This is a genomic window from Massilia luteola, from assembly GCF_034420155.1.
GTDB lineage: Bacteria > Pseudomonadota > Gammaproteobacteria > Burkholderiales > Burkholderiaceae_D > Telluria > Telluria luteola.
Map to the genome: position 1 here is coordinate 1 of NZ_JAXOFN010000005.1, position 113263 is coordinate 113263.

At 66.9% G+C, this 113263-nt stretch carries 98 protein-coding genes and 3 pseudogenes (1 of these 101 cut by a window edge); 30 read left to right on the top strand and 71 right to left on the bottom strand.

Features of this window, described 5'->3' with window-relative positions:
- Positions 1 to 276: pseudogene (locus U9J41_RS07860) on the top strand (IS4 family transposase); the annotation flags it as partial.
- A 30-nt stretch (positions 277 to 306) separates the two neighbouring features.
- On the opposite strand, the gene U9J41_RS07865 reads toward U9J41_RS07860, so the two are convergent.
- Genes U9J41_RS07865 through U9J41_RS07880 form a run of 4 tightly spaced genes read right to left on the bottom strand, consistent with a single transcriptional unit; the run spans position 307 to position 2537 of the window.
- Positions 307 to 726 (bottom strand): DUF1801 domain-containing protein, encoded by a 420-nt coding sequence (locus tag U9J41_RS07865; RefSeq protein WP_322401632.1) that lies wholly within the window; start codon positions 724 to 726, stop codon positions 307 to 309.
- A gap of 15 nt (positions 727 to 741) precedes the next feature.
- Positions 742 to 1155: an SRPBCC family protein gene (locus U9J41_RS07870; RefSeq protein ID WP_322401633.1), complete on the bottom strand. Its 414-nt coding sequence runs from the start codon at positions 1153 to 1155 to the stop codon at positions 742 to 744.
- Positions 1152 to 1475, bottom strand: a complete 324-nt coding sequence (locus tag U9J41_RS07875) for an ArsR/SmtB family transcription factor (protein ID WP_322401635.1) — start codon at positions 1473 to 1475, stop codon at positions 1152 to 1154. Before U9J41_RS07875 ends, U9J41_RS07870 begins: the two co-directional genes overlap by 4 nt.
- A 57-nt stretch (positions 1476 to 1532) precedes the next feature.
- Positions 1533 to 2537 carry a quinone oxidoreductase family protein gene (locus U9J41_RS07880; protein WP_322401637.1) on the bottom strand — a complete coding sequence of 335 codons (1005 nt, stop codon included), beginning with the start codon at positions 2535 to 2537 and terminating at the stop codon, positions 1533 to 1535.
- A 70-nt stretch (positions 2538 to 2607) separates the two neighbouring features.
- Here U9J41_RS07880 and U9J41_RS07885 point away from each other — a divergent pair, with 70 nt between their 5' ends.
- On the top strand, positions 2608 to 3516 hold the full coding sequence (locus U9J41_RS07885; RefSeq protein WP_322401639.1) for a LysR family transcriptional regulator: 909 nt from the start codon (positions 2608 to 2610) through the stop codon (positions 3514 to 3516).
- A gap of 2 nt (positions 3517 to 3518) precedes the next feature.
- On the opposite strand, the gene U9J41_RS07890 is transcribed toward U9J41_RS07885, so the two are convergent.
- Positions 3519 to 3704, bottom strand: coding sequence for a hypothetical protein (locus U9J41_RS07890; protein WP_322401641.1), 186 nt, complete (start codon positions 3702 to 3704; stop codon positions 3519 to 3521).
- 106 nt (positions 3705 to 3810) lie between these two features.
- Between U9J41_RS07890 and U9J41_RS07895 the strand changes: the two genes are divergently transcribed.
- The 4 genes from U9J41_RS07895 to U9J41_RS07910 all read left to right on the top strand — a co-directional run bounded on the left by U9J41_RS07895 (position 3811) and on the right by U9J41_RS07910 (position 9552).
- On the top strand, positions 3811 to 4320 hold the full coding sequence (locus tag U9J41_RS07895; protein WP_322401643.1) for a CcdC protein domain-containing protein: 510 nt from the start codon (positions 3811 to 3813) through the stop codon (positions 4318 to 4320).
- A gap of 10 nt (positions 4321 to 4330) precedes the next feature.
- The gene (locus U9J41_RS07900; RefSeq protein ID WP_322401645.1) at positions 4331 to 4843 is read left to right on the top strand and encodes a CcdC protein domain-containing protein; all 513 of its coding nucleotides are present in this window, start codon (positions 4331 to 4333) and stop codon (positions 4841 to 4843) included.
- Between the two features lie 213 nt (positions 4844 to 5056).
- Positions 5057 to 6058: a DUF535 family protein gene (locus U9J41_RS07905; RefSeq protein ID WP_322401647.1), complete on the top strand. Its 1002-nt coding sequence runs from the start codon at positions 5057 to 5059 to the stop codon at positions 6056 to 6058.
- A 119-nt stretch (positions 6059 to 6177) separates the two neighbouring features.
- Entirely contained in the window at positions 6178 to 9552 is a 3375-nt protein-coding gene (locus tag U9J41_RS07910; protein ID WP_322401649.1) for an Ig-like domain-containing protein, read from the top strand.
- 72 nt (positions 9553 to 9624) lie between these two features.
- Here the strand turns inward: U9J41_RS07910 and U9J41_RS07915 are convergent, their stop codons facing one another.
- Genes U9J41_RS07915 through U9J41_RS07925 form a run of 3 tightly spaced genes read right to left on the bottom strand, consistent with a single transcriptional unit; the run spans position 9625 to position 14572 of the window.
- Positions 9625 to 12456: an ATP-binding protein gene (locus tag U9J41_RS07915; protein WP_322401651.1), complete on the bottom strand. Its 2832-nt coding sequence runs from the start codon at positions 12454 to 12456 to the stop codon at positions 9625 to 9627.
- A gap of 9 nt (positions 12457 to 12465) precedes the next feature.
- Positions 12466 to 13194 carry a hypothetical protein gene (locus tag U9J41_RS07920; RefSeq protein WP_322401653.1) on the bottom strand — a complete coding sequence of 243 codons (729 nt, stop codon included), beginning with the start codon at positions 13192 to 13194 and terminating at the stop codon, positions 12466 to 12468.
- Positions 13187 to 14572, bottom strand: coding sequence for a hypothetical protein (locus U9J41_RS07925; RefSeq protein WP_322401655.1), 1386 nt, complete (start codon positions 14570 to 14572; stop codon positions 13187 to 13189). Before U9J41_RS07925 ends, U9J41_RS07920 begins: the two co-directional genes overlap by 8 nt.
- Before the next feature lie 400 nt (positions 14573 to 14972).
- On the opposite strand from U9J41_RS07925, the gene U9J41_RS07930 reads away from it, so the two are divergent.
- Positions 14973 to 15581, top strand: coding sequence for an FMN-dependent NADH-azoreductase (locus U9J41_RS07930; RefSeq protein ID WP_322401658.1), 609 nt, complete (start codon positions 14973 to 14975; stop codon positions 15579 to 15581).
- A 181-nt stretch (positions 15582 to 15762) separates the two neighbouring features.
- Here the strand turns inward: U9J41_RS07930 and U9J41_RS07935 are convergent, their stop codons facing one another.
- A complete protein-coding gene (locus tag U9J41_RS07935) occupies positions 15763 to 16425 on the bottom strand; it encodes a TetR/AcrR family transcriptional regulator (protein WP_322401660.1) in 663 nt (220 codons plus the stop codon).
- Positions 16426 to 16663: 238 nt separating this feature from the next.
- Between U9J41_RS07935 and U9J41_RS07940 the strand changes: the two genes are divergently transcribed.
- The gene (locus U9J41_RS07940) at positions 16664 to 17629 is read left to right on the top strand and encodes an alpha/beta hydrolase fold domain-containing protein (RefSeq protein ID WP_322401662.1); all 966 of its coding nucleotides are present in this window, start codon (positions 16664 to 16666) and stop codon (positions 17627 to 17629) included.
- A gap of 63 nt (positions 17630 to 17692) precedes the next feature.
- Here U9J41_RS07940 and U9J41_RS07945 read toward each other — a convergent pair whose 3' ends face one another.
- Together U9J41_RS07945 and U9J41_RS07950 are read right to left on the bottom strand one after the other, a co-directional pair.
- Positions 17693 to 18487, bottom strand: a complete 795-nt coding sequence (locus U9J41_RS07945; protein ID WP_322401664.1) for an SDR family NAD(P)-dependent oxidoreductase — start codon at positions 18485 to 18487, stop codon at positions 17693 to 17695.
- 100 nt (positions 18488 to 18587) lie between these two features.
- Positions 18588 to 19109 carry an SRPBCC domain-containing protein gene (locus U9J41_RS07950; protein WP_322401666.1) on the bottom strand — a complete coding sequence of 174 codons (522 nt, stop codon included), beginning with the start codon at positions 19107 to 19109 and terminating at the stop codon, positions 18588 to 18590.
- A gap of 202 nt (positions 19110 to 19311) precedes the next feature.
- Between U9J41_RS07950 and U9J41_RS07955 the strand changes: the two genes are divergently transcribed.
- From U9J41_RS07955 to U9J41_RS07965, 3 genes are all read left to right on the top strand, one after another.
- Complete coding sequence (locus U9J41_RS07955; RefSeq protein WP_322401668.1) at positions 19312 to 20232, top strand: LysR family transcriptional regulator; 921 nt, start codon at positions 19312 to 19314, stop codon at positions 20230 to 20232.
- Between the two features lie 67 nt (positions 20233 to 20299).
- The gene (locus U9J41_RS07960) at positions 20300 to 20818 is read left to right on the top strand and encodes an RES family NAD+ phosphorylase (protein ID WP_322401670.1); all 519 of its coding nucleotides are present in this window, start codon (positions 20300 to 20302) and stop codon (positions 20816 to 20818) included.
- 106 nt (positions 20819 to 20924) lie between these two features.
- Positions 20925 to 21359, top strand: a complete 435-nt coding sequence (locus U9J41_RS07965) for a carboxypeptidase regulatory-like domain-containing protein (RefSeq protein ID WP_322401672.1) — start codon at positions 20925 to 20927, stop codon at positions 21357 to 21359.
- A gap of 4 nt (positions 21360 to 21363) precedes the next feature.
- On the opposite strand, the gene pdxR (U9J41_RS07970) is transcribed toward U9J41_RS07965, so the two are convergent.
- Complete coding sequence (gene pdxR, locus U9J41_RS07970; RefSeq protein WP_322401674.1) at positions 21364 to 22821, bottom strand: MocR-like pyridoxine biosynthesis transcription factor PdxR; 1458 nt, start codon at positions 22819 to 22821, stop codon at positions 21364 to 21366.
- 89 nt (positions 22822 to 22910) lie between these two features.
- Here pdxR (U9J41_RS07970) and U9J41_RS07975 point away from each other — a divergent pair, with 89 nt between their 5' ends.
- Complete coding sequence (locus U9J41_RS07975) at positions 22911 to 23549, top strand: pyridoxamine 5'-phosphate oxidase family protein (RefSeq protein WP_322401676.1); 639 nt, start codon at positions 22911 to 22913, stop codon at positions 23547 to 23549.
- On the opposite strand, the gene U9J41_RS07980 is transcribed toward U9J41_RS07975, so the two are convergent.
- Together U9J41_RS07980 and U9J41_RS07985 are read right to left on the bottom strand one after the other, a co-directional pair.
- Positions 23539 to 24297: a DUF3108 domain-containing protein gene (locus U9J41_RS07980; protein ID WP_322401678.1), complete on the bottom strand. Its 759-nt coding sequence runs from the start codon at positions 24295 to 24297 to the stop codon at positions 23539 to 23541. The genes U9J41_RS07975 and U9J41_RS07980 overlap by 11 nt on opposite strands.
- Positions 24298 to 24310: 13 nt before the next feature.
- Positions 24311 to 25513, bottom strand: coding sequence for a DUF3108 domain-containing protein (locus tag U9J41_RS07985; protein WP_322401680.1), 1203 nt, complete (start codon positions 25511 to 25513; stop codon positions 24311 to 24313).
- 110 nt (positions 25514 to 25623) lie between these two features.
- On the opposite strand from U9J41_RS07985, the gene U9J41_RS07990 reads away from it, so the two are divergent.
- On the top strand, positions 25624 to 26421 hold the full coding sequence (locus U9J41_RS07990; RefSeq protein WP_322401682.1) for a PhaM family polyhydroxyalkanoate granule multifunctional regulatory protein: 798 nt from the start codon (positions 25624 to 25626) through the stop codon (positions 26419 to 26421).
- Positions 26422 to 26528: 107 nt separating this feature from the next.
- Here the strand turns inward: U9J41_RS07990 and U9J41_RS07995 are convergent, their stop codons facing one another.
- From U9J41_RS07995 to U9J41_RS08010, 4 genes are all read right to left on the bottom strand, one after another.
- The gene (locus U9J41_RS07995) at positions 26529 to 28208 is read right to left on the bottom strand and encodes a response regulator (RefSeq protein WP_322401684.1); all 1680 of its coding nucleotides are present in this window, start codon (positions 28206 to 28208) and stop codon (positions 26529 to 26531) included.
- Positions 28205 to 28927, bottom strand: a complete 723-nt coding sequence (locus U9J41_RS08000; protein ID WP_322401686.1) for a sensor histidine kinase — start codon at positions 28925 to 28927, stop codon at positions 28205 to 28207. Before U9J41_RS08000 ends, U9J41_RS07995 begins: the two co-directional genes overlap by 4 nt.
- Positions 28928 to 28997: 70 nt before the next feature.
- A complete protein-coding gene (gene mnmC1 / locus U9J41_RS08005) occupies positions 28998 to 30656 on the bottom strand; it encodes an FAD-dependent 5-carboxymethylaminomethyl-2-thiouridine(34) oxidoreductase MnmC1 (protein WP_322401688.1) in 1659 nt (552 codons plus the stop codon).
- A gap of 4 nt (positions 30657 to 30660) precedes the next feature.
- Positions 30661 to 31224 carry a DNA-3-methyladenine glycosylase I gene (locus U9J41_RS08010; protein WP_322401690.1) on the bottom strand — a complete coding sequence of 188 codons (564 nt, stop codon included), beginning with the start codon at positions 31222 to 31224 and terminating at the stop codon, positions 30661 to 30663.
- 93 nt (positions 31225 to 31317) lie between these two features.
- Between U9J41_RS08010 and U9J41_RS08015 the strand changes: the two genes are divergently transcribed.
- The 4 genes from U9J41_RS08015 (at position 31318) to U9J41_RS08030 (ending at position 35859) form a co-directional block, all read left to right on the top strand.
- Positions 31318 to 32373, top strand: a complete 1056-nt coding sequence (locus U9J41_RS08015; RefSeq protein WP_322401692.1) for a serine/threonine-protein kinase — start codon at positions 31318 to 31320, stop codon at positions 32371 to 32373.
- A 7-nt stretch (positions 32374 to 32380) separates the two neighbouring features.
- Complete coding sequence (locus U9J41_RS08020; protein ID WP_322401694.1) at positions 32381 to 33547, top strand: GAF domain-containing protein; 1167 nt, start codon at positions 32381 to 32383, stop codon at positions 33545 to 33547.
- Positions 33548 to 33620: 73 nt separating this feature from the next.
- A complete protein-coding gene (locus U9J41_RS08025; RefSeq protein WP_322401695.1) occupies positions 33621 to 34445 on the top strand; it encodes a PP2C family protein-serine/threonine phosphatase in 825 nt (274 codons plus the stop codon).
- A gap of 223 nt (positions 34446 to 34668) precedes the next feature.
- Entirely contained in the window at positions 34669 to 35859 is a 1191-nt protein-coding gene (locus U9J41_RS08030; protein ID WP_322401697.1) for a PEP-CTERM sorting domain-containing protein, read from the top strand.
- A gap of 41 nt (positions 35860 to 35900) precedes the next feature.
- Here the strand turns inward: U9J41_RS08030 and U9J41_RS08035 are convergent, their stop codons facing one another.
- Entirely contained in the window at positions 35901 to 36860 is a 960-nt protein-coding gene (locus U9J41_RS08035) for a LysR family transcriptional regulator (protein WP_322401698.1), read from the bottom strand.
- A 132-nt stretch (positions 36861 to 36992) separates the two neighbouring features.
- Between U9J41_RS08035 and U9J41_RS08040 the strand changes: the two genes are divergently transcribed.
- Positions 36993 to 37712, top strand: coding sequence for an SDR family oxidoreductase (locus U9J41_RS08040; protein WP_322401699.1), 720 nt, complete (start codon positions 36993 to 36995; stop codon positions 37710 to 37712).
- 16 nt (positions 37713 to 37728) lie between these two features.
- Here U9J41_RS08040 and U9J41_RS08045 read toward each other — a convergent pair whose 3' ends face one another.
- Both U9J41_RS08045 and U9J41_RS08050 read right to left on the bottom strand, forming a co-directional pair.
- Complete coding sequence (locus U9J41_RS08045; protein WP_322401700.1) at positions 37729 to 39216, bottom strand: SEL1-like repeat protein; 1488 nt, start codon at positions 39214 to 39216, stop codon at positions 37729 to 37731.
- Positions 39209 to 39712 (bottom strand): winged helix-turn-helix transcriptional regulator, encoded by a 504-nt coding sequence (locus tag U9J41_RS08050; protein ID WP_322401701.1) that lies wholly within the window; start codon positions 39710 to 39712, stop codon positions 39209 to 39211. Before U9J41_RS08050 ends, U9J41_RS08045 begins: the two co-directional genes overlap by 8 nt.
- A gap of 111 nt (positions 39713 to 39823) precedes the next feature.
- Between U9J41_RS08050 and U9J41_RS08055 the strand changes: the two genes are divergently transcribed.
- Complete coding sequence (locus U9J41_RS08055; protein WP_322401702.1) at positions 39824 to 40483, top strand: glutathione S-transferase family protein; 660 nt, start codon at positions 39824 to 39826, stop codon at positions 40481 to 40483.
- Between the two features lie 19 nt (positions 40484 to 40502).
- On the opposite strand, the gene U9J41_RS08060 is transcribed toward U9J41_RS08055, so the two are convergent.
- Positions 40503 to 42416, bottom strand: a complete 1914-nt coding sequence (locus U9J41_RS08060; protein WP_322401703.1) for a glycoside hydrolase family 2 protein — start codon at positions 42414 to 42416, stop codon at positions 40503 to 40505.
- 193 nt (positions 42417 to 42609) lie between these two features.
- On the opposite strand from U9J41_RS08060, the gene U9J41_RS08065 reads away from it, so the two are divergent.
- Together U9J41_RS08065 and U9J41_RS08070 are read left to right on the top strand one after the other, a co-directional pair.
- A complete protein-coding gene (locus U9J41_RS08065) occupies positions 42610 to 42912 on the top strand; it encodes a hypothetical protein (RefSeq protein WP_322401704.1) in 303 nt (100 codons plus the stop codon).
- 100 nt (positions 42913 to 43012) lie between these two features.
- Entirely contained in the window at positions 43013 to 44662 is a 1650-nt protein-coding gene (locus U9J41_RS08070) for an ATP-binding protein (RefSeq protein WP_322401705.1), read from the top strand.
- Between the two features lie 111 nt (positions 44663 to 44773).
- Here U9J41_RS08070 and U9J41_RS08075 read toward each other — a convergent pair.
- Together U9J41_RS08075 and U9J41_RS08080 are read right to left on the bottom strand one after the other, a co-directional pair.
- Positions 44774 to 46171: pseudogene (locus U9J41_RS08075) on the bottom strand (FAD-binding oxidoreductase); the annotation flags it as partial.
- The gene (locus tag U9J41_RS08080; RefSeq protein WP_322401706.1) at positions 46168 to 46764 is read right to left on the bottom strand and encodes an isochorismatase family protein; all 597 of its coding nucleotides are present in this window, start codon (positions 46762 to 46764) and stop codon (positions 46168 to 46170) included. The gene U9J41_RS08080 and the pseudogene U9J41_RS08075, both read right to left, overlap by 4 nt.
- 206 nt (positions 46765 to 46970) lie before the next feature.
- On the opposite strand from U9J41_RS08080, the pseudogene U9J41_RS08085 reads away from it, so the two are divergent.
- A pseudogene (locus U9J41_RS08085) lies at positions 46971 to 47324 on the top strand (transposase); the annotation flags it as partial.
- A 367-nt stretch (positions 47325 to 47691) separates the two neighbouring features.
- Here U9J41_RS08085 and U9J41_RS08090 read toward each other — a convergent pair.
- The 5 genes from U9J41_RS08090 to U9J41_RS08115 form a co-directional block, all read right to left on the bottom strand.
- Positions 47692 to 47967, bottom strand: coding sequence for a PAAR domain-containing protein (locus U9J41_RS08090; RefSeq protein ID WP_322401707.1), 276 nt, complete (start codon positions 47965 to 47967; stop codon positions 47692 to 47694).
- A gap of 308 nt (positions 47968 to 48275) precedes the next feature.
- The gene (locus U9J41_RS08095; RefSeq protein WP_322401708.1) at positions 48276 to 49163 is read right to left on the bottom strand and encodes a hypothetical protein; all 888 of its coding nucleotides are present in this window, start codon (positions 49161 to 49163) and stop codon (positions 48276 to 48278) included.
- A 7-nt stretch (positions 49164 to 49170) separates the two neighbouring features.
- Positions 49171 to 50382: a glycoside hydrolase family 19 protein gene (locus tag U9J41_RS08100; protein ID WP_322401709.1), complete on the bottom strand. Its 1212-nt coding sequence runs from the start codon at positions 50380 to 50382 to the stop codon at positions 49171 to 49173.
- Positions 50379 to 52184 carry a type VI secretion system Vgr family protein gene (locus U9J41_RS29310; RefSeq protein WP_425260150.1) on the bottom strand — a complete coding sequence of 602 codons (1806 nt, stop codon included), beginning with the start codon at positions 52182 to 52184 and terminating at the stop codon, positions 50379 to 50381. Before U9J41_RS29310 ends, U9J41_RS08100 begins: the two co-directional genes overlap by 4 nt.
- The gene (locus tag U9J41_RS08115) at positions 52100 to 53053 is read right to left on the bottom strand and encodes a type VI secretion system Vgr family protein (protein WP_425260152.1); all 954 of its coding nucleotides are present in this window, start codon (positions 53051 to 53053) and stop codon (positions 52100 to 52102) included. Before U9J41_RS08115 ends, U9J41_RS29310 begins: the two co-directional genes overlap by 85 nt.
- A 536-nt stretch (positions 53054 to 53589) precedes the next feature.
- Between U9J41_RS08115 and U9J41_RS08120 the strand changes: the two genes are divergently transcribed.
- Positions 53590 to 53760: a hypothetical protein gene (locus tag U9J41_RS08120; protein ID WP_322401711.1), complete on the top strand. Its 171-nt coding sequence runs from the start codon at positions 53590 to 53592 to the stop codon at positions 53758 to 53760.
- Positions 53761 to 54013: 253 nt separating this feature from the next.
- Here the strand turns inward: U9J41_RS08120 and U9J41_RS08125 are convergent, their stop codons facing one another.
- The 22 genes from U9J41_RS08125 to pdxR (U9J41_RS08230) all read right to left on the bottom strand — a co-directional run bounded on the left by U9J41_RS08125 (position 54014) and on the right by pdxR (U9J41_RS08230) (position 82421).
- Positions 54014 to 54742, bottom strand: a complete 729-nt coding sequence (locus U9J41_RS08125; RefSeq protein WP_322401712.1) for a lysozyme inhibitor LprI family protein — start codon at positions 54740 to 54742, stop codon at positions 54014 to 54016.
- 230 nt (positions 54743 to 54972) lie between these two features.
- Positions 54973 to 55584 (bottom strand): type VI secretion system-associated protein TagF, encoded by a 612-nt coding sequence (tagF, locus tag U9J41_RS08130; RefSeq protein ID WP_322401713.1) that lies wholly within the window; start codon positions 55582 to 55584, stop codon positions 54973 to 54975.
- On the bottom strand, positions 55581 to 59105 hold the full coding sequence (gene tssM, locus U9J41_RS08135; RefSeq protein WP_322401714.1) for a type VI secretion system membrane subunit TssM: 3525 nt from the start codon (positions 59103 to 59105) through the stop codon (positions 55581 to 55583). The genes tagF and tssM overlap by 4 nt, the downstream gene beginning before the upstream one ends.
- Positions 59106 to 59129: 24 nt before the next feature.
- On the bottom strand, positions 59130 to 60458 hold the full coding sequence (locus tag U9J41_RS08140) for a DotU family type VI secretion system protein (protein ID WP_322401715.1): 1329 nt from the start codon (positions 60456 to 60458) through the stop codon (positions 59130 to 59132).
- Positions 60459 to 60503: 45 nt separating this feature from the next.
- A complete protein-coding gene (tssK, locus tag U9J41_RS08145) occupies positions 60504 to 61835 on the bottom strand; it encodes a type VI secretion system baseplate subunit TssK (RefSeq protein ID WP_322401716.1) in 1332 nt (443 codons plus the stop codon).
- Between the two features lie 35 nt (positions 61836 to 61870).
- The gene (gene tagH, locus U9J41_RS08150; protein WP_322401717.1) at positions 61871 to 63514 is read right to left on the bottom strand and encodes a type VI secretion system-associated FHA domain protein TagH; all 1644 of its coding nucleotides are present in this window, start codon (positions 63512 to 63514) and stop codon (positions 61871 to 61873) included.
- 57 nt (positions 63515 to 63571) lie between these two features.
- A complete protein-coding gene (locus tag U9J41_RS08155) occupies positions 63572 to 65065 on the bottom strand; it encodes a serine/threonine-protein kinase (RefSeq protein WP_322401718.1) in 1494 nt (497 codons plus the stop codon).
- Between the two features lie 13 nt (positions 65066 to 65078).
- Positions 65079 to 65957 carry a c-type heme family protein gene (locus tag U9J41_RS08160; RefSeq protein WP_322401719.1) on the bottom strand — a complete coding sequence of 293 codons (879 nt, stop codon included), beginning with the start codon at positions 65955 to 65957 and terminating at the stop codon, positions 65079 to 65081.
- Between the two features lie 37 nt (positions 65958 to 65994).
- Complete coding sequence (locus U9J41_RS08165) at positions 65995 to 66891, bottom strand: hypothetical protein (RefSeq protein ID WP_322401720.1); 897 nt, start codon at positions 66889 to 66891, stop codon at positions 65995 to 65997.
- Positions 66892 to 66898: 7 nt separating this feature from the next.
- A complete protein-coding gene (locus U9J41_RS08170; RefSeq protein ID WP_322401721.1) occupies positions 66899 to 68872 on the bottom strand; it encodes a type VI secretion system Vgr family protein in 1974 nt (657 codons plus the stop codon).
- A 16-nt stretch (positions 68873 to 68888) separates the two neighbouring features.
- A complete protein-coding gene (locus U9J41_RS08175; RefSeq protein WP_322401722.1) occupies positions 68889 to 69278 on the bottom strand; it encodes a DUF4280 domain-containing protein in 390 nt (129 codons plus the stop codon).
- Positions 69278 to 69760: a hypothetical protein gene (locus U9J41_RS08180; RefSeq protein WP_322401723.1), complete on the bottom strand. Its 483-nt coding sequence runs from the start codon at positions 69758 to 69760 to the stop codon at positions 69278 to 69280. The genes U9J41_RS08175 and U9J41_RS08180 overlap by 1 nt, the downstream gene beginning before the upstream one ends.
- Before the next feature lie 81 nt (positions 69761 to 69841).
- Positions 69842 to 72544 (bottom strand): type VI secretion system ATPase TssH, encoded by a 2703-nt coding sequence (tssH, locus tag U9J41_RS08185; RefSeq protein ID WP_322401724.1) that lies wholly within the window; start codon positions 72542 to 72544, stop codon positions 69842 to 69844.
- Between the two features lie 20 nt (positions 72545 to 72564).
- Positions 72565 to 73572, bottom strand: a complete 1008-nt coding sequence (gene tssG / locus U9J41_RS08190) for a type VI secretion system baseplate subunit TssG (protein WP_322401725.1) — start codon at positions 73570 to 73572, stop codon at positions 72565 to 72567.
- Positions 73557 to 75440 (bottom strand): type VI secretion system baseplate subunit TssF, encoded by a 1884-nt coding sequence (tssF, locus tag U9J41_RS08195; protein ID WP_322401726.1) that lies wholly within the window; start codon positions 75438 to 75440, stop codon positions 73557 to 73559. The genes tssG and tssF overlap by 16 nt, the downstream gene beginning before the upstream one ends.
- Positions 75437 to 75943, bottom strand: a complete 507-nt coding sequence (gene tssE / locus U9J41_RS08200) for a type VI secretion system baseplate subunit TssE (protein ID WP_322401727.1) — start codon at positions 75941 to 75943, stop codon at positions 75437 to 75439. Before tssE ends, tssF begins: the two co-directional genes overlap by 4 nt.
- The gene (locus U9J41_RS08205) at positions 75936 to 76727 is read right to left on the bottom strand and encodes a type VI secretion system accessory protein TagJ (protein WP_322401728.1); all 792 of its coding nucleotides are present in this window, start codon (positions 76725 to 76727) and stop codon (positions 75936 to 75938) included. The genes tssE and U9J41_RS08205 overlap by 8 nt, the downstream gene beginning before the upstream one ends.
- Before the next feature lie 160 nt (positions 76728 to 76887).
- Positions 76888 to 77379 (bottom strand): Hcp family type VI secretion system effector, encoded by a 492-nt coding sequence (locus U9J41_RS08210; RefSeq protein WP_322401729.1) that lies wholly within the window; start codon positions 77377 to 77379, stop codon positions 76888 to 76890.
- 95 nt (positions 77380 to 77474) lie between these two features.
- Positions 77475 to 78962, bottom strand: a complete 1488-nt coding sequence (gene tssC, locus U9J41_RS08215) for a type VI secretion system contractile sheath large subunit (protein ID WP_322401730.1) — start codon at positions 78960 to 78962, stop codon at positions 77475 to 77477.
- A 19-nt stretch (positions 78963 to 78981) separates the two neighbouring features.
- On the bottom strand, positions 78982 to 79482 hold the full coding sequence (gene tssB, locus U9J41_RS08220) for a type VI secretion system contractile sheath small subunit (RefSeq protein ID WP_056448788.1): 501 nt from the start codon (positions 79480 to 79482) through the stop codon (positions 78982 to 78984).
- Between the two features lie 39 nt (positions 79483 to 79521).
- Positions 79522 to 80592 carry a type VI secretion system protein TssA gene (gene tssA / locus U9J41_RS08225; RefSeq protein ID WP_322401731.1) on the bottom strand — a complete coding sequence of 357 codons (1071 nt, stop codon included), beginning with the start codon at positions 80590 to 80592 and terminating at the stop codon, positions 79522 to 79524.
- Positions 80593 to 80882: 290 nt separating this feature from the next.
- Positions 80883 to 82421, bottom strand: a complete 1539-nt coding sequence (pdxR, locus tag U9J41_RS08230; RefSeq protein ID WP_322401732.1) for a MocR-like pyridoxine biosynthesis transcription factor PdxR — start codon at positions 82419 to 82421, stop codon at positions 80883 to 80885.
- A 55-nt stretch (positions 82422 to 82476) separates the two neighbouring features.
- Here pdxR (U9J41_RS08230) and U9J41_RS08235 point away from each other — a divergent pair, with 55 nt between their 5' ends.
- Positions 82477 to 82941 carry an OsmC family protein gene (locus U9J41_RS08235; protein WP_322401733.1) on the top strand — a complete coding sequence of 155 codons (465 nt, stop codon included), beginning with the start codon at positions 82477 to 82479 and terminating at the stop codon, positions 82939 to 82941.
- Complete coding sequence (locus U9J41_RS08240) at positions 82941 to 83516, top strand: FMN-binding negative transcriptional regulator (RefSeq protein WP_322401734.1); 576 nt, start codon at positions 82941 to 82943, stop codon at positions 83514 to 83516. The genes U9J41_RS08235 and U9J41_RS08240 overlap by 1 nt, the downstream gene beginning before the upstream one ends.
- A 60-nt stretch (positions 83517 to 83576) precedes the next feature.
- Here U9J41_RS08240 and U9J41_RS08245 read toward each other — a convergent pair whose 3' ends face one another.
- Both U9J41_RS08245 and U9J41_RS08250 read right to left on the bottom strand, forming a co-directional pair.
- Positions 83577 to 84326, bottom strand: a complete 750-nt coding sequence (locus U9J41_RS08245) for a DUF4142 domain-containing protein (RefSeq protein ID WP_322401735.1) — start codon at positions 84324 to 84326, stop codon at positions 83577 to 83579.
- 166 nt (positions 84327 to 84492) lie between these two features.
- Complete coding sequence (locus U9J41_RS08250; protein ID WP_322401736.1) at positions 84493 to 86160, bottom strand: acid phosphatase; 1668 nt, start codon at positions 86158 to 86160, stop codon at positions 84493 to 84495.
- A 187-nt stretch (positions 86161 to 86347) separates the two neighbouring features.
- Between U9J41_RS08250 and U9J41_RS08255 the strand changes: the two genes are divergently transcribed.
- On the top strand, positions 86348 to 87772 hold the full coding sequence (locus tag U9J41_RS08255) for a S41 family peptidase (RefSeq protein WP_322401737.1): 1425 nt from the start codon (positions 86348 to 86350) through the stop codon (positions 87770 to 87772).
- Between the two features lie 237 nt (positions 87773 to 88009).
- Complete coding sequence (locus U9J41_RS08260; protein ID WP_322401738.1) at positions 88010 to 88594, top strand: O-methyltransferase; 585 nt, start codon at positions 88010 to 88012, stop codon at positions 88592 to 88594.
- Between the two features lie 18 nt (positions 88595 to 88612).
- On the opposite strand, the gene U9J41_RS08265 is transcribed toward U9J41_RS08260, so the two are convergent.
- Positions 88613 to 90133, bottom strand: coding sequence for a CYTH and CHAD domain-containing protein (locus U9J41_RS08265; RefSeq protein ID WP_322401739.1), 1521 nt, complete (start codon positions 90131 to 90133; stop codon positions 88613 to 88615).
- A gap of 239 nt (positions 90134 to 90372) precedes the next feature.
- Here U9J41_RS08265 and U9J41_RS08270 point away from each other — a divergent pair, with 239 nt between their 5' ends.
- Positions 90373 to 91122: a DUF6345 domain-containing protein gene (locus tag U9J41_RS08270; protein WP_322401740.1), complete on the top strand. Its 750-nt coding sequence runs from the start codon at positions 90373 to 90375 to the stop codon at positions 91120 to 91122.
- 3 nt (positions 91123 to 91125) lie between these two features.
- Complete coding sequence (locus tag U9J41_RS08275; RefSeq protein ID WP_322401741.1) at positions 91126 to 92070, top strand: hypothetical protein; 945 nt, start codon at positions 91126 to 91128, stop codon at positions 92068 to 92070.
- 9 nt (positions 92071 to 92079) lie between these two features.
- On the opposite strand, the gene U9J41_RS08280 is transcribed toward U9J41_RS08275, so the two are convergent.
- The 5 genes from U9J41_RS08280 to U9J41_RS08300 form a co-directional block, all read right to left on the bottom strand.
- Positions 92080 to 93045 (bottom strand): hydroxymethylglutaryl-CoA lyase, encoded by a 966-nt coding sequence (locus tag U9J41_RS08280; protein ID WP_322401742.1) that lies wholly within the window; start codon positions 93043 to 93045, stop codon positions 92080 to 92082.
- Positions 93042 to 94259: a CaiB/BaiF CoA transferase family protein gene (locus U9J41_RS08285; protein WP_322401743.1), complete on the bottom strand. Its 1218-nt coding sequence runs from the start codon at positions 94257 to 94259 to the stop codon at positions 93042 to 93044. The genes U9J41_RS08280 and U9J41_RS08285 overlap by 4 nt, the downstream gene beginning before the upstream one ends.
- Before the next feature lie 10 nt (positions 94260 to 94269).
- Positions 94270 to 95547: an MFS transporter gene (locus U9J41_RS08290; protein ID WP_425260196.1), complete on the bottom strand. Its 1278-nt coding sequence runs from the start codon at positions 95545 to 95547 to the stop codon at positions 94270 to 94272.
- Positions 95548 to 95736: 189 nt separating this feature from the next.
- Positions 95737 to 96639: a LysR family transcriptional regulator gene (locus tag U9J41_RS08295; RefSeq protein ID WP_322401745.1), complete on the bottom strand. Its 903-nt coding sequence runs from the start codon at positions 96637 to 96639 to the stop codon at positions 95737 to 95739.
- Between the two features lie 20 nt (positions 96640 to 96659).
- A complete protein-coding gene (locus U9J41_RS08300; RefSeq protein ID WP_322401863.1) occupies positions 96660 to 97571 on the bottom strand; it encodes an AraC family transcriptional regulator in 912 nt (303 codons plus the stop codon).
- Positions 97572 to 97721: 150 nt separating this feature from the next.
- Between U9J41_RS08300 and U9J41_RS08305 the strand changes: the two genes are divergently transcribed.
- Positions 97722 to 98555, top strand: a complete 834-nt coding sequence (locus U9J41_RS08305) for an oxidoreductase (protein ID WP_322401746.1) — start codon at positions 97722 to 97724, stop codon at positions 98553 to 98555.
- 7 nt (positions 98556 to 98562) lie between these two features.
- Here the strand turns inward: U9J41_RS08305 and U9J41_RS08310 are convergent, their stop codons facing one another.
- From U9J41_RS08310 to U9J41_RS08365, 12 genes are all read right to left on the bottom strand, one after another.
- Positions 98563 to 99336 carry an enoyl-CoA hydratase gene (locus U9J41_RS08310; protein ID WP_322401747.1) on the bottom strand — a complete coding sequence of 258 codons (774 nt, stop codon included), beginning with the start codon at positions 99334 to 99336 and terminating at the stop codon, positions 98563 to 98565.
- A 77-nt stretch (positions 99337 to 99413) separates the two neighbouring features.
- A complete protein-coding gene (locus U9J41_RS08315; protein ID WP_322401748.1) occupies positions 99414 to 100610 on the bottom strand; it encodes an acetyl-CoA C-acyltransferase in 1197 nt (398 codons plus the stop codon).
- A gap of 28 nt (positions 100611 to 100638) precedes the next feature.
- Positions 100639 to 103035 (bottom strand): 3-hydroxyacyl-CoA dehydrogenase/enoyl-CoA hydratase family protein, encoded by a 2397-nt coding sequence (locus U9J41_RS08320; RefSeq protein ID WP_322401749.1) that lies wholly within the window; start codon positions 103033 to 103035, stop codon positions 100639 to 100641.
- Between the two features lie 126 nt (positions 103036 to 103161).
- Positions 103162 to 104952 carry an acyl-CoA dehydrogenase C-terminal domain-containing protein gene (locus U9J41_RS08325; RefSeq protein WP_322401750.1) on the bottom strand — a complete coding sequence of 597 codons (1791 nt, stop codon included), beginning with the start codon at positions 104950 to 104952 and terminating at the stop codon, positions 103162 to 103164.
- A 38-nt stretch (positions 104953 to 104990) separates the two neighbouring features.
- Positions 104991 to 105620: a TetR/AcrR family transcriptional regulator gene (locus tag U9J41_RS08330; protein ID WP_322401864.1), complete on the bottom strand. Its 630-nt coding sequence runs from the start codon at positions 105618 to 105620 to the stop codon at positions 104991 to 104993.
- A gap of 166 nt (positions 105621 to 105786) precedes the next feature.
- Positions 105787 to 106170 (bottom strand): RNA-binding S4 domain-containing protein, encoded by a 384-nt coding sequence (locus U9J41_RS08335; protein WP_322401751.1) that lies wholly within the window; start codon positions 106168 to 106170, stop codon positions 105787 to 105789.
- Between the two features lie 10 nt (positions 106171 to 106180).
- The gene (gene clsB, locus U9J41_RS08340; RefSeq protein ID WP_322401752.1) at positions 106181 to 107341 is read right to left on the bottom strand and encodes a cardiolipin synthase ClsB; all 1161 of its coding nucleotides are present in this window, start codon (positions 107339 to 107341) and stop codon (positions 106181 to 106183) included.
- A 2-nt stretch (positions 107342 to 107343) separates the two neighbouring features.
- On the bottom strand, positions 107344 to 108171 hold the full coding sequence (locus U9J41_RS08345) for an endonuclease/exonuclease/phosphatase family protein (RefSeq protein ID WP_322401753.1): 828 nt from the start codon (positions 108169 to 108171) through the stop codon (positions 107344 to 107346).
- 106 nt (positions 108172 to 108277) lie between these two features.
- Complete coding sequence (locus tag U9J41_RS08350) at positions 108278 to 108472, bottom strand: hypothetical protein (protein WP_322401754.1); 195 nt, start codon at positions 108470 to 108472, stop codon at positions 108278 to 108280.
- Positions 108473 to 108910: 438 nt separating this feature from the next.
- Complete coding sequence (locus tag U9J41_RS08355; RefSeq protein ID WP_322401755.1) at positions 108911 to 110587, bottom strand: ATP-binding protein; 1677 nt, start codon at positions 110585 to 110587, stop codon at positions 108911 to 108913.
- Complete coding sequence (locus tag U9J41_RS08360; protein WP_322401756.1) at positions 110584 to 111873, bottom strand: HD-GYP domain-containing protein; 1290 nt, start codon at positions 111871 to 111873, stop codon at positions 110584 to 110586. The genes U9J41_RS08355 and U9J41_RS08360 overlap by 4 nt, the downstream gene beginning before the upstream one ends.
- A 162-nt stretch (positions 111874 to 112035) precedes the next feature.
- Positions 112036 to 113263: the 3' portion of a diguanylate cyclase gene (locus U9J41_RS08365; protein WP_322401757.1), read on the bottom strand. The gene runs 449 nt beyond the window's last position; 1228 of the gene's 1677 nt are visible here — the last part of the coding sequence; its start codon lies beyond the right edge, outside the window — the gene reads right to left on this strand; it ends in the stop codon at positions 112036 to 112038.

Here is a 113263-nt window from a genome sequence, read left to right on the forward strand (position 1 = left end):
AACCTGGTACGCCTGGAAATGGCGCGCACCGCTGAACAAGCCAAGTGCGCCCCTAGTGATATCAGCTTTGTGTTCGCCTTGTCAGCATTTCAATTCGAGATGCAGCATGTCGCGGCCTTGCAGGCCCAAGGAAACATACCTGGCGTCTTGAAACGTATGCGTGAAAGGATGCTACTCGAACTGAATGTCTACCGACCCGGCCGAAAGTTCGACCGGGTCACTAAAGCCAAGCCCCAGCGTTATCCCGAGCGCCGCCTTCGAAGAACCTTAACTTAACGGCATTAGGCTCTGACCCCGAATTGTCGACTACGCGGCTTTCGCGCGCTTCGGCTTCGCCTTGGCGGCCGCGTTGAGGGCCGCCGCGGCGCGGATGAGCGCCCGGAATGCGGCGGCATCGAGCGCTTCGCCTTCATGGATGTCGATGGCGCGCCGCGCGTTGCCGTCCAGGCTGGAATTGAACAGGCCGGAGGGATCGTCCAGCGATGCGCCCTTGAGGAAGGTCAGCTTCACGTGCGACTTGTACGATTCGCCCGTGCAGATGATGCCCTGGCTGGACCAGACGGGCGTGCCCATCCACTTCCACTCTTCCTCGACGCCGGGCACCGCTTCCTTGATGAGCGCGCGGACCCGGGCCAGCGTCTCGCCGCGCCAGTCGCCCAGGTCGGCGATCCGGCGGTCGATCCGCGCGGACGCCGGCATGTCCGCGGACGAAATCTCCTGTTTCATGTGGCCTCCTTGAGCCTAGTCGTCGAGCTTCGCCAGAACCTCGTCGAGGGTGGTGGTGAATTTGTTCCAGCCGTATTTTGCACCATTGTAAGCCGCGTCCTGGCCGGGCTGGAAGCCCGTCTGTTCCACCTTCAGGTGCGTGCCCGCGCCCGCCGGGGTCAGGGTCCAGGTGACGACGCTGTCGAGGCCCATCGCGGCCCAGGTGTAGGACAGCGAACGGTTCGGCTCGATCTCCAGGACCTGGCAATCGACGGAACCCCAGTCGCCGCGCAGGCTGAAACGGTGGTTCAGGGCGGGCACGAAATCGTTCTTCATCAGCCAGGCCTCGATGAGGTGCGGCTGGGTCAGTGCGCGCCAGATCTTTTCCGGCGGATGAGCAAATTCACGTTCGACGGTGACGGTGCGCGTTTGGAGCGAGGTATCGTTCATTGGTCCATCCTTTTCAACAGGTCTTCCAGGTCATCGAACCGGCTCTCCCAGAACCGGGCCATTTGGTTCGTCCAGTCGGTCAATGGCGCGAGTGCACCGAGCTGTGCGGTGTAGTGCGTCTGGCGTCCTTCATGCCGGTCGCGCACGAGCCCGGCCTGCTTCAGCAAGCCCAGATGCTTGGACACGGCCGGCTGCGAGATGCCGGCCCGGGCCGTGAGGGCCCCGACCGTCTGCTCGCCGTCGCGGCACAGCGATTCGAAAAGGGCGCGCCGCGTCGGGTCGCCGAGTGTCCGGAAAATAATATCGTGAGCGTCTGTCATGGCTATTTATAACCGATTGGCTATGGGTTTAATCATAACCACCCGGTTATGGATTGGTCAAGCGATTTTTTGATCGCCCGTGTCCGGCCGCAGCAGCACGGCGCCGCTCGTCCGCCCGGCCTCCAGCGCGGCATGCGCCTCGGCCGCGCGCGCGAACGGCAGGTCGAGCCCGACCGGCACCCGCAGTCCTGCCGCGAGCCGCGCCAGCGTGGCCTGCACACCCTCGCGGTACAGCTCGGGTTCCGTCATGAAACGCATCACGCTCGGGCGCGCGAAGGCGAGCGCGCGCGGGGCCGCGATCTGCATCAGGTCGAGTGGCTCGACCTTGCCGCCGGCCTGACCGACGTTGACCGCCATGCCGTAGGGGCGCACGGCGTCGAAGGTGCGCAGCAGGTTCGTGCCGCCGATGCCGTCGATGGCGTAATCGACGCCGCGGCCGCCGCCGAAATCGCGCGCGGCCGCCACGAAATCTTCTTCACGGTACAGCACGACACGTTCGGCGCCATGCGCCAGCGCGAGCGCCGCCTTGTCGCGGCTGCCGACGGTGCCGATGACGCGCGCGCCGAGCGCGCTCGCCCACTGTGTCAGCACGAGCCCGAGACCGCCGGCGGCCGCATGCACGAGGACCGTGTCGCCGGGGCGGAGCTGGCGCACGTGCGCGAACAGCATGTGCGCCGTGACGCCACGCAACAGGCCGCCGGCGACGGCGTCCAGGTCGACGTCGTCCGGCACGGCCACCAGACGCTCGGCCGGCACGTTGCGCGCCGCCGCGTAGGCGCCCATCAGCCCCGTGTACGCGACGCGCTGGCCCGGCACGAATCCGGTGACGCCGGCACCGAGCGCCTCGACGACGCCCGCTCCTTCCACGCCGAGCGTGGCCGGCAGTTGCGCCAGCGGATACAAGCCGTTGCGGTAATAGACGTCGAGGAAATTCACGCCGGCCGCCACCTGGCGCACGCGCACCTCGCCCGCCGCCGGCGGCGCGAGCGCGAGCCGCTCGACTTCCAGTTCTTCGGCGCCGCCCTGGCGGTGGATGCGCACGTGTTCGATCAATTCATCCATATGACCTCCTGATGTGTGAGGCTTCATGGTAGATTGATTAAAAATCGTCCGAAATCCCAAAAAATCGTCAATGACCGTGCAAAAATCCATAGGTCGACCCGAGCCGTCCGGGGACAGCACCCTCGACTGGGACGACATCCGCTATTTCGTCGAACTGGCGCGCCAGGGCAAGCTGAGCGCGACGGCGCGCGTGCTGCGGGTCGAGCACTCGACCGTCGCGCGCCGCATCGGCATGCTCGAGACGCGCCTGGGCGTGCGCCTGTTCGACCGCCTGCCGAAACACTGGGTGCTGACCGCGGAAGGCGAGGAATTGCTGGCCCAGGCGCGCCGGGTCGAAGACGAGGCGCTCGCCTTCGCGCGCGCCGGCGCGGGCGCGTCCACCTTGCGGGGCGTCGTCCGGCTGTCGGCACCGCCGGTCTTTTCCAGCGTATTCCTCGTGCCGCGCCTGGGCGCGCTGCGGGCGCGCTGGCCGGCAATCGCACTGGAAATCATCGGGGAAGTCCGCGAAGCCGACCTGTACCGGCGCGAGGCCGACCTGGCGCTGCGCATGGCGCGGCCCAGCCAGGCCGGCCTCGCGGCCCGGCCGCTGGCCCAGACCGGCTACGGACTGTATGCGGCGTCCGGCTGGTTCGAGCGGCCCGCGGAGGAATGGGAATTCATCGGCCATGGGGAGGCGATGAAGGAAACGCCGCAGCAGAAATGGCTGGCGAAATTCGTGGCCGGACGCCCGTATGCCTTCTGGACCAACGACGCGGCCGCCATGCTGGCCGCGTGCCGCGCCGGGCTCGGCGTCGCCGTGCTGCCCCACTTCCTCGGCCGTGGCGACCCAATGCTGGCCTTGCATCCCGACTATGGCCAGGTGCTGAGCCGCCCGCTGTGGCTGGCCGTACACCCGGACGTGCGCCGCTCGCCGCGCGTCACGCTGATGGCGGAGCTGCTGGCCGCCCTGCTGCAGGAGCACGCGGCCTTGCTGGCCTAGCGTCAGTGCAGGACGCTCGGATTCGGATCGATCGGCGGCTCGTCGTTCTGCGGCGTGCGGATCGGCGGCTGGTGGGGATCGGTGTTCTCGAACGGGTCGGGCGGCGGTTCTTCGATGGGTGCGGGATCGGGAGCACGGTGGGCTTCGTGCCGGATCGACCGTCGCGTCGCGATCGGGTCTGGAATCATGGGAGGCTCCTGCTGACGATGCCAAAACATTACCATGGGCAGCCGTTTGCCGACGCGCGCCTGGATTACAATGGCGGATTCGACAGAACGTACCCCAAGGAACCTCATGTTGCCGACTCCCGTCGTTGCCGCCGTTCTCGCGCCACTCGTGCTGTGGCGCATGTATAGCCGCATCCGGCGCCTGACGACCCGCCAGCGTTCGAAGACGTGGCGTCACCGCACGACCCTGGTGTTCTTCCCGCTGCTGATCGTGATCCTGGCCGTCGTCAGCATCAAGACGAATCCGTTCGCCCTCGCGGGTCTGGCGGCCGGGCTGCCGGTCGGCGCCGTGCTGGGCCGGATCGCGATCGGCAAGACGCGCTTCGAACAGGTCGGCGCCGACTTTTTCTTCACCCCGCACGCACCGATCGGTCTCGCGGTGGCCCTGCTGTTCATGGGCCGCATGGCCTGGCGCGCATACGAGTACTACATGCTGGGCTCGTTCGCGCACCACGAGTTCGTGTCGAGCCCGCTGACCCTCGTGATCTTCGGCGTGCTGGCCGGCTATTACACGAGCTTTGCGTTCGGCCTGCTCTCCTGGCGCAAGCGCACCGCGCCGGCCGTAACGAACCCGTAACCTGCACCGCATGAGCCTCACCACCCTCGCCCTCATCGCCCTCGTCCCCCTGCTCGTCTGGCGCATCTATTCACGCATCAAGAACCAGATGACGCGCCAGCGCTCGATCGTGTCGCGCCACTACACGGGCCTGCTCGTGTTCGCCGCGCTGGTCCTCGTTCCCGGCACGCAGCTCGGCGACCGCCCGTTCCAGCTGGCCGCGCTGGCCGCCGGCAGCCTCGCCGGCATCGCCCTCGGCACCTACGGCCTCTCGCGTACCCGCTTCGAAGACACGCCCGAAGGCTATTTCTTCACGCCACCGTCGCGCATGGGCATCCTCGTCGCCATGCTGCTGGTGGCGCGCGTGATCTACCTCGGCATCGAGATCTACATGAACCAGGGCAGCAACCACGCCAACCCGCGCTTCACGGACAGCCCCATCACCATGTCGTGCCTGGGCATGACAGCCGCCTATTTCGCCACGTTCTCGGCCGGCCTGATGCGCTGGCGCCAGCGCAAGCGCAAGGAAATCGGCAAGCTGTAGTTCGACCGCCGGACGCGCGCCGCGTGCGACCGGCCTCCGGAAATCTTGATCCACATCTGATCGGCCAGGCCCCGGCACGCGCCGCTCCGCGCCGCGCCGCCGGCGTTTGTCGCACTCCAATACGTGATGCATAACCCTGCGGAGAATGGCCGCCGGGGCCACGCGACGTGTCGACATTTATTCCATGGCTCCAGTCACCCACCTGGAGCACACATGGTTTTCACGCACCTGACCCGCCACTGGATCGCCCGGCGCCACTACCCCTTCGCCTCCTGGGCCGCATGCATCGCCCGCAGCCTGCGCGTCCTGCTGTTCCGCCGCGCGCACACGGAATTGCTGGCGATGGACATCTATCGCAACTACGTGACCCAGGTCCACGACGACGTGTTTCACCACCTGAGCCACCGGAACTATCTTGCCAAGGGGCTGTCGCTGCGCCAGCGCGTGCGCTGCGTCCTCACCCATTACCGCTTCGAGGACGCGACCTTCGACGCCGCCTATAAACGCGCCGTCTACCGCGACGGCGGCCTCGTACTGTGGCAGCACGACACGGACGGCGGCCAGGTCGCGGTCCGGCTCGGGATGGCGCAACGCCTGAACGCGGAAGGCGACCTGACGCTCTCCCTGCTGGCCGACGGCAAGTGCGTGCACCGGCTGTCGTTCAGCTGGGTCGACGAGCGCTTCGCCGGCACCGCCGGGCTGGGCGGCCCCGGGATGCTGCCCTTCATCGCCCGCAACCAGGGCCCGCGCGCCGGCGCGGCAGACGCGGTCGACGCCTTCCGGCGCGCCTTCCCGCACAACTCGCCGCTGGTCACGACGCCCGGCTTCTTCTGCTTCGCCGCCTTGCAGGGCATCGCACAGGCGCTGGGCATGGACCAGGTGGTGGCCGTCAAGTCGGCCCGGCACTGCGCCTACGCGCCCGGCGCCGCAACACACTTCTCCAATGCCTACGACGGCTTCTGGCGCATCCTCGGCGGCACCGAGATGCCGGGCCGCGCCTGGCACATCGCCCTGCCGTTCCACGCCCGGCCGCTGGCCGACATGGCGTCCAAGCACCGCAAGCGCGCGGCATTGCGGCGCGAGCACTGGCGCGTCATCGGCGAATCGGCCTGCCTGGCGCTACGCGCGCACCTCGTCCACGCCGGGGCGCGCGCCCATGCGGTCGCAGACCGGTCGCCCGTCCTGGCGCAGCCGGGCAGCGACACGTGCGCGTGAAAAACCACAGATTACCAATATTTAATTTCCATAAATTAATTTCCAATTCCCCAATGCTATAGTTTTAGTTCTATGCGGAAATGAAAAAACAGTACCGCCGCCCAAACAAGGACTCTTACATGGCAACCAACTACGACGCCGCCGTCAATTCTTTCTACCTCGCGTATTACGGCCGTCCTGCCGATCCTGCGGGCCTGGCCTACTGGTCGCAGGCGCTCGCGCAAAACAATGGCGACTTCAGCGCCATCATCGACGCGTTCTCGACGTCGACCGAAGCGACGGCCCGCTTCGCCGACGCCACCCCGGCCGACCGCATCGCCGACGTCTACCAGCAGTTGTTCAACCGCGCGCCCGACCAGGCCGGCCTCGACTACTGGACGAAGGCCATCGACGCCGGCACCATCAGCCTCGCCGACGCTGCCATCCAGATCATGAACGGCGCCCAGGACACCGACGCGCAACTGTCGACCCTGCGCCAGGAAGCCGCCGCCCAGTTCACCGCCGCAGTCGCGGCCTCGGGCGTGCCCTATGACGGCAGCGCCGCGATCGACGCGGCGCGCGTGCTGATCGCCGCGGTCACGCCCACGACGAGCGCGGCCGACATCACGGCGCTGGTCACGGCCACCAAATCGCTCGTCCAGACCGCGCACGACAATCCGGAAGTCATCGCCGCCCTCGCCGGCAGCGGCAGCCTGACGACGCTGCTCGCCTCGTCCAGCGGCAAGGCCGATCCGGTCGCGATGGTCGAGGCGCTGGCGAGCGTCGGCAAGGCCGCCGCCACCGATACCACGGCCCTCACGACGCTGAAACAGGGCGGCGGCATGGCCGGCATCGTCGATTCGCTCCCGGCCGGCACGAGCCTCCACGACGTGACCCAGGCGGCGGACCAGGGCGGCCTCACCGCCGTGGGCGACATCGTCACGCCGCCCGCGCCCGCCGACACCACACCGCCCGCCGCGCCGAAGGTGGAACTGGTCGCGGATACCGGCAGCAGCGCCACCGACCACCTCACCAACAACGGCCAGGTCAAGGTCAGCGGCCTGGAAGCCGGCTCGACCTGGCAATACAGCGCCGACGGCAAGACCTGGCACCCGGGACCGGCCGCCGGCAACACCGGCGTCGCGCTGCTGGACACCACGGCGACCGGCGACCAGACGCTGCAGGTGCGCAGCACCGACGCGGCCGGCAACGTCGGTGCCGCCACCACGCTCCACTACACGCTGGAGACGTCGTTCGTGCCGACGCTCGCCCTCCAGGGCGCCGACGGCAACGACCTGACGGTGACCAGCCTCGTCACGAACACGGACAACTACTGGGTCAGCCTGCACGGCGCAAAGGGCGCCGCGGCCGTCGGCTTCCAGGTGTCGGCCACGGGCGCGGACGGTAGCTGGACCGACGCGAAGGACAGCGATCCGCTGGCCGACGGCACCCATTTCATCCGCTACGTCGTCACGGACGCGGCGGGCAATACGGCGCCGTCGAACGCGCTGAAGATCGTCATGGACCATGCGCTGCCAAGCGCGCCGGCCGTGCAGCTCGTCCAGGACACCGGCGTGAGCGCGACCGACCACTTCACCAGCAACGACCAGGTCAAGGTCGGCGGCCTCGGTGCGGCGGCCGCGTGGTCGTACAGTACCGATGGCGGCACGACCTGGACCGCGGGCCCGGCCGCGAACACCGACGGCGTGGCCCTGCTGGACCTCGGCGCGGGCGCGCACAGCCTGCTGGTCCGCGAGTTCAGCCAGGCCGACGGCACCGAGACGTTCGGCCTCGGTGCGCTCGACTACACGGTCCAGACCGCGGTCAGTGCCCGGCTCGCGTTCCAGGGCACCGACGACAACGACCTCGCCGCGACCAGCCTCCTGACCAACACCGACAATTTCGGGGTCAACCTGTACGGCGCGAAGAGCGCCGCCACCGTCGGCTTCCAGGTGTCGGCCACGGGCGCGGACGGTAGCTGGACCGACGCGAAGGACAGCGATCCGCTGGCCGACGGCACCCACTTCATCCGCTACGTCGTCACCGACCTCGCCGGCAACACCGGCACGACGAACGCGCTCGAAGTCGACATGGACAAGACCGCGCCCGCCGCGCCCAAGGTCGCCTTCGTGGGCGACACCGGCGCGAGCGCGACCGACAACGTCACCTCCAACGGCCAGATCCAGGTCAGCGGCATCGAGACCGGCGCGACGTGGCAATACACGGACGACGGCACGCACTGGATCACCGGCGCCGCGCCCGACGCGGAGGGTCATGCGAACGCGTGGCTGACCAACGGCCAGCACACGCTGCAGGTACGCGTGGTCGACGCGGCCGGCAACTTCAGCGCCGTCACGTCGATGCCGTACACGCTGGAAGGGTCCGCCCCGGCGGACGGCCTGGCCTTCGACCACATCGCCGGCGGCGCCGAGGGCAGCACGCAGACGGCGCTGGCCAGGGCCGACCTGGTCTTCGCCTACACCGGCACGATCGACGCCGGCGCCAGCGTCAACGTCCAGATCGGCGCCGGCGCCTTCGTCACGGCGACGGGCGCCACGGTCGACGCGACCGCGAAGACGATCACGCTGCACGATTTCGACCTGAGCGCGTCCGACCCGATGGTCACGCTGAGCGTCACGTCGCTGGGCGGCCTGTCCACCTACACGACGCCGGTGACGATCGACGGTCCGTTCGTCGCCTACACTGCGCAGGCGCTCGACAGCGGCATCGCCGTGACCAGCACGCAGGCCGGCCACGTCTACCTGACCGACGGCAGCAATGCGTCGGTGCAGGTCGGCGACGCGCCGGTGGGCACCGCCACGTTCGGCGTGCAGACCACGGCCGCGCAGGGCACCCTCGGCGTCGGCCCGGGCGCGGACGTCCACACCGACAACGGCATCACGTACGCCCTTGGCACGGCCGGCGCGGACATGCTCAGTGGACAGAATGTCTGGGGCTATGACGGCGACGACCACATCACCGCGCTCGGCACCGCGGACAACGCCGACTTCCACACGACCAGCACGATCTATGGCGGCGCCGGCGCCGACACGATCACCGCGACGGCCGGCGGCAGCACGTTCGTCTACCGCGCCGTGCAGGAATCGACGGTCGCGGCGGACGACAGCGCGGCGCACGGCTTCGACACCGTCACCGTGAACACGACGGGCAGCACCACGCACAATCAGGTATTCGACTTCGGCACCACCAAGGTCGGCGGCTTCTACACGCTGACGAGCGCGGCGGCTCTCACGGGATCGGAAACGGGAAACCAGCTGCTGGCCCTCATCAACACCGCGCTCGGCCATAACCTCCATGCGGGCACCGTGGAAGCGGCGTACATCGACTTCGGCACCGGCACGGGCTCGCGGGACGTGAACTTCCTCGTGGTCGACGCGAACGCCGACGGCGCCATCGACGGCGCCGATTACGTCGTCAAGATCGTGGGCACGGTCGACGTGGCGCACGCCTTCGTCAATGACTCGGACGGTCACATGACGCTGGCGACGGCCTGAATCGGAAGCGCATGAAAAAACGGCCAGCGTTCACAGGAACGCCGGCCGTTTTCGTTTGCCGCGCCGTGGCGGTCAAGCCGCCTTCGCCTCCGGATCGCCCTGCTGCCTTCTCTGCAGCACGAAGATCGGCTGCGCCCACTGCACGTCCTTCTTCTTCTTGCTCGTGATGAGCGTGAGGTCGGACGGATCGTAGACGTCCGTATTGTGCGTCAGCGGCGTCGTCATGAGGTATTGCGCGTCGGTGTTCTTGAGGAATTCGCCGACCAGCTGGATGTTGCGGATGTCCAGGTGGGCGAACGGTTCGTCGATGAACACGAAGCCGCCGGAACCCTCTTCCGACTTCAGCAGGCCGATGAGCAGGACGAGCGATTTCATGACCTGCTGGCCGCCCGACGCCTCGCCGTCGTTCATGCCGATCTGGCCCTTGCCGTCGAATTTGAAACGCACGTGCAGGCCGGCCTGGGCCAGCTGCACGTCGTCGTTCTCCAGCCGGACCGGGTCGACCGACACGTCGATGTTCGCCAGCTCGCCCAGTTCGCGGATGTTCTTCGAATAGGTCTTGATCGTGTAGCGCAGGCGCTCGATGTACGCGCCGCGCGCGTTGTCCGTCGCCTCGATCGCGCGGTTGTTCTGGTAGCGGCGTTCCTCAGTCTCGACCTGGCGGCCGGACAGCTGGTCGTTCAGGCGTCCGTACTGGTCGATGACGGTCGGATCCTGTTCCCAGTCGGGACGCGCCAGCGACGCGTCGAGGGAATTCATGCGCAGCTTGACCTGGTGCGCGTTCTGGTGCGTCGCGACCAGCGCGGCGCGCTGCTGCGCGCTGCGCCAGGTCTGCGGCACGTGGCGCCAGCCGCGCCGCAGGTTCAGGAGTTCGCGCGCATGCTCGCCGCGCTGCTCGATCACGCGGCGGTTGTTCAGGCGCATGCCCGCTTCCGCTTCCGACAGCGCCATGCGCGCGTTCTGCCAGACCGTGTCGGCACGCGTGCGCGTGACGGTCGCGTTCTTGATGAGCACCTGCAGCTCGCCCAGGCGCGCGCCGACCTGCAGGCGCTCGGCCTTCAACGGCTCCAGCGCGCGCGTGGCTTCCTCGAATTCGGCCTGGCGCGCGGACAGTTCCTTCGCCGCGTCCACGCCGGCGATGCGCACGCGCAGCGCCGACACTTCCGCCGCCAGCTTGCTGATCGCGAGCGTCAGCGTGTCTTCCTGCGCTTCCAGCGACGGCAGCGCTTTCTGGATGGCTTCCAGGCGCTGCGTCTTGCCGGCCGCGCCGAAGCGGTAGCGCGACGGTTCCACGAACAGCGAGCGGCCGCCGCGGCGTTCGCGGTGGTACGCGTCCGGCGTGATCCATTCGTCGCCATCGCCCTTGAAACCGTCGTCGACGGAATTCACGCGCACGATGCGTTCCAGCTGGTCGATCAGCCACGACGGCGCCTTCGAGCTGAAGCGCACGACGGACAGCAAGGTATCGTCCTTGACGACCGGCGCGTCGACGCAGTCGGGCACGATGAAGTGGCGGTAGCGCTCCTTCTCCGCGAGTTTATAGGCGGCCGGCGCATCCTTCGCGCGCTCCAGCAGCACGACGGACGCATAACCGCCCAGCACACCCTCGACGGCGCCCTGCCACTTCGGGTCCGTCACTTCGACGATGTCCGACAGCATGGCGTGCGGGATGCCGGCATCGCGCAGCGCGCGGCGCATCTGGCGCTGGGCTTCCGGCTCGGGCATCGTGGTCTTGCCCTCCAGCGCGGAGATCGTCGCCAGCTCGCCCGCGATCCGCGTCGCCAGCGCCTCGCGCTCGGCCTTCTTCTTCGCGAGTTCCGCCTCTTTGGCTTCCAGCTGGGCGGCCACTTCCGCGATGTCCGCGCCGGCGTCCGCCGCCAGTTTATTCAGGCGTTCCTTTTGTTCGAGCAAGCTTTCCAGCGGCTTCAGTTTGGCGTTCACCTGGGTCAGGCGGCTCGCCAGCTCGTTCGCTTCCTGTTCGAGCTTCACTTCCTGCTGCTGCGCTTCCGTCAGCGCGCGCTGCTGCGCCGCCAGCGCGTTGCGCTTTTCGGAGAGCAGGCCGTCGGCCTGCATCAGCGGCTTCTTCGCTTCGCGCAGCGCACGGCTGACGTTCGCGGCCTTTTCGCGCGCTTCGTGGTATTCGAGGCTCGGCAGCACTTCCTCGACGAGGGCGCGGCGTTCCTTGTTGAGGTCTTCCCACTGATGGTAGTTGGCCACGCGCAGGCGCAGGCCTTCCAGGTTGATGCGCGAGGTTTCCAGTTCGGCCTCGAACCGCTTCAGTTCCGATTCGGTGTCGCGCTGGTGGCGCTTCGCTTCGTCGTACGCGTCCAGCACTTCCTTGTCGCCGAACACCTGGAACACGAGGTCCAGCAACTGGCGCGGCGCGTATTCGCACAATTTATCCGTCTCGCCCTGCTCCAGCGCGAGGACCTTCGACATCGCCGGCGACAGGCCGGCCGACGCGAGGCGCTTGCGGTAGTTCTCGACGCCGAGCCAGTCGGTGGCTTCCGTCACTTCCTCGATCTGGATATTCCCGGGTCGCATCAGGTACTGGCGCTTCCAGTCGCCGCCGTTCTTCTGCACCTGGCAGAACAGCGTGACCTCGTCGTCGCTGAAGAAGCCGGAGTGGCGGAACGGCCGGTTCGACAGCTGGCGGCCGGACGGCTTGTTATCGACGACGGCGCGCAGCCAGGCGCTCTGCTGGCCCGAGTGGCGCGCGTAGTGTTTATACGTGCGGCCCATCGAGCAATCGAGGCCGAACAGCGTGCGCAGCGCGTCCAGCAAGGTCGTCTTGCCGGAGCCGTTCTGGCCCGCGATGGTGATGATCTTGGCGTCGAGCGGGATGTTCTTGATGCGCTGCCAGTAGTCCCAGTGGACCAGCTCGAGTGATTTGATGTGGAACATGCGGGTCTCTTAAGCTTGGGGCGTGTCGATGTCGGTCTGGGCGGCGGCGTCGGCCACCGGCTGCGGCTCGTCGTTGGCGGCTTCGCTGACGTGGCGGCGCGGGGCCGCGGCCAGCGGCGCGCGCTTGAACACGTCGGCCAGCGCGCCGTTGATGATGCGCTCCTTGAGCACGTCCGTGTCCATCAGCAGGTCCAGCAGCGGACCTTCGAGGATCACGTCGCCGCGGCGCTCGATGAAGCCGAGCTTCGACAGCAGGCCCAGGTTCATGTCCATGCGGGTCTTCTTGCCCAGCTTGTCGCCGAAGTCCGCGAGCAGCGTCGTGTACGAGATGCCGATCGACGTGTCCTCGGCGCGCGGGATCGGATTGTCCTTGTCGAACATGTCGGACTGGTCGACGTCGACGGCCTGGTGCGTTTCCTGGCGCTGGCGCTTGGGCAGGATGATCTGCGCCCACAGCACGACGAGCAGCGCCACGCCGTCGCGCGTGAGGCCGAAATTATTGTTTTGCCAGATGTCCTTGGCGCCGAAGATCTTCGGTTCGACGTTGCGGTGCAGGGCCAGCGTGACGTGGTCGGCGTAGACGTTGTCGAGCAGCTTCAGGCCGCATTCGAGCAGGCGCTTGTCGATCTCGGCGCGGAACTGGTCGTCGGACAGCGCGCGCTTGACCATCTTGTCGTCGCGGCGCAAGGTCTGATGCGTGAGCAGTCGCGCGATCAGGATTTGGGCGTCGTCATTCATCTTGCGTCTTGCTTTCCGGAGTACTCGGTAGATCGAGGTTCAGTGAGAGGGTCGCGCGCGAGATGGCCGCGATGTGCGGGTCGTCCAGCGGCACCATGTCGTCGGCCGAATCGAAGCGCACGGGCAGGCGCGCCAGTTCGGCGGTCGGGCCCTGCAGGTTCGCTTCGGCCGGGTCGCCCAGCAGCGGCAGCAGCGAGGCGCGGTACGACGCGACGGCAAAGCTGGCCGGCAGCAGCGATTCCTGGATCGGCACGCTGCGCGGCGCGCCCTCGGCCATGACGGGGAAGTTGTCCAGGTTGGCGAAATCGGCGAGGCGGCGGATCCAGTCGTCCAGCTCCGCCTGCATCGCCGGGTTGTCGTTGATGGTCATCGCCGCGTCCTCGCCGTTCGGCAGCGCGCCCGGCGCCACGGCCACGACGCGCTCCATCATGAGTTCCGTCTCGGCCACGTCGATCATCTCGGCCGGGGTCGCGAACAGCGGCACCACCGGACGGTCGATCGCATCCTCGGCCAGGCCCGCGAGGTCGTCGTGCGCCAGCAGCCAGCGCTTGATGTCCGTCGTCGACAGGCCGGACTGGCCCAGGTGCACGCGCTGGCGCTCGATCTGGTTCAGCGCGCGCGAGAACATCCCCTGCATGTTCAGTAGCTGCGACTGGGCGCGGCCGATCGCCTGCGCGGCGCGGTGCGTGGCCGAATCGGCGCGCTCGTCGGACGTGATGGCGCGCAGGATCACGGAGCCCTTCTCGACCCAGTCGCACGCCATATGCCACTTCGCCTGCGATGCGCGCAGGCGGAATTCGGACCCGGACGCGATGGCGTCGCGGAATTCCTCGTGCAGCTCGACGAGGCGGCCCAGCAGGTGCTTCAGCTGGTCGACGGTGATGCCGCCCACGGCCTGCGCGCCCGCCACCTGCGACAGCAGGAAGCCCATCTCGGCCTCGTCCTCTTCCGGCCTGCCCAGCGCCAGCAGGGTGTCGAGCGCCGCCAGCACGTTGCGCGCCAGCGGCGTGATGCGGTAGACGGCGGCCGGATTGTCCCACGCGAGCAGGCCGTGGCTGCGCAGGCGGCCCAGCACCGTTTCCAGGCTTTCCGGGATCAGGTAGGCGAACTTGGTGTTGATGTCGGCGCGCGAAAACGCCGAGTCCATCGTGTCCGACGCCAGTTCGCGCAGCACCAGCAGGCGCACGATGACGCCGTCCTGCGAGCCGTGGAACAGCGCCGTGAACGCCTGCAGCATGGGCTGCGCGCGCTTGAGGTGGTAGACCTGCTCGATCTCGTCCGGCGCCACGCCCTCCTGGAAGTGGGTCTGCAGCGGGTCGAGCTCTTCTTGCGCTGGGGATAGTGAGTCGGCGGCGGTTGCGGCCAGGTTGTCGATCATCGTAAGGCTTACCAGTCTGCTGTCGCGCGCGGCCTTCTGGGCCACGGGCGCGGGGGCGTCAGTATAACAGTTAAGGCTTGGCAACTAACACGGAAACGCCCGTCACGTTTTCGCAACTTATGAAAACGGCAACAAAACGGCGCATGGATAACATTCCATAAATGCAAGAAGGAAGCTGGCGCCGCGCTGCGGACTCGACCCGCCGGATCGCGCTGGCGGTCGCCGGGCACGCCGTTCCGGATCGACCGGCCCGTGAGTCCGGCCATCGAGCGTACCGTAACTCATCTCAAAAACAGATACTTAGCATCTCAATATACCGTCTTTTCAGAAGTGCCGGGATGATCCACCATGCGCTGCATCCGTATTCGCTGCCCCGTCCCACGTTTCAAAAGGAAATGCCATGCAACTTCTGCACCTCGACTCCAGCGTATTGGGCGCTGATTCGGTCAGCCGTCAACTGTCGATGGAAATCGTCGCTCGTCTTCGAACCTTGTATCCGGGTATCCGCGTGGTGTCTCACGATCTTGCCGCCAACCCGGTGGCGCACCTGTCCGGTGCACATATGGCCGTACGCAACGGGGTAGTGAGCGAGGACCCCGCCTTGAATGCCGATCTGGTCAAGGGTGACTCGTATCTGGAAGAACTGATTGCCTGCGACATCCTCGTCCTGGGCGTGCCCATGTATAACTTTTCGATTCCGACCTCGCTCAAGGCGTGGATCGACCGCGTTGCGGTGGCGGGCAAGACGTTCCGCTATACGGAGGCCGGCCCGGAAGGACTCCTGCAAGGCAAGCGCGCATTCATCGCTTCCGCGCGGGGCAGTGTATATCCGCCCGACAGCATGTTCGCCGCAAACGACCACCAGGAGTCCTACCTCACCGCGCTTCTGCGATTCCTCGGCATTGAAGACATCGAGATCGTGCGCGCCGAAGGGATCGCCTTCGGTCCGGAAGCCAGGGCGGCGGCGGTCACGCAAGCGCTGGCAAGCATTGCAGCGATCGCGGCCTGACGGAGCAGCAGTCGGTCATCGCCACCCTGCTCACGATTGGCGCAGGCAACGGCGGCACTGGCGCGCCACGCTTGCACGCAGCGGCGTGTCGGTCGGCGTGACCAATGCCCGCGGCCCGCGTTCAATCGAGCCTTCGGCGCGGGCGCCTGCCGCGCATCGGTCCGGGCCGATGCAGAATGCGCTAGCTCTGCGTGGATACGTCGTTGGCCTTCCTCGTACGCGCCGGCGCGCGGGACGGACTGCCTGCGGGGCGCGCACCGTCGAGTACCTGGGTCACGAGTGCATCCCCGTAGGCTTGCGTCAGCGGCGCGTGGCGCAGTAAATGCCTGAAATACAGAGGGCCGAAGATCGCATCGATCAATAACTGCGCATCGACCGACGCGTCGAACTCGCCATTCCGCTTCCCCTCCTCGATCTCCGCCGCCGTCGCGGTTCTGCGCGCATTGATGTGTTGGTCCACCAGTTCGCTCAGGATGTCCGGTTCGCTTTGACCCTCGGCAATCAAATCTGCCATGACCTTGCCGAACAAGCCATTGAATTCATGGATGAGACGGCGGACTTTCGCGCGGATGGCTTGTTCAGCGGTCGTGGACGTCGGCATGTCGGCCGCCACGGCGACCCGCTCATGGAATGCGGCAAACACGAGTGCGGCCTTGGAGGGCCACCATTTATAGAGGGTGGGCTTGCCGACCTTGGCACGCTTGGCAACCGCTTCCATGGTCAGGTCGCGCACCGAAGTCTCCTGCAACAGTTCGAACACGGCATTCAGGATCACAGCATGAGAGTGCGCGGAGGCACTACGCGGACGGCCTCGCAACGCTCGGGTGGGCTCAATGGTAGACATGCCTCCATTTTAGTTTTGTCAGAACGATCCGCAAAGAAGTTAGTGGTACCGGCCCACAGGACGCCCGGTCCGGTCCATGACATCGTGCGAAAAAACGTGGCCCCGGGCAGGGCCGCCAGACCGTCGTGCGCGAACAAGGCGTTGACCCTCGCGTCATTTATTATTACATTACGTTCAGTTAAATAAATTAACGACGCCATTCCTCGCTTTGCCAACTCGACACTCTCGGAGATACGCCATGGACTTTCCCAAACATTCTTCTCTTCTTGCCTCCTGGGCAACGACTCATCCCCTGACATCGGCAGATGCCGTTGTCATGACCGGCTTGCGTGAGATGGTTCTTCCAATGAAGGGCAAGATGCATGGTATCGCCGCGCGTGCTCCCTTCGATGCCATCATGAGCCGCGTCCAGGCGCCGGCCGGTGTCACGTTCGAGGCCGACAACGTCGGCGGCGTGGCTGGCTGGTGGTGCCGTCCCGCGAATGCCCGCGCCGATGCGGTGATCCTCCATTTGCACGGCGGTTGGTACAACTGGGGATCGGCGCACGCCTTTCGCGGGCTGGTCGCGCACATCGCCGCGAGTGCCGGTGCCGCGGCCTTCATTCCCGACTACCGGCTGGCACCGGAAAGTCCGTTTCCGGCGGCAGGCGACGACGTGCAAGCCTGCTACGAGGGGCTGTTTCAGCGTGGCGCAAGTCGCGTGGCGATCGTCGGCGATTCAGCGGGCGGCGGTCTGGCGCTCGGTCTCCTGGCATGGGCAACGTCGACCGCGCGTATGGGTCGTTCGCTTCCGGTGGCCGCGGTCGTGCTGTCTCCAGTGACCGACCTTACCCTGTCTGGCGAGAGCTGGAATTCACGCGCGGATGCGGACCCCTACTTTGTCCGTGCCCAGGTCGAAGCCCTGGTCGAGTCGTACCTGGATGAGCAGGCCGGCACCGATCCGCTTGCGTCACCGCTGTACGGCGTCCTGCAAGGCTTGCCGCCGGTTCGCGTCCATGTGGGCAACGACGAAGTGCTGTTGGATGACGCTTGTCGCTACGTGACGCGTGCCGTTGCGGCCGGTGTCGACGCAACACTGGATGTGTGGGAAGGCATGCCGCACGGATTCCTGTCGACTATTGGCCGAACCGACGCGGCGACCAGCGCGCTCGAGGCCATCGGTAACTTCCTTGCCTTGCGCCTGTCGGCCGAGCCCGGTCGTTAATTCGACGGTGCGCCCGCCGGCTTGCGCCGGCTGGCAGTTTCGTGAGTGCGCGGATCGCGCAGCTCAGGGGATCGAGCGAATGACGCCGCCGTCGACGCGCAGTGCGGCGCCGCTCGTACCGGCAGCCTGTTCCGAGCAGACGTAAATCACCATGTTCGCGACTTCCTCGGTCGTCGTGAACCGGTTGATCAGCGTCGTCGGGCGCATCGTCTTCAGGAAGTCTTGCTCCGCTTCCTCCTGGGTGATGCCCTGCTCCCCGGCGGTCGCCTTCATCCAGTTACCCAGGATCTCGGATCGGGTCGGTCCGGGCAACACCGCGTTGACCGTGACGCCCGTCCCACCGACCAGCTCTGCCAGCCCCCTCGATACGGCGAGCTGTGCTGTCTTTGTCATGCCGTAGTCGATCATCTCCTTCGGAATCGCTACCCCGGACTCGCTGCTGATGAAGACGACCCGTCCCCAGCCGCGCTTGACCATCCCGGGCACATAATGACGTGCGGCGCGCACGCCGCTCATGACATTCAGCTGGAACAAGTCGAGCCACTCGCTGTCCTTCTGATCAAAGAAGCCATTCAGGTGGGCCGTGCCGACGTTGTTGACGAGAATGTCGGCATCCTTCACCTGCGCCACGAGTTCCGCGGATCCCTCCGCCGTCGAGAGATCGGCGACCACGCCCGTAAAGTCCGCCTCGGGCAACGCCGCACGCAGCGCCTGCAACGTTGCCGCGACCCGCGATTCGGTGCGTCCATTGATGACAACCGCTGCGCCTGCGCGCGCAAGCCCTTCGGCGATCGCGCGGCCAATGCCTGCCGTCGATCCGGTAACGATGGCCTTGCGACCTTTAAGTTCAATCTTCATGTTTTTTCTCCAATAGTGTGTGAGTCAGGCGAGCCATCCGCCGGTCCGGGCTGGAAGCAGGTCGCTTGCGCCGCAAGCACTGAGGCACGAGCGGCGCCGCTCAGGCGCCCGCACAAGCGCGCCAGCCGGCTTGCGCTGCCGCCGCCTCCGCTGCGCGGGCAAGGCGTTCGACCCAGTCCTGGTGATAGCGGTAAAGCCCACCGGGATGCCGGTGTCCGAGCACGTCGAGGAACCAGGGACCTTGTTGCGTCTCCTCCGTCAGCACGTGACACCCGTCGTCCGTAGCGGTGATGACCCAGCCGTGGTAGGCGCTGGAACCGGTCTCGTCGCCGTCGACCGTCGTTGCCCACGCGAGCCTGTGGTTGGGCACGTTTTCGGTCACGACGAGGCTCATCGGAAAGCCGACCGTCACGCGGCTGTATGTCGTGCCGAGCGCCAGTTCCTTCTCACCGGTCAGGATCCTGACCTGATCTTCGGCGGGAAAGTAGCTCGACCAATTCTCCGCGTCGATGAGCAGCTTCCACACGACGTCGGGCGGCGCTTTCACGTCGATGTCATTGAGCGCGTAGATCGCGGACGTTTTCGGATCAAAACGCTCGGGCCAGATGACATGGTCGTACATCGCTCACGTCTCTTTCCTGAACAGGTCTTGAAAAATCCCGACGTTGCCGGTGCCGATGATGGAGTAAGTCATGATGCTTCCTTGAATGACGTTGATGAATTGCGGGGCCTCCGCCATGCGAATGATGGCGGTCGATATGTATTTTGAAAATAGAGTATATTTAGATGCAACCCATCTATTCTGGAGATGGAAGGACACATAAATGCTTGATGGCGTCTCCCTGGACCAACTCAGGACCTTCATCGCCGCCGTGGATGAGGGCAGCTTCTCGGCCGCGGCCCGGAAGCTCAACCGCGTTCAATCGGCGGTGAGCGGCTGGGTCGGCGGACTGGAAGACCAGATCGGCGTCAAGCTGTTTGACCGCTCGGGCCGGTTCCCGAAGCTCACCCCGGATGGCGTGCTGTTGCTCGCGGACGCCCGCAACATCGTGGCAGGGGTGGACACGCTGAAGGCCCGTGCCAAGCTCATGAATTCAGGCGTCGAGGCCGAACTCTCCGTGGTCGTCGACGTGTTCTTTCCGACCTCCATCGTCAGCGCCGTCGCGAAAGCGTTCGCGCGCCAGTTTCCATTGACGCCGCTGCGCCTCTTCGTGGAGGGCCTGGGCGCTGCCTATCTGCCCGTCCTGGACGGCCGCTGCAGCCTGGGCATCCTGACGCCGTTGCCCCAGACGTTTCCGTCCCTGGTGAGCGAGCGGCTCGGCGAACTGCCGTTGGTTGCGGTCGCTTCGGCATGCCACCCGCTCGCGCGCTTCAGCCATCGGATACCGCGGCGCGAGTTGGCGAAACATGTACAACTTGTGCTCACCGACAGGTCCCATCTCACTGCCGGCAGGGACTTCGGCGTCGCATCGCCGTCGACTTGGCGTCTGGCGGACCTGTCCACCAAATATGCGTTCCTCAAGGACTGCGTGGGATGGGGAGGAATGCCCTTGCACATGGTCGAGAAAGACATCGCCGAGGGCACGCTGGTCGTGCTGGATGTGGATGACATGCCGCGCACGGGTTTCATGCTGACGATGTCCGCCTTTCACCAGCCTTCGCACCCGCCCGGGCCCGCTGGCAAATGGTTCGTCGACCACCTGAAGTCCTTGTGGGAGCGGGACGATGTCGTTCGGATGCCGTAGGCGGGCAGCCGCGTCGCGCTGGGTGACCGCATCGGGCGCGTAGCCGGCACGCCGATGAACACGTTCGATGAAGGAGAAGCCGATGACAGGTCCCCGCGTCAGCGACGGCGCCGACGCGCCGTTCACGAAAGTCGACGGTGTCTTTTATCGCGCCGTCGATCCGGCCTACCGCGACGGCGCGCTGTCCGGTTCCAGATATCCCGGCCGCTACTCCAGCGCGGCGCAGCCCACGCTCTACCTGAGCGCGTCGCGCGACGGGGTGGCGGCTGCCATGAAGGCGCACAGCGACAACCGTAGCGGCCGCCTGGAGATCGTCAGCGTGCACGTCGCGGCCGACCGGATTTTCGATCTGCGCGATGCGCCGGCGCTGGCGGCCATGGGAATCAGACTCGAGGACGCCGTCGCCCCCTGGCAAGAGGTCGTTGCGGCGGGGGGCACCCCGACGTCATGGTCGGTGCGCGACCGCCTCGAGGCGCTTGGCGCACAAGGGCTGGTCGATCCCTCGAGAAAGGCGCCGGGCCTGTGGCACCTGGTTCTTTTTTCCTGGAACCAGGACGATTCTCCCGCGGTCCATGTGATCGGCTGATGCCGCCACGCCTCGTATGTCGCGCAGAAATTGGCGGGCCTGTGCTATGGTCCAGTTCATCGGCGGGCCGGACAGGCGGGCCGGCCGGCAACCGAGGAGAACTGCCATGCAACGAGCACTGATGAGCGCGGCCATGGTCGTGGCCGTTGCGTTGACATCGACCGCCGCCCTGGCGGCGCCCACCCCGCACCAGCAGAACGGCATCACCTACATCAACGGCGGCGTCGGCGCGGAAGAACAGGACGCGATGAAAGCCCAGCGCGCCGACTACAACCTGCTGCTGACCTTCGCGACGCAGCAGAGCGGCGCCTACCGGTCCGACGTCCAGCTCGACATCCTGGACACCAAGGGCACGCACCTGGTGAGCGCGGCGAACACGGGGCCGATGTTCTTCGCCAAGCTGCCGCCGGGCACGTACCGCATCATGGCGGCGGCCCAGGACAAGACCTTCAGGCGCACCGTCAAGGTCGGCAATGCGCCCAAGGAAATCGTCCTGCACTGGGAAAACGACTCGCCGGACGATCCGGGACCGCAGGACTGAGAACCTACCGGATCGCGCCCGCCAGCCGCCGCACGAGTTCATCCATCCGCTCCGCCGGCACCTGGGCATAGCCGAGCAGCAGGCCGTTGCACGGCGGCCCGCCCGGCAGCGCATGGGTCGACAACGCATTCACCACGATGCCCTGTTCGCGCGCCCGGCGCACGATCTCCACGTCTGCCGGCCCCGCGGCGGGCAGGCGCAGCGCCAGGTGCATGCCGGCCGACGCCCCTTCCACGGCGGCGCGATCGCCCAGGTGCCGGTCCAGCGCCGCGACCAGCGCATCGCGCCGCTGGCGGTACAGGCGGCGCATGCGGCGCAGGTGCAGCGCGAATTCGCCGCTGCGCAGGAATTTGGCCAGCGCCAGCTGCTCCGCCGTGCGCCCCGCGGCCGCCGACTGGGCGCGCATGGCCGCCAGCGGCAACGCCAGGCCGGCCGGCACGACGAGGAAACCGATCCGCAGCGCCGGGAACATCGTCTTGCTGAACGTGCCGCAGTACAGCACGGGCGCATCCGGCACCAGGCCCTGCATGGCCGCCAGCGGCGGGCCCTCGTGGCGGAACTCGCTGTCGTAGTCGTCCTCGACGATCAGCGCGCCGGCGGCACGCGCCCCGGCGATCAGCGCCATGCGCCGCGCCGGCGACATCACCACGCCGGCCGGATACTGGTGCGACGGCGTCGTGTAGATCAGCCTGGGGCGGCGCCGGGTCCAGTCCTGCGCGCTGGGCGCCATGCCCTCGGCGTCGACCGCGATGCCTTCGACGACGAGCCCGGCGCCGCGGAACGCGGCCAGCGCGCCGCCGTAGCCGGGGTGCTCGATCCAGGCCGTGTCGCCCGCGTCCGCGCAGGCGTGCGCGCACAGGTCGAGGCTCGACTGCGTGCCGTCCGTGATGAATACCTGGCCCGGCTCGCACACGACGCCGCGCGAGGCGCGCAGGTAGTCGGCGATGGCCGTGCGCAGCGCGGGCTCGCCGACCGGGTCGCCGTAGTTCAGCTGCGCCACGGACAGGCCGCGCCAGGCGCGGTCCAGCAGGCGGCGCCACTGCGCCAACGGAAACGCGCGCAGGTCCGGCACGCCGGGCGTGAACGGCAGCCCGTCGCCGGGACTGCCGTGCACGGCGCGCAGGTCCTGCGCGCGGCGCGCGAGGCCCGCCTGCGGCACGTCGGCGGCACGGCGCCGCGGCGCGGGCGCGATGCCGGCGACCACCGTCCCGCGCCGGTCCGGGATCACGAACCCTTCGCAGGCCAGCTGCTCGTACGCGTACAGCACCGTGTTGCGGGCGATGCCCAGTTCCTGCGCGAGCGCGCGCGTGGCCAGCAGGCGCGTGCCGGCCGCCAGCGTGCCGTCGCGGATGGCCGTGCGCAGGCATTCGTGCAGCAGGCGCTGGCGCGGCCAGGGGTGACCCGACGAGCCATGGCGGGCGTGGTCGCGGCCGAAGGCGTCCAGCAGCAGGGCGTAATCCATCGTGGCTCTATGAAATTGCGCGGCCCTGGACCTGTTCCTAGAGCCATCCCGGACATTATAGTGCGGCTTCCACCCCTACTTTCGAGGCCATGAACACTGCTCCTTCCCTCCGCACCCAGGTCAAGCGCGGCGCGCCCAAGGCGTCCTACGATCCCGCCCTGCTGCACGCCATCGTCGATGCCGCCTACATCTGCCACATCGCCTTCGCCGACGCGCACGGCGTGCACTGCATCCCCACCGCCTGCTGGCGCAGCGGCGACCATCTGTACATCCACGGGTCGAACGGCAGCCGCATGCTGCAACGCCTGACGGCGCAGGATTGCTGCGTGACGATCACGCACCTGGACGGCATCGTGCTGGCACGTTCCGCCTTCAGCCACACGATGAACTACCGCAGCGCGATGGTCTATGGCCGCTTCGAGGTCGTCGGCGAGGCCGCCAAGCGGCGGGCGCTGGAAGATTTCATGGAACACCTGGTGCCGGGCCGCCAGGCCCTGGTGCGCGCCGGGAACGACAAGGAGTTCGCCGCCACGACCGCGCTGCGCATTTCCCTCGCCGAAGCCGTGTGCAAGGTCCGCAGCGGTCCGCCCAGCGACGACGAGGAAGACCTGGACATCGCCACCTGGGCCGGCGTGCTGCCCCTCGCGCAGGTGCGCGGCACGCCCGTGCCGGACCCGCAGTGCAAGCTGCCGGCGCCCGACCACGTGCGCGACTGGGCTACTTCTTGACGATCTTTTCCAGCGTCTGCTCGACGTAGTCGCGGTCGTTGTCGGTGAAGCGCAGCTTGACGGGATACCACTCGTGTCCCGGCGCCAGCCAGATGTCCAGGGTCTGGTCTTTGGAGCCGGGTGGCGGCGCGCGCATCACGTGGACGGCATCGACTTCGCCGAGCGACGCGCCGGCCTGGACCTTTTCGTGGCCGACGACGCGGAAGGTCCACGGGTCGGCGTCGCGCGGACCGATGACGAAGAACCGCCATTCCGAGCCCGGCTTGAATTTGTCTTTCGCGGCGCGCGCGACCGCCACCAGTTGCCACGACACCGACACGCGGTCCTGCTCGCCGCCCTTGATCGGGTAGGTCTTGTCGCCGTCGCTGAAGGTGATGGTCTTGGCGCCGCGGTCGAAGGTGGCCGTCGTCGGGTCCTTGTGGAAGCGCTTGTCGTAGTACTCGGTCGGCGCCAGGCCCCAGTTGTCGACGATGCCCGTGCTGCGGTTTTCCGTCAGCTTGCCCAGCAGCGCCACGCGCGACTCGGCGTCGACCGAATACTTGCTGTCGTTCGCGCGCCAGGTGAGCGTCGCTTCGCCGTTCAGGTTGAAGCCGCGCTGGCGCGCGCCGATGGAATAGCTCAGGTCGGCCGACGGCGGCAGGTCGAACGGGCGCTTGACGGCCGGGTGCTCCTCCGCCGCGCCGGCCAGGCCGCCCGCCGTCGCCAGGGAGACCGTTACCGCGACGATGCCCGCGCCTGCCAGTTTCATTACATTCTTCATATCAGCTTCCTGCTTGTTTGATCACGATATTGTTCACGGTCTGGGTCGTCACAGCCCCGCTCGTCTCGACGTTGCGGATCTGTACCGGATACCAGCCATAGCCCGGCGCCAGCCACAGCTCCAGGCGCGAATTGTACGAGCCGGGCTTGGGTGGCCGCACGAGGTGCCACGTGGCGATGCGTCCCAGCGGCGTGTCGATCTGTTCCTGGCCGGCCACCGTAAACGTAAAAACGCTGGCGTCGCGGTCTTCGCCGACAAGGATGTCTATATTTCCCGATAATTGTTTCGGATCACCGCGCGCGATGGCCGCCAGCTGCAGCGGCACGCTGGCCTTGTCTTGCGCGCCCGGCACCAGCGGGTACGTCGCGGCCGAGGCCGAAAACGTCAGCGTGCCGTCCGGGCGATTGAAATGCGTCGCCGTCATGGCGCGCCCGCGCCGCTTTTCCGTCATCAGGGTGGGGACGAATCCTTCGTCGCCCACCGTGCCCTCGCTGGTGAGGGTGAGCAGGTTCACGTGCGCGAACATGATGCGGATGCCCGCCTCGACCTGGACGCGATAACCGGACGGCGCCACCCGCCACGACAGCAACGCATCGCCGCTCCACTTCGTGCCGTTCGCGTCCGTGCGCGCGACGTCGAGCGTGATGTCGGCCGACGGCGGCATGTCGACCTTGTAGCGGCGCGCTTCCGGCGCGGCCGGCGGCTTCGGCACCGCGTCCGCCTCGGCATGCGCCGCCGTGCCCCGGGGCGACGCCTGCCGCGATTGTACGGTGCCCGCGCCGGCGGCGGCGCCGTCCTGGCCCGTTTGCCGTCCCGCGGCGTCCGTGGCCGCGATTCCGTCGGGTTGCGGCGTCAATGCGGGCGGCGCGCTGGCCGCGGTGCCGTCGGGTATCCCTTGCGCCGGCGCGGCGGCTTCCGGGCCGGGCGGCGGCGGCATGGGGATCACGGGCTCCGGCACCACCTCGGGCACGGGCGGTGGATCGAACGCGGGCTGCGGCGGCGGCACGGGCGGCAGCGGACGGGGCTGCGGTGCCTCGACCAGCTCGGCCGTCAGGCGCGCGCGCGCCATGCGCGCGGAGCGGTCGGGCACGCGGCCCACCTGGCCGGCGAACCAGACGAATACGAGCACGTGCAGCAGGATCGTGAGCACGCCCAGCGCCAGTTGCCGGCGGCGGCCGTGGGTCTTGGCGTATGCGGTACTCATCCGCCTAGTGTAGCCGGTCCGCCCGGAGCACGCGTGCCCTCCCCTGCATCCGCATCTATATCCGCTCTTATTTATCTGTTACGCTAGCGGCGACCAATTAGGAGACCACCATGCTGAAACCCTCCGCCCCCATGCCCGGCATGACGGACACCCTGGACTTCGTCAAGAACCTGTGGGGATCGATGCATATCCCCGGCACCGGCCTGCCCGGCATGCCGGGCATGGCCACGCCGCCGATGTCGACCGACGACCTGGAGAAGCGCATCGCCGACCTCAAGGCGGTCGAGTCCTGGCTGAACCTGAACCTCACGATGCTGCGCGGGACCATCCAGGCGCTCGAAGTGCAGCGCGGCACGTTGGCGACCCTGAAATCGATGGGCGCCTCGATGGCCGAAGCGATGCGCCAATCCGGCGTCAGCGCGGAAAAGATGGCCGGCATGCCGTTCGCGCCGTTCTTCAGCGCACAGGGCGCGGGCGGCACCGCGAAGGCCAGCGGCGCCCCGGCTGCGAAGCCGGGCGCACCGGCACCGGCGCCGGCGCCGGCCGCACCGAACACGCCTGGCGCCGCCACACCGGGCGCGGGCGCCGCGGCGGGCGGCGGCACGGCACAGCCGGGCGCGGCCACGCCGCTGCCGTCCGGCACACCGGACGCGCAGGGCAACGCGGCGGCGATGGCGATGCCGGCCGCCGTCGCGTGGTGGAATATGCTGCAGGAACAATTTACGCAAGCAGTCGCCAGTGCGATGACGCCGGCGGCACCGGCGGCGGCGTCCACCGCCGAGGGTGCCGCCGCCAAGCCGAAAGTGGAGACCGCGAAGGAGGCGCCGAAGCCGGAAGCGGCGCCGAACGGCGGCAACGGCGGCAACGGCAAGGCGCGCGCGAGCCGCTCGAAGACCGACAAATCCTGACGGTGGGTGGGCGCTTGTGCCCACGCGCGACGCCGGCGATGCGCGACGCTGACGATGTGCAACGCTGACGATGCGCACACGCCACGCGTGGGCTCGGGGAGCCCACCCTACGCCGTTTCGGTCTCGGCCGAGGGCTGCAGCTGCGCCAGCTGCTCGATCAATTGGGCAAAGCGCTGCTGCCCCGGCAGCAAGCGGTCGACGTGGTGCAGCACGTCGTAGGCCTCGGCCGACATGGCGCCGTCGTAGCCGTGCTGCTGCAGGTACGAGACGAGGATCTGGGCCGCGTTGAACAGGATGCGCTGGTTGTTCGGCACCTTCGTGCGCGCCTGCCGCATCCACTCGACCGCATCCTTGAGCTTGCCCGTCTTCCACAGCAGCACGCCCTGGTTCATCAGGTCGGTCGCTTCCTTCTTCGACGCGCGGATCAGGTCCTGGCCCTCGTCGCCGAGGCGCGCCTTGTCGAAGATTTGCTGCACTTCGTCGAGCAGCAGCGGGTTGTCGTGGTTGTTGCGGATCACGTAGCACAGCAGCTCGACCGGCGCATCCTTCACGCCCACCGCGAACAGCAGCGTCGCCAGTTCCAGGCAGGTCGGGATGTCGGGCCTGTCCTCGGTCGCGTTCAGCAGCGCCTCCAGCTCGTCGCCCGCCTTGCGCGCGCGCCGGTAGTCGCCGCTCTCGTGATAGACGAGGCCTTCGGTGATCTTGGAACGCAGGGCGATGTCCGGATAGTCGGCCGCGAATTCGCGCTGGACCTGCAGCAGCAGTTGCAGCGCTTCCTTCGCATCGTTCTTCTGGCCGCACACGCGCGCAAGACCCAGGTAGGCGTCCGGCGTCTTGAGGATCGAATACTCGCCGATCGCGATGCATTTGCGGAAGGCCTTTTCGGCCATCTGCACATTGCCCACCTTGAGCGCCACGTTGCCGAGGTTGCGCTGGCGCGGCACGGAATTCGGCGACAGCCGGGCGGCCCGTTCGAGGATCGCGCAGGACTCCTCCAGCTTGCCGAGGTTCTGGTAGGCCAGCGCGAGCTGGTCGTAGGCGTCGATGTAGTAGCGGTTTTCCGCGATCACGCTCTGGAAGGATTGGCGCGCCTGTTCGAATTCGCCGTTGGCCATGCGGATCTTGGCGATGCCCGCGCGCGCCCACTGGTATTCGCGCTGCTCCAGCACGCGCTCGTACACCTCGCGTGCCTTGGTCGGCTCGCCGCTCTTTTCCATCAGCTTGGCCTTCATGCGCAGCAGGTCGATCTCGTGCGCCTTGTGCGCCTCCATCGCCGCGTCGCACATGCGCGCCGCGCGCAGGTAGTCCTTCTCGGCATAGGCCTGGTCGATGAGGCGGAAGATCTGCTTCTTGTGCCACACGCGGTTCAGGCGCGTGAGCAGCACGCCTTCCGTGATCGGCTTGATCAGGTAGGCGTCCGGCTGGTGCTCGGCCGCGCCCATCACGGATTCCACGCTCTTTTCGGCCGATACCATCAGCCACACGGTGCTCGGGTTGACGAGGTTGCGCACGCGCGCTTCCTCCAGCACCTGCTGGCCGTTCTTGCCGTCGCCGAGGTTGTAGTCGCACAGGACGACGTCGTAGCGGATGCGCGTCAGCAGGCCCATCGCCTCGCCGCCGGACGACGCCTGGTCGATGTTCTTCGCGCCCAGGCTGCGCAGGCTTTCGCGCAGCAGCTGGCGCACGCCGACGAAATCGTCGACGATCAGGTAGTTCTTGTCGGCCCAGCCGATCTCGCCCACGGTCTTGGCCGGGGCGTTCGCGGGCACATTGGCAGGCGCGTTCATGGCAGGTTCAGGATGAAGCAGCCGCCGCCGTAGCGGCCGCCGTTCTCGAGGCGCAGCAGGCCGCGCCGCTCGCGGTGGCGGTGCATCTTCGCGACCTCGCTCGAAAAATACAGGCCCAGGCCCGCGCTGTTGGTCAGGAAATTCATGCCGCCCGCCGTGTCGCGCGTCGCGATCGCGCCGGCTTTCAGCAGCGCCGGCGGATAACCGGGCCCGTTGTCCTCCACGCGCAGTTCGAGCCAGCCGTCGTCGGTCGCGCGGATCACCAGGCGCACCGTGTCGCACGTGTAGTGGATGGCGTTGTTGATCGCATGCGACAGCACGCCCACGATCAGGTCTTCGTCGAAATGCCAGACGAGTGCCGGATCATAGTCCAGCTCCAGCTTGATGCCGCGCGACGTCAGCAGCACGCGCTCCAGCGCCACCACCTGGTCGACCAGCTGGCCCAGTTCGAGCGGCTGCACGTCGAACGGATACGCGGGCGTGCCCACCTGCTTGTACAGCGCGAGCAGCTGCATCAGGTTGTCGTTCAGGCGCTTGGTCTGGTACAGCATGTGCGCCATCTGCGTGTACTCGGGGTCCGTCTGCGCCGATGGCCGCGAAGAATGCGCGACCAGCAGCCGCTCCAGCGTCCCGGACAGGACGCTGATCGAATTCTTCATGTCGTGCGCGGTCGAGGCGAGAAACAGGGACAGCTCGGGCGCGTCGGGTGTGTCGTCCATGTCCGGTTCATGTGTAAAATGTTGCTTTGCACACATTATACCTTTGAAACTTTCGGTTTCCCGAAAGAAATCAATTTTCGGCCTCCGGCCCCCGCGGCGCGCGGCGTGCGCGCAACACGAAGCGGGCCGGATCGAGGGCATCGACGAGGCTGGATTCGAGCGGCAGCGGTTCGCCCTCGATCCCCGCTGCCAGCAGTTCGGCGGCAAAGCCGGCCCAGATCAGGCCGCGCGACGCATAGCCGAGCAGCCCGTACAGGCCCGGATGGCGCGGCACGTCGCGCAGGCGCTCGGTGGTGCCGGCGGCGGCGAAGTCCGGCAGGCGGCCCACGAGCGGCAGCCGGTCCGGCGCGACGCTGCGAAAGCCGACGCGCCCCTCCAGCGGCGCATCCTTGGCTGCGTCCGGATCGGACAGCAGCCCGCGCAGGCGCTCCAGGTTTTCCGCGTGGCTTTGCGGCGACAGGTCCGGGTTCGGGTCGGCGTCGTAGGTCGCGCCCGCGCTGCACACGCCGCCCGACGCCGGCGTCAGATAGGCTTCGCGGCACAGCACGACGGGCAGCTTCGGCACCATGTCGGCCGGCACGTGCGCCACCTGCCCGCGCAACGTCGTCAGCGGCAGCGGCGCGGCCTGCGGCACGTCCGCGGCGCCGGCGCCGTTGGCCAGGATCAGGTTCGGCGCGCAGGCCACGGTGGCGCCCTGCGCGTCCGTCAGGCGCCAGTGCTCGCCGTCGCGTTCGATGCGCACGTCGCCCACGCCGAAGCGACGCTCCAGGCGGCCGCCGCACGCGGCCAGCATCGCCTCGCACACGCTGCCGGGCCGCGCCCAGCCGGCGCCGCGGAACAGCCAGCCGCCGTCCGGTGCCGGCACGCCGAGCAGCGCTTCCGCAGCGGGCCGTTCCAGCCACTCGGCGAAATCGGGCGGCAGCGATGTATCCGCCGCGATGGCGCGCTGCACGTCGGCATGGCCGGCGTCGCGCGCGAGCTGCAGCACGCCGCAGGTCTCGCCCTCGATGGCGCGGCCGATGCCGCCCAGGCGTTCCCAATGGCGCAGCGCGTACAGGTAGGCCGCGCGCGTCAGGCGCGTGGGCACGTTGTCGTCCTTCGACAGCAGCGGCATGAAGATGCCGGCCCGGTTGCCCGACGCCTCCATCGCCGGCTGCGGCTGGCGGTCGACGACGGTCACCTGCCAGCCGCGCGCGCACAGGCGCTCGGCCGCGGCGGCACCGGCGATGCCGGCGCCGAGCACGATGACGCGCCGCTCGGGCGCGGGCGGCGCCGGTGGACGCGGCTTGCGGCTGGCGAAGCGCGCGCGGCGGCCGTCGGCATCGAACACGAAGCCCTGCGCCGTCAGCGCGGCGACCTGGTCCGGCGTGAGGCCTTGCGCGAGCAGGCAGGCGTTCTGCGCGGCCACGCGCGCCACGTGGCGCGCGAAACCGGTGCCGGCGTGTTCGATGTCGTGCAGGCGGAACATGTCGACGCGCGCCGTCAGCTCGGCCAGCGCGTCTTCGAGCGGTGCGCTGAGCAGGTCCAGCGTCATGCCCGGCTCCGCCTGCGGCATGCGGTGGAAGCCCGGCAGCAGGTGGTCGCACAGGGCGATCACGTGCAGGTTGGGCGATCGCTGCGGATCGGTGCGCCAGACGTCGGTCAGGACGCGGATCGCGGCGCCGTCGCCGTAGTGCGCATCGAAGACGGTGTAGCGGGCCCGGTTGTGCCACCCTTCGCGATAGTCCATGGTTTCACCTCCGGTGGCGGCACAGGCAGGCGCGGTCGTGGTCGTCGACCATGCCGATGCCCTGCATATAGGCATAGACGATGGTCGACCCGACGAACTTGAAGCCGCGTTTGGCCAGGTCCTTCGAGATGCGGTCGGACAGGTCGGTGCGGGCCGGCCTGCTGCCTGCCGGCCAGTCGTTGACGATGGGCCGGCCGTCGACGAAGGCCCACAGATAGCCGTCGAGCGTGAGGCCGTCCGCGCGCAGGCGCAGGTAGGCCCTGGCGTTGTTGATGGCGGCCGCGACCTTCAGGCGGTTGCGCACGATGCCCGGGTTGGCCAGCAGGTCGGCCACCTTGCCGTCGTCGTAGCGCGCGATTTTTTCCGCATCCCAGCCGTCGAAGGCGATGCGGTAGTTGTCGCGCTTGTTCAAGATCGTTTCCCACGACAGTCCGGCCTGCGCGCCTTCGAGGTTGAGCATCTCGAACAGCGTCGTCTCGTCGTGGCACGGTACGCCCCATTCATGGTCGTGGTAGGCGATGTAGCGCGGATTGGCCGGGTTGGCCCAGGTGCAGCGGATGTCGTTCATACATCAAGTATAAACCTGTCGGGACGTCGCGCCACGTCCACGCCGCGGCCGATTTTTATTGTCGCCAAACCAATTTGATTTACACTTGCGGCCATGAACCAACCGACGCAGTTAGGCAGATACCAGATCGTACGGGTGCTGGGACGCGGCGCCATGGGCGAGGTCTACGAAGGCCTCGATCCGCGCCTGGACCGCAGCGTCGCGATCAAGGTCATCTCCACCGCCTGCGATGCCGATCCGGAGCTGCGCGCGTCGTATTCCGCCCGCTTCATCCGCGAGGCGCAGGCCGTCGCCCGGCTGAACCATCCGCACATCGTCGGCCTGTACGACTTCGGCGAGGAAAACGGCGCCGCCTACATGGTGATGGAACTGGTGCGCGGCGAGGAGCTGGCCGCCTACTTCGACATGACCCAGGACTTCCACCTCGAGTTCACGCTCGAGGATGCCGTGCGCATGACGTGCGAGCTGCTCGACGCCCTCGGCTACGCGCACAAGAGCGGCGTGATCCACCGCGACATCAAGCCGGCCAACGTCATGCTGAGCCACGACCTGCGCGTGAAACTGACCGACTTCGGCGTCGCCCACATGGCCGCGCTGAACGCCGCCGTGCAAAGCGGCGACCACATGAGCGACGGCGCCGAGATGGTCGGCACGCCCAGCTTCATGTCGCCCGAGCAGATCACCGGCCAGGCCGTCGGCCCGCAGTCGGACATCTTCGCCGTCGGGATCATCCTGTACCAGTTCCTCACCAACGAACGGCCGTTCCGCGGCGCCGGCATGTTCGCCGTGCAGCAAAAGATCCTGCACGAGCAGCCGGTGCCGCCGACCCTGCTGAATCCCCTGCTCGGCCCGGCCTTCGACCGCGTCATCATGCGCGCGCTCGCCAAACGTCCGGAACAGCGCTATCCCGGCGCCGATGCGTTCCGCGACGATCTGCTGCGCGCCCTCGACGGCGACGCGGCCGCGCGGCCCGACGCCACGTCCCCGCCGCCGGCGCCATCGCCCTGGCGGCCGCTGGACACCGTCACGCCGCGCTCGCCCACCGACGTCGTCCGCCCCGCGCAGGACGATGCGGACGCGACCCGCGTGCAGCGCGTCGCGCACGACGACGCCGACGCCACGCGCCTGGCCCCATCGACACGGCGATGAGGCGCACATGAACGACGCGACCGTCATGGCCGGCCCGAACACGCACGGCGACTTCTTCCGCCAATTGCAGCAGCTGACGACGCGCATCCACGCCACGCGCAACGTCGACGAGATCATGCTCGACCTGTCCGAAGGCATCTGCGCGCTGTTCGCGGCGGACCGCCTGACGATCTACACGGTCGGCGAGGACAAGGCCAGCCTGGTCTCCAAGGTCAAGACGGGCATGGCCTCGTTCCGCCAGCTGCGCCTGCCGATCTCGGCGCAGAGCGTCGCCGGCTACGCCGCGCTGGCGCGCCGCCTGCTCAACCTGACCGACGTCTACGATGCGGCCGAACTGCAGCGCTACGCGGCCGACCTGCGCTTCCAGCAGGGCGTGGACCGGCGCACGGGCTATCGCACGACGCAGATGCTCGTCGTCCCGATCATGCACGACGACGACGTGATCGGCGTCCTCCAGCTCATCAACAACCTGCGCGGCGGCCCGTTCGACAGCACCGTCGTCGAAGGCGCGCGCTACCTGTGCGACACGCTCGCGATCGCATTCGCCCAGCGCCGCCAGGAAGCAAGGCGCGAACGCACCGGCTTCGTCGGCGCGCTGGGCGCGAAAGCCCTCGGCCGCGAGCAGGTCGAGCAGGCGGTGGAACAGGCGCGCGCGCAGGGCCGCGACGTCGAGGACGTGCTGCTCGACGACTTCAAGCTGAAACTACCCGTCGTCGGGCGCGCGCTGGCGGACCATTTCGCCGTGCCCTACCTCGCCTTCCATCCGGGACGGCGCGTGCCGGCGGAACTCCTGAACGGCATGGACCGCGCGGCCGCCGAAGTGCGCCAGTGGCTGCCGGTGGAACGCAACGAGCACGCGCTGTACGTCGTCTGCATCGACCCCGAAAAGGTCAAGGCGGACAACGCCGTCACGACCTTGTTTCCGCAATCGCGCCCCGTGTTCTGCGTGACGACGCGGCGCGATTTCGCGGCCATGCTCGACCAGTACTTCGGCGCGGCCGCGACGCCCGCCACGCTCGCACCCGCGCGCGCGGAGAAGCTGGCCGACACCGTGGCGGCACTGGTGGCGGGGAGCCACCGCGAGGGCTTGTCGGACCTGCGCATCGAGACGGCGCCGGGCGACCGGCCGGGCGAGATCCGCTTCACGGTCAGCGGCATCCTGCGGCTGCCCTGAAAATCGCCAACGCCGCCTGCCCACGTGCTAGCATGCAGCCCTCGTATTTATTTCACAACCGTACGCGCCGCCGATGAGCCCCTGGAAGCAGCTAACCCCGAGCATCTATCACCGTCTCGCGTTCGGCAGCGCATACGGCCTGACCGACGTCGGCCTCGTGCGCCAGTCGAACGAAGACAACTTCCTCATCGATCCCGTGCTCCGCCTGGTGGCCGTGGCCGACGGCATGGGCGGCCATGACGGCGGCGAGATCGCGGCGTGCATGGCCCTCGAAACCCTGCGCGACGCGCTGACGGCCGTCGACCCGAAAAAATCCAGCCCCGGCGACGCCGCCGACCCGGACGCGACCTGGCAGGACGAGCACATGCCCGCCATCGTGGCCGTGCATGAAGCCGTCGACGCCGCCAACGCGCGCGTGTACGGCGCCAACGTGCAGGACGGCCTCGGCGAAGGCGGCGGCATGGGCACGACGCTGACGGGCTTCTGGCAAAGCCTGCCGGACGGCCCGCTGGTCATCTTCCACGTCGGCGACAGCCGGCTGTACCGCTACCGCGACGGCGAACTCGCCGTACTCACGCGCGACCAGACCATGTACCAGCAGGCGCTGGAAGCGGGCGTCTCCGGCGACTTCCCGCCGCGCAACCTGCTGCTGCAGGCGATCGGCCCGACGGCCACGATCACGCCCGACGTCAAGGCCTGCGCGCCGCATCCCGGCGACCTGTATCTGCTGTGCAGCGACGGCTTGTACGGCAACACGCCCCACGCCGCCATCGAACAGGTGCTGGCCGGCGCGCATGCGCAGTCGCTGGAGCACTGCTGCGCCGATCTGATCGCCCTCGCCAAGACGCACGGCAGCCGCGACAACATCACGGCGGTGCTGGCGCTCGTCGAGCGCTGACCTCGCCCTGGCCGCTTTCTGTGTCGATCGTACAACACAGCGATGACTGTGCCGCGTCGCCACGCATGGCCGGTATGCAGGGAAACAGATTGTGCCGCCGCAGCGCGGGCACTGTGTCACTATTTCCACAATACAAATAGAATTTCTCCTGAAAAAATGTAGATTTGGCATTGGGAAAGGTGATACTCTGTAGGAGATCTCCTACTTCCTCTTTTAGTCTCTCATGGACTACCGCACCGCCTACATCCGCCGGAGCAGAAAAGGTTCACGCCTGAAAAAGCGCGTGGCGGCCATCGGCCTGCTCGGCGTGGCGGTGTGTGCCGTCCTGTTCGCGCTGGAGATGCGGGCCACCGGCGCACCGCCGGCCGTGCAGGCGCAGGCGCCGGCCGATGCCGCGACGCCGGCGCCGGTCGTGCTGCGCACCGCCGCACAGGTAGAGACGAAAAGGACGCGCCGCGTCTATCCCTATTCCATCGTGCCCGGCGGCGTGATCGACCGCAGCGAGCTCGCGCGCGCCGTCATCGCGGACAAGGTCGTGGCGGCGCACTACGCGGCGTTCGAGACCTCCAAAGCCACCGTCGAGACCGTCAGCAAGCCACGCGCCGTGTACGTGTCGTACCGCAAGGGCGACAAGGTGTTCTGGACTTCGAAGAAGCTGCAACTGGCCGCAGGCGAGACCCTGCTGACCGACGGCCAGAACGAGATCCGCACGCGCTGCGGCAACCGCATTTCCGACGTACCGCAATTGCCCGTCGAAGCGAAGGGCCCGAGCGAGGAAGAACTCGACTCGTCCGTCGATCAGGCCCAGGAAGGCGACGGCAACGTGGAACAGGTGGGATTCGCGCTCGACGGCAATCCCGCGGGCGGCAGGTACCAGCTCAGGACGTTTGCGACGGGAGACACCGCATCGACCGGCGGCACGTCCGGGACGAGCAGCGATACCGCCGTCCCGGGCTTCAGCATCAACCGCGACAGCATCCTGGACGGCGGCACCTTGCCGGTGGCCAAGGACAGCAAGTCGTCGAGCGACACGGCCGGGACCGGCACGGACAGCGGCGGCTCCGAAACCGGCACGCCGGGCACCGGCGGCACCGGCACCGGCGGTTCGGGTAGCGGCACCGGCGATCCGGGCACGGGTGGCACGGGCGGCACATCGACCGGCGGCACATCCGGCACGACGCCGGGCGGCACGACGCCGGGCGGTACGCAAACGCCCACCGACACCGGCACGCCCCCGTCGTCGCCTCCCGGCACGCTGCCGCCGACGACGGACCTGCCCGGCCAGACGAACGATCCGGGCAAGACCCCGGTCAAGCCCACCGACGTGCCGGAACCGGGCACGCTGTGGCTGGGCGGCGCCGGCGTCGTCGCGCTGCTGGCCGCACGGCGCGCCAAGAAACGGGCGCGGAAGTAAGGCTGTCTGCGGCCACGGCGCGTCGCGCGCGCCGGCCGTGCCTACGACGTCAGCGAAGCCGAGCCCGCGATCGGATCGCGCGGATACGCCGCCAGGCATAGCGCCAGCACCTCGGCGCGCAGCCAACGATGGCCCGGATCATGATCGAGGCGCGGATGCCATATCGCCGAGACGTTGAAGGCGGGTGTCGACACCGGCAGTTCGAACCATTGCAACCCGTTTGCGCCGGCATGATCGGGCGCGAACACGTTGCCCAGGCAGGAGTGCGGGACAACGGCGACCATGTCGGAGCGGCGCGCCACCTGCATGGCGCTCGTGAATGACGGCACGACGGTCGCCACCCGTCGCTGCAGGCCGCGCGCCGCCAGCGCCGCATCGACGGGATTCTCCGCTTCTCCGGGTTGCGCGGTCATGATGTGATCGCATTCGATCCACCGCTCGAGAGGCACGCCGCGCGCGCCCACCGCGGGATGATGCGGACGGCACACGCCGACGTACCGATCGCGCACCAGCAGACGCGTCACCATCTCGGGCGCGGACGTCCTCACCGTGCCGATTTCAAGGTCGATCGTTCCGTCACGCAGCGGTTGCGCATCCCAATCGGGCTTGGGCAGGAAGCGGATCTGCACGCCCGGCGCCGCACGCCCGATCCGGTCCATCAGCGCCGCACCGAGCAGGTCGATAAAACCTTCACCCGCCCGCACCGCGAAGCTGTGTTCCAGCGTGGCGGCATCGAACCGATGCTCCGGAGGCCTGAGCATCGCCTCCGCTTCCCTGGCCACGCGGGGCAGGCGCAGGCTCAATTGCTCCGCATAGGGGGTCGGGACGAGCGCGCGGCCCGCTTGCAGGAGCAACTGGTCGCCGGTGACGGTGCGCAGGCGCGCGAGCGTACGGCTCATGGCGGACACGCTGAGATTCAGACGGCGCGCCGCGCCCGTGACGCTGCGCTCGGTCAACAGCGCGTCAAGGGCGGTGAGAAGGTTGAGGTCGACACGTGACATGCTGCCAATATAGCGGAAAGCCGGACAGGCATGGCGTTGGCTGCAAACATGGTTTGCAGCTGCGGCGTCTGGTGCAAACCGGCGGCGTTGTCCAGAATGTCGACATCCCATCCCCGCAGAAAGAGGAATCTCATGCCCCACTCAACAAGCCCCCTTCACGCGCCGACGATCCTGATCATCGGCGCCTCGCGTGGTCTCGGGTACGCGATGGCCGCCGAGTTCCTGGCAAGAGGCTGGAACGTTACCGGAACCGTGCGTGCCGGCAGTGGCCTTACCCGCCTGCACGCCCTGGCCGACGCGGCGCCCGGCAGCGTCGAGATCGAAACACTGGACATCACCCGGCCAGATGAAATCGACGCGCTGCGGGCGCGCCTTGCGGACCGGACGTTCGACATCCTGTTCGTCAACGCCGGCACGGCGAATCCCGACCCGACGCAGCACATCGGGGAAGTATCGACCGAGGATTTCGTCAACCTCATGGTCACCAATGCGCTCAGTCCGATGCGCGTCGTCGAACGCCTGTGCGATCTGGTGCCTGGGACCGGCCTGATTGGCGTCATGTCATCTGGACAAGGCAGCATCGCCGACAACGAGTCCGGGCAACGCGAGGTCTATCGTGGCAGCAAGGCTGCACTGAACCAGTTCATGCGCAGCTTCGCGGCGCGCCAGGGCCCGGCGCCACGCGCCATGCTGCTGATGGCGCCAGGCTGGGTGCGCACCGATCTGGGCGGGCCCGACGCCCGACTGTCGATCGAGGAAAGCGTACCCGGGATCGTGGACGTGACGCTGGCCAAGCAGGCGCGCCCGGGCCTGGAATACCTCGACTACCGCGGCCGGACCGTCCGCTGGTGACGGCCGGGCACAGGCTTCACTCGTTGGCGTCGTAGATCGCCACCGCGGCATGCTTCGTGGGCCCGAGCGGGTTCTTGTAGTCGAATTCAATGATCAGATCGTTACCGAGGTGTCCGGCGTTGACCGGCATCTTGTATGCGGGATCGTCCGGCTCGCCATTGCTTGCCAGCGCTTCCCGTCGATTCCCGTCGACGAGCCAGGCGCCGCTGGCGGGCGTCCGCGGCTTGTACCACACAGCGACATGCGTCGGCCTGCAGTGCCGGGGGAGTAACAGTGTCTTGCGCATACACCTGGGATCGTCGCTGGGATGGTCGACATCGGCAATTGCCTGGCTGATCTCGGCCCTCAGGCGGACGTCGCCCAGGCGCTCCTTGTCGGACGGCACGCTGGGCGTATGCACGAGCAGTCCGATCCGCAGTTGCCCGTCTTTCAGGTTGCTTACCAGATCCGCCTGCGCGTCTGGATCGGGCAAGGCCGGCAGCTGGAACAGCTCGTTGTTCTCCAGGGGAACGGCGAACTCGGCGCCATCCCTGGTGCGCACGCGCAATGCGAAATGCGGCGGCAGCGTCTTCCCCGCCGGCGGCAGCACCGCGAAGCGGAACACCGCATCCGGCGCGAGAAATTTATACTTGTCGAACGCGGCAACCGCGGCCCGCATCGCGCGATAGCTCTTCCAGGGTATCGCACGTAATCCGGTCACGCGCACGACCTGGACGCCGGCGGTGACGGCCTGATCGCGCGGTCCGGCGCGGTCCGCGTCCGCCGTCGCATGGGCGAAGTCCGCCCTGGTCGTGGCAGACGCTTCCGGGACGTCCTTTCCCGGGGCGGGTTCCGCGTCAGCCTGGCCCGCCGTGTCCGACGGTTGGGCTGGCCCAGGCCTCTCGGGCGCTATGCCGTCGCCAGGCGTGTCGATCCGGGCCAGCATCGTGGTCGCCTCGATACGCGCATTCACCGCTTGCGGATCCTTCGGGTCGAACCTGGCCGCGGCCGTTTCGCGGAGCCAGGCGATCCCCTGGGCCGTGTCTCTTGGCGTTCCGAGCCCGTCCAAGTGCATTTTTGCGAGCATCAAGGCCGCGTCCAGCGTACCCAACTTGGCGTAGGCCTTCCGGAAAAACTCGAGTGCCGCCGCATAGTCGCGGTTGTCGAAAGCGTCGAGCGCTTGTTTCAAGTCCGTGTCTTTTGCTTCGATATGGGCTCTGCCGCACTTGATCTGGCTCTCCAACGAACGATTGTTCTGCAACGGCAGGGAGCCCTCGGAAAAAGCGGCATTCTCCCGGGCGAATCGATGTTCCATGCACCAGCTCAGGAATGGACTGGATGGCGCGGACCGGTGCGACAAGATGTTGTTGATCCTCGCCTCGGTCGCCCGATAGCCGTCCACATTGACGGGACGCGGTGCGGTAATCACCACCGTGGCAGGCGCCTGCGCCCCAGCGTCGTGCAGCAGAGCCGCCAGCAACATCGGCAAGACGATCGCCCCCTGCCCGCGTTTCGATTTATCCATGACTCTCCCCCGCCGCCAGCATCGCCTTCTCGTACGCCGCCCGCAACTCGCCGAACACCGACCGCGCGGGCGCCGGTGCGCCCAGGTGCAGGTGCCGCAACTCGTCCATGAACGCCTCCCACAGCGGCGGGCCGCCCCGCTCCAGCAATTCCGCCCGCACCGACAATTCCCGGCTCGGCGACGTATGCCTGCGCCCCCACGCCCCCATGTGCGCGAGCAGGGGCACGAGCTGGATGGACGGTTCCGTCAGGCTGTAGATCCATTTTTGCCGGTGCGCCGGGTCGGGGCGCCGCGTCAGCAGGCCGGCCGCCGTGAGGCGCTTCAGCCGGCCCGCCAGGATGTTCGACGCGATGCCCTCCTCGCTCTGCGCCAGCAGGTCGCCATAACTGCGGCGGTTGCCGAACATGATGTCACGGATGACGATCAGGCTCCAGCGGTCGCCGAGCTGTTCGAGGGTCAGGTTGATCGGGCAGCCCGAGCGTCCGGCCTGTGACATCACGTAATCCTTGGTCGTTGTGCTCGCATTTCGCTTAGTATAGCGATATCCTTAAACCACTTGCATTTTGCAAGTGGTTTATTTCAACCGCCATCCGAAAGCGATCCCGCCATGTCCCTCGCGCTCTACGGTCATCCCTTTTCGTCGTACACGCAGAAAGTGCTCGTCGCGCTGTACGAGAACGACACGCCTTTCGAGTTCCGCTGCCTCGGACCGGACACGCCGCAGCACGCGCAGGAATGGCTGCGGCGCTGGCCGCTGCGCAAATTCCCGCTGCTCGTCGACGGCGCGCGCAACGTGGTCGAGACCAGCATCGTCATCGAATACCTGCACCTGACGCATCCCGGCCCCGTGCGCCTGCTGCCGGACGACCCGCTCGATGCGCTGGACGTGCGGTTCATGGACCGCTTCTTCGACCTGCACGTGATGAACATGGTGCAGCACGCGGTGAACGGCGCGCTGACGGGCATTGCCGCCAAGCGCGCCGACGCCCTCGCGACGGCGACGGAAAAACTGGAGCTCGCCTACGCGTGGCTGGAGGAGCATCTGGCCGGCCGAGTCTGGGCCACGGGCGAGCACTTCTCGCTGGCCGACTGCGCCGCCGCGCCCGCGCTGTTCTACGCCGACTGGACGCATCCGATCGCGGCACGCTACCCCGTGCTGCGCGCCTACCGCGCGCGCCTGCTGGCGCGGCCGTCGTTCGCGCGCGCGGTGGACGAGGCGCGGCCGTACCGGCCCCTGTTCCCGCTGGGCGCGCCCGACCGCGATTGACCGCGACCGACGCATGCCGTCAGTGCGCGGCCGGCGTTTCGTAGCGGCGCTGCACGTCGTCGTAATAGCGTTTCAGGGTCCAGAACGCGAGCTTCTTCTTGCCGTCGTCCGAGATCAGGCCCTTGCGGTTCCAGAAGTCCTGGAAATACGGATGCTGGCGCCGCGGCGAGCGGAAGTCGACGAGCACCCACGGCGTCATCCCGCGCAGGCCCGGGATCGCGGACAGCATCTTGAATTGATTGCGGTACAACGCGTCCTGGTATTCCTCGCTCCAGCGCGTGTCGGCGTCGGCGTGATAACCGCCCAGCGCGGACGCGCCGAACTCCGTGATCACGACCGGCTTGTTGTAGCGGACGTCGAAGCGGTAATGCAGCATCTCGGCGTTGCTGGCCCAGTACCAGCCCGCGTACTCGTTGAAGCTGGCGAGATCGAGCGAATCCGCGAGCGGGTCCTCGACCGTGATGTCGCTGCCCTTGCGCTGGATCTCCAGCGCGGCCGCCACGAGGCGCGTGTCGTCGAGCGAACGCGCCGTCTTCGCCAGGCTGCCCATGAACGTATTGCGCGCGCCGCTGACCGGCGTCTCGTTCCCCACCGACCAGACGATCACGCTCGCGCGGTTCTTGTCGCGCGTGACGAGGTCCGTCAGCTGGGCGTTCGCGTTGGCGTACGTGTCCGGGTTCGTCCACGAGATCGTCCAGTACACCGGCACTTCCGCCCACACCATCAGGCCCATCTCGTCGGCCAGGCGGATCATCTCTTCGCTGTGCGGATAGTGCGCGAGCCGCACGTAATTGCAATTCATCTCCTTGGCCCATTGCAGCAGCATCCGCATGTCGCCCCGTCCGCGCAGGCGGCCCGGAATCAAGGGGTTCTCGTCGTGCAGCGAGATCCCGCGCAGGAACACGGACTTGCCGTTCAGGAGGATGTCCCGGCCGCGCGTTTCGATGGTGCGAAAGCCGATGTGGTCGACCACGTCGTCGCCGCCGCCGGCCAGCTCCACCGTGTACAGTTTCGGTTGTTCCGGCGACCAGTACGTCAGTTTGTTCACCGGGATATTCAACGCGGCGCGGCCGTTCGCGTCCGTGCGCACGGTGGCCTTGATGCCCGCTTCGGGAATCGTCACCGTCACCTGCTGCGACTTGGCCTCTCCCGCCATCTGGACAAAACCTGCGATGCGGTGGGCGTCCCCTTTCGCCAGCTGCACCTTGTAGTCGGCGATGTAGGTGGCGGGCAGCTCGGCCAGCATGACGTCGCGCGTGATGCCGCCGTAGTTCCACCAGTCCGTGTTCACGGTCGGGATATCGTCCTGGTGCCGCGTGTTGTCCGCCTTGACGACGACGACGTTGCGGCCCTTCGCCAGTTTGTCCGTGACGTCGAACTGGAACGGCGTGAAACCGCCCTTGTGCATGCCGAGTTTTTTACCGTTCAGGTAGACGTGCGCTTCGTAATTGACGGCGCCAAAGTACAGCGCGTAATGCTTGCCCGGCTTGGGATCGGCCTGGAACACCTGGCGCAGCCACACCGTGCCTTCGTACAGCTGCAGCTTCTCCGCCTGCGAGTTCCAGTCGCCCGGCACCGCCATCGTCGGCGCGCGGTCGAAGTCGTATTCGACCCAGTCGGTCTTGTCCCTGGGTTTGCGGTCGTCATAAAAGCCGCCCTTGCCGCTTTCCGACTGGTCGAACGGCATGTGGCGGTAGTCGTAGTAGCCGTTCTCGTACGGGTCGATGATGTAGCTCCAGCGCCCGTCCAGGCTGACGTGGCTGCGGCCATAGATGTTCTGCACCGGCGCCATCCGGCTGTCGGCGTGCGCGGCTTTCGATGGCTGGCCGGCCAGCTGGACGTCGACCGGATCGGCCGCATGGGCGACACAGGCCAGCAAGGTCAATGCGGAAAAATGCAGCACGGCCGTCAGCCGGGCAAACGGGTGTGTCATGGCGTCTCCAGAGGATTGGTGCAGTTAGCGCTACCGGTGTTATTGCACGGATGTTATCGTTGTCGCGGTCCCGGGGCAATATTTACAAGTTGCCACGCCCGTTGCCGGATACCGGCCGTTGCCGCAACCTGTGCTGCGGTACACTCGACGGCGACGCCCTGACAGGCGATCCGATTCCGACAACGGGAAGCCAATGAACGATTACATCTTTTTCATGCACGACGATGCGCGCGACGCCGCCATCGCCAACGACGGCAATCTGTGGACGCAGTACATGTCGACGCTGCGCGCGTCCGGTCGATTCGACGGCGGCAGTGCGATCGGCACCGGCATGGCTTTCCAAAAGGACTACGCCGCCAGGGCCGCGACGACACCGGTGTCCGGCTTTATCCGCATTCGTGCCGAGAACGCGGACGCGGCGCGGCAATTCCTGGTCGGGAATCCGGTCTACGAAGCGGGCGGAACGGTCGAAATCCGGGAGTTGCCGCGCACTTGAGCGGCCGCGTGGGTCTGATCATCCGGCAATGTGTGGCTATTTGGCGCATGGCTTCGAATTCTGTTGTTCGCATGGGCAGAAACTGTAAGAATTAATTACCATGCCGAAACTAAAATTCACACAGGGAAATCCAGCAGCGCCCGCGTTCGACGCGCTCGCGCACGGATTGCGTCGCATCGCCGCAGCCGGCGGCGTGGAGACAACGCAGCAGGAGACCGTGGCGGTTGCCGTGACGCTGTGCGGCGCCGAGCGGGGTTACTGGCTCGCGGATGCTGACGTCGCGGACGCGTCCATTGCCGACATCGTCGAGCACGTCCGGCGCACGCGCGAGGCCGTCTGCGCCGATGGCATGGCGTGTTTCGCTGCCGGCGACCAGGGCGGCGTGTCCGGCGTGGTGGTTCTGGAGTGCGTGCAGGCGGCCGATCCCGCACTGATCGACATCCTCGCCACGGCGGCAGCGGCCGCGTTGACGATCGCGGCGCTCGCGTTCGATCAAACGCTGCTGCGGACCCTGGTGGACTACATTCCATTCCGTATCTACGCCAAGGACCGCGAAAGCCGCTTCCTGTTCGGGAATAACCGGATGGCCCGCCTGGCCGGCGTCGAGACGCCGCCGCAGTTGATCGGCAAGACCGACTACGATTTCTTCCCGGCCGAACTGGCGGCCAAATATTTTGCCGACGAAAAGCAAGTCATGGATTCGGGCCAGTCGCTGTTCGATTACGAGGAACTGGTCGAGGACCAGGACACGGGAGAATTGGGCTGGACCGTGACGACCAAGGTGCTGCTGCGCGCCGGCGACGGCGCGGTGAACGGCATCGTCGGCATCGGTTACGACGTCACCCAGCGCAAGCTCATGGAAGAACGCCTGCGCGAACGCACGCAGGCCCTGGAAGTGGCCAATGCCAGGCTGGAGGCCGAGAAACAACATCAGCAGATCCTGATCCGCAAGCTGAGCGACATGCAGGGCCAGTTGCTGCAATCCGAAAAGATGGCGTCGATCGGCCTGCTGGCCGCCGGCGTCGCCCACGAGATCAATAATCCGCTGGCGTTCATCAGTTCGAACTTCGGCGCGCTCGAACGCGACGCCAGGGACATCCTGAAGCTCATCAGCGCGTTCGAAGGCGTCGAAGGTCTGTTGCCCGGCGAGGCGCGCGCACCGGTCGCATTCATGAAGCAGGACATCGGGCTGGACGATATCCGCCAGGACCTCGACGCCCTGTTCGTCGAATCGAGGGAAGGCCTGCAACGCGTCAAGCACATCGTGCAGAACCTGAAGGATTTTTCCCGGCCCGGCGGCACGCAAAAAGAAATGGCCGATCTCGAACAGGGCTTGAACAGCACCCTGAACGTCGCCTGGAACGAAATCAAGTACAAGGCGGACGTCGTCAAGGAATACGCCGGCGTCCCGCCGCTGTATTGCCTGCCCTCGCAGATCAACCAGGTCTTCCTGAACCTGCTCATCAACGCCGCCCACGCGATCGAGGACAAGGGCACGATCGTCGTGCGCACCGGCTACGACGACAAGGTCGTCTGGGTCGAGATCGAAGACAACGGCTGCGGCATCGCGCCCGATCATCTCGATCACATTTTCGAGCCGTTCTTTACCACCAAACCGGTCGGCAAGGGCACCGGGCTCGGACTGTCGATCGTGTACGGGATCGTGCAGGGGCATCACGGCACGATCGAGGTGAGGAGCGACGTGGGCAGTGGGACCGTGTTCAAGGTGGCGCTGCCACGGGCGGCATGAACTGCTCGCCGATCGCCGCAGTGATTACGAATATCCGTTACGGCCGTTATCAACTGTCGCGTCCGGGGCCCAGCTGCGCCGCGGCGTGTCCTGTTCGTCCGCGCCCCACAACACCTTGCCGGGATTGAGGATGTTCTGCGGGTCGAATACGCGCTTGATGGCGCGCATCAGTTCGACCGCGGGCAGTCCGGCTTCCTGCATCAGGAAATCCATCTTGTGCATGCCGATGCCGTGCTCGCCCGAGCACGTGCCGTCGAGGCGGATCGCGCGTGCCACCAGCCGGGCATTGAGCAGCTCCGCCCGTTCACGCTGCGCCGGCTCGTGCGGATCGATCAGGTAGCCGAAATGGAAGTTGCCGTCGCCGACATGCCCGACCAGGAAATACGGCACGCCCATCTCGTCCGCTTCGCGCACCGACTCGAGCAGGCATTCCGCCAGGCGGCTGATCGGCACGCAGGTGTCGGTGCTGATCGCGCGGCAGCCGGGCATCGAGGCGACGGCCGCGAAATAGGCATGATGGCGCGCCGTCCAGAGCCGCGTGCGCGCTTCGGTATCGGTCGCCCAGGCGAAGGCTGCGCCGCCGCGTTCCGCGGTCAGGGCCTCGACCGATTCCGCCTGCTCGCGCACGCCGGCCGGCGTGCCGTGGAATTCCATCAGCAGCATCGGTTCTTCGCGCAGATCCAGCTTGCTGTACCGGTTCACCATTCGCACGGCATTGACGTCGAGCAGCTCCATGCGCGCGATCGGAATGCCGGATTGGACGATGTCGATCGCGGCGCCGACGGCATCGACGATGCCCGGAAACGAGCACACGGCCGCCGACTGCGCTTCCGGCAGCGGATACAGGCGCACCACGATCTCGGTGAACACGCCGAGCGTGCCTTCGCTGCCCACCATCAGGCGGGTGAGGTCGTAGCCCGCGCTGCTCTTGCGCGCACGCGTCCCGGTATGCACGATCGCGCCGGCGGCCGTGACGACCTGCAGCGCGAGCACATTCTCGCGCATCGTGCCATAGCGTACGGCATTGGTGCCGCTCGCGCGCGTGGCGCACATGCCGCCGATCGACGCATCCGCGCCCGGATCCACGGGGAAGAACAGCCCCGTGCCCTTCAGCGCCTGGTTCAGCTGCATGCGCGTCACACCCGGCTGCACCGTCGCCGTCATGTCCGCGGTATCGATGGCAAGCACGCGGTTCATGCGGCTCACGTCCAGGCTGACGCCGCCCCGCACGGCCAGCAGATGCCCTTCCAGCGACGACCCGGCGCCGAACGGGATCACGGGCACCGCGTATCGGCCGGCCAGTTCGAGCAGCGCCTGGACATCCCCGACGTCCTCCGCGAACACCACCGCGTCCGGCGGATTCACGTCCACGAACGACGATTCGTCGCGCCCGTGCTGTTCGCGCACCGCGGCGGCGGTCGAGAAACGGGGGCCGAAGCGGGTTTGCAGGTCGGCCAGCAAGGGGGCCGGCAGGGCCTGGGCCGGGTCTGGGGTCATGCGGTCATTCATTCCAAAATTCCTTGTGATGTCGGTGCGTGCAGGGCGCTGGGCACCTGGAAGTCCACGTCGGCCGTCTTCGCGATTCCCGCGCTGCGGCCGGGGCCAGTGTGGTGGGTCCAGTACAGGTTCGTGTGGGCGATCACCTTGGCGGGTTCCGGTGCGCCCCATTCGGTCTTGTCGCCGGTCGTGTGGGCATCGCTGACGAGGATGACATCGTACCCGCGCGTAAAGGCGCCGTGGATCGTCGAGCGGATGCACGCATCGGTCTCGGCACCCGCCACGAACAGTCGGCCCACCCGCAGCGCCGCCAGGCGCTCGGCCAGCACGGTATCTTCGAAGGCGTCGCCGTAAGCCTTGTCGATCCGCACATCGTTCGGCGCGGGATGAAGCTCCGGCACCAGCTCCCAGCCATCCGTGCCGCGCACCAGGCCCTCGTCCGCATGTTGGACCCAGATCACCGGAACGCCCGCGGCGCGCGCCTTGGCGACGAGCAGGTTGATGTTCGCGACGACCGCATCGCGGGCGTGCGCCTGGGCGACCACTTCCCGCTGCACGTCGACGACGATCAGGGCGGTGTTTGGGCGATTTTCGAATGTCGTCATAAAGGCAGCAGCGCCAGGCCATCACCACATTGTTGTGCCAACTGAGCTAAATGGAATTCTGCAAGATGGCGGCAATCTTGAACTGTAAGCATTTTAGCTCCCTGCATGAACGGCTGCTTCTGACCCAAGCTGTGTAAAAACATGGGCGATGTAAACGAAACCGGTTCGGTAAACGTTGAGGAAGTATCTCATCACTGGGGTGCCAAATGAAGCGCTTTATCGAAGGTGAAGACCGCGGCCAAGGGACGTTACTCCCGGAGCATCTGGACGACTACGTGGCCGAAGATAACCGGGCTCGTGTGATCGATGTATTTGTTGGGGAGCTTGATCTTGCAGGCATCGGATTCGAGCGCGTCCATCCAGCGAAAACGGGCCGACCGGCCTATCATCCGGCAGTGCTCCTCAAACTCTACATCTACGGCTACCTGAACCGTATTCAGCCGAGCCGGCGACTTCAGCGGGAATCCCAGCGCAACGTCGAACTGATGTGGCTGACAGGACGCCTGGCCCCCGACTTCAAGACGATCGCAAACTTCAGAAAAGACAATGGCAAAGCAATCTGCAATGCGAATTCGACGCTCCACCGTCGAGCATCGCTTGCAATCGACGAAAACTGTCGACGGCAAGGCCTACTCAACACGCGTGGCACGCAACGCCATTCATCCAAGAAGAAGAGAGTGCGCGCGCCGTGGCCGTGCATGTCGCGCAGCGCCAGGCCGGCGCCGCACGTCCTGCAGCGACGCCGTGCGGCCGAGGCTATCCCTCCAGCCAGGCCGTCGCCCGGGGACGCACGGCTGCCAGCCCGTCGCCGGCGCTGCGCCGGCTCGGGTTCGCCGAGGCACGCACCCGGCAGCGACACACCAGGACCACGCGCGAGAAGTACCGACGCGCGACTTGCGCGGCAGCCGGGCCGCACACGCGGCCGTATTAGACGACGTCGCTCCCGACGCCGTCGACATCGTTCAAGGTGGACTCGCAGACGCATCCGCCACTCGTCTTCATGCCGTGCACGACGCGTGGCCGCCCACCTGTGAGGACCGCGCGTGCGACACCGTCGGCGATCACGCAATGTTTGCGACAGTGGACGCGGGCACCCTGGAACGTGTAGGCGCGCCCGTGGCTGACGGCCGTCTCGTCGCCTTCGACCACGGTGCCGCCGCACTCCGTCTTATCGCCGACGCGTATGAAGCCGAGGATCTTCATGGGCGCCCGGTGGGTGTCGGAACCTCAATCCCGACCGCGCGCAATGCGTACGTCAGGCGACGCGCCATCGTCGCACCGGTGAGTATGGCGCCGATGACACGGCGGACGGCGGCAGCGCCGTCGCGCGACGGCGACCGGCCAGGCATCGTGCGCCCGCCCCGCAGGCGCACGCGGGGTAGCGCCTACACGATCGCCGCAGTCCGTTCCCGCCTGCGCCGGACGACCGTGTCCGCAACGATTCGAACGTACGGACCAAAAACACTTCAAGCCGACCGAGCGGCCCCGCACGGTGTCCCGGCGCGCCATCACTATCTCTTGCCTTTGCACTGGGACACCGGGTAGGTCTTCTCGCTGACCTTGTCGTCCCCGGCCTCGCCCGACACGACATTCTCCTGCGTCAGACAATATTTTCCGCCCACATATTTGTAGATGTTCATGCCCGAGCTCCACTCCTCGTACACCTCGTCAGTGCTGTACTGCGTACTCGTCACGTTAATCCCTTGCAATGACGCTGGCGCCGTCACATAGCGGTTTTGCGCCGGGTCGAACAGCCAGTGAAGTTGCTCGCCATTCTCGACCGGGACGGCCAGGTCGGGATAACCGTCGAAATTCACGTCGCGGTCATCGTAGTGAAGGCCCTCAAGCGAGGTGAAGATATCGGCGTCGGACGGAAACGATTGCGCCGGTTTCTTGTCCCTGTAGATATCGATCCGTTTCAGCTTCGCGTCGGGTCCGCTTGTCTCGATATGGGCGACGATGGCCAGATCGCCCGTCGCCGGGACGGCAGACACGGAGAAGTCGAGGCGCCGGCCGGCGGACGATTGCCACGTGCCGGAGAAGCCACTGCCAGCGATCTTGCCGCTGAATGAGCCGGTCACCTTGCCGTTGACTTTTTCGACCAGCGACACGACGCCGTCTTTCTTGGCGCTTCCGAGCAGGTCGATCCAGCGCGGCCGTTCCTGCGAACCCTGCTTCACGTACGCATAGGCGCCCCCGAAATTCGCTCCCTCCTGTGACAGCACCATCAGGATGTGCTTGTTCGACAGCGTGCCTTCGTATCGTGTCGCGCTCTTGGCGATCGGCGTCAGCGTGACACTTTGCGCTTTCGTCGGGGGCGTGGCCGCAAAGGCGGACGGGATGGCGAGGGCGGCCCCGGCGAGGGCGAGTGCTGCAATCAACCTTGTAGTCGTGTTCATCTTTCTTTCATTTAAAAGCGGGATAGGCGACTTCGAACGCCTTCTTGCGCTCGATGATGCCCTTCAAGCCGCCGTTGACGCGGATAGTGACTTTCTCGACGTGGGTCGGTGTCGCACCGAGGTCGGCCACTTCGTACACCTTGTATTTCAGCCAGAACCATGCCGCCGAACGCACTGAATAGGGGAACTCGATGATGATATCGGGATTGACCACGGCGTTGGGTACGGTGCCGGGCCAGTAAAGCGGATACTCTTCCATGAATTTCGAATACTTTTCGTAGCCGGTGATCTGCAGCAGGCCCCGGCCGCGGAAATTCGAACCGTCCTCGGGGTGGTCGAGCCGATTTCCGTTCAGGTACAAATAATGTTTTCTCCCGATCGCCTCCTGGTCGGCGTGCCGGATGATTTTGCCGTGCTCGTCTTTCAGGTAGCCATCCTGTTCGGCCTCTTTCGGATGCGCCTTGTAGTAATTACTGAAACTCAACAGTGTCGCGGGCGAGTATTCCCAGCTTTCCCGTCTCGGGTGCATGGCGTTACCGGTCTCGCCTTTGACTTGCGCGAAGAAGTGCGCCCGGCGCAAGGGCGTATCGAGTTTAAAAATCTCCAGCTTGGCATTTAACTCGTCCGCCACGCCTTGCAGGTACGCGTCCGGGGCACGCTTCGAGTCCGTAAATATCTTACGCAACTGCGTCAGCGTGATCGTTCCCGGCACCGGCCGCGACGCCTGGGTCTGCGGCTCGGCGTTTTCGTTGTGCGCGGATCGCGGAGCGACGCCCTGGCCATCGACGGGGGAGGGGCCGGGCGGCGGCGGCGGCGGCAAAGTCGGCGTCGGCGCGCCCTCCGGCTTCTTGTCCGGATGTCTTTCGGTCCGTCCTGTCACCTTCGCCGTCGCGAGGACCTTGCGTACCAGCTTGCACTGGCCAAGCACCGGCATCACATCGTCGAGCGCCTTGAACGCCTTCGATTTACGCGACCAGACGGAGACCTTGATGGGATGCAGCGATTCGGGCTGGATCTCGAAACAATAGCGGATGGCGGTCGTGACCCCGGCGAGTTCCCGGCCGTCGTACCAGATCTTGTACTTCACGCCATCCAGCGCCTCCAGGTAACGATTCACGAAGCAGATCATGACGGTGCCCGGTTTGAGCGGCGTGGCGGCGTGGCCTTCATGCGTAGGGTGGCCGGAAAACAGGTTTTGGAAAAAATCGCGCCAGTTCATGCTTGTCCTTCGATGTCCAGCGTGGCGGCCGGACCGAGATCGACCGCATCGAACCACTCGTTCTCCCCGAAGATGACCTCGATATCGGTCGGCTCTTTCGTATAGACCGTGATGGAGCGCCCAATGTCGTCTACCATGCCCTGCGCCAGGAGTTCGGGGTTGTCACCCTTCGTCCACACTTCGTAGGACGCTCCGGCGAGTTCCGGATCGGTGTGCAGCATCCTGCCGACGCACAGCTGCTGGCTGTACGCCGCCGTTACCTGGATGATGGGCAGGTCCGGGATGACGGGCGGACGCCGCTCTGGGCCATCGATACGATGCGCAGCCGCGCGCGTGACGAACTGGCCGGCGGTGCCGTGTTCGATCCCGTTTGGTCCGAACACGGCGTAGCTGCCGCCGCCGTTGATGACGATTTCTTCCTTGGCCGTGATCGTGATTCGGTTGGCTGTCTGCGTGATGTTCAGCTTTCCCAGCAGATTGATACTGTCCGTTAGCGCGTGCACGTCGATATCACCCGCGGCGGCGACGAGTTTCATGCCAGCTTTTTGCACGAACAGGCGCAACGTCTGCCGGATGCTGGCAAAGAAGCCGCCGCCGGCAGCGATCGCCAGGTCCTCACCCATGGTGAGCGCGGTGTGCTCGCCACTGGCGATATGGGTCGAGCGTGCCGTCGTCGCGGCAATTCCGGCCGGGCTCGACATGACGAGGTGCGGCGCGGCCAGTTCCGGGAAGCCTTCGCGCGTGGCGGTCGCGCCCTTGCCGCCGATCGCTTCGTTTTGTGTCTTGATCGTGGCCGCGACACCGGCCTGTTGCTGGGGATCCTGCGCCCTGGCCTGTTCGGCGATCGCGGCCTGCGCCTCATGCTGGTCATGGGCGGCGGCCAGGCGCTGGACTGTCTCGCCCATGTCCTTAATGTGCGCGGCCGCGTTCCGGCGTGCCTCGGTCGTGATGAGCATGCCTTTACCGGCCCTGGCGACGCCCCATGCGTTGGTGGCGAGCTCCCAGCCTTCGCCGCGGGCGTCCTTGCGCCCGGCCGTGTCTTCGATGCGCGTGATATGGCCGAGCGAGAGCTGGCTGCATTCGTGATCGCTTTTGATCTGTGCCTGGATGCCGCCGTTGGTATCGTCCAGCAGTAGGTGGTTGCCTCGACCGCCCGCCACATTGCCAAGATCCTGGCCGAGCTCGCGACTACGAAAACCGGTCAGCGCGTGCTGGGCCGGCACCGTCCACGGCGGCATATTGCGTTCGTTGTAGACGGATCCGGTAATGATCGGGCGGTCAGGATTACCGTCCAGCCATTGAACCAGCACTTCCGATCCGACGCGTGGAATCGCGGCGGCGCCCAGCTCGGCGCCGGCCCACGCGCCGGCCACCCGCAGCCAGGCCGAACTGCGCTCATCCCGTGTGCCGGCGCGGTCCCAGTGAAACTGGACACGGACACGGCCGTATCGATCGGTATGGACGCCGCCGTGCCCATCGGGGCCGACCACGGTCGCGGTCTGCGGCGCGAGTATCCTGGTCTGTGTGCTGTTGAAACCACGTCCTGGCCGCCAGGGTATGAGCTTGCGAATGCAACAAAAGCGGTTGCGATAACCGACGTCCGACGGGTCGCGCGCCAGGTAATTGCTGGTTACGCTGTGATGGGTGGCAAGCACCAGGAATTCGTCGCGTCCCGCCTTGCCAGTGTAATCGTAGGGATTGTGATTGAAGTGATCGGTCAGGCGAAACCAGCGCCCCGGCTGCAGATGCCGACAATTCCCTTCGCCTTCGAAATAGCGGCTGGCGGCCTCGATTTCTTCCATTCGCAGCCGGGCCTGGGCGTCGCCTTCTTCGGCGTTCCTGAAACCGTATGACCGACGTATTCGTAGTGTTCGATCTGCGGCACCGCACCTTGCCGGTTGAGCGTCGGGATGCCCAGCTCGCCCGGCATAGGGGACTTGAAATCGAAGCTCGTCAGCCCGACGCTGGACGGCGCGACGTGCCGAACCGGCGCCCAGCGATCTACGCCGTCTTCCTCGGCATGGCCGCCCTCGGCATGGAACCGCACTTCCTCGTCGACATCGGTTCCTGGTACGCGAGTGGTGTCGTCGGAAACGACCAGCGTGTGGCCATCGGCCGCGTGCTCAAACCAGTAACACAGGCCGGCGGCTTCCCACCGGCGGCTGACGTAATTGAAATCGGTCTCGTCGAACTGGCATGCATCCGTCATGGCCGAGTCCGGCCCGACGACGCGCCATTCCCATTTCGCGTAATACGAATAATCGTCGAAGATGCTTTGCGTCTGGTCGCGCAGGCTCTTGTCGTGAAAGAGAAAATTGTCCTTGCGCAGTTCCAGGAACCGCAGCCACGGGCCCAGCCTTGCCTCGTAGTGCGTGATGCCGCCGTCCGCGTGCTTGCGGCGGAAGCTGAAGACAAAGCCGGAGAAATAACGCAGGCTGCCGTCCTGGCGTACCAATTCGATCGTCAGCAGCTTGCCCTGCATTTCCTTCAAGGCGAGGCTCGGGTCGTCCGACAACAGCTCGACCGTGAACTCGAAATGGCGGGACAGCCCCTCCACGGCGTCGAGCCCGTTCACGAGAAGTTGGGCAGGCGGTCCGTCGTCATGCGGAAACGACAAGCGCAAAATGCGGTTGTGCTGCCGCCCTTGGAACAAGTCGGACGGGAATTTCATTGCACTGGTCATACAGGTTGTGTCAGTGGCCGTCGCCCGACGCGTCGCTCAGCATGGATGGCGGGACGGCTCGCGCTACAGTGCGTCGCGCCTCTGGGCCAGACGTGCCGCCGCACTGGTCGCCGGACATGTGAAGTTACATTGGGCGTCAGTTTAACATTGCTTTCAGAATATTATCGAGCCAGCAACCAAAATGTGCGCGAATGCGACACGCCTGGCCTTCGAGATTGTCAAGGACAGCGCCCAAGCCTCGGGATTCGACAGGCCACGCCGAAACACGTCACAGACAGGTAAGGCCCCGGCGTACGCGCGGCTCGGTCTACGACGAGCCCGCAGTGTGCCGCCAAGTCCATCATGTTTCGGAAAATACAGTTTTCTGGTCGGGAAATCATCTCGTAGTTGCGGGAAAGAACGAAAAAACTGAGTGGTTCGCAGATCGCACGTAGACCGGTGCAGCAAATACGGGAGCGCGAGCTTTCACATTAGTGTCGCTACGTCAGACGCCGGTGCGTCACACATCGGTCAACGCCGGCGTATTGACCCAGCTCGAAAGCGGCGTGTTCGCGCTGCCGCTTGACGCCGTGTTCCCGCTCGCCGACTTCTATGGCTTGCCGCAGCATGCGTTCCTCGAGTGCTTGATGCGAGTGTTCTTCCGTACCGAGTTCGATGCGATTATCGAGCACGTGGCCGTCAGGACGGCGTCATGAACGCCCCGCAACTCACCAGGCACGCAATCCAGCGTTGCCACCAGCGCTGCATCAACGACCTGCAAGTTGCACTGGTCAGCCTGTTTGGTGACGGCCGAGGCTGTGTAAGAACGTTGACCACTCCCGCTCGGCGCCAAAGTCGGGCCTCCAAAAACGGCCGCCACGGCGTTTTCGGAGGGGCGGGAATGGCGAACCGCCCCCTGAAAACATGCTCTCCGCGCGTTTTTACACAGCCTGGACCCGAAGCGGACCTTCAGCCGGCGCATTCCGGCATACGGTCGAATGCGACCGCAGGAACGCGTACTAGCACGGCGTCGTCTGGAATCCAGCTTTCGCCCTCATCCTTTCCGCTCACTTTCCAATGTAATTCACCTCCCTGGACGCGCAGAGTGGCCGTTCCTGTCCCACCCCAAGTGCTGCTAAAGCGGACCGTAGCTGTATTACCGTTGGTCTTGCCCGTCATTGACGGATGCCGGTCCTCGACCTCATCGACTCGATTGCCCATGTTTGCCCAAACTACGTGGAGCGCGCAGACTTTATCACCCTCGACGACAATGGACAGCTGAAATTTATCGCGCTCTCCCTGTTTGCAGCTTTCCGCATAAATGCCGCTGAGTTGATCACATGAGTACTCTTTTTTCCAAACTCCAGCCAGCGGACTGTTGCTGGCCAACCTGGCGCGGAACTCAGAGTTACGTGATGCATATGCCTCCTGCAAACAAGTTATGTTCTTGCATGCGTTTCGCGCCCGCAGCCAAGCGCGTTGCATCGACTTTTCCGATTGTTCATCGCTGGACATTCTTACGACTTGTGCATAGGAGGTGCTTAGCTGTTCATCCAGTTTCGATAAACCGCTATCGGCGCAGATCGTTGTTTCTATCTTGCCTTGAGCAAGCTTGCAGTCGAAGCTTGCAGCACCAGCCGGTGCGGCTAAAACACTTAGAAGCAATATCAATAAGGCATTGTAGAGGTGGTTTGGCATTCGATATCGGAATCTTAAAAGGATGGGCCCCATTCCAGCTACCGTCCCTTGTAGGACACGACGTTGGACTGATCGAGAACAAGCACCAATAACTATTATGTCTAGATTACCCGTGAACACCGGTCTATTGACCAAGGCGCGCTACAATTATGAAGGCAGTCGATGACCGCTCCTGGCCGATGGCACCCTTTAGCAAGCACTACATCCAACGTATATCGCTTCGATCGACGCTAACGCGCATCCAGCATCGCCGTAAACCGCTGCGCCCGCGGCACCCCAGCACACATGAGCATCGACGGCGCCACCCCTGGCGCCCCGTCCGTCCACCACAGACTATGCCCCTGCAACGCAACCGCAGCGACGCGTTCGCCGACACCCTCGTCCAGTGCAAACCGCCACGCCCCGTCGGGAGGCGCGGCCTGTGCGGCATCAATCAATGCCGGCGCCGGCAGCTCATCAAACTGCGCCAACCTGAACGCCGGATCCAGCGACGCCCGCGCCAGATCCTCGACCGCGTCATACCACGCGCCGTGTTTGTGAAACCAGTCCAACAATGGCGGCGCCCCGACGGCGGCTATCATCAGTGGAAAATAACGCCCGACGCGATCGACGCTGGGCATCATCACGCCACCCAATCCTTCGGGACCGAGAATGCCGGGCGCGATCGCAAACCGCCACACGGGACTGGTGAGGTAGTGATCGAGCCACTGATCCCCAAGCTGCTGCTGGCTCGCGTGAATGCATTGCTGCAGCCACCCATCCCACGCCGCGACCAGCCCGTCGGGCAGCCCGCGCGATACGAAGTCGCCGAGCGTAGAAACCTTGCCGAAGTACCCGGTCACAGCTTGTCCACGCAGCGGAACTGTTCCAGCACGGCGCGGCGGAACGGGTTGACGACGCTGCTCGCGGTCAGTTCCAGCGCGGCCTTGCGGCCGTCGGCGTCGAACGTCACGTTGTAGCGCTCACCCTGCGCCGTGGGCACCACGGTCGCCTTGTCGAGCATGCGGAACCACGCCCATGGGCCTTCCGTGTGCAGCGTGCCGTGCGCGCTCGCGGGCGTGACGTCGAGACGCACCTGCCCCCCGCCCTTCCCGCTCGGCAGCTGGAACGATGCAGCGGACAACGCACCCGGCGCGGCGGTCAGAACCTGCCCATCGATATCGAGCACGAACTTGGTGATCGCAGGATCAAGCGACACCGGCTTCAGGTCGAAGCGCATCGACGCCTGGCGGCCGCCGTTCGCGAAGAACGCGTCGCGGATTTTTGCGGCGCGCTGGAATGCGTCGAGCGTGGCTTGCGGGATGCCGAGCGTGCTGTCGTTCGCCGTCGCGCGCCAGCGCCACTGGGCGCCGCCCATGTCGACGTATTGGGCGAGGTTCTTCGCGAAGAAGTCGTCGATCAGGCCACCCGGCGCGAACAGCTTGCCGAAGTCGTCGGCGGTGACGTCCTGCGCGGCGGACTTGACGATCGGGTAGCGGCCCGCGACGGCCTGGCGGCAGAACTGCGCGGGGCCCGCGGTCCACAAGGCATTCAGGCGTTCGCGTTCGCTGCCGGACGTGAGGCCCGCGCCGCCGCTGTCGATCGACTTCAGCATCGTGCCCAGCGGCGCCGGCTTGCCGTCCGCTTCCAGCTTCACCTTGGCGAGTGCGTCGCCCGGCGGCGGCGGGGCGCCCGTGCGCTTGGCGGCGGCGGCGCTGTCCAGGTAGACGGCGACGTCCTTCAGCATGCCCAGCGTCTGGTCCAGCGGCGACGGGGTACCCGCCGTCATCTTGTGCAGGTCGTCGAAGTGCGCGTCGACCGGGTTCGCGGATTTCGCGGGGGCCGCCGGCGCGCTGTCATCGCTCGCCATCGCGCTTTCCAGCTTCTTCTTGTACGCGTCCAGCTTGCCCTTGACGGCCGCCGTCACGGACGCCGCCAGCGGCTCCTTCGTGCCGCCCAGCGTCGTTTCCTTGCTGGCCGCGACGAGGAATTTACGCATCGGCGAATCCGCGCCGGACAGCAGATTGGTGGTGCGCGCGCCCTGCTCCAGCGTGCCGAACGGACGCAGGCTCACGTCGGCCAGCAGCGCGTCCCACTGCGCGATGTAGTCGTCGTAGTACAGGCGCAGCACGGCCTGGCGGACCTGGTCGCGGTTGCCGGCCTGCGTCGCTTCCTGCTGCGCCAGCACCCAGCGCTCCTTCTCGACGTCGTCGACGGCCTCGTTGCTCATCGCGAGGAATTTGGCGTAGCCGGCCGGCGAGAACATGCCGTTCACGCCGCGCGTGATGGGTTCTCCGCTCTTGCGCACGAAGACGTTCGCGGCCTCGCGCCCGCCCGCGCCCGCGGGGCTGAACTCGGGCAGCTTCTCGCGCAGCAGCTGGCGTTTCAGGCGATTGTAGACGCGCTGTTCGAGCGGCATGCGCGCGAGGGTCAGGCGCGTATCGCTGATCAGCTGCGGATCGAGCCGCGGCATCGCCTGGCCGTCGCGGAAGTTTTCCATCAGCGCCAGCTCGTGCGCGGCCAGGGATTGCTTCTGGTCGTCGCTCGCGTCCTTCAGGTTGCGCGCGTCGTCCAGCGCCGCCCACGCCGCGACGGATTCGGCGTCGAAGCGGCTCGCGTCGCCCAGCATCAGATAAACGCGCAGGACTTCGTACAGGTACTCGGGGCTGTTGGCGCCGTTGCGGCGCAACTGGTCTTCCATGCGCTGCTGCAGGCGCGGCAGCAGCGTGTCCTGCAAGACCTTGCGGTAGGCGATGCGCGCGGCCTCGCCCAATTTGTCGCCCTGGTACAGGCCGAAGCGCATCAACAAGGGCGCGCCCTTGTCGCGGTCGTCGTAGCCGCCCGGCAGCGTGCGCAGCGCGTCCAGCACGGGAAGCAGCTGCACGGTCGATCCCTGCGCGGGCAATGCCGCCACCTGCTTGGCGATGGCGGCCGATTTCGCTTCCATGTCGGCGACGTACGCCCGGTTGCGCGCATAGCTCGTGATCATGCCGGCGCCCAGCAGCACGAAGGCGACGGCGATGGCGGCCACCGAACCCCATTGCAGCACGCGCCGGCGCTTTTCCAGCGCGTGGTTCACGCCGGCCAGTTCGGCCTCGGGGAACATCACCTGCTGCAGCAGGTTCGTGATGAAGTAGCTGCGGCCGCTGGCGGCGTTCGGCGCCAGCGCCTGGCGCTCCAGGCCGAACGAGGCAGCCATCGCGCTCATCACGCGGTCGAGCGGACTGCCTTCCTGCGTGCCGCTGCTGAAGTAGACGCCGCGCAGCAGCGCCTCGCGTTCGTAGCGGTTCGATGCGAACACGTCGTCCAGGAAGCGTTTTAAAACATCCTGGATGCCGGCGAACTGCTGCGGGAAGCTGTAGATCAGCGCGCGCTTGTGCGGGTCGCGCTCCTGCTGCATGCGCGCCAGCACGCGTTCCTGCAGGCGCTGTTCGAGCTGTTCGAATTCGGTGGGGAACGCGGCCAGCGCGGCGTCGCCATCGGCGCCGTCCTGCAGCGGGAAGGTCATGCCCCACACCTGCGCGCGCTCCTCGCGGCCCAGCGCCTCGAAGTATTCGACGAAGCCGCCCAGCAGGTCGCACTTCGTTACGAGCACGTAGACGGGGAAGCGCACGCCCAGCTGGTCGTGCAGTTCCTTGATGCGGTCGCGCAGCGCCTGGGCCTGCGCCTGGCGGCCCGCGTCGGTGTCCTGCAGCAGGTCGCTCAGGGGCACGGTCACGATGACGCCGTTGATCGGTCGGCGGCGGCGGTATTTCTTGAGCAGTTGCAGGAAGCCCGTCCACGCGGCCTTGTCGGCGCCGGCGTTGCTGTCCTGCGTCGTGTAGCGGCCCGCCGTATCGAGCAGCACGGCGTCGTCGGTGAACCACCAGTCGCAGTTGCGCGTGCCGCCCACGCCTTTGACGCCACCTTTGCCCAGCGCGTCGGCGAGCGGGAATTTCAGGCCGGACTGCGTCAGCGCCGTCGTCTTGCCGCTGCCCGGCGCGCCGATGAACATATACCACGGCAGCTGGTACAGGCCGCCCTTGCCGCCTGTCTTCGATTTCTTCAGGATGGCGATGGCGTCCTGCATGCGCTTGTTCAGTTGCGCGACTTCGGCCGCGCCTTCCGGCGGCGCCGCGGCGGCGGGCTGTTCGTCCGCGCCGGCCACGCTCTTCATCAATGCGCGATTGGCGCGCCAGGCCTTGAACCAGCGCCAGCCCAGCCAGCCGGCCCAGACAGCGAAGAAGATGAGGATGAAGGTCCAGCGCACCGTCTCCGATGCGAACGGATAGTGGCCGTCGTAGGACACCAGCGGCGCCTCGAACCAGATGACCAGCGCGAGCAGCAGCACGCCCAGGAAGGCCAGCACGGCGGGCTTGATCAGCCAGGTGAAGAACTTTTTCATTGCGGGTCGGTTTTCGTGTTGGTCTCAGTTCGCGGCGGCGGGCGTCAGCAGGACGATCTCCACGCGGCGGTTGCGCGAGCGGCCGGCCGGCGTGTCGTTGGTCGCGAGCGGCTCCGAATCGCCGCGGCCTTCCACGCTGTAGCGGGCTTCGGGCCCGGCGCGTTCGGCCAGCAGGTCGCGCACGGCGGTCGCACGGGCCTTCGAGAGTTCGTAGTTGGACGGGAAGCGCGCCGACAGTCCGGGCTTGGTGTTATCCGTGTGGCCCACGACGATCACCTTGCCGGGCACGGTCTTCAGTGCGTCGCCGATGCGCTGCAACAGGCCGCGATAGGCGCCGGACACGTCGCCGCTGCCGGACGCGAACACGCCGTCGCCGCGCAGGGTGACGACGGAGCGGTCGGCGCTGTCGACGACGGTGACGAGGCCCTGCGCGATCTCGGGCGCGAGGAAGCCGGCCAGGCGCGGCACGGTCGGTGCCGGTGCCGGCGGCGCAGCCACGGGCGGCGGCGCCGTCTTCAGCGACAGCAGATTGGCGAACACCGGATCGGATGCGCTGCCCAGCCGGTGGCCGAGGAAGAGCTGCAGCAGGATGAGGATGACGGCGGCGCTTGCCGCCATGATCCACACGGGGACCATGCGCCATAAAGGCTCGCCCTTGCCGGTGGCGCCCTTCCAGTGCGGCGACAGCTCGGCTTCGACGGGCGCCTTCTGCTGGGCGATCAGCTGCTGCAGGCGTTCGCGCAGCGCATCCAGCTGGCTGCGGCCGTTGTCGATGACGCGATACCGCCCTTCCAGGCCGAGCGCGAGGCACAGATACATCAGCTCCAGCGCCTGGACGTTCGCCTTCGGCGCCTGCGACAGCTTTTGCAGGATCAGGAAGAATTTCTCGCCGCCGAACGCTTCGTTATGGAACGCCACGAGCAGGCTGCGGCTGGCCCACACGCCGCCACCGCCCCACGGCGTCGACGAGATGGTCTCGTCCAGCAGGGTGCACAGCGCGTAGCGCGCGGCCGCGATCTGGTCGTGCTCCACGTGCGCGGCTTTCGCGGACGCTTCGAACGTCTTGATCGCTTGAATCAGCTGCATGCGCAGCGCCTCGACGTCCGGATGCGACGCCATGCGGCGCAGCGGCGGCACGAGGTCGAGCAGCGGATTCGCGGCGCGCACGAGCGGGTTCAGGCCCGCGCCATGGAGCTGGGCCGGCGCATCGCCGTGCGCGGGACGCGGCGGCGGTGTAGTACCTGGCGCAGCCGGCGTGGCCGGCGGCTGGGACGGCGCCGTGCGGCGCCCGCCGGGTGCGGGAACGAGCACGGTGCGGTCGGGGTCCTGCATCGGGTTAGTGGGATCGCTCACGTGCGGTCCTCCTGGTTCGTGGGACCGCTCGAGCGGTCCTCCTGATTACTTGCGGATTGCCCAGAACTCCATCTGCAGCCCCGGGTACTCGTTCGGGATGTGCATCGCGAAGCCGACGGAATTCTGCAGCTGGGCCCAGTGCTCGCCGGTCTTGTCGAGTTCAAAATAGGTGTAGCCGGCGTGGAACGGCAACTGGCGCGGCGCCACGGGCAGCGCGCGCAGGGCGATGCCGGGCAGCTGCAGGTTGACCAGGTCGCGGATCTTTTCGATCGACCCGATCTTGACCATGGCCGGGAAGCCGCTGCGCACGGCTTCCGGCGGCATATGCGCGTTCACCGCGAGCACGAATGTGGCGGCGCGCAGCAGCTCCTTGTCCGGCACGACGGCGACGCGGATGCCGAACTGGCGTTCTTCCAGCGCGAGCGCGACGGCGCGCGGATCGACGACGAGCGACAGCGCCGCGCGCACGTCCTCGATCAGCGGCGCGAAGCTCTCGCTCAACCGGTCGTGGCGATACACGGGATACGGCACGGCGCGTTTATCGGGGCGGCTGAACGTCGACAGTTCGCCCGCCAATTGGGCCAGTTCCGCATACAGGCGCTCCGGATGCAGGCCCGTCATGCCGGCCAGGTGGCCGAACAGCGGCAGGCTGCGGTTCAAGAGTTGCAGCATCAGGAAGTCCGCGATCTCGGCGGCGCCGGCGACACCGGGCTGGCTGAGCCGCCCCGCCAGCGCCTGCGCGCGCTGGTTCAACAGGCCCACCAATTCATCGGCGAAGGACGACAGGCGCGGCGCGACGCGGAAGTCCAGGCACGGCGGGCAGTAGGACGGATCGAGCACGACGCGGTTGTCCGGCCGGCGCTCGATCACGCGCGCGATGCCGAGTGTCGTGTAGGCGTTGGCGACATCCTTCTCGAGCGCGACGCGCAGGCGCAGGCTGCCCACCTGCATCAGCGCGCTGTTGTCGAGGCCATTGCTGTCCATCGCCTCGTAGTCGACGGGACGGTGGCGCGCGAAGTTGTCGGGGCCAGGCTCGTCGCTCGTCTCCGCGATGCCCATGCGGCGCAGCGGCAGCGCCAGTACGATCAGCACGTCGCGCGCATCCTCGGGAACGTCGAGCGGCTCGGGCAGCGCGCCGTCCTGCGGCAGGTTCAGCGTCGTGCCGTCCGGGAGCACGGCGCTCGCCGCCAGCAGCGCGAGCTTGCCCTGGGCCAGCAGTTGTTCGTCGATGACCAGCTTCGTGAAGCCCCACGCGTAGGCGCGCACGCCCGCGACGCGTTGTTCGATCACGCTGTGCAGGTAGCGGTCGTGCTGTTGCAGGTGCTGGGGCTGCAGCAGCATGCCCTCCGACCAGATGACTTTACTATTCCAGGACATTCGTAGGCAGGGGTTGAGTATCGGTTGATTGGAGTTCAGCGGCGCGCCTGGCGCAGCAGCGCGACCTGTTCCTCGTAGGCCTTGCCGAAGGCTTCGCCGAACAGGCGGTGGAAATCGCTGTCGGCCTCACTGGCCATTTGCGCGTACAGCTCGACCATCCGGTCCCACATCTTGGCCTTGCGGTTCGATGCGAGCATCTTGTCCATCACGGTCGGCACCTGCAGCCGCGCCTCGATGGCGGCCGGGTCGAAACGTTCGAGCACGCCGGCCAGCGCGGCGCGCATGCCGGCCATGATCGCCAGCTCGTGCGCCTTCAGGTCGTCGAATGCGTTGGCGAACGCGCGCGGCGGCGACATATAGCCGGGCATCGTCCCGCCCATCATCTGCGTCAGTGCACTGTCGGCGTCGGGGAAGAATTTCAGCGGGTTGTTGGCGGCGGCGCCGATCATCGTCATGTCCAGCCGGCTTTCGCGCTTGGTCATGGCGCGGCCCATCAGCACGCCCATCGTGCCGGACGTCGCTTCGCGCAGCATGGCGCCCGCCATTTCCGCGATCTCCTCGGCGCTGCGCTTCGTGCTCAGTTCCGTCAGGCCCAGGCCGCGCATCAGGGCCTGGATCACGGGATCGTCCGCGGCCTTGCCGGCCGCCGCGCGCGGCATCGTCTGTGCCGGTGCCGGTGCCGGTGCCGGTGCCGGCGGCGCGGCGGTGACGACGGGTGGCGGCGCGAACGCCGCCGGCGCAGGGTCGGGTTCGGGCGCCGGTTCGGGGCGCGGCGGCGGCGCCGGCGGCGCGGCAGGCACCGGCATCACGGCCGGCGCGGCGGGCGCGAATGTCGTCGCCTCGGCCTCGTCGGCCGGCATGGCGGGCGGCATCTGCGCGACCGGCGGCGCGGCCGGCAGTGCCGGCACCGTCTGCACGCGCGGCGGCAAAAAGTCCGCCAGGGGATCGTAATCGTCCGGGATCGCCATCGACGGTAGCGCTTGCGGCTGCGGCTGCGCCACGACCGGCGGCGGCGCGAAATGCGACGCCGGCGCGGGCTGCGGGACGGCTTGCGGCACATGCGGCGGCGGCGCGAACGGCAACTGCTCCGGCGGCACGTGGTCGCTCTCGGCGCCGCGCCACGCCGGCACGCTCGGCGCGGCGGCCGGCGCCGGACTGCCGAACAGGTTCAGGCCGAGCGGATCGAAGCTGGGGCTCAAAGGATCGCCGCCGACGTCGAGGATGCCGGCGCTGGCCAGCGAATCGTCCGGATTCATGGGCAGCTCCGGCGTGACGGCGGCCGGCGCGGGTTGCATCTGCAGCGGCGACGGCGGCAAGGGTGACGCAACCGGGGCCGGCGCGGCGGGCATGAACGCCGTCGCCTCGCTTTCCACGCTGGCGAGCAGTTGATAGTCGCCGATGGTGACGCGGTCGCCGTCTTCCAGCTGCACCGGGCGGCCGGCGCCGACGGGGCGGTCGTTCACGAGGCTCGGGTTGCTGCCGACGTCGACGAGCCAGAACGCGTCGTCGCGGTACTCGACGCGCGCATGCAGGCGCGAGATGTATTTGCCGGGATCGTCGAGCACCAGGTCATTGCCGGGCGCGCGGCCGATGGCGCCGCCCAGGCGATCGAAGCGCCGCGTCAGCACCTGTGCCGGCGCCGCGTTGCGGTACGTGTAGACGCTCAGAATGATGGGCATTGGAGTCCTGGGATGATCGAACGATTATACAGTTGCATTTTGTTGAAACCCAAACACTCAGCCCTTGCTCACTTCCTTGAGGAAGCGCGCCCGTTCCTGCGGGTCCGGCAGGTTCTCGGCCAGCAGGCGATAGAACTCGTCGACGTTCCCCGTTATCTTGGACGCGCGCTTGGCCAGCACCTTGGCGATCGGGCCCACGTACACGGCGAGCTTCATCTGCGCCGCGTCCATCAGCTCGGGGCTCAGTTGCAGCAGCGTGGGCATGCCGGTCATCTGCGTCAGCTGCGTGCCGGTCCTGACGGCGCCCGCCTGGCTGCGGCCGCTCATCGTCGACAGCGTGGAAAGGCCGTGCTTCTTCTTGATGTCGCGGATGCTGTCCTGGAACTGCGCGCGCCCAGCATCCGAGCCGATGTGCGGCAACAGCTTGTCGCACAGGTCGTCCAGGTCGACGGCGTCGCGCGCGGCGTTCTTGAGCACCAGTTTCGCCACGGGGCCGATCTGCGTCGACAACGCCGTCTGCAACTCGGGCGCGAGGCCCTGCAGCCATGGCGGCGCCGCACCGGTGAGGCCGGACGCGCTGCCCGTCGCCGCGGGCATGCTGCCGTGCTGCGACGTGCTGGCCGGATGCGCGGGCCGCGCCGGCTCAGGCACGGCCGGCCGCTGGAACGCGAGCACCGTGCGTTCGTTGTCCTCGTCGGTGAGCGGCACGCCGCCCGTCTGCTGCATATACGCGGCGCTCAAGGCGTCCAGGAAGGCCAGCGCATTCGGGAAGCGGTCTTCGGTGCGCTTGGCCATGGCCTTGGCCAGCACGGTGTCGAAGGCCGGATGCAGCGACGGCTGGCGCTCGCTGGGCCGCGGCGGCATCTCGTGGATGATCTGATGCATGACGGTCGACGCCGGCCCGCTGAACGGCCGCGCGCCCGTCAACATCTGGTACAGCACGATGCCGACGGCGAACAGGTCGGAGCGGCCGTCGACGGTCTCGCCCTTGAACTGTTCGGGCGACATGTAGCTGGGCGTGCCGATCACGGCGCCCACCTGCGTCAAGGTCGAGGACTCGATCTTGGCGATGCCGAAGTCGGTGATCTTGACCTGGGCGTCGCCGGTGATGAGGATGTTGGCCGGCTTGATGTCGCGGTGGACGACGCCGCGCGCATGCGCGTAGTCGAGCGCGCGCAGCAGCTGCGTGATGCAGGTGATGCTGGCGGCGAGGTCCATCGGCACGTCCTTGACGAGGAAGGCGTTCAGCGACGTGCCGTCCACGTATTCCATCGCGATGTACGTCGTGTCGCCGTAGGCGCCGAAGTCGTACACGGCCACGATGTTCGGGTGCACGAGGCGCCCCGAGGCCTGCGCCTCGTTGCGGAAGCGCGCGACGATGTCGCTGTCCTGCAGCCCGTCCTGCAATCCGTCCAGCAGCTCGTGCCGGATCGTCTTGAGCGCGACCGTGCGCGCGATGTCGGCGTCGAATGCCTTGTACACCACCCCCATGGCGCCGCTGCCCAGCACGCCGTCGATGCGGTACTTGCCGATCTTGTCGATTGTTGCCATTTGCTGTCCTGCGTTACTCTTCCAGCATCTTCAATGCGCTGGCGAGACTGGTGCGCATGCGGTTGAACGAGCGACCCAGGCCGCTGATCTCGTCGTTGCCCTTGACGTCGAATTCGTCGGCCTCGAACTTGCCCATGCTGACGTCGTCGGCGACGAAGGCCAGGCGCTTGATGCGGCGCGTGACGAACAGGTGCACCATCACGTTCAGCGCGATGAAGACGGCGACGAACACGCCGAACAGCGACAGCATGAAGGTCTTGAAGATCGAACTGGCGCGCGCGAGCGGCACGGCCATCGGCACCGAGATCACCTGCGCGCCCACCACTTCGTTCAGCTTCCAGCCGAAGCCGTTGTTCGGGCCGTAGATGTCGACCATCGTCTTCGGCGCGTCGGCGGCCGTCGTGTGGCAGCTCAGGCACACGGGGTCCTTGATCTGCAGCGGGCGCGCGATGTACAGGCTGTGGCCCGTCGCGGTGTCGCGCTCGCCGACGAATTCCTTCATGTCCGGCTTGTTGCGCAGCGTCTGTATGACGTCGACCTCCCAGTCCGACGCCTTGTCGCGCAGGTTGGTCGGGTTCAGCGTCGCTTCCTTGTACGCGAAGTCGGGGTAGGACTTCAAGATCACGTTCAGGTTTTCGACGGCGGAATACGACGGCACCGACTGCGGGTGGAACTCGAACTTCATCTGGTTCTTCAGCAGCGGCTGGATCTGGCTGGCCGTGTAGCCGCGCACGCTCTTGGCCGCTTCCAGCAGCAGGCGTGCGTTCTGCAGGGTTTCCTCGCGCGCGCTTTGCTTGAGCAGGCGGTCCGCGACGACGCCGGCGGCGAGGAAGCCGACGGCAAAGATCGACACGAACACCAGGTTGAATTTGGCGGCGATCGTAAGTTTCATGATGGGTTCTCCTGATTGAATTCTGTGTCGTCCGGCGTCAGAACAGCGAACCGCCGGTCGGCCGGACCGGGTGCAGCACCGGCTTCCAGTCGGCGCCTTGGCCGAGCGCGCGGTCGAGCTGCTTGCGGAAGCCGGGGTCGGACAGGCGCGGCCTGAAGCGCGCCACGAAGCGCCGGCGCGCCGGCAGCGCCGACGCCAGCCAGTCGTCGACGTCGGCGAAATCGGCCTCGCGCTCTTTCGAAGGCGGCACCTTGCCGGCGTTCTTCACGACCGGCGCCTGCGCCAGATGGTCGCGGAAGGGCGGCGGCATCGCGCTCACGAAGGCATGGGGCGGGCGGCCCGCGACCGGTTGCGGCTTGCCGGCGTCGACGCCGGCGTATTGTTCGGCAGGCAGCTTGAGCACGGCGCCCGCCTTTCCCTTTTCGTCCACGCGCGCGACCTGCTGCTCGCCCTCTTCCGCGAACACGGCATCCTGGCCGCCGCCCGCGTGCACGATCGTCGAACCGGATGCGAGCGTCACCTGCAGCGCGGGCGTGACGACGACCGCGCGGCGGCCCTTGGCGTACACCTTGAGCCAGCCCTGCAGCAACTCCATCTCGACGGCCGACCCGGCCGCGGGCGCCAGGCCCGCCACGAGCACGCGGCTGTGCGGGCCGAGGGCGACGATGGCATCCGCGCCCGCTTCGACCTGCGCCCCGGCGTCGCCCGTTTCGAGGATGTCGTCCTTCTGCACCGCGACGCCGCCGCCGGCCTTGTACACGGCCGCGCCGCGGATCAGGCGCAGCGGCTGGTCGGCCAGCGTCAGCACGGCGCGCGGCGCGGTTTGCGGTGCGGTTTGACCCCGCGCTGCCGGCGTGCCTTCGCCCGCGGGCTCCCCGGCCCGGACCACGGCGGTCGCCAGCATCAGGCAGCCTAATAGAATACGGTTACGCATGACGTTCTCAATTGATCTTCACGAGCGCGCCTTCGATGGTCATCACCGCGCCGGACTTCACCTGCATCATCGCGCCCGCCTTGATCTCCATGTTGGCGTCGGACTGCACCGCGATTTCCACGGACTTGATCGTGATCTTGGCCGGCTCGATCTTGATGCTGCTGCTCCCGACCTTCAACTCGATCGAGGTGTTCGCCTCGACGACGATCGTGTTGCCGACCTTGACGCTCTGGTTGTTGTCCACCTTGCGCGTCTCGTCGTTCTTGACGGTCGTCGTCAGGTTGTTGTCGATGGCGACCGTCTGGTCGTTCTTCACGTGCACCTTGCGGTCGTTGCCGACGTCGAGGCTCTGGTCGTTGGCGATCGCGATGGTCTGGTCGCCCTTGTCCTTCTTCTCGAAGCCGACCTTCAGCGTGTCGTTGTTCTTCACGACGCGATTGAAATCCTTCTCCGCCTGGACGAAGATTTCCTCGCTGTCCTTCTTGTCCTCGAAGCGGATCTCGTTGAAGCCGTTGCCGCCCTTCGACGTGTTCGACTTGATGGTCGACCTGGTCTGGTCGTCCGGCAGCGTGTACGGCGGCATCGCGTCGCTGTTGTAGACGCAGCCCGTCACGAGCGGCCGGTCCGGGTCGCCCTCGAGGAAGCTGACGACGACTTCCATGCCGATGCGCGGCACGAACATCATGCCCCAGCCCTTGCCGGCCCAGCCCTGCTGCACGCGCACCCAGCACGAACTGGCTTCGTCCGCCTTGCCCAGGCGGTCCCAGTGGAACTGCACCTTGATGCGGCCGTATTTGTCGGTCCAGATCTCCTCGCCCGCCTTGCCGACCACCATCGCCGTCTGCGGCCCCTGCACGAACGGCTTGCGCGCGGTCGCCGGCGGGCGGTAGCTGTGCTCCTTGCCGATCGCCTGGAAGCTGCAGCGGAAATCGAGGCCGTTGCCCGCGCCGTCCGAGCGGTAATCGATGCCCGTGATTTCCGTCTCGGCCGACGTGATCAGGAAGGCGCGGTTCTGGTCGTCGCGCGGATGCTCGGCCAGGGTGAACAGCGCGCCCGTCGTCAGCCCGCGCGCATTGCCGCTCGCATCGATCCGTTCGCCCTGCCCGTGCAGCGCCTCCATGCGCGCCCGCGCGAAGCCGTTACCCGTGTCCATCACCTGGTAACGACCGGGATAATCATAGTGTTCGTAACTCGCCTGCTCGAACGGCGCGGGCACCGTCGACTTGACCAGCATGCCGCCATTGATGCTGGCCGACGCCTTCTCGAAATCGAAGTCGCTCAGCGCCATCACGCTGGGCTGGATCTCGCCGCCCGGATTCAGGAGCGTCACGGCTTCCTGCAGCGGATCGCGCCCCGCTTCTTCTTCGCGGAACGAGATGGTCTCGTAGCCGCTCGCCGGGACGTGCGCGCCGTAGCCGTCGGCCAGCACCATCGTGTGCTTGCCGTCCTCGTGCCGGAAGTAGAAGTAGATGCCCTCCTCTTCCAGCAGGCGGCAGACGAAATTGAAGTCGCTCTCGCGGTACTGGACACAGTACTCGCGCACCGCCGGCGTGGTCGACAGCATGCATTCGTCCACCTCGATCGCCACGCCGTACGCGCCGGTGACGGCCTTGACGATGTCGACCGCGCTCTTTTCCTGGAAGATGCGGCAGTTGGTGGCACGCGTCAGCAGCCACAGGCTCGGATGCACGGTCGCGAGATACGACGGTTTGCCGTCGCGCCAGCCCTGGTAGGAAAAGCGCGTCACGATGCCGTGGAAATGACGCTTCCCGCCTTGCGGCAGGTCGACGCTCACGGTCATGCCGGTGCCGAGGACCTTGGCGATCTTGATGTCGTCGAGCTCGGACGCGAGTTCGACGCGGAACTCCGACAGGCGGCCCAGCGCCTCGCTGCACTGCATGCGTTTGAACAGCAGCGTGTCGTCGCCGTAGACGGTCTTGACGGCGACTTCGCGGTTGGCTTGGGTAGGCAGGATGGGCATGCGCTGGCGGACTAGGTTAAGGAATCATGGTCTTGACGGTGCCGGCATTCGTGAACCCGATCACGCCGCCCCAGTTGCACATGCACTTGGAGACGTTGTCGAGCGCCGGCATGTTGGCGATGAGGACCGTGGGCGCGCCGGGCACCCATGGCGCGGAGGTCGCCGGCACGCAGGGCATGGGCGTGAGCACGCCCAGCGCCGCGGCCGTGGCGGCGGCCACCGTCGGATTGGCCGGTGAGTTGCACATCCCGAACGGCATGATGTTCACGAGCGGGATGTGGTCCATGATGTTGGCGGCGGGTGGCCCCTCCGCCAGCACCTTGTTCTTGGGCAGGACGACGAGCGACGACGGCGCAACGCCGAACGTGCACGTCATCATCGCGCCCATCGAAACCTGGTTGGGCATCAGCGTGTGTACGTCTTCGATTTACCGTCGAACCAGGTGAAGGCGTACGAATCGTTGCCCGCACCGTCGCCGCCGGCGTGAGAGCCGACACCGAAGACGCGCAGGTTATTGCCCTGCCAGTCGTAGAACACGGTGCGGTTGGCCGACGGCTGGGTGTCGTGGTTGACCATGCAGCCGTGCACGCGCTCGGGCGCGCCGCCGCCCGGGCCCTTGGCCAGGATGGCGAAGAAACGGTCGGTGTAGTCCTGGCACACGCCGGCGAACGTGTCGTTCGGCTTCGATGCGCCGTTCGCGCACATGAGCAGGACGTCCGCGTCCGGATCGCGGCTCGTGGCCGCCTTTTTCTGCGCCTCCGCATCGCGCTCGCGCCCGAGCGCCGTCGCCTTGGTCAGGCTCTTGATCGGCTGGGTGTTGGCGCACAGTGCGCAGATGTCGCCGCTGAGGGCATAGCCGTTACAGCCCGGTACTAAACAAGTTCCCATGATTGGAGTCTCCTGCGGCAAGCCGCTTCAATTGTCAAAGTCGCCGCCGTGCGGCGTGTGCTCAAAAAATCGTTGGCGCTCTCACGCGAATTCGTAGGCGAACTGCCCGTCCTGCACCTTGACCGCGACGCCCTGCGGCGTGCTGCCTTCGATCATCCGGTTCAGGAACGCGCGGCTCACGTCCGGCAGCATCGTGTTGGTCAGGATCGCATCGATCATGCGGCCACCCGATTCGCTCTCGGTGCAGCGCGACACCACCAGCTTGACCACGTCCTCGCCGTACTCGAACGGAATCTTGTAGCGCGCTTCCACGCGCTTCTTGATGCGGTTCAGCTGCAGCTTGACGATCTTGCCCAGCATGTCGTCCGACAGCGGATAGTACGGGATCGTCACGAGGCGGCCCAGCAGCGCCGGCGGGAACACTTTCAGCAGCGGCGCGCGCAGGGCGGTGGCCATGCCGTCCGGGTCCGGCATCAGGTCCGGGTCCTTGCACAGGCCCGCGATCAGGTCCGTGCCCGCGTTCGTCGTCAGGATGATCAGGGTATTTTTAAAATCGATGAAGCGGCCCTCGCCGTCTTCCATGAAGCCTTTATCGAAGACCTGGAAGAACATCTCGTGCACGTCCGGGTGCGCCTTTTCCACTTCGTCGAGCAGCACGACCGAGTACGGCCGGCGGCGCACCGCCTCGGTCAGCACGCCGCCCTCGCCGTAGCCGACGTAGCCCGGCGGCGCACCCTTCAAGGTCGACACCGTGTGCGCTTCCTGGTACTCGCTCATGTTGATGGTGATGAGATTCTGCTCGCCGCCGTACAGCGCCTCGGCCAGCGCCAGCGCCGTCTCCGTCTTGCCGACGCCGGACGTACCGGCCAGCATGAACACGCCGATCGGCTTGTTCGGATTGTCCAGGCCCGCGCGCGACGTCTGGATGCGCTTGGCGATCATCTCCATCGCGTGGTCCTGGCCGATCACGCGCTGGCTCAGGGTGGAGGCGATGTTGAGGATGGTCTCCATCTCGTTCTTCGCCATGCGGCCGACGGGGATGCCGGTCCAGTCGCCGACGACGGCCGCCACGGCCTGGTAGTCGACGGTCGGCAGGATCAGCGGATTCTCGCCCTGCAGCGCGCTCAGTTTCGCCTGCACGCCCTGCAGCTGCTCCTTCAGCGCGGCGCGCTCGGCGTCGTCCTGCGGCGGCGCCGAGCCGGCGGCCGCTTCCAGTTTCGAGCCCGTTCCTTCGACCGGCTGCGCGCCGTCGCGCAGCTTCGCGCGCAACGACAGCAGTTCGTCGACCAGTGCGCGTTCCTCGTTCCAGCGCTGCTCCAGGCCCGCCAGGCGGTCCTTCTCGTCCGCCAGTGCGACCTCGGTCTCGTGGGCGCGGCCCGCCACCTCGATGCCGATCGCGCCTTCGCGGCGGATGATCTCCATCTCCACGTTCAGCGCGTCGATGCGCTTGCGGCTGTCGTCCACCTCGGCCGGTGTCGCGTGCAGGCTCACGGCCACGCGCGCGCAGGCGGTGTCGATCAGGCTCACGGATTTGTCGGGCAGCTGGCGCGCCGGGATGTAGCGGTGCGACAGCCGCACGGCCGCTTCCAGCGCCTCGTCGAGGATCTGTACCTTGTGGTGCTTTTCCATCGTCGACGCCACGCCGCGCATCATGCGGATCGCGCGCTCTTCGCTCGGCTCGTCGACCTGAATGCTCTGGAAGCGGCGGGTCAGCGCCGGGTCCTTCTCGATGTGCTTCTTGTACTCGGCGAACGTGGTCGCGCCGATCGTGCGCAAGGTGCCGCGTGCCAGCGCGGGTTTCAGCAGGTTGGCCGCGTCGCCCGTGCCGGCCGCGCCGCCGGCGCCGACCAGCGTGTGGGTCTCGTCGATGAACAGGATGATCGGCTTCTCGCTGGCCTGCACTTCATCGATGACGGAGCGCAGGCGCTGCTCGAACTCGCCCTTCATGCTGGCGCCGGCCTGCAGCAGGCCGACGTCCAGCGCCAGCAGCTGCACCTCTTTCAGGCTCGGAGGCACGTCGCCGCGCGCGATGCGTTGTGCGAAGCCTTCGACGACGGCCGTCTTGCCGACGCCCGCCTCGCCGATCATGATCGGGTTGTTCTGGCGGCGGCGCATGAGGATGTCGACCATCTGGCGGATCTCGTCGTCGCGGCCGACGATCGGGTCCATCTTGCCGCTGCGCGCCTGTTCCGTCAGGTCGACCGTGAATTTCTTGAGCGCTTCCTGCTTGCCCATCTGGGCCGGCGCGATCGCGCCCGACGCCTCGCCCGGCGCGGCCTGGAAGCCGTCGCTGGCCCCGAGCTTCGCTTCCACCGAATCCTTCAGCAGCGTGCCGAAGCGGTCGGACAGATCGTCGCCCTTGACGCGCTCGAACTGGCGGCTGATCGCGTACAGCGCGTTGCGCAGGTTCGAGGTCTTGAGCATGCCGAACAGCAGGTGGCCGCTGCGCACGGACGACTCGCCGAACATCAGCGTGCCGAACACCCATGCGCGTTCCACCGTCTCTTCCAGCTGCGACGACAAGTCGGTCACCGACGTGGCGCCGCGCGGCAGGCGGTCCAGCGCGGCCGTGACGTCGCGCGCGAGCACGGCGGCGTCCAGTTCGTAGTGGCGGATGATGCGGTGCAGGTCGGAGTCCTGCAGCTGCAGGATCTGGTGCACCCAGTGGACCATCTCCACGTACGGGTTGCCGCGCAGCTTGCAGAACACCGTGCTGCTTTCGATCGCGCGGTAGCACAGCGAGTTAAGTTTTCCAAACAGTGCGACACGGGAGATTTCGGCCATGATCGGTTCTTTCGCGTGGGTCAGCCCGGACGGGCTGTCGGGTTGATCAAGAGTTGACGGGCATCGCGCGCGGCCGGGCCGCTCGCGAGATAGGTGGTCCAGCCGAGGCGGCGCGCGCCCAGCTGCAGGGGTGGAACCTCGGGACGCTCGAGCACCAGGCGCACGTCCCAGTCGAGCACCGTGCCGGCATAGCTCTTCACCCAGTCGACGAGGCGCGTCATGCTGGCGCCGCCGGGCAGCATGCGCTCGTAATCCTCGTAGTCGACCGGGCCGATCACGAGGCGGAACTTGTGCTGGCAATCCCAGACCTGCTTGCCCAGCACGGCCGAGGTGCCGAGGCGGTTGCCGCGGTCGTCCATGCCGATGCGGGTCTGGCCGTCCAGCGGGATCTTCATCCAGTGGCCGACGAACTGCTCGATCTCGACGGGCAGCTTGAAGTAGGCGCGCAGGATCGTCACGAGGCCGGAGGCCGGGCGGCGCTGGTTCGCCATCAGGCCGGCGAAATGCAGCTTGGCGAAGTCGCCGATCTCGTCGCGCCCGCGCAGGCCAAGTGCGCCGATGCCGAACAGGCTGCCCACGTAGTCGGCGAAGCGGTCGCTGTCCGGGCGGTCCAGGCTGACCGCCGGATCGGCCGCGGCGCGGGCGCGATAGAACAGCGACACCATCCGGTGGTGGAACACGTCGAGGAACGCGACCATCGTGTGGTCGCCGTGGTTGCGGGCACGGTCGCGCGCATATTCCGTCAGGTGCAGCGGCAGCGGGCCGTTGGCGCCGAACATGCCGAAGAAGTTCACGGCGAGGCGCGCGCGGGCCTCGCTTGACGCCGGCGTGAATCCGGCCACGGCGCCGGGCTCGAAGCCGAGCGACGGGTCGCGCCCGAAGCGCACGGCATCGTCGCGCGGACGCAGCGACGCGCCGATGCGCGGCTTGTCCGGATGGGCGTTCTCCAGCAGGCGCAGGGCCTGGAAGAAGTCCATGGCCGCTCCCGCTTCGCCCAGCTGGCGTTCGACGTCTACAGGATCGCGCATGCACCCTCCGCTGCCGTCCAGCGCATGATCTCGCCGCGGCCGACGGTGCGGATCACGGTCTCGGTGAACGAATTGATCGACACGTACTGCGCGAAGAAGTGGCTCAGCACCCCGCCCAGCACGAAGGCGCCGGCCCCTTCGAACGCGCCGTCGTCCATCGTCACCGTGATCTCCAGGCCGCGCCCGAAGGTGATGGCCCCCGGCGCGGGCATGCGCCGCGTGATCGGTTGCGAAGACACGGAGCGCACGCCTTCGACCTGGCGCTGGCTGGTCAGGTCGAGCGGATGGCAGTACAGCGCGAGCAGCTCGCGCAGCGCGCGCGCGCCCTGGTCCGGATCGGTGTCCGCCAGCGACAGGTAATTCAGCGACAGCTGGTTGATGAGGCGCCACGCCACGCCGCCCTCGGCGAACGAGGGGAAAGGCTGGCTCGGTCCGCCCAGCACGCGCACGGCCTGCACCGGCCCGCCCTGCTCGAGGATGAAATCGGTCTTGCCAACGCCGAGCGGCATCGCCAGCGGCAGGTCGCGGTTCGTGCACCACACGACGAGGCCGAGCTGGCGCAGGTTGTGGCGGTACGGCGCCTCTTGTGCATCGACGAGCGTGATGAACGTTTCGCTGCCGATGTAGGAGGAGCGCGGTCCGCGCTGGCGCTGGCGCTGCGACAGCAGGCGCGGCTCGCGCCGGATCTGGTAGAACGCCTGGCTCGACAAGCTTGCCGCGCCCAGGTCGCGCGCGCTGTACAGCGGATGGAATTCCTGTTCGGCGTCCGTGCCGGTGCCGTAGCCGGTCACGCTCTCGACCTGGTGCACCTCGAAGTCCATGGGACGGGTGCGGTCGGGCAGGATGTGGTATTCGAACTGGTCGCCGGACAGGTTGATGCGGTCGGCGCGGCGCTGGAACAGGTTCACGACGGGCGTGCAGTTCAGCGCGAAATTGCTGTGGTCGAGCGCCTGCTCCAGGCGCGCGTCGCCGCGCGACAGCAGCACGACGATCTCGAGCTCCTGTTCGGCGCACGCCGCCACCGCGGCCTTCAGCCCCGTCAGCTCGACGAACAGGAAGCGCTGGGCGAACGCGAAGTATTCCTGCAGCAGGCGGTAGCCCTGGAAGCTGCGCTGGCCGCTGGGCAGCAGCGCGTCGTCCTCGGCGAAACCGCGCGCGCGCAACGCCGTCTTCGGCATCAGCGTGTGTTTGCCGGCAGGACGGCTGCCCGGCAGCACGAGCACGCCAACGGCGGCGCTCAGCAGTTTTTCGTAGATCTGGCCGGGCATTTCGTCGCTGCCGCGCAGGTGCAGCGTGAGGCGGTCCAGGGCCAGCTTGGAAAACGGCGCGCCGTTGGTCGTGCGCAGCCGCAGCCGCAGGCCCGCTTTCACGTTCGCCGGCAACCGCGCCTCGACGCCGGCGATGGCGCCGCCGTGCGTGAAGAACTTCGCTTCGACCAGCTCGATCGGCCACAGAGTCAGGTCGTGCGCCGTGCGGTATTCGCAGGCGGTGGCATCGTCCTTGCCGAGGACACTGCGCATGGCCGCGCCGCGCGCGATGCGATAACCCACGTTCAGCGCCGGGTTGCCGAGGTCGGGCTGCAGCTGCACGATCGCCATCGACGGCGTCGGCGCCAGGAAGTGCGGGTAGACCAGTTCGGACAGGTGCTGGGTGAAGCGCGGGAACTCGGCGTCGATCTTCATCTGCACCCGTGCCGCCATGAAGGCGAAGCCCTCCAGCAGGCGCTCGACGTACGGGTCGGCGCACTCGAAGCCCTCCAGCCCGAGGCGGCCGGCGATCTTGGGATACTGGACCGCGAATTCGCCGCCCATCTCGCGCAGGTGCTGCAACTCCTGGCTGTAGTAGCGAAGCAGGCGTGGATTGGTCATGTCCGTGCGCCGGTAAATTCGGTGAGGCTGACCTGGGCAAGATCGAGATCGAGCTCGGTCTTGAGGAACAGGCGCTCGGGATAGGGCTGGGCCCACATGTCGGCCTGGATCTCGAACATGATCTTGCTGATCGATTCCTGCTGAGGCATGACCTTCACCGACACCGAGGAGCGGATCAGGCGCGGTTCGAAATCCCAGATGGCCTGGCGGATCGCGCGTTCCAGGTCTGCCGCGTTCATATTCGCCAGCGAGGCGCCGGACATGTCGGGCATGCCGTAATTGAGGACGGTGCTCGCCAGATGCGGCAGGCGCGGCACGTCGCTGACGGACAGCAGGTTCGTTGTGTTCAGCAGCCACGCGAGGTCGCGCAGCACGCCTTCGCGCAGGCTGCGCACCGACAGCACGCGCCGCTCGCGCGACTCGACCTCCTGGTCGGGCTCATCGTCGGTGAGGCGGTCGAGCAGCGAAGGTTGCAGGCGCTCGCGCGGTGCCAGTTCAGCCATGATCGCCGGCGTTATCGTTCAAGTCGAATTCGATCAGGCGCGCGTCCATCAGCGGATAGTCGGACTCGCCGCTCGTGAACATGCGCTGGCCGACGGGATGCTCGCCCTGCCACTCGGTCGCGCGCGCCAGCTTGAGCGCGTCGGCGGCGTCGGCGCTGCCGGGGTAGCGGGTCGGGATCAGGCCGACGGTCTGGGCGCCGTTGGTCCACGTGAAATTGGCGGCCATCCAGACGGCGTCGCGCAGGTCGGCGGGCGGTTCGATCTCGATGCGCGCGACGCGCATGAACGGCACCCACACGTAGCGGCCGTTGACGATCACTTCCAGCACGGGGCCGAGGCGGCTGTCGGCATCGGCCAGCCAGTCGAAGCGCGTACCGTCGATGCTGCCCGGCGACGCGGGCGCGGCGTCGAACGCGGCGGCGCGCAGGTCGGCGGCGGCGTTGGCGTCCGTGGCGTCCAGCTTCAGGGCTTCGGCCAGCTGGGCCATCCAGGGTTGCGGCTCGCCGAAGATCACGGGCGCGCGGCGGCCGGCAAAGATCTCGGCGCGCAGGGCCTCGCACTGGATCGCCTCGCGATAGGTCTGCACCATCGGCAGCGCGCCGGCATCCAGTTCGCCCGCCACGTTCAATTGCGTCAGGGCGCGGTTCCACTGGCCCAGCACGGACAAGAGCTGGAACAGGAACACGCGCAGTTTGGGGTCGGCGCTGTTCTTGCGCACCGCATCCTGCAGCGCGGCGAGCGCGCCGGGCAGGTCTCCATCACGAATCAGCTGTTGCGCAAGCATTCGAACGCTCCCATCCAAAAAAAATTTTTACCTGCCTTACGGGGGCTTCGCAAAACCGTAGCGAGCGGCAGCAGATTCAGCCGAGAAGCGCAACTGTACGAGTAGTACAGTGAGCATCGCAGGCTGAATCTGCAACGCGCAGTAGGTTTGGCGACGCCCCTTACACAGCAGCGTTTTCGGCGATGTTCCAGGCGAAGGTCTTGTCGCCGGCCACGGTGCCCTTGCTGTCCTGCGGCGTGTAGGCGTAGGTCACCTTGCCGAAGTTCAGGGTGACGTTTTCGGTCAGACGGTCTTCGCCGCCGCTGCCGCCGGTCGAGATCGAGGTCACCAGCACTTCTTCCATGGTGATCAGGATGTACTTCTGCTGGCCTTCGCCGGCTTTACGCACCATCAGCACGCACTTGTCGATGTGGGTGCCCTTGGCCAGGGCGGTCATCAGGGCGTTCGACGCGCTGTCGACGTACTTGGTGAACGAGATGTCCTGGAAGTTGGCCTTGCCGGCGCCGCCGCCACCGCCCATGTGGGTGGTGCCGGACTGGCTCATGCCCCAGCTCCACGCCAGGATGTCGATGTCGCCCTTCGGACCCTGGACTTTGTCGCGCGACTCGCCCTTGATCTTGTCGCCCATGTTGATGAACATATCCAATGCCATGTCTTTTCTCCTTGTGTGCCGTTGCGGTCAGCGCGGGCGGTGGTTGAACTTCCGAATGCGCGCGGACCGGGTCCGCGCGGGACTTCAAAAAACGGTCAGGTCTTGGCCGACGGCAGCTTCGACACGAGGCGCAGCGACACCGTCAGGCCTTCCAGCTGGTAGTGCGGGCGCAGGAAGAACTTGGACGTGTAGTAGCCCGGATTGCCTTCGACTTCTTCCAGCACCACTTCGGCCGCGGCCAGCGGCTTCTGGGCCTTGGTCGTCTCGCTGGAGCTGGCCGGATCGCCGTCCACGTACTGCATGATCCACTTGGTCAGCCAGCGCTCCATCTCGTCGCGCTCCTTGAACGAGCCGAGCTTGTCGCGCACGATGCACTTGAGGTAGTGGGCGAAGCGGCAGGTCGCGAACAGGTACGGCAGGCGCGCGGCCAGGGCGGCGTTGGCGCTGGCGTCCGCATCGTCGTACTCGGCCGGCTTGTGCAGCGACTGCGCGCCGATGAAGGCCGCGAAGTCCGTGTTCTTCTTGTGCACCAGCGGCATGAAGCCGTTGGCTGCCAGCTCCGCCTCGCGGCGGTCCGAGATCGCGATCTCGGTCGGGCACTGCATGTCGACGCCGCCGTCGTCGGTCGGGAAGGCATGCACCGGCAGGCCTTCGACCGCACCGCCGGACTCGATGCCGCGGATGCGCGAGCACCAGCCGTATTCCTTGAACGAGCGGTTGATGTTGACGGCCATCGCGTAGGACGAGTTGGCCCACGTGTAGTTCTTGCTGTCCGGCGCGCTGGTGTCTTCCTCGAAGTCGAAATCCTCGACCGGGTTGCTCTTGGCGCCGTACGGCTGGCGTGCGAGGAAGCGCGGCATGGTCAGGCCGACGTAGCGCGAATCCTCGGACTCGCGGAACGAGCGCCATGCGGCGTGTTCCGGGGTCTGGAAGATCTTCGTCAGGTCGCGCGGATTGGCCAGCTCGTTCCACGATTCCATCAGCATGACGGACGGCGCGGCGGCCGAGATGAACGGCGCGTGCGCGGCGGCGGCGACCTTGGCCATCGACGACAGCAGCTCGACGTCCGGCGCGCTGTTGTCGAAGTAGTAGTCGGCCACGATGGAACCGAACGGCTCGCCGCCGAACTGGCCGAACTCTTCCTCGTACATCTTCTTGAAGATCGGGCTCTGGTCCCAGGCGGTGCCCTTGAACTTCTTGAGGGTCTTGGCCAGGTCGTTCTTCGAGATGTTCATCACGCGGATCTTGAGCATCTCATCGGTTTCGGTGTTGTTCACCAGGTAGTGCAGGCCGCGCCAGGCGCTTTCGACTTTCTGGAACTCCTCGGTGTGCATGATCAGGTTGATCTGCTCCGTGAGCTTCTGGTCGAGCGCGGCGATCAGGCCCTGGATCGTGCCCAGCACGTCGCCGGAGACCAGATTGGTGCCGGCCAGGGCCTGCTCGGCCAGGGTGCGCACGGCGACTTCGACCGATTCCTTGGCCTTGTCGGATTGCGGCTTGAATTCTTTCTGCAGCAGCGAGCTGAAGTCGCTCATCTCGAGCGCACCGGACTCCTGCTGGGATTGTGCTAACGCTTCGGACATTCTGTTCTCCCGTCTATCGTTATTCGGTAGGCTTCGGTGCCGACGTCAGCGCCTGCATCAGGGCCGGTTCGGCCAGCAGCTTGGAGATCAGCTCTTCCGCGCCGGTCTTGCCGTCCATGTAGGTCATCAGGTTGGCCAGCTGGCCGCGCGCCTCGAGCAGCTTGTTCAGCGAATCCACCTTGCGCGCGATCGCGGCCGGCGTGAAGTCGTCCATGCTTTCGAAGGTCATGTCGACGGCCAGGTTGCCCTCGCCCGTCAGCGTATTCGGCACCTGCACGGCGACGCGCGGCTTCATGGCTTTCAGGCGCTCGTCGAAGTTGTCGACGTCGATCTCGAGGAACTTGCGTTCCGCGACCGGCGCCAGCGGCTCGGCGCTCTGGCCCGACAGGTCGGCCAGGACGCCCATCACGAACGGCAGCTGCACCTTCTTTTCGGCGCCGTACACTTCAACGTCGTACTCGATCTGCACGCGCGGCGCGCGGTTGCGTGCGATGAATTTCTGGCTACTTTCTTTGCCCACGGTTTACTCCTCCTTGATTGAACTGCCGGCCTGCTGGATTCAATAATCGTCCGATCCGTTCGACTCGCCCGGCTGCGGTCCGCGGATCACGTTCAACTGCTGCATGCTGTCCGGCGCCAGGTTCTCCATGACTTCCATGAAGCTCATCGGCGCCAGGCGCTTGGCCCGCTCCAGCAGCATCGGCACGGGGCTCGACGGCTCGTAGCGCTGGTAGTAGGCGAGAATCTTGTCGATCATGCGGATCACGTCGGCGCGGCTGGCCACGTCGCCCGTGATGGCCGCGGCACGGGACGCGGCCGTGCCGCCGCCCTGCTCCGCGGCGGCGCCGGCGCCGGCGTCGGTCGGCACGTCGGCCGGCACGTCGTGCGCGGCGCCGGGACGGCTGGCCAGCAGGTCGGCCATGCGCCGCAGCTGGCGCGTCAGCGGGCCGAGGGTCAGCGCCTGCGCGCTGCCCACGTGGCGCACGAGGGCGGCCTCCAGGTTGGTCACGCTGTTCAGCGCCCCGGTGACGGCGCCGGTGGCCGCCTGCATCGCTTCCTCGGACACGTCGGCCAGCGCCGCTTCGATCGAATCCTGGGTCAGCGCGGTCTGCCCGTCCGGCACCGGCGCCTCGCCGTTCGCCTGCTCCAGCACGCGCAGCGTCAGGGCGCCCAGGCCGGGCAGCATGACGAAGGCGGTCTCGCGCAGGTCGCGCAGGATGGTCGCGGGGTCGGTCAGCTGGGCCAGTGAATTGATGCGCAACGTGGGGTCGTTGTCGTCGTCCGGATCGAGTTCGGGATGGACGCCGTCCCAGCGCTCTTCGACGAGGCGCTCGAGCACGCGCACGCCGTCGGCGAAACCGGGCATCGCGTGCAGCGCCAGCAGCGCGCGCACGAGCGGCATCGCCACGCGCAGGTCACGCGTGCGGGCGAACAGGTCGAGGGCCTGTTTCTTGACTTGCTTCCATTCGGGGGGGACGGCGGGGACGATGGTGTCCCCATACTGGACTTCTGGCTTGCCGAGCGCACTCTGCTCGAGCTCCATAAATGCGGGGTCGTACTCGAGATTCGGTCCGCACGGAGCGGCCTCCTCCAAATCCTCGAGCAGGACATCGACGTCGACAATACTCATGATTGTGCGCGTTCTTACTAGTTTTAGGACGGATTTCGAACTCATCGTCACGGCCTCAAGTGCCGCGCGCGGTTTCATAATTAATAGCTTTTTTTCATGGAGATATTGCTCCACGAACCGCGCACTATACGCCATTTAACGGCCCCATCGTTAGCATGAAGCGTAATTTTTTTTACACTAATATTTGTGCACAAAGGTTGACAACAGTTTTAGGACACGCTCGTTTTCGGTACTGCCGAGCCAAAGCGGCGACGTCGATCGCGTCTGATGGAACGATGTCCGTAATATATTTACACGCGCAGCGCAGCCCGCTCGAGCGCGCGCGCCAGGTCGTCCACGCCGGCACGCAGCACGTCGGGCGTGAACGCGGCAAAGCCCAGCAGCAACCCGGGCGCGACGGCGCAAGCGGCGCCGGCCGCCGGATTCGTGTAATAGCCCAGCGTGCGCACGTCGACGCCGAGGTTGCGCGCGTGCTGCGCGACGGTCTCCTCGTCGGGCTTGTCCGTTTCCATGAAGTGCACGCACAGGTCGAGGCCCGCGTCGGACGGCCCCTGGCGCAGCCGGCCCGCGAGGCGCGCATCGAGCGCATCGACGAGGGCTTGCCGGCGCTCGCCGTACGCGTCGCGCGTGCGGCGGATGTGGCGCGCGAAGTGGCCGCCGGCGATGAAGTCGGCCAAGGTCGCCTGCGCCACGATGGGACTGTGGCGGTCGACGACGGCCTTGGCCCGTGCCAGCGCGGCGGCCAGCGCCGGCGGCGCCACCACATAGCCCAGGCGCAGCGCGGGGAACAACACCTTCGACAAGGTGCCCACATAGATCACGCAGCCCGCGCGGTCCAGGCCTTGCAGCGACGCCAGCGGCGGCCCCGTGTGGCGGTATTCGCTGTCGTAGTCGTCCTCGACGATCCAGGCGCGGTTCGCCTCGGCCCAGCGCAGCAGTTCGAGGCGGCGCCGCAGGCTCATGGTCACGCCCAGCGGCAGCTGATGCGACGGTGTCGCGAAGGCCAGGCGCGCATCCGGATAGTGCCGGGCCGCGTACGCCACGTCCATGCCCTCGGCATCGACGGGGACCGGGCAGACGCGCGCGCCGGCCACCGTGAACGGCGCCACCGCGCCCTGGTAGCCGGGCGATTCGATCCACATCGATTCGCCCGGCGCGAGCAGCAACTGGGCCAGCAGATACAAGGCCTGCTGCGAGCCGGACGTGATCACGATCTGGTCCGCCGTGCACTGCACCCCGCGCGACGCCTTCAGATAGGCGCACAGCAGCTCGCGCAGCGGCGCGTGGCCGGCGGCGCCGGCGTAGCCCAGGCTGGCCGTCGAATGGCGCCAGTGGCGCGCCTCCAGACGGCGCCAGACGTCGAACGGGAACAGGTCAAGGCCCGGCATGCTGGCGCGGAAGGCGCGCAGCGGCCCCGCGTGGTGCAGCACGCGCGCCATGCCGCCGGCGATGAGTTCCCCGCGCGGCGACAGCGGCCGCACCAGCGTCGCCGCGGCGTCTTCACAGCGGGCGCCGGCCGGCAGCGACGCGCTGACGAAGGTGCCCTTCCCGACCGTGCCTTCCAGGTAGCCTTCCGCCATCAGCTGCTCGTACGCGGCCAGCACGGTCTGGCGCGACACGCCCAGCAAGCCGCACAGCGTGCGCGTGGCCGGCAGGCGCACGCCGGCGCCGATGCTCCCGCTCAGGATGGCCGCCTTCATGAGGGCGTACAGCTGGCGGAACAGCGGCGTGGCGGCGTGGCGGTCGAGCGTGGCGGCGGCGAGGATGTCGTGGACGTGCATGGCGACGTCATCGTGATTGGTACGCTCATCTTCGCGATAATTGGTCATTTGAGCAAGCCACCTGGCACCCTAAGATGGAGACTCGTTCACACACGGGGATACGATGAAACGATTCGAAGCCACCCTGGCCTGGCAGCGCGGCGACCAAGCCTTCACCGACCAGCGCTACAGCCGCGCGCACCGCTGGACCTTCGACGGCGGCCTGGACGTTCCCGCCTCGTCCTCGCCGCAGTCCGTGCCGGCGCCGCTGTCCGATCCGGCCGCCGTCGATCCTGAGGAGGCGCTCGTCGCGGCGGCCGCCAGCTGCCACATGCTGTTCTTTTTGTCGCTGGCGGCCGCGCGCGGCTATGTCGTCGAGCGCTACGACGACCACGCCGTCGGCGAACTCGATCTCGACGCCGGCGGCCGCATGGCCTTCACGCGCATCGTGCTGCGCCCGGCCATCGCGTTCGGCGGCGCGCGCCAGCCCGACCGCACCGCGCTGGCCGAGCTGCACCACGAGGCGCACGCGCGCTGCTACATCGCCAATTCGCTGAAGGGGGACATCGTCGTGGAGGGAGTCGAATAATGTACGTGCCGCCGCATTTCGCGGCCGGCTCGCAAGCCGACATGCTCGCGCTCATCACCGCGCACCCGCTGGGCGCGCTGGTGCGTGCCCATGACGGCGGCTTGCAGGCCGACCACATCCCGTTCGAGCTGGCGCCGCCGGCCGACGCCGCTCCGAACGGCGTGCTGCGCGCCCACGTGGCCCGCGCGAATCCCGTCTGGCAAGCGGATGGCGCGCCGGTGCTCGTGCTGTTCCAGGGTGCATCCAGCTATGTGTCGCCGCTGCTGTACGACGTGGAGGCGGCCGGCGGGCGCGTGGTCCCGACGTGGAATTACGCCGTCGTGCATGCGCATGGGCGGTTGCGCGCGATCGAGGACCCGGCCTGGATTCTCGGCCAGATGACGCGGATGACGCGGCGTCACGAAGACGCAAACGCCGGCTGGCGGGTGGAGGATGCGCCGCGCGACTACATCGACAAGCTCGTGCGGACGACGGTCGGCATCGAGATCGTCATCGAGCGGCTGGAAGCGAAATTCAAGCTGAGCCAGAACCGCAGCGCCGCGGACCGGGCGCGGGTGCTGCAGGCAATGGAATAACCTCAGCGCCGCGCGGGCGGGCGCGGCGCCGGTGTGCCTGGATCAACCCCAGGCAGAGCGTCACTTGCCGGACGTCGTGCCCGACTTGGCCATCGGCATTTGCTCGGCCGATTTCAGGTGTTGCGCGACCACCGGCTCGGTCTTCTCGACCAGGGCCTTCAGTTCCGGGTCCTTGGCCTTTTTGGCCGCGGCCATCAGCTTGGCGTGGACGGCCTTGTGATCCTGCACGCCGGCCTGCTTCATGTACGCCTTGTCGAAGGCGTCGCCGCTCATCTTTTCCAGCTTGGCGGCCATGGCCTTGTGCTTGGCGTCCGGCTCGGTCGGCAAGGTCACGCCGCGTGCCTGGGCCAGCGCCTTCACGTCGTTCAGGTTCGAGGTGTGATCGTCGATCATCTGCTGCGCGAACGACTTCACGTCGCCGTTCTGGCTCTTGCTCTGGGCCAGCTTGCCGCCTTCGACTTCGGCCATGTCGGCCATCGCCATATCCTTGAGAATTTTTTCGTCGGACGCGTTCAGCTTGGCGCCGGTGCCCGCCGCCGACTGTCCGGCGCCGCTGGCGCCCATGCTCGGGCTCGCGGCGTTGTGGCCGGCCATACCCGACGAACGGTTTTCCATGCCGGTGCTGTTGCTGTTGTCGATGGTGCCTTCGCGGGTGGTCTTGCCGGACGTATTGTGCTTGCCGACGCTGCTGGTGCCGGTCTGGCTGGGGGTCTGGCTGACCGCCGTCTGCGCCTGCACGCCGACGGCGCTGAACATGGCTGCCACTGCCGCGACGGCCAGCAGTGCTTGCAAGGTTTTATTCTTCTGCATTTTGCTCTCCTGAACTCTGTTATGAAGTTGGCGCCTGGCGGGGACAAGCCGTGCGCAAGATCGTATTCAAATGACAACGGCCGGCACAGTGTATCGCCGTGTTTTCTTGAACAGCGCGCGTTAGCCAACAGGAAAGTTTTATCGATATGCGAAGAACGGGCGACCGTCAGCGGAAGCTCAGCGCCCCCGTCAGGTCGCCCGGCGGACGCGCCCCGCGCGCCGCGAACGCCGCGTTGCGCGCGGCCAGTCCTTCCAGCAGCGGCAGGCCGTGCAGGCGCGAGATGAAGCGCAGGATCGACGTCGTGTCGTAGAAATTGTGATCGACCGCGCCCTTCTTCGCGAACGGCGAGACGACGATGGCCGGAATACGCGAGCCCGGCCCCCAGCGGTCGCCCTTGGGCGGCGCCACGTGGTCCCACCAGCCGCCGTTCTCGTCGAAGGCGATGACGATGACCATGTCCTTCCATTGCGGCGACTTCTTGAGGTGCTCGATCACGTTGGCCACGTGGGCGTCGCCGGATTCGACGTCGGAGTAGCCCGCGTGCAGGTTCAGGTTCCCCTGCGGCTTGTAGAACGTCACGGACGGGAGCTTGCCGGCGATGGCGTCGGCGATGAACCGGTTCGAGATCGGGCTGTCGCCCAGGCCGCCGTCGCGCAGGTGCGCGGCGCGCGCCGCGGTGCCGGGGCCGAACTGCCTGAAGTAATTGAAGGGCTGGTGGTGGAACTGGAAGTTCGGACGCCCGCCTTCGCCGCGGCCATCCAGCGCCGCCTGCCAGGCGCCCGCGTACCACGCCCAGGTGATGCCCCGTTCGGACAGCAGGTCGCCGATCGTTCGATACGTCTGCGGCGGCAGCACGGCGGGGTCGTGCGGATCGGCCAGTTGCGCGTCGCCGCCCGGCGCCGGCCGCACCCAGCTCGGCTGGTACGGCGGCGCCATCGTGTTGACCGCGTAGCCGTCCGGCGTGATGGCGCCGTTGTTGACGAACTTCGGCTTGCCGTCCAGCGCCGACCTGGGCGAATCCGGCGCGGTCGCCAGGCGATATCCCGTCGGGCCGTCTTCCAGCACGGCGATCTTCGTCGCGGCCGGGGTCGACGCGGCATCGAAGAACTCCGGCACGCGGCCGCTGATCAGGAACTGGTGGTTCAGGTAGGAGCCGCCGAACGCGCCCATGAAGAAGTTGTCGCACAGCGTGAACTCGCGCGCGATCTGCCACAGGCCCAGGGTCTTCGACGTCTCGCCGTAGCGCCCCATCGTCAGCGCGCCGCTGTCGGCCCAGGCGACGAAGCCGTCGTTCCTGCCGCCGTTGATCTGCATCTGGTTCTGATAGAACAGATGCCACAGGTCGCGCGTGACGATCCCTTCCGGCAGCGGCTTGCCGGCGGCATCCGTCAGCTTGAACGGCGCATTCGGCAAGTGCCGGATGTCGTCTTCCTTGATGAGGACATCCTTGCCGCCCAGGTTCTGGCGCGCCGGCACCATGCCGCCCCAGATCTTCGGCAGTTCCGGCAGGACGCTGCCGTCGCGGTCCTTTTGCAGGAAGGCGCTGGCGGGCAGCGCCGACAGCGGCTGCGCGACGCCCGGGAAGTCGGCGAACAGGTTGTTGAAGCTGCGGTTTTCGAGGTAGATCACGACGACGTTTTTCACGTGCGCCTTGAGCTTGGCGTCCAGCGAGCCGGCGACGGGTTTTGCACGCCTGGCCGGCTTCGCCGCGCTGGCCGGCGCCACCGTCGCGCCCAGGCCCACGGCCGCCGCGGCCTGGAAGATGCGGCGGCGCGCCGGGCTGGCGGGCTGGTCGTCCGCATTGCGATCCTGGTCGTCGTCGTGATCCTGCATGGCGTTCTCCTGTCGCGGCCACCCGGCCGTAAAGCCACGATTATCTTTTCTTTTTGCCATTGGGAAAAGAAAAAAAGCCGATCAATACGGACGCTTACAACGCCTTAACGCCGATTTACCTGGGTTTAACGGCGCTTAACACGCTGGGGCGCCAGAATTTCATGAACGAATCGACGAAAGGATCACCATGAAACGCACCGCGCTCGCCATCTCCAGCGCCCTCGCCCTCGCCTGCGCGCCCTTCGTGCACGCCGGGGAGCCCGCGGCGCCGGCCGCGCCGGCCGCGCGCCCGGCCCTCAAGCTGCCGCAGGCCGAAGTGGAACGCCTGCTGGAGGCGTATGCGATGATCAAGCAGAACTACGTCGGCGCGACCGACGACAGGACGCTGTTCGACGGCGCCCTGTCCGGCATGCTGGCCGCGCTCGACGCGCACTCGCGCTACCTGGACAAGGACGCGATGCGCGACGTCGGCCGCGAGAACAGCGGCCAGTACGTGGGCATCGGCATCGAGGTCGAAGGCAACCGCGACCAGCTGCGCGTCGTCGCCGCCACCGAGGGCAGCCCGGCCGAACGGGCCGGCATCCGCGCGGGCGACGTGATCGTCGCCGTGGACAATGCGCCCGTCGCCGGCATGTCGAACGACGACGTCGCCCGGCGCATGCACGGCGTGCCGGGCACGGTCGTCGCCATCGGCGTCGCGCGCCGCAACAAGATCGAGACGCTGCGCATCACGCGCGCCGACCTGCACAACGACACGGTGCACGTGCGCATGGCGGCACCCGGCCTGGCCTGGATCCGCGTCGCGGAATTCGGCGGCGCCACGGCGGCCGACCTGGTGGCGGCCCTGAAAAAACTGGACGGCAAGGACGCGCCACGCGGCCTGATCCTGGACCTGCGCAACGATCCGGGCGGCCTGGTGTCGTCCGCCGTGGCCGTCGCCGGCGCCTTCCTGCGGCCGAGCACCGTGCTGTTCTCGGCGCGCGGGCGCGAGCCGGGCGCCAACGCCACCGTCACCGTCGACGCGCGCTACTACCGCGCCCCCGGCCAGCCCGACGTGCTGGCCGGCCTGCCCGCCTGGACCCGCACCGTGCCGCTGACGGTGCTCGTGAACGGCGCATCCGCGTCGGCGGCCGAACTGGTCACGGGCGCCCTGCAGGACCAGCACCGCGCCACCGTGATCGGCACGCGCACGTTCGGCAAGGGCTCGATCCAGTCCGTCATTCCGCTGAACGAGGACAGCGGCATCAAGTTCACCGTGGCGCGCTATTTCACGCCGAACGGCCACGAGATCCAGGCGCGCGGCGTCACGCCCGACATCGTGGCGGCGCCCGCCGCGGCGGCGGACGACGACATGCTGCTGCGCGAGGCGGACCTCGCCCGGCACCTGCCCGCGACCCAGCCGCCGGACGCCGGCGCGGATGCGCAGCGCGAACCTTCGGAATCCACGCGCACGTTCGGCACGCGCGCCGACAAGGCCTTGCAGACCGCGGTGGCCATCCTCACGCCCGAAGACAAGCGCACGCCCACGCTCGCCGGCCTGCTGCGCCGGTGGCGCAGCGCGGCGCTGGCCGGGACGGCGGGCGGCAGCGTCGTGGCGACGGGCGCGCCGTAACGGTGCCGTAACGCTGCCGTCACACGGACGTCAAACCGGCGTCATATTCGGCCGTCAGAATACGCATCGCTCCCGGAAAAAAGGGCGCAAGGCGGCCAGGCCGCCCTACCGGCGCCGGCGGTCGGGAAACATACCGGCACCAGATTCCATGGTTCGTCGCTCCCTGTACATCTCGCGAGGTATGGGGAGCGGCGTTTTGGCGCATCATCACGGGATCGCCCACGATAGGAGTTGACGTTGGATTCGCACCTCAAGACCCTGCTCGACGAACTGGCCGCGTTCGGCGCCGCGCACGACGCCGACCCCGCCAACGGCGCCACGCGCATGCTCAACATCACGCCGGACACCGGCGCGTTCCTCGCCGTGCTGGCGAAGGCGACGGGGGCTCGCCGCATCCTCGAGATCGGCACGTCGAACGGCTATTCCACGCTGTGGCTGGCCGACGCCGTGGCGGACGCCGGCGGGGCCGTCACGACGATCGAACTGGCCCACGGCAAGATCGACATGGCGCGCGCCAATTTTGCGCGCGCGGGACTGGACACCCGCATCACGCTGCTGGAAGGCGATGCCGGCGCGATGCTGGCCAGCCTGTTCGACGCCTCGTTCGACCTGCTGTTCCTCGATTCGAACCGCGGCGCCTACCTGGGCTGGTGGCCCGACATCCGCCGCGTGCTGCGTCCCGGCGGCCTGCTCGTCGTCGACAACGCGACGTCACACGCGGACGACATGGCCGCATTCACGGCGGCCGTGCGCGCCGATCGCGCCTTCACGGCGAGCCTGGTCCCGGTCGGGAAAGGCGAATTCCTGGCCGTGAAGGCGTAAGGGCTCGCCCCGCCCCGCTCAGAAGCGCGCCTTGGCGCGCAGGCGGTGCTTGACGTGCCGGCGCGCGCGCGGCATCGCATCGAGCGCGCGCGCCGCCAGCACGCCCTCGATGAAGCCGAGCAGCTCCGCCTCCTGCGGCACCCGGTCGCGCAGCCGGGCGACCAGCGTGCGCGCGACGAAGGCATCGTTGATCTCGCCCAGCTCGTCCTGCATGCCGCTCAGGAGGTCATGGCGCTTCGTCGCCTTGCGGTCGTGCGACAGCGCGGCGAAGAACTCGCGCGCATAACGCTCCTTCTTTGCCGCGATACGCACCTTGTGCAGGCATTCCGGCCGTTTGAGGTCGGTGCCGCGGGCGCGCTTGCGGACGCGCGCGCTGGCATGCTGCACCAGCTGCGGCGCGGCCTTCGCGATCTTTTGCTCGAGCGGGTCGGTCGGCACGGTCGTGTGGTGCCAGCCCCTGCCCGCGATCCAGCCGCCCAGCGCCAGCATCAAGGTCGTGTAGCGTGGACTGCCGACGGCCGAGCGCACGCGCGCCCGGTGGCGCTCGGCCTCTTCGCGCGCCGCCGCTTCCACGCGCGCCAGCGCCGCTTTCTGTTCGTCCGTCAGCGGCAGGCCGGGGAGCACGGAGTCGAGGAACACGTCCCAGTTGCGGGCGTCGCCCAGTTCGTCCGCGAGCCAGTCGATGTCCGCGGCCAGCGGGTCGGGCAGCCGCACGAGGGTCCGCACCATCGCCTGGGCCGCGCGCAGGCGGCGCAGGCCCACGCGCATCTGGTGCAGGCTTTCGACGTCGCCCGCCTGCACGCCGGCCTCGTTGGCCTGCATCTGCTGCAGGCAGTTGAGCAGGATGCCGCCGAACGCGTCGCCCAGCGTGGCCTTGCGCTTCAGCGTCACCGGCGCGGCCTTGACGGCGTGCGCCTTGTCATCGGTCGCCAGCGCATAGCCGCGTTCGGCCTTGCTGACGTTCTCGATACGGACCGGCGTCGCCTCGTGCACCCGGCGCGCCAGATCGTACAGGCAGGCCGGATCGCCGTCCTTGATTTCGAGTTCCAGCTCGCGCACCTGCGTCGTGCGTTCGCCGCGCCGCAATTCGCCGACGTCCAGCGCGCACTCGACGTGCGTGCCGTCCGGCAGGGCGAGCATCCACGTCGTGCGCTTCGTGCGGTTGACGAAGACCGGTTCGGCGGCAAGCGCCTGGCCGTCCAGGCTGCGCGCCAGAGCGGGCAACGCTGCGCGTAATTGCTTGGCGAACAGGTCGAGGTCGGGCGCCGCGGACGGGATCCCGGCCTCCAGCTCGGTGCGCCGGTGCAGGCCGGCCACGGCGCTGCCGCCGCCCTTCAGGGTCTGCACATGGCGCTCGCCGGCGCTGCGCACGCGCAGGGCGAAGCCGTGCTTCCACAGGTCGAAACCGCCGGTGTCGAAATAGCGGTCGACGTGCTCTTCTTCGTGCGGTTTGGACACGGCGTGCTCGCGCAGCACGGCGGACTTCTTGATCTGCGCGGCGCTGCCCGCGTCCACGGCCAGTTTGATTTCACACTCCATGATGGCTCCTTCGCGACATCCTCCCACTGTAGCGCATCCCCGCGCCCGCGCGCGCCGCCATCGGGCCGCCAATGATTCTTCGCGTCATCCATATGCGACCCTGCGCGGCCCGTACCCGCGCCGCATCAAAGCCGTGCGCGTGCACGACTGATCCAAAGCAGGCCGGCGCCGGTCGCGTACCGCTACCGTACATGGGCTGCGCCGGCATTCATGCAACCGGCATTACCAAGGAGACAGTCATGGCACGATTCGGTGTCGAAGCGATCCGCTATTTCAGCCACGCGCGCGCGGCGCACGTGGACACGGCGGGCGACCTCACGTACACATTCAATCGAAGTAATGGCCTGGACAATAAACTGCGCGGCGCCGACCACACGCGCGCGTTCTACTGGGCCAATACGGATGTCTGGGAAACCGACATCCGCGACACCGACCAGGGCGGCGGCGACCGCCAATGGGCCGACGACGTCGACCTGTTCTGGATCGAGACCCACGGCAACCACGACGACGGCGGCCACGCCGTGCTGCTGTACGACACGCCCGTCACCGAGTGGTATGCCAACTCCGCGCGCTGGCAGCTGGGCGAGGACTGGAACAACGAATGGGTGATGGCCTATTCCTGCGACACGGCCGCGCTGCCCATCGTCACGGGCCTGTGGAACATCTTCGCGCGCATGCACATCTATTGCGGCGCGTGGGACCTGATGTGGGACGGCATCACGACGGACGAATGCGGCGACGACGTGGGCGACAACCTCGTCCACGGCGACACCGTGTCGCACGCCTGGCACGACGGGGTCTCGGACTGGTGGGTCGACAACCACCCGATCACCGTCTGCGTGGGCGACGCCGCCACCTGGAACAATGGCGCCATCCGCTGGGACCAGAGCGCCATCAACCGCGATCACCTGTGGGGCCACGGCACCGTGACCCCGGACCTGGCGCCTGCCCAGCAGGCCTGCCTGCTGTGGTACTGGACGGAGGGCTGAACCATGAACGATCACACCCTGCTGCACACATTGGCCGGCGCCTGCGCCGACGCCCGCATCCCCGACCAGGCGGATGTCCTGCTGCTGCAGACGCCGACACAGGAACAGTTGCGGGCCCGCACCCGGCGCTTCGTCGCGCAGTTGGTAGAGCATGGCGACTGCCCGCGCGACAACGGCGGCACCTGGCAGCAGCGCGACGACCACACGGTGATCCACCTGCCGGACGGCGCGCGCGCCATGGTCTACCACGCGTCCGGCGCCCTACGCTACGTGTCCGGCCTCGCCCCGGCGGAGCGTCCGTTCGGGCGCGAGGCGGAACGCGACATCCTGCAGCGTCTCGTCGAGGAAAGCGCGCACAAGCTGGCCTTGTCCGACTGGGCCGGTGCGAACGGCGAACTGCGCTTCGAACGCCTGTTCCGCACGCGCGGCCAGGGCGCCGACCCGACCGGCAAGGCGTCCGCGACGACGCTGTTCCGCGCCCTCGGCGCCTGGCGCCAGTACGCCGGCGGCATCCCGGTGCTGGGCGCCGCGTCCGCGGCGCTGCGGCTCGCCGGCGACGGCCGCCTGGACACCCTGTCCGTGCAGATGCGGCCCGCGAACGGCGAAGTGCTGGACCGGGCCGCCATCATCGAACCGCAACGGGGCGCGCGCCAGATCGTGGCGCAGCTGGGCGCCCTGCTCGGCCAGCGCGAGATCGCGGGCGGCCTCGTGGAAGCGGCGACCCTGCAGTTCGGCTATCTCGACCTGGGCAAGCGCAAGGCCCAGCGCGTGCTGGCGCCGGCCTACGTGGCGCGCATCGTCCTGCGCCACAAGACGGTGCGCCAGGCATACGTGCTGGCCGTGCGCGCGACGGAACGCGCGTATCTCGAGCTCCCGGTGTATGGCGCCGAGGTCGTGGCCGGGCACGGGCGGACCGACATCGCGCGCTGCGAGGCAGCGTTACGCTGACCGGCGCGATCAGGCAACGGCCTGCACGGCCGGTCGCGGATGCAGGTCCAGGCGCCGCCCCGCCTTGACGATCTGGCTGGGCACGTCGTGGCCGACCAGTTCCTGCAGGCGCCTCGCGGCGCGCAGGAGCTGGGCCAGGTCGACGCCGGTGTCGTAGCCCATCAGGTCGAGCGCATGCACGACTTCTTCCGTGCACACGTTGCCGGTGGCGCCGGGCGCATAGGGGCAGCCGCCGATGCCGCCGAGGGACGCGTCGAAACGCTCGGCGCCGGCGTCGATCGCGGCCAGCACATTGGCCAGGCCCATGCCGCGCGTGTTATGGAAGTGCAGCGTCAGTTCGATGCCGGGCCAGCGCGTCCGCACCGCTTCCGTGAGCGCGCGCACCTGCGTCGGATAGGCCATGCCGGTGGTGTCGCACAGTGTGATGCCCTGCACATCCAGTTCGTCGACGAAGCGCGCGCACCAGTCCAGCACCTCCTGTTGCGTGACGTCGCCTTCCATCGGACAGCCGAAGCTGCACGACAGCGACACGTTGACGCCGATGCCGTGGCGCCGGGCCAGCGCGGCCACGTCGGCCAGGCCGGCGAAGGAAGCCGCGCGCGTCATGCGCAGATTGGACAGGTTGTGGCTTTCGCTGGCCGACATGACGAGGTTCATCTCGCCGGCACCGGCCGCGACGGCGCGCTCGGCCCCGCGCAGGTTCGGCACGAGGGCGCTGTAGACGACGCCGGGACGGCGCGCAATGCCCGCGAACACCTCGGCCGCATCGGCCAGCACGGGCACGGCTTTCGGCGACACGAACGAGCTGACCTCGATCTTGGCGAGACCGGCGCCCGACAGCGTGTCGGCCAGCGCGATCTTGTCGGCAGTCGGCACGAAGCGGCATTCGGCCTGCAGGCCGTCGCGCAGCCCGACTTCCTGGATGTGGATGCGGCGGCCGGCGACCCGGCGACCGCTACCGATGAAAGCGCTCATGCGACCACCTTGCGCGCCCGCAGCGCCGCGATCTGGTCCCCGGTCAGGCCGATCTCGCGCAGCACGGCGTCCGTGTCCTCGCCCAGCCGCGGCGCGGCCGAGCGCACGCTGCCCGGCGTGCCCATCAATTTCGGCACGATGCCCGGCACCTCGACGTCATAGCCTTCGCGCGTCTGCTGGGTGAGGATCATGTCGCGCGCCCGGTAATGCGGGTCCTCGGCGATGTCCCTGGCCGTGTAGACCTTGCCAGCCGGGACTTTCGCCGCGCCGAGCAGGTCCATCACATCGGCCACGGTGCGGTCCGCGGTCCAGGCGCCGATGGCGGCGTCGATCTCGTCCACGCGCGCGACGCGGCCGGCATTGTTCGCCAGGTCGGGGGCGTCGCCCAGGTCGGGCCGGCCGATCGCCTGCATCAGGCGCTTGAAGATGCTGTCGCCATTGCCGGCGACCAGCACATAACCGTCGACGCAGCGGTAGGCATTCGATGGCGCGATGCCCGGCAGCGCGCTGCCGGCGGCCTCGCGCACGGCGCCGAACGCGCTGTATTCGGGGACCAGGCTCTCCATCACGTTGAACACGGCTTCGTGCAGTGCCACGTCGATCACCTGCCCGCGGCCGCCATTGACCTTGCGGTGGTACAGCGCGGTCAACACGCCGATGGTGCCGTGCAGGGCGGCCAGGGTGTCGCCGATCGAGATGCCGCAGCGCACCGGCACGCGTCCCGGTTCGCCGGTCAGGTGGCGCAGGCCGCCCATCGCTTCGCCGATCATGCCGAAACCCGGCAGGTCGCGGTAGGGCCCGGTCTGGCCGTAGCCCGAGATGCGCAGCATCACGAGGCCGGGGTTCAGCTCGGACAGCACGTCCCAGCCCATGCCCCAGCTTTCCAGCGTGCCGGGGCGGAAATTTTCGACCAGCACGTCGGCCTCGGCGATCAGCTTGCGCGCGATATCCTGCCCCTCCGCGCTCCTCAGGTCGAGGGCGAGCGAGCGCTTGTTGCGCGACTGGACCTGCCACCAGACCGATGTGCCGTCCTTCATCATGCGCCAGTTGCGCAGCGGATCGCCCGCGCCCGGTGCCTCGATCTTGATCACGTCGGCGCCGAATTCGCCCAGCGTCTTGCCGGCGAACGGGCCGGCGATCAATTGTCCCATCTCGATCACGCGCACGCCCTGCAGGGCCGTGGCGGACATCGTGCTTGCAGCCGTGATGCTCATATTGTCCTCGTCAGTTGTCGGAGTGTTCGCGCCGGCGCAGCCGTTCGGGCATGCCGAAGGCCAGGATCGCGGCGCACACGACGCTCAGGGCAGCGATCACGTACAGCGCCGGCGTCGTGCTGCCGGTGACGTCCTTGACGCGGCCGACCATGACCGGGCTGACGATGCCGCCCAGCTGGCCCAGCGTATTGATCAGCGCGATGCCGCCCGCAGCACCCGCCCCCGTCACCAGCTTCGGCGGCAGCGCCCAGAACGCGGGGATCGACGCTACCACACCCGCACCCATCACGGCCAGGGCCGCCAGCAGCAGGCCCGGGCTGTGGTCGAACAGGCCGGCGCCGCAAAAGCCCGCCGCGCCCAGCAGCACGAGGCCGATCACGAATTTCCTGCGCTCGCCGCTGGCGTCCGACAGCCGGCCCACGAGCACCATCGCGATCGCGCCGCACAGGTAGGGCACGGCGGTGAGCAGGCCGATGGTGGTCGGATTCGTCGTACCGGCGCTGCGGATCATGTGCGGCGCCCAGAAGTTCAGGCCGTAGGAACTCACCTGGATCAGGAAGTAGACCAGGCCCAGCGTGAAGAAGCCCGGCGTCTTGAGGGCGCCCAGCAGCGAGTGGCTGCCGATCTGCCGGCTCTGTTCGGCGATGCGCGCGGCCAGCAGCGACCGTTCCTCCGGCGCGAGCCAGGACGCGTCCTCGACGCGGTCCTTCAGCACGACGAACACGACGGCACCCAGGGCGATGCACGGCAGGCCGCCCACGAGGAACAGCCAGTGCCAGCCGGACATGCCGAGCACGCCGTCCATATGCCCGAGCACCAGGCCGGCGGCAGGCGCGCCGACGAGGCCGGAAAAGGCCGACGCCAGGAACAGCATCGACGTGATGCGGCCGCGGTAGGCGGTGGGGAACCACAAGGTCAGAAAGTACAGCACGCCGGGCGCGAAGCCGGCTTCCATGGCGCCGATCAGGAAGCGCAGCGCATAGAACTGCCATTCGGTCTGGACCAGCGCCATCAGCGCGGTGGCGATGCCCCACGACACCATGATGCGCGCGATCCAGCGCCGCGCGCCGACCTTGTACAGCATCATGTTGCTGGGGACTTCGAACAGGACGTAGCCGACCGAGAACAGGCCGGCACCGAGGCCGTACGCCGTGTCGGACAGCGACAGGCTGCTCTGCAAGGCGAACTTGGCGAAGCTGATGTTGATGCGGTCGAAAAAGGCGAACAGGTAGCAGATCATGATGAGGGGCATGATGCGCCATGCCACCTTCGCCACGATCCGCGCCATGTCGGGCACGGCCACGTCGGCCGCGCCGGACGAGGCGGAAAGAATCTTGCTCATGTGTTGTCTCCGGATAGGATTCGTCGAATGACCCGCACGCTCTTGCTGGCGTGATGGATGCGATTCTGGCAGCACCGTCCCGGCCGCGGAATGACCAAGGTGCGAACCCCGCTTTCGCGTTTCGCGAAAGCTCGCTCAGTGCGGCTTGCCACCGGCGAGGTGGTCCACGAGCAGGCGCGCATGGCGCGGCAGGGTCTCCATGTCGCGCACGCCGATCAGCAGCTGGCGCCGCGCCCAGCCGTCGGTGAGCGGAATCTGGCGCAGGCTCAGCGAGCGCACCAGCGCGCGCACCGCGTCGGCCGGCAGCACCGCCACGCCCAGCCCGGCCGCCACCATCTGGCACATCGCATCGAAGCTGCGCACCTGGATGCGCACGCGCAGGCGCCGTCCCATGGCTTCCGTCTCGACCTGCAGGCGCTGCGCCAGCGATGTGCCCTGCGACAGGCTGACGACGTCGAAGTCGGTCGCTTCCTCGAAGCGCAGGCTGCGCCGCTTCGCGAGCGGATGGCCGGCCGGGACCACCAGCACGAGGCGGTCTTCGCGATAGGGCATCAGGTGCAGGCCGAGGGCCGGGGTGCGGTCGGCGAAGATGCCGATGTCGGCGCGGCCTTCGAGCACACCGAGCACGATCTCGCCGCTGTTGAGTTCTGCCAGCTCGATCCGGATCGCCGGCGTGGCCTTGACGAAGGCGGCGATATCGGCCGGCAGGAACTGGGTGATGGCCGACGTGTTGGCCCACAGCCGCGCCACGCCGACGATGCCGCTGGCGTGGTCGTGCAGCTCGGCCGCGAGCAGGTTCACGTCGCCGAGGATGCGCTGCGCGTGCCGGGCCAGCGCCAGGCCGGCCGCGGTGGGCGTGATGCCGCGCGAATGGCGCTCGAACAGCGCGGCGCCGACCGCGGCCTCCAGGTCGGAAATGCGCTTGCTGGCCGCGCCGACGGCGAGGTTGGCCAGCAGCGCGCCCTTGCTGATGCTGCCGGAGCGGACCACCTGGCTGAACAGGGACAGGGAGACGAGGTCGAGACGGTGCAGGTTCATGAAACCATTGTGCACCAGGTTCAGTGCGACGAGACGAATTCGGCGCCGGGAAACGCCGGCGGGACGGCAAAGGCGGCCCGCATCCGCCTGGCCTCCGCTGCCGGGGTCAAGCCGAACAGCCGCCGGAACTCGCGGCTGAACTGCGATGAACTCGTATAGCCCACCGCATGGCACGCCGCTTCCGCGGTCAGGTCCCGGCGCACCATCAGCAGGCGGGCCTGGTGCAGCCGCGTCGACTTCAGATATTGCATGGGTGACGTCTGCGTGATCGCCTTGAAGTGGCTGTGGAAAGCGGGGATGCTCATGCCCGCTTCGCGCGCCAGTTGCGCGAGGTCGAGCGCTTCCGCGTAGCCGGCATGGATGCGGCGCAACGCCCGGCCGATCTTTCCGTACTGGCCTTTCAGCGCGAGCGCCTCGCGCATCGAGCGTCCCTGCGCGCCGGTGAGCACCCGGAAATACAGTTCGCGCAGCAGGTCCGGCCCCAGTACGGCCGCCTCCAGCGGCCGGTTCAACGCTTCCAGGAAGCGCAGTACCGAGCCACGCATGTCCGCATCGATGGGACTCGACAACATGCTCTGCGGCGCCTGGGCCGGTTCAACCAGGGCGTGGCGGTCGATGTGCAGCATCAGGTCCGCGGCGACGGCGAAATCGAGGTGCAGGTACAGCGCGAGCAGCGGCTGCGCCGGCGTCGCATCCGTCTCCATGTCGAACGGCACGGGCACGGAGACTGCCAGGTAATGCTGCGCATCGTAGACATACAGTCTGTCGCCGAAGTAGCCGCGCTTGCGGCCCTGGCAAACGATCACGATACCGGGATCGTAAAGCACCGGCGTGCGCGTCAACGCGCGGTCGGAACGCAGGATCCGCACGGTAGGCAGCGCCGTGAGGTTGTAGCCCTCGTTCGGCGCCAATGCGCGCAGCAGCTCGACCATGCGCCGCAGCGCGTGGCCGGACGGATCGTCGTTTCCATCCGCGGCTGTCGGCTTGGACATAGTTTTAGGCAAGAAAAACAGTCGACTTTGGCTTATCTGGTGATGTCATCAAGAATAACATGCGATCTTCATCAATTCAGGGAAGACGACATGGCACCCAATAAACTCCTGCTGATCACCGGCGTCAGCAGCGGCTTCGGCCGCGCTCTTGCGCAACAGGCGCTGGCCGACGGTCACCGCGTGGTGGGCACGGTCAGGAACGCACAGGCCGCGCAAGCGTTCGCGGCAATGTGCCCGGCGCGCGCCCACGCGCGCATCCTCGACGTGACGCAATTCGATGCGATCGACGGCGTCGTCGCGGACATCGAAGCGAACGTCGGCGCCGTCGATGTCCTCGTCAACAACGCCGGCTACGGGCACGAAGGCATCCTGGAAGAATCGCCGCTGTCCGACATGCGCCGCCAGTTCGACGTCAACGTCTTCGGGCCGGTCGCCATGATGAAAGCCGTGCTGCCGTTCATGCGTGCCCGCCGGCGCGGCCATATTGTCAACATCACGTCGATGGGCGGCTACATCACGATGCCCGGCATCGCCTACTACTGCGGCAGTAAGTTTGCGCTGGAAGGCATCTCGGACACGCTCGCCAGGGAAGTCCAGCCGTTCGGCATCGCCGTGACCGCGATCGCACCAGGCTCGTTCCGCACCGATTGGGCCGGCCGCTCGATGCAGCGTACCGCACGCTCGATTGCCGACTACGACGCGCTGTTCGACCCGGTGCGCAAGGCGCGCGAGGAAAAGAGCGGCAAGCAGCCGGGCGATCCGGCCAGGGCGGCCCGCGCGATACTGACCGTGATCGAGGCAGACGCGCCGCCGACGCACCTGCTGCTCGGCAGCGACGCGCTGCAACTGGTGCGGGGCAAGCTGGCCGACCTAGGGCGCGATCTGGATGCCTGGGAAGAGGTCTCGGTCTCGACCGACGGTTGACAGCTGTTTAATCGAACTTCGAAAAATCCGGCTTGCGCTTCTGGAAGAACGCCGTAAAGGCTTCCTTCGCCTCGGCGCCGGTCAGCATCGCGCTGAAGCGCTCGTTCTCGGCCGCGATGGTGTCTTTCACCAGCGCCGCGCGCGAACGCTTCATGAGGGCCTTGGTCGTGCGGATCGACGCGGCCGGCAGCTTCACCAGCTTCGCGGCCTGGCCCTGCGCGAACGACAGCAGCTCGGCAGCCGGCAGCACGCGGGCCACGATGCCCATCTCGAACGCTTCCTGGGCGCCGAACGCTTCGCCCAGCATCAGCTTTTCCGCCGCGCGCGTGTAGCCGGCGGACTGCGCGACGAGCAGCGACGACGCGAATTCCGGGCACAGGCCCAGCTGGCTGAACGGCATCGAGAATTTCGCGGTGTCGGCGCAGTAGACGAGGTCGCAGTGCATCAGCATGGTCGTGCCGATGCCGACGGCGGCGCCGGCGACGGCTGCGACCACCGGCTTGGTGCAGCCTTCCAGCGCCTGCATGAACTGGAATACGGGACGCGATGCCGTCATCGCGCCTTCGCCCACATTGTGCAGGAAGTCTTCGAGGTCGTTACCGGCCGTGAAGATCTCGGGCTTGCCCGTGATGAGGATGGCGCGGACTTGCGGGTCGGCGTCGGCGGCGCGCAGCGCGTCCGCCAGCGTGGTGTACATGGCGCCCGTGATCGCGTTCTTGCGTTCCGGGCGGTTGAATTCGAGGGTGAGGATGCCGTCGGCGGTGGTGGTCAGGATGTCCATTCGGTGTCTCGCTTATTCATATAAAAAAGGGTGGGAACGGTTGTGCCGCACCCACCCTTCCGTTCACGCTGTGTGGATTACACGCGTTCGATGATGCCCGCCGCGCCCATGCCGGCGCCGACGCACATGGTGACCATGCCGTACTTCAGGTTGTTGCGGCGCAGGGCGTGGACGACGGTCGCGGCGCGGATCGCACCGGTTGCGCCCAGCGGGTGGCCCAGGGCGATCGCACCGCCCATCGGGTTCACCTTGCTGGTGTCCAGGCCCAGGTCACGGATCACGGCCAGTGCCTGCGCCGCGAAGGCTTCGTTCAGTTCGATCCAGTCCAGCTGGTCCTGCGTGATGCCGGCGGCGGCGCACGCCGCGGGAATCGCGACCTTCGGACCGATGCCCATGATTTCCGGCGGCACGCCGCGCACGGCGAACGACGAGAACTTGGCCAGCGGGGTCAGGTTGTGTTCACGCAGGATCTTCTCGCTGACGACGATCAGCGCACCGGCGCCGTCCGACATCTGCGACGACGTCGCGGCCGTCACGCTGCCCTTGGCGGCAAAGACGGGCTTCAGTTTCGCCATGCCTTCCATGGTGGCGTCCGCGCGCGGGCCTTCGTCCAGGTCCACGGTGCGGCGCTTGACCTTGATCTCGCCGCTCGCCAGGTCCGGCGTGCGGGTGACGATTTCCACCGGGGTGATCTCGTCCTTGAACAGGCCGGCCTGCTGGGCGGCGATGGCCTTGCGGTGCGATTCCAGGCCGAACGCGTCCTGGTCTTCGCGGCTCACCTTCCACTGCGCGGCGACCTTCTCTGCCGTCAGGCCCATGCCGTAGGCCAGGCCCACGTTCTCGTCCTTGAACGTCTCCATGTTGATCGACGGGTGGTGGCCCATCATCGGCACCATCGACATCGATTCGACGCCGCCGGCGATCATCACGTCGGCTTCGCCGACGCGGATGCGGTCCGCGGCCATGGCCAGGGCAGTGATGCCCGACGCGCAGTAACGGTTGACGGTCACGCCGCCGACCGTGTTCGGCAGGCCTGCCAGCACGACGGCGTTACGGGCCACGTTGAAGCCCTGCTCCGCTTCCGGGAACGAGCAGCCGACGATCGCGTCGATGATCAGTGCCGGGTCGAGGTTCGGCACGGCGGCCATCGCGCCGCGGATGGCCGCCACCAGCAGGTCGTCCGGACGGGTCTTGTTGAAGAAGCCGCGCGGCGCCTTGCCGATCGGGGTGCGGGTCGCTGCGACGATGTATGCGTCTTGAAGTTGTTTGCTCATGTCAGTAGTCCTTAGTGTCGCGCCGCGATCAGTTACGTACCGGTTTACCGTTTTGCATCATGCCCATGATGCGTTCCTGGGTCTTCGGATTGTTCAGCAGCGAGACGAATGCTTTACGCTCCATGTCGAGCAGCCACTGCTCGGACACGACGCTGCCCTGGTCGATGTCGCCACCGGAGACGATCTCCGCGATCGTGTCGCCCAGCTGGTAGTCGTACGCCGAGATGAAGCCGCCGTCGCGCATGTTGACCAGCTGGCCGCGGATCGTGCCCCAGCCATAACGGCCGGTGACGGTCACAGGGCGGCGCAGCGGTGCGCGGTAGCCGGCGTCGAACATCGAGCGCGCGGTGACCTTCGCCACGTGCAGCAGTTCGTACGGGTTGAAGACGATGACGTCGTCGTCCTTCAGGTAGCCCATCGCCTTCGCTTCCAGCGCGGACTTCGACACCTGCGCGGTGGCCGCGTTGGTGAAGCCCGTCTTCAGGAATTGCAGGATGTCGTTACCCTTCGACTCATTGGCCGCGCGCACTGCCGCTTCCTTCAGGCCGCCGCCGGCCGGCACGAGGCCGACGCCCACTTCCACGAGGCCGATGTACGACTCGATCGACGCGACGCGCTTCGATGCGTGCAGCGCCATTTCGCAGCCGCCGCCCAGGGCGAGACCCGCCACCGCGGCCACGACCGGGATGTTCGAGTATTTCATCGCCATGAACGTGTCCTGCAGTTCCTTGACGATCGGGTCCATCGCTTTCGCGCCGCCCGCCATGAACGCCGGCAGGGCCGATTGCAGGTCGGCGCCGGCCGAGAACGCGCCGCCGTCGGCTGCATCCGTATTCCAGATCACGATGCCCTTGAAGCCCTTCTCGGCTTCGTCCAGCGCGCGCCTGATACCCTTGATGACGCCGTCGCCGATCACGTGCATCTTCGTCTTCAGCGAGATGACGAGCACCTCGTCGCCCGAGTGCCACAGGCGCACGGAATCGTCTTCGAACACGGTGGTGCCGGCGGTCTTCGGATCGTCGCCGCCCGCGCCCACGACCGGTGCGCGGAACTGCTGGCGCTCGTACACGGCCAGGTCGGACCGTGCTACGAACGCGTTCTTCGTGACGGAATACGAACCTTCCGGCGTGTGCACGCCCTTCTCCGCGACCGGGGCGCTGAACACCCAGCTTGGGAGCGGTGCATCGGTCAGGGCCTTGCCCGCGTCGATGTCTTCCTTGACCCACTGGGCGATCGTGTTCCAGCCGGCGGCCTGCCACGTCTCGAACGGACCGACGCTCCAGCCGAAGCCCCAGCGCATCGCGAAGTCGACGTCGCGCGCGTTGTCGGCGATCGAATCGAGGTGGAACGCGATGTAGTGGAAGGCGTCGCGGAAGATCGCCCACAGGAACTGCGCCTGCGGGTTCGTCGATTCGCGCATCGCCTTGAATTTCTTGACCGGGTCTTTCTCTTTCAGGATGCGCGCGACGATGTCGGCGGCCTTGGCGCCGCCCGGCACGTATTCGCCCGTGGCGGTGTCCAGGCGCAGGATGTCCTTGCCGACCTTTTTATAGAAGCCGCCGCCGGTCTTCTGGCCCAGCGCGCCCTTTTCGATCAGCTTCGCCAGCACGTCCGGCGTCTTATACACGCTGAAGAACGGATCGTCCTTCAGGTTGTCCTGCATCGTCTTGATGACGTGGCCCATCGTGTCCAGGCCGACGACGTCCGCGGTGCGGAACGTACCCGACTTGGCGCGGCCCAGCTTCGCGCCGGTCAGGTCGTCGACGACGTCCACGGACAGGCCGAACTTCTCGGCTTCGTGGATCGTGGCCAGCATGCCGAAGATGCCGACGCGGTTGGCGATGAAGTTCGGCGTGTCTTTGGCACGCACGACGCCCTTGCCCAGGGTCGACGTCAGGAACGTCTCGAGCTGGTCGAGGATTTCCGGTTTCGTGGCCGCGGTCGGGATCAGTTCGACCAGGTGCATGTAGCGCGGCGGGTTGAAGAAGTGCACGCCGCAGAAGCGCGATTTCAGCTCGGCGTCGAAGCCTTCGGCCAGCTTCTCGATCGACAGGCCCGACGTGTTCGACGCGAAGATCGCGTTGGCGCCGATGTGCGGCGCGACCTTCTTGTACAGGTCGTGCTTCCAGTCCATGCGCTCGGCGATGGCTTCGATGATCAGGTCGCAGCCGGCCAGCACGTCGAGGTTGTCCTCGTAGTTGGCGACTTCGATCAGCGCGGCGTCTTCCTTGTTGCCCAGCGGGGCCGGCGACAGTTTTTTGAGGTTCTCGATGGCCTTCAGGACGATGCCGTTTTTTGGACCTTCTTTTGCGGGCAGGTCGAACAGCACGACCGGGACCTTGGCGTTGACGCAGTGCGCGGCGATCTGCGCGCCCATCACGCCGGCGCCCAGCACGGCGACTTTCTTGACGATGAAGTTGGACATATCTAATCCTTAATGTGGACCGTCGTTCCCGCGGAGGCGGGAACCCAATGTCGATGCGCCGTCACAGCGCCAGCAAATTGGATCCCCGCCTGCGCGGGGACGACGGGTAAGTGTAATGGTGCGTATTTAGAACAGGTCTGCGTCCAGCGCTGTCAGGTTGCTTGCGCCCGAACGTGCCTGGCGGATCAGCATCGCGGTTTCCGGGTACAGGCGGGCGAAGTAGAAGCGTGCGGTCGCCAGTTTCGATTCGTAGAACTTGTCGCCCGAATCCTTCTTGGCCAGCGCGATCTTCGCCATCTGCGCGAAGAAGTACGAGAACACCATATGGCCCACGACGCGCAGGTAAGGCACGGCGGCGGCGCCCACTTCGTCCTGGTTCTGGAAGGCCTTCATGCCGATTTCCATCGTCAGCTTGCCGACCTTCTCGCCCAGTTCGCCCAGCGGGCTCACGAATTCGGACATCTGCTCATCGAGGCCGTTGTCCTCGACGAACGCCTTGACCTTCTCGCCGAACGCGCGCAGCTTGGCGCCGTTGTCCATCAGGATCTTACGGCCCAGCAGGTCCAGCGACTGGATGGTGTTGGTGCCTTCGTAGATCATGTTGATGCGGGCGTCGCGCACGTACTGCTCCATGCCCCACTCGGCGATGTAGCCATGGCCGCCGTACACCTGCATCGCTTCCGACGTGGCGATCCAGCCGTTGTCGGTGATGAAGGCCTTGACGATCGGGGTCAGCAGGGCGACTTCATCCGCGGCTTCCTTGCGGATGGCTTCGTCCGGGTGGTTCAGTTCGCGGTCGATCTGCAGCGCGACGTACGACGTCAGGGCGCGCGCGCCTTCGGCATAAGCCTTGGCGGTCAGTAGCATGCGGCGCACGTCCGGATGGACGATGATCGGGTCGGCCGGCTTGTCCGGTGCCTTCGGGCCCGACAGGCTGCGCATCTGGATGCGGTCTTTCGCATAGACCAGCGCGTTCTGGTACGCGACTTCCGTCAGGCCCAGCGACTGCATGCCGACGCCGAGGCGGGCCGCGTTCATGAACACGAACATCGCGTTCAGGCCCTTGTGCGGCTGGCCGATCAGGGTGCCGATGGCGCCGTCCAGGTTCATCTGGCAGGTCGAGTTACCGTGGATGCCCATCTTTTCCTCGATGGCGCCGCAGGCGATGCCGTTGCGGGCGCCGACCGAACCGTCGGCGTTCGGCAGGAACTTCGGCACGAGGAACAGCGAGATGCCTTTCGAGCCTTCCGGCGCGTCCGGCAGGCGGGCCAGCACCAGGTGGACGATGTTTTCCGACATATCGTGCTCGCCGGCCGAGATGAAGATCTTCGAGCCGGTGATGCTGTAGGTACCGTCGGCCTGCGGTTCGGCCTTCGTGCGCAGCAGGCCCAGGTCGGTGCCGCAGTGGGCTTCGGTCAGGCACATCGTGCCGGTCCATTCGCCGGAGACGAGCTTCGGCAGGTAGAACTTCTTCTGGTCGTCGGTGCCGTGTTCCTTCAGGCACTCGTACGCGCCGTGCGACAGGCCCGGGTACATGGTCCATGCCTGGTTCGAGGAATTCAGCATCTCGTAGAACGAGTTGTTCAGCGAGACCGGCAGGCCCTGGCCGCCGTATTCCGGATCGCAGGCGAGCGCCGCCCAGCCGCCTTCCACATACTGTTTATACGCTTCCTTGAAACCCTTGGGCGTGGTGACGGCCTTGGTGGCGGTGTCGTAGTGGCAGCCTTCGCGGTCGCCGCTGTGGTTCAGCGGGAACAGCACTTCCTGCGTGAATTTCGCGCCCTCTTCCAGCACCTGGTTGATGATGTCGGCGTCGATCTCCTGGTACGCCGGCAGGTTCTTGAATTCTTCGGTGACGTTGAGGAACTCGTGCAGAACGAACTGCATATCCCGAAGTGGCGCGACGTACTGACCCATGGTTGTTCTCCTGACAGGTGAATATCTTGTGTGTTGAATTACTGAGCGCGGACGGTATCCGCCTGGCTGCTTTGCTTGTTGGGATTGCGGTAATCTTCGACCAGGCGCGCGAAGCCGCGGTGCGCGCGGTCGACGGCACCCGGAATGCGCAGGAAGCGCGCATCGTGGTGCACCGCCAGCACGAGACCGTACATCTCGTACACGAGTTGCTCGGGGTCCGTGCCCGTCTTCAGGTCGCCGATGTCGATCGCCTGTTGCGCGCAGCGCAGCAGGGCACCCTGCCACGTGCGGACCATCGCGACGAGTTCTTCGCGGATCGGGCCCGGACGGTCGTCGTACTCGACGGCGCCGCTGATATAGATGCAGCCCGACGCGATCTCGACCGACACGCGCTTGAGCCAGCGGTTGAACATCGCCTCCAGGCGCGGCAGGCCGCGCGCTTCCTTGAGGCTGGGGAAAAAGACTTCCTGCTCGAAGCGGCGGTGGTACAGCTTGAGCACGTCGATCTGCAGGTCTTCGCGCGAACCGAAGTGCGCGAACACGCCCGATTTGCTCATGTTCATGCGGTCGGCCAGCAGGCCGATCGTCAGGCCTTCGAGACCGTCGCGACTGGCGAGCTCGAGCGCAACGTCGAGGATGGCGGCCCGCGTCATCTCGCCTTTGCGCATGCTCATCGATTTTGCGGAAGTATTAATAATATGCCTCGCGTAAGAGAGGATTTCTTCTGGCCGAAAAAATCCGAACGCTCGTACTATTATCTACCGGCCGTGAAATGTCAAACGGGAACTTAGAGGCACCGTTCTAGTGCCCTGGTCGCAACGCGCGGCGGGCTCGTCAGCCCCCGGCGCGGGTGATGGCGCGGCGGTCGCGCTTGGTCGGGCGGCCCTTGATCGTGCTACCCGGTTCGGGGAACAAACGGCGTGCTTCCTGATCATTTTCGCGACGCACGATGCTCTCTTCCGTCTCGCGGTACAGGGCCTGGGCGACGGGAGCCGGGCCGCGCTTGTCGGACAGGCCCAGCACGACCACTTCCCAGCGGTTCGAACCGTTGTCGATGAAAATCTTATCATCGACTTTCACGGAACGGGCGGGTTTGACGGGCTCGCCGCCGATCCGCACGCGTCCCCGGTCGACCGCATCCGCCGCCAGCGAGCGCGTTTTAAAGAAGCGTGCGGCCCACAGCCATTTGTCGATCCTTACGTTGTCTTGTTCCGTCATATCACTCCACTCATGCATAGCCGATCGCAACGACGCGCATGGTCATTTTATAGAGAAAATAGGCCATTTCGTGGCCGCAGCGGCGCACCCAACCCAATTGTCTCAAATCATCCATACAGACCTGCACGCCGTCGGCGACGCCGCGCTCGATCTGGCGGGCGAGGCTGGCGGCAAATTGCGCGTCGCGCACGACGACGTTCGCCTCCTGGTTGACGAACAGCGACAGCCCGTCGCAATTGCTGGACCCGACCGTGGCCCAGTTGTCGTCCACGACGGCGACCTTGGCGTGCAACTGGGTCTTGCGGTACTCGACGATGCGCACGCCGGCCGTCAGCAGTTGCGGATAGAACGACGAGGCGACGGCATCCTGCATGCGGAATTCGCCCACGCCGATCATCAGGCAGACGTCGACGCCGCGGCGCGCGGCCTGGCACAGCGCCTCGCGGAATTTGCGCCCCGGCGCGAAATACGGCGTGGCCATCAGCACGCGCTTGCGCGCGCGGCCGATCGCCTGCAGGTAGGCGCGCTGGATGGTGCGGCGGTTGCGCAGGTTGTCGCGCACGACGAAGGCGGCGCGCATCGGGTGATCGCCGAGCGCGGCCGGCTGCTTGCGCATTTCGCGGAACAAATTGATCCGTCGAACGAGCGGCAAGTGCCCGGCCCGCGTCCACTGCGCCTGGGCTTCGCGGTGGATCTCCGTCACGAGCGGACCGCGCACGCACACGGCGAAATCCCAGCGCGGCGCGGGCAACGGCGCGTGCGGTTCGTAGTCGTGCAGGTTGTCGTCGTTGGTATTGATGCCGCCGACGAAGGCGACCTGGCGGTCCATCACGGCGATCTTGCGGTGGCTGCGCGCGGCGCCGCGCCTGAACCACGGATTGAACATGCGGTAATGCACGCACACTGCGCAGAATTCCGCTTTCAGGCGACAGGCGGTGCGGTTGCCGGTGCCGAACCAGTCGGCCAGCACGCGCACCTTGACGCCACGCTTGGCGGCACGGATCAGCGCATCGGTGACGGCGCGCGCCGTGTCGTCCTCGGCATAGATATAGGTTTCGTACAATATCTCGTGCTGGGCCGCGTCGATCGCGGCCAGCAAGGTCGGGAAATAAGTGCTGCCGCTTTCGAGGAGGGTGACGTCGTTGTTCGCTACATAAGTGACAGTGCGCATCGCTATGCCAGCTGCAGATTGGCCACGATCGGTGCGTGGTCGGACAGGCGCGCCCATTGCGGGCCGTGCAGCACTTCGGCATGCTCGACCTTGAAGCCGCGCACATAAATCCGGTCGAGCCGGAACCAGGGCAGCGCGGCGGGAAACGTCCGCGCCGGGACCAGGCGCTTTTCGCGCCCGGCCACACTCCGCACCATATCACCGATCTTGACGCCGAGCCTGGCCGGCCGCTCCAGTTCATCGAATACCTCAACGACGCCCAGCTTCATGCGCAGGCAATCGCTGAGGGTATTGCGCCAGTCGTTGAAGTCGCCCGCGATGATGACCGGTTCGCCATCCGGCGCGGAATCCTGCACACAATTAATCAGCAGGTCGGTCTGGCGCCGGCGGCTGCCCTCGAACAGGCCCAGGTGCACGACGTAACAGTGCACATTGCCGGACGGCGTCTCCAGCACGCAGTGCAGGATGCCGCGCTGCTCGTAAGCATGGTCGGACACGTCGTGGTTGCGCGTATTCGAGATCTCGAAACCGGACAGCAGCGCGTTGCCATGGTGGCCATGGTCGTACACGGCGTTCATGCCATAAGCGGCATGCAGGTTTTCGCCGGCAAAGAATTCGTGCTGGGCCTTTTCCGGCCAGTGATGATGGGGGCTGCGTACCTTTTCGCCGTAGCGCACCTGATAGCGGTCGTGCCGGCCCTGCACTTCCTGCAGGAACACGACGTCCGCACCGAACGCGCCGATGGCTTTTTTCAGCGCCAACACGCGCGGCGTACTACGAAAGGAAGAGACGCCCTTGTGGATGTTGTAGGTCGCAACACGGATTTTCATGGGAACATTGTAACCCCATCAGTCCGTGCCCTTCCCGGGCGGGGAGCGCAATCGTGCGCGGGGAGCCTCTCCCGGCTCGTGGCCGGGAAAGGCGTCGGGGGACTGCTCAGGGGGCAACGGCGGCACGTCTGAAATTGCCGTTCGGCAGAGGACGCGCTTCGGGTGGGATGACGGGGTCGCGGTAGACCGGGTTGGTGCGCAGCGGACCCATCAGGCGGAGACCGCTCAATAGCTCGATGCACAGGTAATCGTTATCAACGCCAACGTCCTTGACCTTCTGCTCGTGTCTGCGTTCGCTCATGATTCCTCCCTTTGTTGGACATTGCTAAAATGAAAAGTCGTCAGAAACGACTTGTTGACCTTAATAAAATCATTTCTCACTGTCAAACGAACGATTGTATTGTGCGAATTTAAATTGTCTAAATTTAATTCTGTGCATACAGTGAAGCAGAACCGCTCGCGAGAGAATCGAGCAGGTTCGATCAAAGCAAATCTCCCAAATTATCACTTCGATTAATGTGTTTACGGCGCGATCCGGCGCTTGCCGTGCCGGGACGGCGAACGTCGCGGTGGCGCCTTCGGCCCGTCGGGCTTCAGTCCGCCAGCGCCAAATTTTGACCAGGCGGCCGTCCGGAAGTTCCAGGCCGGCGCGCAGCAGGCGCGCGCGGCGCCCGCGCACCGGTTGCTGCCGGCGCCATGTCGTCGAGGGAGGAGAAGACGGGCTTGCGCCCGGCAGTCGTCAGATGGCCACGTCGGCTTCGGGCGCCGGCCGGAAACGCGGCAGGACGACGCGGAACCGCGTGCCCTTGCCCACTTCGCTGTGCACGTCGAAGCGCCCGCCGTGCTTCTGTACGATGCCGTACGACAGCGACAGGCCGAGGCCGGTGCCTTTGCCGACCGGCTTGGTCGTGAAGAAGGGTTCGAAGATGCGTCCCAGCTTGTCCTCCGGGATCCCGGTGCCGGTGTCCTCGACTTCGATCCACACCTGCTTCTCGTCGTGGCCGGTGCGCAGCGTGATGCGTCCGTGCTTTTCGATCGCATGCGCGGCATTGACCAGCAGGTTCATGAACACCTGGTTCAGCTGCGACGGATAGCACTCGATCTGCGGGATCTGCGCATACTCCTTGGTCACTTCGGCCTTGTACTTGATCTCGTTCCAGACGACGTTCAGCGTGCTGTTCAGGCCCGCCTCGAGGTCGGCGTACTGCAGGCCGCCGCCGTCGACGTGCGAGAAATCCTTCATGTCCTGCACGATGCGCCGCACGCGGTCGATGCCGTCGAGGGATTCGCGCAGCAGCGGCTCCAGGTCTTCGCGCAGGTAGTCGGCGTCGACTTCTTTCTTGATCCGCGCGATCGCGGCGCGGTCGCCCGGACTGAACGAGCCCTCCAGCGCCTCGTAGCTGTCGAGCAGCCGGAGCATGGACTGGGCATACCGCTGCAGGCTGCCCAGGTTCGAGTTGACGAAGCCGATCGGGTTGTTGATCTCGTGCGCGACGCCGGCCGCCAGCACGCCGATCGAGGCCATCTTCTCCGACTGCAGCAACTGGCTCTGGGCCTCGCCCAGCTTCTTGATCAGCTCCGCCTGGCGTGCCTTTTCATGCTCCAGCGTCGCATTCGCTTCGCGCAGGTCGCGCGTGCGTTCGCGCACTTTCGATTCGAGCTGGTCGCGCGATTCGCGCAGCGCTTCCTCGGCCCGGTGGCGCTCGGTGACGTCGGTGTAGCCGAACACCCGTCCGATCACCCGCTCGCCCAGGAACTGCGGCCGCGAGCGGCATTCGAAGAAGCGGCCGTTCCGGAGCCGGAACAGGTCCTGCGTCTCGGTCGTATCGGCCACCTGGCGCAGCTGGCTGCGGATCAATTCGCCCTGCTCGACCTGGCCCGCGATGTATTCGATGATGCCGTCGTCGTCGCCCGCCTCCAGCAACGCGGCCGGTATCTCCCACATCGCCGAAAACAAGCGGTTCATGCTCGTGATCTTGCCGTGCCAGTCGATCACGAGGATGCCGTCCGCGGTCGACTCCAGCGTCGTGCGCAGCTGGGCCAGGGTCTGCTCGAGCAGGTCCTCGACCTGGCGCTCGTGGCGGCAGTCGCGCGCGCGCACCAGCAGCAGCGGGCGCTCGCCGTCGCGGATCACGCGCACCGACTTCATCACCGTCAGCATGGCCGCGTCGGCGCACAGGTACTCGCCCTCCTGCGCCTCGACGTCGAGATACTGGCCGCCGCGCACGTCCTCCCAATAAAACACGTCCTGCAGCGAGCTTTCGATGTCGGTGATCAGCATCTCGCGCAACTGCGCGCCCGAGTAACCGAGCACCTGTTCGACCATGCGGTTGGCGACGAGGATACGCAGATCGGCCGGGTCGACCAGCATCACCATGTAGGGACTGTGGTCGACCATCAGCTGGTGCAGGCTCATGGCTGGCTCCTCCGAGCCGGATCGCCCGCATCGAAGTAGTAACTGATGCGCTTGCGCGGGCTGAGGTAATTGTAGATGTCCTTGGGCACCTGGGACGGGCGGATCGACTTCACGATGTTCAGGTCCGGCTGCTGCTCGAGGTTGACCACGATCGCTTCTTCGCGCGGCACGCTGGCCTCGAAGATCAGGACCTGCGGCCTGGTCGGCTTGGCGGTGTTGACGTTGACGACCATGCCGACGACGCCATTGGCCAGCTGGACGATCGTGCCCGGCGGGTACACGCCGAGGCAGCGGATGAATACCTGCAGCAGCTTGGGATCGAAGCGGCTGCGCATCTTGGCGAACATCAGCGACAGCGCCTCGTGCGGCGTGAGCGAATCGGCCGGGTTGCGCGGGTTGCACAATTCATCGTAATGGTTGGCGATCGACACGATCCGGGCAAGGATGCTGGTCGCCTCCCCTTGCAGGTGGCGCGGATAGCCGCTGCCGTCGAACATCTCGTGGTGGTCGCGGATGATGGCCAGCGCCGGTGCCGCCAGGCCCAGCTTCTGGCCGATCTCGAAACCGCCGTGGCAGTGGGTTTCCATCAACGCCTGCTCGGCGTGGTTGTAGGCGTCGAGCTTGTTCAGCACCTTGTCCGGGATATTCCTGGTACCGACGTCGTGGAACAGCGCGCCCATGCCGAGCAGGCTGGCCACCTCGTGCGGCAACTTGATGTCGCGGGCAATCATCATCGACAACATCGTGACGTTGAGGGAATGCACATAGACTTCCTCGCCGCCCAGCTTGTCGCCCATCAGGTTGATCGCCAGTTCCGGCGCCGACAGGATCGACTCCGTGATCTGGCCGATCAGCTTGCCGGCCACGCGGACCGTCTCGGCCGGCTGGGAAAACAGGTTGCGGTCGATGTCGCGGATGGCGCGCGCGGTGTTGACGAAGGCCTGCTCGATGCGCGCCGCATCCTCGCGCTGCTCGCGGATGCGCTCCATCATTGCCCGTTTCGCCGCCATGACCGGCGAGTCGGCACGCGACTCCGGCGACACCGGGACCGGGACCGGCGCCGCCGGTGCCGGCTGGTCCGGCGCCGCCGTGGGCACGGGGATGTCGCTGAGCGCGGGATCGACGCGGACCGTGGCCAGGCCCAGGCCATGCAGGATGCGCAGCTGGTCTTCGGTCTTGACCTTGAAATGGCTGAACGCGAAGGGGTGCTGGAACCACTTCAGGTCAAGGTAGATGTACAGGCCGATCTGGACCTGGTCGATTGGAATGGTAAGCGTGTCGGCCATGATGCGCCTCGGAACGTGGACACTTGTGGAGGAAGTCTTCAAGACCGAAAGTATCAACTCCCACCATTTCGGTCAAGAAACATTTGTTTCCACGTAGAATTTGTGACGTCTTGTGGCGGCGACGGCACGATTCGACGGTTGGGTGTTTGCAACAGTACCGTCTCAGGCGCCGGTCGCCACGCGGTCGCGCCCATGCTCCTTGGCGCGGTACAGCGCCTTGTCGGCCGCCCAGAACAGCGCCTCGGCATCCTGGGCATGGACGGGATAGGCGGCGACGCCGAACGACGCCGTGACCCGCTCCGGCCCGTCGCCCTCGGCGTTCGGCTTGATGCTGCCCAGCGCGATGCGGATCGCCTCCGCACGCGCGCCCGCGTCGAGGGCCGTGCATTCCGGGAGGAGCAGGACCATCTCCTCGCCGCCGTAGCGACAGGCGATGTCCCCTTCGCGGATGCCGAGGCGCAGTTGCTGGGCGATGGTGCGCAGCACGGCGTCGCCGACCGCGTGGCCGTACTCGTCGTTGACGCGCTTGAAATGGTCGATGTCGACGAGTACGAGGCTCACGGGCACCTCCTTGCGCCGCGCCCGCGCCAGCTCGCGTTTCAGGGCGGCGTCGAAGTGGCGGCGGTTGAACAGGCCGGTGAGCGGATCGAGCACCGATTGCCGGCGCAGCGTTTCGCGCAGGCGCGCATTCCCGAGCGCCAGCGCGAGCTGCTCCGCGACCGTCACCGCCAGGCGCTCCTGCTCGTCCTCCCCCGGGCCGCACGCCAGTCCCTCGACGTGCAGCATGCCGACCAGTTCATCGTGCGTGACGAGCGGGATGCACAGGCGTCCCGCCGCCTCGTCCGCCGGCGTGCGGTAGTGGGCGCAGGCCGGGTCATCGTAGCCGGCGGTCCGGTAACGCGCCCCATGGCGCAGCGCCCAGCACGACTCGATGTCGATGGCCAGGGGCTGGTCGGACGGCGTGCCCCACTGCGTGTGGCGGTCCAGCATGTTGGGGTCGTCGTCGCGCAGCAGGAACAGCGTGCCCGCCACGCCGGGCAGCAGTTTCGGCATGGTGCGCGCGATCACCGGGCCGGCGTCCGGGAGCGACGGCACGGCTTCCACGGCACGCAGCAGTTCCGCGACCAGTTTCAGTTCGCGGTTGTGGCGCGTCGTCAGGGCGACCGCCTCCGTGAGCTGGCCGGCCTGCGTCTCCAGCTGCGCGGCGGCGGCGCGGCGCGCGCGCAGCATGCGCATCACGATCAGCAGCAGCGCGCCCAGCACGACGATATTGCAGGCGGTGGCCGCGAGGCTCACGGTGAACGATCGCCCGGAACGCGCCAGCAGCTCGACCCGCAGCGCGTCGCGCCTGGCCTTGCCGCGCGCATCCTCCGCCGCGACGAGCCGGCGC

What these genes read in the sequence shown, in the direction of transcription:
- U9J41_RS08250 (WP_322401736.1), bottom strand. Translation starts at nt 86,160, where the DNA reads ATGCAGGATCACGACGACGACCAGGATCGCAATGCGGACGACCAGCCC.
- U9J41_RS08205 (WP_322401728.1), bottom strand. Translation starts at nt 76,727, where the DNA reads ATGCTTGCGCAACAGCTGATTCGTGATGGAGACCTGCCCGGCGCGCTC.
- U9J41_RS07940 (WP_322401662.1), top strand. Translation starts at nt 16,664, where the DNA reads ATGGACTTTCCCAAACATTCTTCTCTTCTTGCCTCCTGGGCAACGACT.
- U9J41_RS07985 (WP_322401680.1), bottom strand. Translation starts at nt 25,513, where the DNA reads ATGAGTACCGCATACGCCAAGACCCACGGCCGCCGCCGGCAACTGGCG.
- U9J41_RS07945 (WP_322401664.1), bottom strand. Translation starts at nt 18,487, where the DNA reads ATGAAGATTGAACTTAAAGGTCGCAAGGCCATCGTTACCGGATCGACG.
- U9J41_RS08345 (WP_322401753.1), bottom strand. Translation starts at nt 108,171, where the DNA reads ATGAAAATCCGTGTTGCGACCTACAACATCCACAAGGGCGTCTCTTCC.
- U9J41_RS08155 (WP_322401718.1), bottom strand. Translation starts at nt 65,065, where the DNA reads ATGGCAACAATCGACAAGATCGGCAAGTACCGCATCGACGGCGTGCTG.
- pdxR (WP_322401732.1), bottom strand. Translation starts at nt 82,421, where the DNA reads ATGACCAATTATCGCGAAGATGAGCGTACCAATCACGATGACGTCGCC.
- U9J41_RS07935 (WP_322401660.1), bottom strand. Translation starts at nt 16,425, where the DNA reads ATGTCTACCATTGAGCCCACCCGAGCGTTGCGAGGCCGTCCGCGTAGT.
- U9J41_RS08210 (WP_322401729.1), bottom strand. Translation starts at nt 77,379, where the DNA reads ATGGCATTGGATATGTTCATCAACATGGGCGACAAGATCAAGGGCGAG.
- U9J41_RS08255 (WP_322401737.1), top strand. Translation starts at nt 86,348, where the DNA reads ATGAAACGCACCGCGCTCGCCATCTCCAGCGCCCTCGCCCTCGCCTGC.
- U9J41_RS07975 (WP_322401676.1), top strand. Translation starts at nt 22,911, where the DNA reads ATGAACACTGCTCCTTCCCTCCGCACCCAGGTCAAGCGCGGCGCGCCC.
- U9J41_RS08180 (WP_322401723.1), bottom strand. Translation starts at nt 69,760, where the DNA reads ATGGGAACTTGTTTAGTACCGGGCTGTAACGGCTATGCCCTCAGCGGC.
- U9J41_RS08290 (WP_425260196.1), bottom strand. Translation starts at nt 95,547, where the DNA reads ATGGCGCGGATCGTGGCGAAGGTGGCATGGCGCATCATGCCCCTCATC.
- U9J41_RS08270 (WP_322401740.1), top strand. Translation starts at nt 90,373, where the DNA reads ATGGCACGATTCGGTGTCGAAGCGATCCGCTATTTCAGCCACGCGCGC.
- U9J41_RS07875 (WP_322401635.1), bottom strand. Translation starts at nt 1,475, where the DNA reads ATGACAGACGCTCACGATATTATTTTCCGGACACTCGGCGACCCGACG.
- U9J41_RS08030 (WP_322401697.1), top strand. Translation starts at nt 34,669, where the DNA reads ATGGACTACCGCACCGCCTACATCCGCCGGAGCAGAAAAGGTTCACGC.
- U9J41_RS07995 (WP_322401684.1), bottom strand. Translation starts at nt 28,208, where the DNA reads ATGAACGCGCCTGCCAATGTGCCCGCGAACGCCCCGGCCAAGACCGTG.
- U9J41_RS08310 (WP_322401747.1), bottom strand. Translation starts at nt 99,336, where the DNA reads ATGGACATCCTGACCACCACCGCCGACGGCATCCTCACCCTCGAATTC.
- U9J41_RS08165 (WP_322401720.1), bottom strand. Translation starts at nt 66,891, where the DNA reads ATGCGTAACCGTATTCTATTAGGCTGCCTGATGCTGGCGACCGCCGTG.
- tssK (WP_322401716.1), bottom strand. Translation starts at nt 61,835, where the DNA reads ATGTCCTGGAATAGTAAAGTCATCTGGTCGGAGGGCATGCTGCTGCAG.
- U9J41_RS08320 (WP_322401749.1), bottom strand. Translation starts at nt 103,035, where the DNA reads ATGTCCAACTTCATCGTCAAGAAAGTCGCCGTGCTGGGCGCCGGCGTG.
- U9J41_RS08360 (WP_322401756.1), bottom strand. Translation starts at nt 111,873, where the DNA reads ATGGCCGACACGCTTACCATTCCAATCGACCAGGTCCAGATCGGCCTG.
- U9J41_RS08235 (WP_322401733.1), top strand. Translation starts at nt 82,477, where the DNA reads ATGAAACGATTCGAAGCCACCCTGGCCTGGCAGCGCGGCGACCAAGCC.
- U9J41_RS07950 (WP_322401666.1), bottom strand. Translation starts at nt 19,109, where the DNA reads ATGTACGACCATGTCATCTGGCCCGAGCGTTTTGATCCGAAAACGTCC.
- U9J41_RS08055 (WP_322401702.1), top strand. Translation starts at nt 39,824, where the DNA reads ATGTCCCTCGCGCTCTACGGTCATCCCTTTTCGTCGTACACGCAGAAA.
- U9J41_RS29310 (WP_425260150.1), bottom strand. Translation starts at nt 52,184, where the DNA reads ATGGAAGAAATCGAGGCCGCCAGCCGCTATTTCGAAGGCGAAGGGAAT.
- U9J41_RS07930 (WP_322401658.1), top strand. Translation starts at nt 14,973, where the DNA reads ATGCAACTTCTGCACCTCGACTCCAGCGTATTGGGCGCTGATTCGGTC.
- U9J41_RS08285 (WP_322401743.1), bottom strand. Translation starts at nt 94,259, where the DNA reads ATGAGCATCACGGCTGCAAGCACGATGTCCGCCACGGCCCTGCAGGGC.
- U9J41_RS08350 (WP_322401754.1), bottom strand. Translation starts at nt 108,472, where the DNA reads ATGAGCGAACGCAGACACGAGCAGAAGGTCAAGGACGTTGGCGTTGAT.
- U9J41_RS08240 (WP_322401734.1), top strand. Translation starts at nt 82,941, where the DNA reads ATGTACGTGCCGCCGCATTTCGCGGCCGGCTCGCAAGCCGACATGCTC.
- U9J41_RS07960 (WP_322401670.1), top strand. Translation starts at nt 20,300, where the DNA reads ATGAAGGAGAAGCCGATGACAGGTCCCCGCGTCAGCGACGGCGCCGAC.
- U9J41_RS08050 (WP_322401701.1), bottom strand. Translation starts at nt 39,712, where the DNA reads ATGTCACAGGCCGGACGCTCGGGCTGCCCGATCAACCTGACCCTCGAA.
- tssG (WP_322401725.1), bottom strand. Translation starts at nt 73,572, where the DNA reads ATGCGCGATCCTGTAGACGTCGAACGCCAGCTGGGCGAAGCGGGAGCG.
- tssE (WP_322401727.1), bottom strand. Translation starts at nt 75,943, where the DNA reads ATGGCTGAACTGGCACCGCGCGAGCGCCTGCAACCTTCGCTGCTCGAC.
- U9J41_RS07870 (WP_322401633.1), bottom strand. Translation starts at nt 1,155, where the DNA reads ATGAACGATACCTCGCTCCAAACGCGCACCGTCACCGTCGAACGTGAA.
- U9J41_RS08010 (WP_322401690.1), bottom strand. Translation starts at nt 31,224, where the DNA reads ATGAACGACATCCGCTGCACCTGGGCCAACCCGGCCAATCCGCGCTAC.
- U9J41_RS08060 (WP_322401703.1), bottom strand. Translation starts at nt 42,416, where the DNA reads ATGACACACCCGTTTGCCCGGCTGACGGCCGTGCTGCATTTTTCCGCA.
- U9J41_RS08095 (WP_322401708.1), bottom strand. Translation starts at nt 49,163, where the DNA reads ATGAACACGACTACAAGGTTGATTGCAGCACTCGCCCTCGCCGGGGCC.
- U9J41_RS08335 (WP_322401751.1), bottom strand. Translation starts at nt 106,170, where the DNA reads ATGACGGAACAAGACAACGTAAGGATCGACAAATGGCTGTGGGCCGCA.
- U9J41_RS08175 (WP_322401722.1), bottom strand. Translation starts at nt 69,278, where the DNA reads ATGCCCAACCAGGTTTCGATGGGCGCGATGATGACGTGCACGTTCGGC.
- U9J41_RS08355 (WP_322401755.1), bottom strand. Translation starts at nt 110,587, where the DNA reads ATGAGCCTGCACCAGCTGATGGTCGACCACAGTCCCTACATGGTGATG.
- U9J41_RS07965 (WP_322401672.1), top strand. Translation starts at nt 20,925, where the DNA reads ATGCAACGAGCACTGATGAGCGCGGCCATGGTCGTGGCCGTTGCGTTG.
- tssA (WP_322401731.1), bottom strand. Translation starts at nt 80,592, where the DNA reads ATGAGTATTGTCGACGTCGATGTCCTGCTCGAGGATTTGGAGGAGGCC.
- U9J41_RS07955 (WP_322401668.1), top strand. Translation starts at nt 19,312, where the DNA reads ATGCTTGATGGCGTCTCCCTGGACCAACTCAGGACCTTCATCGCCGCC.
- U9J41_RS08100 (WP_322401709.1), bottom strand. Translation starts at nt 50,382, where the DNA reads ATGAACTGGCGCGATTTTTTCCAAAACCTGTTTTCCGGCCACCCTACG.
- U9J41_RS08330 (WP_322401864.1), bottom strand. Translation starts at nt 105,620, where the DNA reads ATGCGCAAAGGCGAGATGACGCGGGCCGCCATCCTCGACGTTGCGCTC.
- U9J41_RS07980 (WP_322401678.1), bottom strand. Translation starts at nt 24,297, where the DNA reads ATGAAACTGGCAGGCGCGGGCATCGTCGCGGTAACGGTCTCCCTGGCG.
- U9J41_RS07915 (WP_322401651.1), bottom strand. Translation starts at nt 12,456, where the DNA reads ATGTTCCACATCAAATCACTCGAGCTGGTCCACTGGGACTACTGGCAG.
- U9J41_RS08045 (WP_322401700.1), bottom strand. Translation starts at nt 39,216, where the DNA reads ATGGATAAATCGAAACGCGGGCAGGGGGCGATCGTCTTGCCGATGTTG.
- mnmC1 (WP_322401688.1), bottom strand. Translation starts at nt 30,656, where the DNA reads ATGGACTATCGCGAAGGGTGGCACAACCGGGCCCGCTACACCGTCTTC.
- U9J41_RS07900 (WP_322401645.1), top strand. Translation starts at nt 4,331, where the DNA reads ATGAGCCTCACCACCCTCGCCCTCATCGCCCTCGTCCCCCTGCTCGTC.
- U9J41_RS07990 (WP_322401682.1), top strand. Translation starts at nt 25,624, where the DNA reads ATGCTGAAACCCTCCGCCCCCATGCCCGGCATGACGGACACCCTGGAC.
- tssH (WP_322401724.1), bottom strand. Translation starts at nt 72,544, where the DNA reads ATGGCCGAAATCTCCCGTGTCGCACTGTTTGGAAAACTTAACTCGCTG.
- tssM (WP_322401714.1), bottom strand. Translation starts at nt 59,105, where the DNA reads ATGAAAAAGTTCTTCACCTGGCTGATCAAGCCCGCCGTGCTGGCCTTC.
- U9J41_RS08040 (WP_322401699.1), top strand. Translation starts at nt 36,993, where the DNA reads ATGCCCCACTCAACAAGCCCCCTTCACGCGCCGACGATCCTGATCATC.
- U9J41_RS08000 (WP_322401686.1), bottom strand. Translation starts at nt 28,927, where the DNA reads ATGGACGACACACCCGACGCGCCCGAGCTGTCCCTGTTTCTCGCCTCG.
- tagH (WP_322401717.1), bottom strand. Translation starts at nt 63,514, where the DNA reads ATGCCCATCATTCTGAGCGTCTACACGTACCGCAACGCGGCGCCGGCA.
- U9J41_RS08315 (WP_322401748.1), bottom strand. Translation starts at nt 100,610, where the DNA reads ATGAGCAAACAACTTCAAGACGCATACATCGTCGCAGCGACCCGCACC.
- tssF (WP_322401726.1), bottom strand. Translation starts at nt 75,440, where the DNA reads ATGACCAATCCACGCCTGCTTCGCTACTACAGCCAGGAGTTGCAGCAC.
- U9J41_RS07895 (WP_322401643.1), top strand. Translation starts at nt 3,811, where the DNA reads ATGTTGCCGACTCCCGTCGTTGCCGCCGTTCTCGCGCCACTCGTGCTG.
- U9J41_RS08070 (WP_322401705.1), top strand. Translation starts at nt 43,013, where the DNA reads ATGCCGAAACTAAAATTCACACAGGGAAATCCAGCAGCGCCCGCGTTC.
- U9J41_RS08065 (WP_322401704.1), top strand. Translation starts at nt 42,610, where the DNA reads ATGAACGATTACATCTTTTTCATGCACGACGATGCGCGCGACGCCGCC.
- U9J41_RS08305 (WP_322401746.1), top strand. Translation starts at nt 97,722, where the DNA reads ATGGCACCCAATAAACTCCTGCTGATCACCGGCGTCAGCAGCGGCTTC.
- U9J41_RS08115 (WP_425260152.1), bottom strand. Translation starts at nt 53,053, where the DNA reads ATGAAATTCCCGTCCGACTTGTTCCAAGGGCGGCAGCACAACCGCATT.
- U9J41_RS07910 (WP_322401649.1), top strand. Translation starts at nt 6,178, where the DNA reads ATGGCAACCAACTACGACGCCGCCGTCAATTCTTTCTACCTCGCGTAT.
- U9J41_RS07905 (WP_322401647.1), top strand. Translation starts at nt 5,057, where the DNA reads ATGGTTTTCACGCACCTGACCCGCCACTGGATCGCCCGGCGCCACTAC.
- U9J41_RS07885 (WP_322401639.1), top strand. Translation starts at nt 2,608, where the DNA reads ATGACCGTGCAAAAATCCATAGGTCGACCCGAGCCGTCCGGGGACAGC.
- U9J41_RS08035 (WP_322401698.1), bottom strand. Translation starts at nt 36,860, where the DNA reads ATGTCACGTGTCGACCTCAACCTTCTCACCGCCCTTGACGCGCTGTTG.
- U9J41_RS08125 (WP_322401712.1), bottom strand. Translation starts at nt 54,742, where the DNA reads ATGCCAAACCACCTCTACAATGCCTTATTGATATTGCTTCTAAGTGTT.
- U9J41_RS07925 (WP_322401655.1), bottom strand. Translation starts at nt 14,572, where the DNA reads ATGATCGACAACCTGGCCGCAACCGCCGCCGACTCACTATCCCCAGCG.
- U9J41_RS08015 (WP_322401692.1), top strand. Translation starts at nt 31,318, where the DNA reads ATGAACCAACCGACGCAGTTAGGCAGATACCAGATCGTACGGGTGCTG.
- U9J41_RS08025 (WP_322401695.1), top strand. Translation starts at nt 33,621, where the DNA reads ATGAGCCCCTGGAAGCAGCTAACCCCGAGCATCTATCACCGTCTCGCG.
- U9J41_RS08325 (WP_322401750.1), bottom strand. Translation starts at nt 104,952, where the DNA reads ATGGGTCAGTACGTCGCGCCACTTCGGGATATGCAGTTCGTTCTGCAC.
- clsB (WP_322401752.1), bottom strand. Translation starts at nt 107,341, where the DNA reads ATGCGCACTGTCACTTATGTAGCGAACAACGACGTCACCCTCCTCGAA.
- U9J41_RS08245 (WP_322401735.1), bottom strand. Translation starts at nt 84,326, where the DNA reads ATGCAGAAGAATAAAACCTTGCAAGCACTGCTGGCCGTCGCGGCAGTG.
- U9J41_RS08295 (WP_322401745.1), bottom strand. Translation starts at nt 96,639, where the DNA reads ATGAACCTGCACCGTCTCGACCTCGTCTCCCTGTCCCTGTTCAGCCAG.
- U9J41_RS08265 (WP_322401739.1), bottom strand. Translation starts at nt 90,133, where the DNA reads ATGGAGTGTGAAATCAAACTGGCCGTGGACGCGGGCAGCGCCGCGCAG.
- U9J41_RS08090 (WP_322401707.1), bottom strand. Translation starts at nt 47,967, where the DNA reads ATGAAGATCCTCGGCTTCATACGCGTCGGCGATAAGACGGAGTGCGGC.
- U9J41_RS08170 (WP_322401721.1), bottom strand. Translation starts at nt 68,872, where the DNA reads ATGCCCATCCTGCCTACCCAAGCCAACCGCGAAGTCGCCGTCAAGACC.
- U9J41_RS08080 (WP_322401706.1), bottom strand. Translation starts at nt 46,764, where the DNA reads ATGACGACATTCGAAAATCGCCCAAACACCGCCCTGATCGTCGTCGAC.
- U9J41_RS07890 (WP_322401641.1), bottom strand. Translation starts at nt 3,704, where the DNA reads ATGATTCCAGACCCGATCGCGACGCGACGGTCGATCCGGCACGAAGCC.
- U9J41_RS08280 (WP_322401742.1), bottom strand. Translation starts at nt 93,045, where the DNA reads ATGAGCGCTTTCATCGGTAGCGGTCGCCGGGTCGCCGGCCGCCGCATC.
- U9J41_RS08020 (WP_322401694.1), top strand. Translation starts at nt 32,381, where the DNA reads ATGAACGACGCGACCGTCATGGCCGGCCCGAACACGCACGGCGACTTC.
- U9J41_RS08160 (WP_322401719.1), bottom strand. Translation starts at nt 65,957, where the DNA reads ATGAAACTTACGATCGCCGCCAAATTCAACCTGGTGTTCGTGTCGATC.
- pdxR (WP_322401674.1), bottom strand. Translation starts at nt 22,821, where the DNA reads ATGGATTACGCCCTGCTGCTGGACGCCTTCGGCCGCGACCACGCCCGC.
- U9J41_RS08275 (WP_322401741.1), top strand. Translation starts at nt 91,126, where the DNA reads ATGAACGATCACACCCTGCTGCACACATTGGCCGGCGCCTGCGCCGAC.
- U9J41_RS07865 (WP_322401632.1), bottom strand. Translation starts at nt 726, where the DNA reads ATGAAACAGGAGATTTCGTCCGCGGACATGCCGGCGTCCGCGCGGATC.
- U9J41_RS08300 (WP_322401863.1), bottom strand. Translation starts at nt 97,571, where the DNA reads ATGGTCGAGCTGCTGCGCGCATTGGCGCCGAACGAGGGCTACAACCTC.
- U9J41_RS07920 (WP_322401653.1), bottom strand. Translation starts at nt 13,194, where the DNA reads ATGAATGACGACGCCCAAATCCTGATCGCGCGACTGCTCACGCATCAG.
- U9J41_RS07880 (WP_322401637.1), bottom strand. Translation starts at nt 2,537, where the DNA reads ATGGATGAATTGATCGAACACGTGCGCATCCACCGCCAGGGCGGCGCC.
- tssC (WP_322401730.1), bottom strand. Translation starts at nt 78,962, where the DNA reads ATGTCCGAAGCGTTAGCACAATCCCAGCAGGAGTCCGGTGCGCTCGAG.